We start from the raw sequence: 103,583 nt of genomic DNA, 5'->3' as shown, positions 1-103,583 counted from the left end.
TAAAACAAACGTAAGTATACCACAAAAACGGTGCTTTGTAGAGATCCAAGACGAACGAAAAGGCATTGTTTTTCCTATTCCATTGTATAAAAAGTAAATATAAGAAACTCATGGAATTTCGAGCGCATGGTGAGCTGAATTCACACGAAGGGTGCGGGAAATTCGAAGAAAATCTTCTTTTTTTCCACATTTTTTCCACATTATTGTTATTGCTTTATCGGTCTATACTTGTAGACCTGTTGATATTGGACTCGGGAGCGCGTATACTGGGGCCATCTTCTTCTTACCAAGGATGCTCCATGAGTTATACCGCAGAACAGATACAGGTCCTCAGAGGACTCGAGCCGGTGCGAAAGAGGCCTGGGATGTATATCGGGTCCACCGGGGAAGAGGGGCTCCACCACCTCGTGTACGAGGTGGTGGACAACAGTATCGATGAAGCGCTCGCCGGTGTCTGCTCCAGGATAGAGGTGGTGATCGAGCCCGGGAACGTGGTCACGGTCACGGACGATGGTCGGGGTATTCCGGTGGATCTCCATCCCGAGGAAAAGGTGAGCGCCCTTGAGCTCGTGATGACCCGGCTCCATGCGGGGGGGAAGTTCGACAAGAAGACCTACAAGGTTTCCGGCGGGCTGCACGGAGTGGGTGTCTCGGTGGTGAACGCGCTTTCCGAGTGGTGCGAGGTGGAGGTACACAGGGACGGAAAGATCCATGTGCAGCGGTATCAGAGGGGGGTCCCCCTCGGGCCGGTGGAGGTGAGGGGTCGGACCGATCGTACGGGCACCACCACCCGATTCAAGCCCGACGCTGAGATCTTCGAGACCACTGAATTCAGTTTCGACATCCTCTCACAGCGGTTGCGTGAGCTTGCCTTCCTCAACAAGGGGATCGAGATCGTCATACGGGATCTCAGGACGAAGAGGGTGAAGGAACACGTCTTCAAGTATGAGGGCGGGTTGAGGGAATTCGTCGCCTACCTGAACAAGAACCGGACCTCGCTGCAGAAGGAACCGATCTACTTCGAGGGCGCGAGAGACCACGTGGAAATCGAGTGCGCCATCGAGTACAACGATTCGTACACCGAGACATTCTTCTCCTTCGTCAACAACATCAACACGAAGGAGGGGGGTACGCACGTGGTGGGTTTCAGGTCCGCCCTCACCAGGTGTCTCAATGACCTCTTCAAGCAGTCGAAGTTCGCAAAGAAGCTCGATGACACCCTCTCCGGTGACGATGTGAGAGAGGGGCTCACCGCGGTCCTCTCCATCAAGGTGCCCGAGCCGCAGTTCGAGGGACAGACCAAGACGAAGCTCGGCAATTCGGATGTGAAAGGGATCGTGGAATCGTTCGTGTACGAGCAGTTGCAGGCCCACTTCGCGAGGCACCCGAAGGATGGCGAGGCTATTCTGGAGAAGGTGGTGCAGGCCGCGAGGGCCAGGATCGCGGCGAGGAAGGCGAGGGAGCTTGCGAGACGGAAGAGCGTGCTGGAGAGCATGGATCTCCCGGGAAAGCTCGCCGACTGTATCGAGAAGGATCCCGCAAAGTGTGAGATCTTCATCGTCGAGGGCGATTCTGCCGGGGGGAGCGCGAAACAGGGGAGGGACAGGGAGTTCCAGGCCATCCTTCCCCTCTGGGGGAAGATGCTCAATGTGGAGAAGACGAGGATGGAGAAGGTCCTCACCAACGACAAGCTCTATCCCATCATCGCCTCTCTGGGGACCGGTATCGGGACCGAGTTCGACATCAGCAGACTCCGCTATCACAAGGTCATCATCATGGCCGATGCCGATGTGGACGGTTCCCATATCCGGACCCTCCTCCTCACATTCTTCTACCGGTACATGAAGGAACTCGTGGAGAGGGGGCATGTGTACATCGCCATGCCACCCCTCTACAAGGTATGGGTGAAGAACGAAGTTGAGTATGCGTATACCGACGAGGAGAGGGACAGGATATTGGAGAGATTTGCCAAGAAATACAAGAAGGACGAAATAAACGTACAGCGGTACAAGGGGCTGGGGGAGATGAATCCGGAGCAACTGTGGGAGACCACCATGAATCCTGCCACCCGGAACATCATACAGATCCGGGTGGAGGATGCGGTGGAGGCCGAGGAGGTCTTCACCACCCTGATGGGTGATCAGGTGGCTCCGAGGCGCAAGTTCATCGAGGAAAACGCCCTGTTCGTTACCAACCTCGATGTGTGAGATCCCCTGAAATCGGGATGAAGACTTTATCTTTACGAGGAGTGTTCCGTGGCTGATCTGAAAGGGAAGGTCGTTCCTGTTCCCATAGAAGAGGAGATCAAGGAATCCTATCTCAATTATGCGATGTCGGTCATCGTGAGCCGGGCTCTTCCCGACGTGAGGGACGGGCTCAAGCCGGTGCAGAGGCGCATCCTCTATGCGATGTACGAGATGGGACTCAGACACGACAGACCGTTCAAGAAGAGCGGTCGTATCGTTGGTGACGTGCTCGGTAAGTACCATCCTCATGGGGACCAGAGTATCTACGATGCCCTCGTGAGGCTTGCCCAAGAGTTCTCCATGAGGTACCCGATGGTCATCGGCCAAGGGAATTTCGGATCGATAGACGGCGATCCCCCTGCGGCGATGAGGTATACGGAGGCGAAGCTCCACAAGATCGCCGAGGAGATGCTCAGGGACATCAACAAGGAGACGGTGGACTTCGTTCCCAATTACGACGAGAGCCTGAAAGAGCCCGCCGTGCTCCCTGCGGCCGTGCCCTACCTGTTGATCAATGGAGCGAGCGGGATCGCCGTGGGGATGGCCACCAACATACCTCCCCACAACCTCGGCGAGGTGAGCAGGGCGATCGCCGCGGTGATAGACAACCCCGAGATCCCGCCCAAGGACCTCCTCCGCTACGTGAAGGGGCCCGATTTCCCCACGGGAGGCATCATCTTCGGGAAGAAGGGGATACGGAGTGCGTACCTCACGGGAAAGGGCGGGGTGGTGGTACGGGCCCGCCTTTCGCTCGAGACCCTCAGATCGGGGAGGGAAGCGATCGTGGTCACCGAGATCCCCTATGCGGTGAACAAGTCGAGTCTCCTCGAGCGCGTGGCTTCCCTGGTGAGGGACAAGAAGATAGAGGGGATATCGGAGATCCGGGACGAGTCCGACAGGAATGGGCTCAGGATCGTCTTCGAGCTCAAGAGAGGGGTGATCCCCAAAGTGGTGATCAACCGGCTCTTCTCCATGACCCCGCTCCAGACCACCTTTCACGTGAATGCCCTGGCCCTCGTGGGAGGAAAACCGCAGACCCTCACCTTGAAGGAGATCATCCAGCATTTCATCTCCCACAGGAAGGAGGTGGTGACCAGGAGGGCGCAGTACGATCTCCGGAAGGCGGAGGAACGGGCTCATATCCTGGAGGGGCTCAAGATCGCACTCGACAATATCGACGAGGTGATCGCGATCATCAAGAAATCGCGAACGGTGGACAGCGCCCGGAACAATCTCATGCGTCGATTCGGGCTTTCCGAGCGTCAGGCACAGGCGATCCTCGATATGCGGCTTCAGAAGCTCACGAGCCTCGAGACGAGAAAGATCATTGAAGAGCTGGAGGCCACGCTCAAGCTCATAGAAGAGCTCAAGGAGCTCCTCGGGAGCGAGAGGAAGATACTGGAGGTGGTGAAGAATGAGACGCTCGAGCTCGCGAAAGGATACGGCGACGAGCGGCGGACCGAGATCGTGGCGGAGGAGGCGGAGGATCTCGATATCGAAGACCTCATCCAGAAGGAGGACATGGTGGTCCTCGTCTCCCGTGATGGTTTGATCAAAAGGATGCCGGTGAGTGCCTACAGGCGTCAGGGGAGGGGGGGCAAAGGGCTCATGGGTGGAAAGCTGAGTGGGGACGACGTGGTGTCCCACCTCTTCGTGGCCTCCACGCATGATTACATCCTGTTTCTCTCCAATGAAGGCAAGGCCTACTATCTCAAGGTGCATGAGATTCCCGAAGGGTCGAGGGTCTCGCAGGGGAAGAGCATCAGGAGTCTCGTCCAGTTGTCGCCTGATGAGCAGGTGAGTGCGGTGGTCTCGGTGGAGACCTTCGAGGAGGAGCGTGAGGTATTCATGATCACCGCGAAGGGGCTCGCCAAGAGGCTTCCGGTGCCGGCCCTCTCGAACGCACGGACGCGGGGGGTGATCGCGATAGGGCTCGAGAAGGGGGATTATCTGGTAGACGCCTTTCTCACGGAAGGAAAGGGGGAGGTGATGATCGTGACCAGGAGGGGGCACGGGTTGCGTTGCAAGGAGGAGGAGTTCAGGAGCATGGGGAGGGCGGCAAGGGGTGTGACGGCCGTGAAGCTGGAACCCGGGGACGAGGTGTGCGGGGCGGTCCCGGTGGAAGAGGGGAAGGATCTCCTCCTCGTGACGTCCGGAGGATACGGGAAACGGGTGGGGTTTTCCCAGTTCACGGCGCACGGGAGGGGTACGAAGGGACAGATCGTCTATAAGGTGTCGGCTCGGACCGGAGAACTCGCGGCGGTGCTGTCGGTCGAGGCCAAGGATGATGTGATGATCGTGACGGCTCAGGGAAACATCATCAAGCTCGCGGTGAAGGATATCTCCGTGCTCGGGAGACAGGCGGCGGGCGTGAAGGTGGTGAATCTCGAGAAACCGGACTATGTGGTCTCTGTGGACAGGGTGGCAAGGGAGAAATGATCCGCCGGGAGCGGTGGGAAACGGGGGACTGTTTCACGTGAAACAGTCCCCCTTGTTTTTGGTCTGGTGAAGAGTCTTACTGTGTGGGATGGGAGAGGAAAAACGCTTCAAGGGCTTTTTCGTATTCGACCAGCAGGGCCTTTTTCTCCGTCTCCGGGAGGAAGGATGATCGGAGGGCGCATCGGTTGATCTCCGAGAAGTCATTGAAATCGAGACCGAATGCGGCTGCCGCCTTCATGTAATCGTCGGTGAGATCGGTGTCCTGGATGAAGGGATCGTCGGAGTTCAGGGTGACGGGAACCCCTCTTTTGTAGAGTCTTCCGAAGGGGTGGGTCCCGGGATCCGTCCAGGCGCCGGTCTGGTAGTTGGATGTGATGCATTGCTCGAGGGCGATGAAGTGTTCCTTCAGATAGTCCTGGAGCGATTCGTCGTGGATCGCGGAGGTGCCGTGTCCGATCCTGTCCGCACCGAGCGTCTTGATCGCCTTCCAGATCTCCTCCGGAGGTGTCACCTCTCCCGCATGGATGGTGCTCTTGTAGCGGCCGTCCTTCTTGATGCGCCGAAAGAAGTCCGTGAAGAGTTCGGGTCCGTAGTGAAGCTCGTCACCTGCGAGGTCTATGCCCACGATCTCCGGGATGTCGAGCTCCCGGATCTTCTCGTAGAGTTCGAGCATCTGGTATTGGTCCTGTTTGTTTCGATTGAAGGTGATGAGGTAACGGATGTGGAATCCGGCCTCTTTGGCCGCGGTGTTGCCCGCCTCTATGACGAGTCTGGTCACCTCCTGCCGATCGAAGTCGTTGTTGAGGGCGAAGTGTTCGGGGGAGAATCGAAGTTCGATGTAGAATATGCCGTCCCGGGCGATTTCCTTCACCGAGTGATAGGTGATCTCCTCGACGTCCTCCAGTGACCTGTACCAGTCGGTCCGGAACTTGGAGAGGAAGGTGAGGAAGTCGGGTTCGGAATCCCTGGGGAACTGGGCGGCCTTCTTGAATTCCTCGTAATCCGAGGGGACCTCGAGGCCGTTTCTCAGGGCGATGGCGTGAAGGGCCTTCCCTGAGAAGGTTCCCTCCAGGTGTCGATGGAGTTCCACTTTTGGAAAGGCTGCAAACACTGGCTTCGGAAGATGTGACATGTCCATGGCAGGCCCTTTCTTCTGGTTCTTGTATCGGCAGGGCGGGGTATAAGGTATAGGTTTACACCGCTTCCACCGAGGAGATTTCGGGGAGTTTTCTCTTGAGATACGCTTCCACCCCCTGTTTGAGGGTGATCTGGGACATGGGGCAGCCGTGACATGCTCCGGTGAGGCGGACTTTCACCACCCCCTGCTCCGTCACCTCCAGGAGCTGGATGTCCCCGCCGTCGGCCTTGAGTGCCGGTCGGATCTCGTTGATCACCTTTTCGACGTCCGTTTTGGTCATCTCGTCGTGTCCTCCGTGGCATGTGTCGTTATATACAAATGTAGCGAGTCCGGACGGACCTATCAAGGTGAGGGGGCGACTCTTTCATTTTCTCTTTCTCTGGGATATACTTTCCGCATGGTGGTGGTGTTCGCGAACCAGAAGGGTGGAGTGGGAAAGACCACAACGGCGGTGAACCTCGGAGCCTATCTCGCCGAGATGGGAAAGCGGGTGCTCCTCGTGGACTTCGATCCCCAGGCGAATCTCTCGAGCAGTGTGGGGGCCCGGGGAAAGCTCCCCACCATCTACGAGGTGTTGAGGGGAGATGCGGAGATCTCCCGGGCGATCCATGCGACGCCGGTGGATCGTCTCGAGGTGATCCCCTCCACCATCCACCTCACCGGAGCGAATGTGGAACTGGTCGATGTGGAGGGGAGGGAGTTCCTGTTGAAGAAAGCCCTTTCCGAGGTGAAGGCTTCGTATGACTATGTGTTCATCGACTCTCCTCCCTCTCTGGGGGTGCTCACCGTGAACGGGCTCGTGGCGGCGGAGACGGTCTACATTCCGCTCCAGTGCGAGTACTTCGCCCTCGAGGGGCTCTCTCTCCTCCTCTCCACGGTGGATCGGGTGAGACAGCGCTTCAATCCCTCTCTCACGATAGGGGGTATCATCTTCACCATGTTCGATTCGCGTACCAGGCTCGCACATGAGGTGGTGGAGAATGTGGTGGGCCATTTCGGCCGCAAGGTGTTCAGGACGATCATTCCGCGCAACGTGCGTCTGTCCGAGGCGCCCTCGCATGGGCTTCCCATAAATCTCTATGATCCGGGGAGCATCGGGGCGAAGAGCTACAAGAAACTCGCAGAGGAGGTGCTGTCCCGTGGCTAAGCGAGGACTGGGCAAGGGGATCGACGCCTTGTTGGGGGGAGGGCTCGATTTTTCCGAAGAGGAGGGTTCGCTCCGGGAGGTGGAGGTGGAGCGTCTGGTCCCTCAGGAGGGACAGCCGCGGAAGCACTTCGACGAGGCGGCGCTCGAGGATCTGGCGAGGTCGATCAAAGAAAAGGGGGTGCTCCAGCCGCTCCTCGTGGAGGAGCTTCCCGGGGGGAAGTTCAGGATCGTGGCAGGGGAGCGGCGATACAGGGCGGCGAAGCTCGCAGGGCGTACGACCGTACCGGTGATCGTCCGTTCCTTCACTGAGCAGGAGCGTCTGGAGATCGCCCTCATAGAGAACATCCAGCGGGAGGATCTGACCCCCATCGAGGAGGCACAAGCCTACCGTGCCCTCATGGAGCACGCAGGCCTCACGCAGGAGCAACTCGCAGAGCGGTTGGGAAAGAGCAGGCCCGTGATCGCCAATGCCCTCAGGTTGCTCCAGCTTCCCGAGGAGATGCAGCGGGCGCTCGACGAGCGGACGATCACGCCCGGGCATGCGAGGGCCATCCTCTCCGTGCCGGATGATGAGGGCCGAAGGCGCTTGTTCTCCCAGATCGTGAAGGAGGGGCTCTCGGTGCGTGAGGCGGAGCGTCGGGCTGCGAGGGTTGCGGGGGATGCCGCGGGTCGGAAGACGCCGGCGGATGAGCGCGCGAGGGATCCCTTTCTCAGGGATTTGGAGGATCGGTGTATCGAGCGCTTGGGGACCAAGGTGCGGATCAAGGGTTCGCTCGAGCGGGGGGTGGTGGAGATCGCCTATTTCTCCAAGGACGACCTGGAACGGCTGATCGAGGTGCTCCTCGGCGGGGAGTGAGGACGGTTCTGTCTGAGGGGTGTTGACAGGAGGGGTTTTGTGGCGTATACTTTGTATTGCAAAGTCGTTTTGTGATGCAAAGTGGAGGCGGTATGGACAGGGAGCTCGAACAGTACCTCGAGGACATCAAGGAGATAAAGCGTATCCTCACGGAGCGGGAGGGGTATCCTCTGGTGGAGGCCTGGGCCTTCTTCTTGTGGGGTCTCCTCGTGTTTCTGGGGACGTTCCTCTCGTGGTGGGTGGGGCGTCTCGGCTGGTCGGAGCAGGAGTGTTTCCTGGGGGTGTGGCTTCCCCTCGTTGTGGTGGGTGCGGTGGGTGAGACGGTCTCCTGGGTTCGTCAGAGCAGACGCTTCGGCATGGTGCTCTTCTCTCCCCGGATGGTGCGCCTCATGCTCGCGGCGGTGGGGGTGATGGTGGTGTGCGGGGCCCTCGTCTATGCCCTCCTCGATACGGGAAGGGATGTGCCGGGGCTTTACGTGATGGTGGGGTCGCTCCCACTCCTGTTCTATGGGCTCATGAGCTATCCGGAGCTCTTCATTCCTGCGATGGGGTTGCTCTTCGTGGGTGTGTTCCTTTGGATAGGGGGGTGGTCCTCGTCGTGGCTCTACCTGGCGGGCGGTGTGATGGTGGGGCTTTTCTATGTGGGTTCGGGTGTGGCGTTCCGGTTCTGGGAGAGGAGGTTCGAGCAGGATGCTCTACACCCAGTTTGATCAGGTGTTCTTCGAGCGGACGAGGCTTTCTCTCATCACCATTCTCTACAGGGACGGGAGGGCTTCGTTCCTCGGTCTCAAGAGGGCCCTCGGGCTGACCGACGGCGCACTGTATTCTCATCTCGAGAAGCTCGTGACGGCGGGTTACGTGGGGAAGGAGAAGGAATTGGTGGGGGATGGGGTGCAGACCGTCTACTTTCTCACGGAAAAAGGAAGGCGGGAGTTCCAACGGTACCTCTCGTTCGTTGAGGAGGTTCTCTCGCAGAGATCTACTTTGGATGGAGGTGATCGATGAGACGAATGATGGTACTGCTCTGGTTCGTGGGGGTGGCGGTGCTGGCTGCACAGGAGAGGGGAGCGGACGAGCTCCTCAGGGAGATGGAGCGAGTGATCGCCCCCTCGGAGTACCATGCGGTCTTCTCGCTCGAGACCGACTATCCGGACAGAAGGGATCCGGCGCCCATGGTCTTCGAGGCGTGGTACAAGGAGGGGGTGGGGACGCTGATGGAGATCATGGAGCCTGCCCGGTCGAAGGGGCTCCGCTTCCTCCAGAAGGAGGGGGCGTTGTGGATGTTCAATCCACACGCGGGGTCGCGGCGACCGGTGCGGCTCTCTGCTACGGCCTCGTTCCAGGGGAGCCTCTTCTCCAATCACGATGTGAGCGATCCTCAGTACTCGGACGACTATACTGCCGTGCTCTCGGGGACGGAACGGGTGGAGCATCCCGAGCTGGGGATCGTGGAGGCGTATGTGGTGGATGCGAAGGCGGCGCACAGAGGTGCCCCCTACGGGAGGCTACGGGTCTGGATCGTGAAGGAGGGGTCCATCCCCTGGAAGATGGAGTTCTACTCCAAGTCGGGGTTTCTGCTTAAGGTGTTGTGGTTCTCGGGGCTCAAGGATGTGGCGGGGAGGGTGCGGCCGACGCTGTGGCGCGTGGAGTCCCTGGAGCAGGAGGGGGCCTACTCGGTGGTGGAGGTGCGCACCATGGAGGCGGTGGAGGGGCTTCCGGACGAGCGGTTTTCGCTCGCTGCACTCACGAGATAGGAGGTGCGGTATGAGACGATGGGTGGTGCTGTGGTCCCTGGCCGGGGGGCTCCTCTGGGGACAGGTGGTCTCCGGTTCGTTCGAGGGGGTGTTCGGGTATGTGCGGGTGCGGGAGTGGGCGGAGGACTGGATGGGTGAAGAGTGGTTGGAGAAGGGGATGGAGGGGAGGGTGAGGGTGGAGCTTGGGGATGAGGGGGGAAGGGGGGTGGTGCTGGTGGGTGTGGAGGGGGAGGCGGATGATGAGGGGGTGTGGGACGGGGGGGTGCTGCTCTACGAGGGGTATGTGGAGCAGGGGGTGGGGGAGTGGGGTGCGGTCCGCGTGGGGAGGCAGGTGGTTCCGCTCGGGGTGTGCTACGGGGTGCATCCCGTGGATGGGCTCCACCGGTGGCGGGGTGAGGATGCGGTGGGGGTGGATGGGGTGGGGACGCGGTGGGCGGTGGGGGACAGGGTGTGGGGGTCGGGGTTCGTGGGGGTGAGGGAGGGGGATGGAGTGGGGGGACGGCTCGTGTGGGCGGGGATGGTGGATGGGTGGGTGGGGGATGCGGCGGAGGTGGGGGTGAGTGTGGTGTGGAGGGAGGATGAGGTGGAGCGGCCGGGGGGATGGGTGAGTGTGGGGATCGGCGAGGTGGTGGGGGCGGCGGAAGTGGCGTGGGAGGGGGTGGAGGGTGCGTGGCTGGGGGCGGGGTCGGTGGAGTGGGTGAGGGGGGAGGAGTGGGGGACGGTGAGCGTGGTGGGTGAGGGGGTGTGGCAGGAGGAGGGAGTGCTGGGGGAGTACGGGGAGGGGTGGAGCGTGCAGGGGGAGGTGGGGATGGAGGTGGAGGAGTGGGGGTGGGTGAAGGGAGGGGCGGTGTGGGCGGCCGGTGATGGGAGCGGGATGGGGTGGGTGGAGGTGGGGGTGAGGCCCGGGGCGCGAGGGCGGGTGTCGGGTGGGGTGGAGGACTGGGTACGGGTGGGATGGGTGTGGGGAGGAGAGGACTCGTGGTACGGGAGACACCCCGAGGCGTTGCGTCTCGAGTGCGGGATGCGTATCCACTTCTAGATGCAGGAGGTTTCCACATGGCGCTCGTAGAGCTTTACGAGGTGCACAAGGACTATCACCTTGGAAGGACGGTGGTGCATGCACTGAGGGGAGTGACTCTGGAGATCGCCCAGGGGGAGTTCGTGGCCCTGATGGGTCCCTCCGGATGCGGGAAGACCACCCTTCTCAACATCGTGGGGTGTATCGATAGACCCACCTCGGGACGTGTGTTGTTTGACGGCACCGACGTGGCGGGGCTCTCGGACGACGAGGAGGCTCGGATGAGGAGGGAGCACATAGGATTCATCTTTCAGAGTTTCAACCTCATACCGGTGCTCACCGTGGCGGAGAACGTGGAGATCCCCCTCGTGCTCGAGAGACGGCCGAGGGATGAGAGGAAGAGGAGGGTCGAGGAGCTCCTCGCCCTCGTGGGACTTTCCGAGTACGCCTCCCACCGGCCGGACGAGCTTTCTGGGGGACAGCGGCAGCGGGTGGCGATCGCCAGGGCGCTCGTCCACAACCCCCGTCTCGTCATCGCAGACGAGCCCACGGCCAATCTCGATTCCGAGACCGGAAAGGGGATTCTCGAAGAGATGCGTCGTCTTAACCGGGAGGAGGGGGTGACCTTCATCTTTTCGACGCATGACCACGAGGTCATGCGGTTCGCGGAAAGGGTCGTTCACCTGAAGGACGGGAGGATCCATGATGTTCCTTAAGATGGCGGCGCTCTCGCTCCTGCGGCACAAGAGGCGCACCGTGCTCATCGTCGCGGCGGTGGCCATCGCTGTGGCCGCCCTCCAGGTGTTGGGGGGAATGCTGGAAGGAATGCGGGTGAGGTTCTTCGCCTCTCTCACCGAGGAGACCGGACATCTGCAGATGACCGGGAAAGGGTACCGGGAATCGCTCAATCCGTATGATCTTTCGATCCTCGTGTCTCCGGATATCATGCCCGCTCTTGAGAGGAAGGCGGGTGTGGTTCGGGCCGAGGCTATGATCCGTTTTGGGGCTGTGCTCATCGGTAGCGAGGGAAGGCACGTGATGGTGGAAGGGGTGGGGCTCGATCCCGGCACAGGGTTCTATCCTCGGGTGAGGGAAGACCTGGAGGGACGTTTCCTCTCCAGGAAGACCGGGGTGGTGATCTCCAGGCGGATGGCCCGTCTTTTGTGGGTGGGGCGGGGGGACGAGGTCTTCCTCCTCTCCGAAGGGCCGCTCGGTGAGCCGTACTATCTCGCCTTCGTGGTGGAGGGGCTCTTCTCCACGGACTCCACCTCCTTTGACGAGCGGATGGTCTTCGTTTCGCGGGAGGCGGCCCAGGAACTCCTTGGGATCTCCGAGGTGACCGAGATTCGTGTGGTCTGCGACAGTCCTGAGCATGCGGATGCTGTGAAGGCCGAGATTGCTCCCTTGTTGGAGCAGTGGGGTGCCGAGGTGTGGACCTGGAAGGAACTCCAGGGATCACTCGTGGTCTTCATCACGCTCTTCGATATCTTCGTGCTTTTCATGAACCTCACGGTACTGGTGGTAGGGGCCTCCCTTGTGGTCAACGCGGTACTCATGAATGCCTTCGACAGGATACGCGAGTTCGGCACGCTCAGGGCCATAGGCCTCACCAGGAGGGGGCTCGTGGGGATCATCGCTCTCGAGGGGCTCTTCTACGGGATTACCGGGACGTTCCTCGGGATGGGAGTCGGTGTGCCCGTGGTACTCTACTTTGCTGCACATCCCATCTCGTCCATGGAGGGGCTCTCCGAAGTCCTCGTCGGGGGGAGCTATACCTTCGCCCTCACCGCTCAGAATGCGGCCCTCGACATGGCGAGTGGCCTGCTTCTCGCCGTGCTCTCGGCCCTCTATGCAGCAGGTGTGGTGGCGAGGAAGGGCGTGTACGAAGCCCTCACACACGTATAGGAGGGGATCATGTACCTCATGTGGCTCGGCTACCGGAATGTGCTTCGAAACAGGAGGAGGAGCATCCTCATGCTCTTCGGTCTCTCCATTGGGACCGCCCTTCTCATCTTCGGGATGGGGTGGGTGAGGGGCTACTTCACCACCGTATACAGGAATATCATCGATTTCGACACCGGACACATCCAGGTCTACCATCCCACCTTCCTGGAGGAGGAGGTGCGCACCCCCTTGGAGTATTCGATCGAGGACTACCACGAGTGGAGATCTCGCCTCGCATCTCTCCCCGGAGTGGCGGTGACGGCGGGGAGGATCGAAGTCCCTGCACGGCTCTCATGGAGGGGGAGGCAGGTGTACGTGCGCCTGAGGGGGATAGACCCCCCGGAGGAGGCCCGCCTCACTACCATAGAGGGGGCAGTGGTGGAGGGAGCCTTCCTCGAGGGAGTATCCGGTCTCCTTCTGGGAAAGGAGCTTGCGGATCGACTCGGTGTGGGTGTGGGGGATCCCATCGCAGTGAGGGTGATGGACCGTTATGGGGTGGAGAACGTGGATGTGTTTCCGGTGCAGGGGCTGTTCTCCTTCGGGTATCCGGTCATGGACAGGAACATGGCCTTCATGGATCTCGAGAGCCTCCAGCGACTCCTGGATATAGGGGATGGCGTCACGCACCTGGTGATCCGGCTCGAATCTTCCCTCCCGCTCGAGAAGGGATTCCTGCTCGTGTCCTCTACCCTGGAGGGGACTCCCTATCGTGCCTATCGCTGGGAGGAGTTCGCCAAGGCCCTTGTGGCCGCGGTACAGGCGGATTCCGGATCCTTTGTGGTGTTCCTTGTGATCCTCTTCATCCTCACAGGGGCGAATATCCTCAATTCGTTTTCCATGTCGGTGTACGAACGAACGAGAGAGTTTGCCACGCTCAGGGCCATTGGGATGCGGCGGGCTACGCTCCAGGGTATGATCCTGTCGGAGGCGTCGGTGCTTGCGGTTGCAGGGACGATTCTGGGATGGATCCTGAGTGCCGGGGTGGTCTGGTACCTCAGCACGCAGGGGCTCGATGTTTCGAAGTATCTTCCCTCGGATCTTCCCATGCCGTTCGGTACCCGGTTCTATGGGGACTACAGGTGGTATGATTTCCTCATCGCAGGAGGATTCACCTTCCTCCTTTCATGGTTGGCCGCCGTGCTCCCCTCTCGTCGGGCTTCTCGTTTGGTGATCGCCGAGGCGCTTCGTGAGGTGAGATGATGCGGGCGTGGAACCGAGGGGGAAAAAGGAGTATAGTTAAGGGTATGAGACGGTGGTTGGTCTTTTTCCTCCTCTGCGGAGGGGTGTTGTGGGGGGGGGAGCCCGAGAGGAGCCTCGACCTATGGATGGGGCTCTCCTCCTCTCTCGCGTATTTCCCCTTCATCAAAGAAGATGCTCGCTCCTTGGTGCCGATCGCCTTTTCCTCCCTGGACTTCGGTGGCGACCTCGAGGTAGGGCTCTCCTCTTGGTTCGGAAGCTATGCGAGGGCCCGCGTGGGGCTCTATCCGCTGCTCCCCTTCTACGAGATGAGTCCACTGTGGATCCAATCTTCCTTGGGAGTCCGATTCCAGCTCTGGAAAGTGCTCGCCCTCGATCTGGGAGCAGGATTCCGCTTCCACCACAACCAGGGGATCTTTTCCGGGGTGGTCGGTGAAGCGGCCCTCATGTGGCGGAACATCTCCCTCGAGCTCGTGGGGGTCTGGCAGGAGACGCCGTATCTCTCGCTGGGGATGAGATATACATTTCAAGACATAATAAGGTTTTAGATGTTGTCCTGTTTCGATGGGGCATGTTGACAAGGTGGGGACGATTCACTATAGTTATATACCACGTCGAGGAGAGGTGTCCGAGCGGTTTAAGGAGGCGGTCTTGAAAACCGTTGAGCCGTAAGGCTCCGTGGGTTCGAATCCCACCCTCTCCGGTTGTGGGAAAATGTGGAGAGGTGCGAGAGTGGTCGAATCGGGCTCCCTGCTAAGGAGTTGTACCCTTAACCGGGTACCGAGGGTTCGAATCCCTCCCTCTCCGCCTATCGTTTCACATATGTGCCCATAGCTCAGCTGGATAGAGCGTTAGATTGCGGATCTAAAGGTCAGAGGTTCGAGTCCTCTTGGGCACATATGTCTTTTTGATCTGGAGAGGTGCGAGAGTGGTTGAATCGGGCGGACTCGAAATCCGTTGTACCGCGCTGCGGTACCGAGGGTTCGAATCCCTCCCTCTCCGGACCGGCTGCCGTGAGGCAGCCGTTTTTTTCTCACCGTGTGGAAAACTTGGGGAAAGCGGGGATACATCGAGGGAATTTCCTGTGGACTCCTCGTATACTCTCTCCTTGATCTTCCCCTGCAAGTTGGGTATAGTGAGTTTCCGTGGAGAGATGACCGAGTGGCCGAAGGTGCACGCTTGGAAAGCGTGTGTACCCTAACCGGGTACCGGGGGTTCGAATCCCCCTCTCTCCGCCTACCTGTCAGGCCCTGTATGACGTGAGCGCTCCGAACCCCGTCAGGTCCGGGAGGAAGCAGCGGTAGGAGCTGCTCCCGTGTGTACGGTACGCCTGGCAGGTTTTTTTTGCCTCCTTCACTTTCCCCGCCCTTTTCTTTTACGATAGGGGAAACGAGTGGGGAGTATACGCGGATGATCCACGAACACGTCCTGTTCCACCTCGCCGTGATCCTGGTGCTCGCGAAGTACGGATCGGCTCTCTTCGTGAGGCTCAAACTCCCTCCTGTTCTCGGCATGCTCCTCGCGGGTCTCCTCCTCGGTCCCTCGGGGCTCCATCTCCTGGAGGCCGATGTGGCCATACAGTGGTTGGCGAGGCTCGGTGTGATCTTCCTGCTTTTCGCCGCAGGACTCGAGACCGATCTCGATCAGATGCGCCAGCAGGGAAGGATCTCCGTGCTCGTGGCCCTGGGGGGGGTGTTGCTCCCTTTCCTGGCCGGCATGGGGCTCGAATTCGCCTACGGGGCTTCCTCGGCGAAGGCGGCGGTGATGGGGACCATGCTCACGGCCACGAGCGTGAGTGTGACGGTGATGGCCCTCATCGATCTCAAACGGCTCCGTTCTCCCGAGGGGACCACCATCCTTTCCGCCGCGGTGATCGACGACGTGATCGGGTTCCTCCTCCTCACCTTTTCGTTCGCCATCTATGGAGGGGGGGAGCACATCCTCTGGGTGATCGCGAAGGTGGTCCTCTATTTCGGGGTCACCTTTCTGGTGGGGAGCTTCCTCTTCCGGCCCTTCATGGAACTCTCCAGGAGGATTCACATCGAGAAGGCGGTCGTTTCCATGGGGATCGCCCTGTGCTTCATCTTCGCCTGGGCGGCGGAACAGGTGGGTGTCGCGGAGATCACGGGTGCCTATCTCGCCGGACTCTATCTCAGTCAGACCGAGTTCAGGCGCACCATCCTCGAGGGAATCGAGGATCTCGGACAGAGCTTCTTCGTCTCGATATTCTTCATCACCATAGGGCTCGAGACCTACATCGAGGGGATCTCGGGCGATCCGGTCTACATCGTGCTCCTCGCCTCCATCGCCCTCTTCACCAAGCTCATAGGGGCTGGAAGCGGTGCGCTCCTGGGGGGATTCTCCCCGATCCAGGCCCTACGCGTGGGGGTGGGGATGATCCCCAGAGGGGAGGTGGCCCTCATCGTGGCCTCCATGGCCATGGACAGGGGGATCTTCTCCCACGTGGAGTTCTCGCTCACCGTGCTGGTGGTGGTGATCACTGCACTCATACCCCCGCCGGTCCTCAAACTCTCGTATCGGGGCTCGGCATGAGATTGAATTTTTTTCTCCCAGGAGGGAAAATGAAACCTCGAAGGAGGGGGCCATGTATGTGATCGACTATCTCAAGCCCGAGGGGATCTTCCTCAACATGAAGGCCTACAAGAAGAAGGAGGAACTCTTCAAAATACTGGTGCGCAGAGCGTGCGAAGTGGGTCTCGTGCCGGGAGAGATGGAGGAGCCGGTGCTGAACGAGCTCCTCGCGAGAGAGGCGCAGAGCACCACGGGAATAGGAGAGGGAATCGCCATCCCCCATTGCAAGATGGAGGGACTCCCCCATGCGGTCATCATCGCAGCCACCATACCCGAGGGGATGAAGTACGGGAGCGTGGATGGAAAACCGGTCCGTCTCCTCTTCAGCTTTCTCTTTCCTGCGGATCAGGGGACCCAGTATCTCCAAGTGCTCGCGAAACTCTCCCGCATCCTCAAGGAGGAGGCCCTCAGAAACAGGCTGATCCTCTCCTCTTCCCCGGAGGAGTTCCGTAACATCCTCGCGCAGGCTGATGTGGTTCCCCTCGTGAAGGAGGGGAAGGCGGCGAAAATCGTCTTCCTCCTCTGTATCAACGAGGAAGGGAAGGAGCAGGAAGTCTCTTCCAGTCTGGTGGAGGTGGGGGCTCAAACGACCGTGATCCTGGAGACAGAGACCCTTCAGAAGAAGCTCCTCTACGACATACCCATCTTCGCGGGGGTGAAGTTCTTCCACTCCCGTACTCCTTATTCCAAGACCTACATGGGGATACTCTCCAGTGTGGAACAGGCCGACTATCTCGCAGACCTCCTCAAGAAACAGGGGATAGATCTCACCAGCCCGGGCTCCGGATTCCTGGTGGCCTTCGAAGCGGGAAAGGTGATAGGAGGGATCCCGGAGGAACTCGATGTGTAGGGGAGGTGTTCATGTCCTTTGAGGTGACCGCCAACAGGCGAAGGCCGCAGACGTTCAAGGATCTCAAGGGCCAGGAGTTCGTGGTCTCCACCCTCACCAATGCGTTGAAGGCGGGGCGTGTGGCTCACGCGTACCTCTTCTCGGGACCTCGCGGGGTGGGAAAGACGTCCGCAGCCAGGATACTGGCGAAGGCTCTCAACTGTGAGCAGGGCGTGACTCCCGAACCGTGCGGGACGTGCACCAGCTGCAAAGAGATCTCCCAGGGTACCGCCATCGATGTGATCGAGATCGATGGTGCTTCCAACACGTCGGTGAACGACGTCAGGGTGATACGTGAGGAGGTCCTCTTCGCCCCCGGCAAGGCGCGCTACAAGGTGTACATCATCGACGAGGTGCACATGCTCTCCAACAGCGCCTTCAACGCCCTCCTCAAGACCATAGAAGAGCCGCCTCCCTACGTGGTCTTCATCTTCGCGACCACCGAACTCCAGAGGGTGCCTGCAACCATCCGATCGAGGTGTCAGCAGTATCATTTCCGGCTCATCTCTCCAGAGGTGATAGCGAGCCTCCTCAGAGAGGCGGCCTCGGAGATGCAGGTGGAGGTCGAGGAGGAGGCTCTTTCCTGGATCGCAAAGGAAGCCGACGGATCCTTGCGCGATGCCTACACCCTCTTCGACCAGGTGGTCTCCTTTTCCGAGGGGAGGCTGTCGTACGCCCTCATCCAGGAGAAGCTGGGTCTCGTGGGGTTCGAACGCCTCCAGGCAGTGGTCGAGGCCTGTGTGAGGGAAGAGGTGAAAGGCGCTCTCGATCTCGTCCATGAAATCCTGATGTCCGGGGTGTCGGTCGAGCAGTGCGTGGTGGATCTTGCCGAGTACTTTCGGGCGCTCACCCTGGTTGAGGCCGGCATCGAACGGGAGAGCATTCTGGGGGTCGCACCCTCGCGGTTCTCGAAATCGGTGCGTACGGCCTTTTCTCCCGCCCAGCTCGAGCGGGCGATGGAACTGATCCTGGAGACGTATCGCAACATACGATATTCCCTCAACCAGCGGTATGATCTCGAACTCCTCGTCTCCCGACTCGCCCACCTTCGCAGGTGGGTCTCTTCCGAGGATCTGGTCTCGAGACTCGAACGCCTGCGGGCGGGGCTCGTCGGAGGAGCGGTTCAGGCCTCTCCTCCTCCCCAGGGTGCGCCGGATTCCCGAGAGGAGGGTGCGGAACCCCGGTCCCCTGGAGAGATCAGGGAAGCGGTGCTCGCAAGGGCCCGCGCCCACTCCCCCACGCTCCAGGCGGCTCTTTCACAGGGGCAGTGGCGGATCCAGGGACGACGGGTGGAGATCCTGTTCTCTTCCAAGGCTCCCCTCGCCCTTTGCGAGGAACAGGTGGATGTCATAAAGAGATTGTTCGAGGAAGTGGCGGGGAGGGGTGTGGAGTGTGTCCTGGGACGGATACGAGAACAGGAGGACAGGAGCCCGGGGGAAGAACCTCAGATCGAGGAGCCGGTTGAACAGGTTCGGCGTATATTCAAAGGCGAGATCGTGAAGTGAGGAGTGAGTATGAACCCCTTTGATGTGCTGAAGCAGCTCCAGGACCTTCCGGAGCGGATGCAACGTATTCAGGAGACCCTCACCGAGCTTCGGGTGACCGGATCGGCCGGGGGAGGAATGGTGGAGGTGGAGGTGGGGGGTGATTTTTCCGTGCACCGTGTGAAGATCGATCCCGAAGCCGTGGATCCGAACGACGTGGCGCTTCTCGAGGACCTGGTGAAGGCCGCGCTCACCAATGCCCTGGGGAAACTCCGTACTGAGCTCGTTGGCAAGCTCCAGTCCGGGATCTTCCCTCCTCTCCTGGGGGGAGCATGAACTCCCTCGAGGTGCTCATCGGCCATCTCTCCCGTCTCCCGGGGGTGGGGAAGAAGAGTGCGAGCAGGATCGCCCATTGGTTGCTCAAGGCGGACAGGGCGTTCGTACAAGCCCTGGGTCGGCTCATCATGGAGCTCCCGGATCGCGTGAAGCGGTGCAGCCGGTGTGGCATGTACTCGGATGCGACTCTCTGCGAGATATGTAGTGACCCGGCACGTGACCATAGGACCATATGTGTGGTGGAACAGCCCTCTGATGTGTGGGCGATCGAAGCGACGCATACGTACAGGGGCCTCTATCACGTCCTGCACGGCGCCATCGCCCCCCTGGAGGGGGTTCGCCCCGAGGATCTCACCATCGATGCCCTCGTGAGACGCCTCGAGAGGGAACCGGTGGAAGAGGTGATCATCGCCACCAATCCCACGGTGGAGGGCGATACCACCGCCCTCTATCTCGTCAGGCTCCTCAAGGACTGGGGGGGGAAGGTCTCCCGTCTCGCACTGGGACTCCCGGTGGGTGGTGACCTCGAGTACGCCGACAGGGTCACGCTCGCGCGGGCGCTTGAGGGCCGTCAGCGCATTTCCTCCGGGGAGGGGGACGGATGAGGATCTTGTTCATAGGGGGAACAGGGAACATCTCTTCCGCCTGCGTGAGGGAGGCGCTCGGAAAGGGGGTGGAGACATGGATCCTCGTTCGGGGCTCGTCTGACCGCCTTGTGCCGGAGGGAGCCCGCGTACTCCTTGGGGACATCACGGACAAGGATTCGATACGGGATCTCCTCCGGCCCTATTCCTTCGATGTAGTGGTGGACTGGGTGGCCTATACGCCTCGCGATGTGGAGCGGGATCTCGAGCTCTTCGAGGGGAGGACGCAGCGGTACGTCTTCATAAGCTCTGCCTCCGTGTATCGGAGACCTGCACCCGGGGTGTTCCATCGGGAGAGCGACCCCCGCGGGAACCCCTTCTGGGACTACGCGAGGGAAAAGATCCGGGGAGAGGACCTCCTCCTCGAGGCGGCACCTTCCCGGGGGATCCAGCCGCTCATCGTGCGGCCCTCCCACACCATAGGGGAGGGATGGATTCCCACATCGTTCGGGTCGCGCGACTTTACGGTGCCCGCGCGTATCCTTCGCGGAAAGCCGATCGTGATCCACGATGATGGGCTCGCCCTCTGGACGCTCACCCATGCCGAGGACTTCGCGAGGGCCTTCGTCCCTCTCATCCTCAAACCCTCACTCCGTCATGCGGCCTATCACATCACCTCTCCCTTCGCCTATACCTGGGAGGAGATACACGAGCGGCTCGCGGAGGCCCTCGGAAAGCGCTCCCGGGTGGTCTACGTCCCCTCACGCCACATCGCCCGCCTCCTTCCCAGACAGGGGGCGAGTCTCATGGGGGACAAGCGGTACACCACCCTCTTCGATACCTCCCGTCTCAGGGAGGAGGTGCCCGACGTGCAATTCCGCATCCCTCTCGAGGAGATGATCTCCCGGTCGCTCGCGTGGTACGAGAGGCATCCGGAGAAGCAATGCATCGACTCCCGTCTGGATGAGGCTATCGACAGGCTCGTCGCCCTCCAGGATCGGGTGGAGTCCCTGTGGAAAGAGGGAGAGGGTGTCAGATCTGAAGGGTGAGAGTCACTGCTGCGGCGTCGTTCCGTGAGAGATGGGTGATGGTCGCGTCGAAGTGGATGGAGACGGCTTCGCATTCCTGCTTGAGCGACTGTATGTAGAATCCCGTCATGTCGATGGAGCCGAAGGGGATGTCCCCGCCCGAGGCGAGGTACTGCTCGAGGCTCTGCTCGGTGAGGGCCGCCTTGGTGTCGTGGAGGGACTCCTGGGTGAGGTGCGCCCGGTACTCCCGGTTGTACACCGAGATCTGAAACCGTACCGCAGACCCCTGCCGCGCCTCCACGGTCTTGAAGAGCCACATGACGTAGAGCTTCTGCTCCTCCTTCGACATGTGGGTGAGGACCATGTTGCGAAGCTTTTGATCGAAGAAGATCTGATCTATCTTGATTCCCGGGATGTTCTTTCTCGTGGCGAAGGAGTAGATGTTGGCGTTCTCGGTGTTCATGATGAGTTCGATGAGGGTGGCTCCGAGGAAGTCCCCGATCTTCGACCGTCTCACGTATTGGAGAATGAGATCGGAGACGGCGGTGTAGAGGCTCTTGTCGTCCCTGTCCTTGATGAAGGCGAAGAGATACCAGGTGAAGGGGGCCTGGTGGAGGAAGAATTCCCTCGCCACCTCTTTCTGGAGGGCGGCTTCCGGTGTCTCCGCCCCTTGCTCCTTCTCGACCGCGAAGTAGACCGGGGCGAGGAGGATGCCCTGGATCCTTTGGAACACCTCCCCATGGCTTTGGAGGAGCTGTTTCTGCGCAGCCTCGCTCACCACGGTGTTCTCGGTGATGGCCTTCTGCGGATTGGTCCTGTTCCAGTGGGCCACCATCCGGGACTTGAGGAGGACCCTCTTGAGGTCCTCGTTGAATCGTTCCTGGAGGAGGGCCCTGAAGAGCATGCGGTTGAGGGTGAGGATGTCGTCACGTCGGGAAAGGATATCGCTGTCCGAGGCCTCTATGCCGTCCACATAGTGTTTGGAGAGGAGCTGGGAGAGTGTCTGGGCATTGATCCCGTTCACCACGAGCCCGAAGGTTTCTCGTGTGTCGGCGAAGCGGATCTTCTGGAGGGGGCGTCTGTTCTGGAGAAAGAGGTTCACCCCCTCCGGACTGAGCGCGATCTTGAGTGGGATCTGAATCACACTTTTTTCGGATGGACTCTTCATCCCCTACCTTCTATATGGAAGCCATCTTCTGTATCTCTTCTATTGTAATCCCTCTATGTCGTTTTGGGAAGGTCTTGAGGACGGCGACGGCGTTCCGCTTTTCGTTGTAGACCATGCCTCCGTTCCAGTACTCGATGGCGGCGAAGAGGGCGTTCCCTCCGTCCATCTCGTCGCTCTCCTCGGTGCGAAAGGAGATATACTTCTCCAGGGTGTCGAAGTCCTGGCGGAGAAAGGCCTCGGTACGGATCCTGTGGAACTCGTTCCACTTTTCGAGGTTCTTGAACCCTTCGCCTTCATCCTCCACGATGAGGTGGGCGAGTTCCGGAGTGAACCGGTACCATACCTTCACCTTCTTGTTGATGTCGCCTTTGTTGCCGTGTTTGATGGCGTTGATGATGAGTTCGCTGATCTGCTGTTCGAGGAGGTTTACCTCGCGGATCTCGGGAGGGGCCTTCTGTACGATGAGGAGCGTGAAGTAGCGCACCTGTCTCAGATCGCTGGGGAATTCCTTGTAGAACATGCCTTTCCGGTCGAAGAGCGGACTGTTCTCGTCCACCACGAGCTGTCTGATCTCATAGTCCTTGTCTTCCATGGTCGATCCTCCTTCCTGGTTACATCTTCTGGATGGCTTCCTCGTCGGAGTTGGCGATGGGCAGGTATCCGATGAGCTTTGTGAGCTCTATCACCCTCCGGACGGAGCCGTTCACGTGGGTGAGGAAGAACTTTCTCCCCGCCTTCTTGAAGAGTGAGTTCGTATAGATGAGGACACCCACCCCACGGCTGTCGATATAGGGGACCTTGTTCATGTTGAGTATCATCTTCTGAGCCCCGGCGTTGAAGAGCCTGTCGATCTCCTGTTTGAGGGTGACGCAGCTGAAGACGTCGAGGTCACCCTCCAATTCGACGATGTACACATCGCCTTTCGTGTTCGTCTGTACCTTCATGTTCACCCCTCTCAAAGAGTATAGACGGATGAAAGTGTCATTCCACTTTCATCAGCAGGAACGTCTGGTCGTCGTGCTGCTTCGCCCTCCCCACGAAGGAGGAGAGGTCTTCCCTCACCTCCCTGGCGATCTCGTCGAGCGGTTTCTCCACGTTCCGGAGGAGTACCCGGAGGAACCGTTCCAGACCGTATTGTTCCCCTTCCATGTTCATGGCCTCGGTGATCCCGTCGGTGTAGAGGACCACTATGTCCTCTTTCTCGAGGGGGATGTGTTTTTTCTCATAGACCGTGTTGGGTTCTATGCCGATGGGAAGGCCTCTGGTGTCCACCCGGATCACCTTGCGTGCGGAGGGCCGCAGGATGAGCAGGGGGTGGTGGGCCGCGTTGGTGTACTCGAGGGTGCGGTTCTGTGCATCGTAGACGGCATAGGAGACAGTGGCGTAGTGGTCCATGCTGATCCGGCCGAAGAGACCTCGGTTGAGCCAGGTGATGGTTACGGCCGGATCCCGCTGCGGGGTGGCGATGAGGTGGAGGATCGAGTGGATCATCACCATGATGAGGGCAGCCGGGACGCCCTTGCCCGCGACGTCACACATGAAGAGCCCCAGTTTGTGCTCGTTGAGCGCGAAGATGTCGTAGTAGTCGCCGCTCACACCGTGGAGGGGAACGGAATACACGTTGAGGGAGACGCCCGGCATGGATGGCATGGATTGGGGGATGAGCTTCTGCTGGATCTCCGCGGCGATGTTCACCTCCCTCTCCATCTCGCGCTTCTCGATGAGTTCCAGGTAGGTGTACACCATGTCGATCATGAGTGATGCGTAGTCGGCGAATGTCTGGATGTGGGTGAAGTCGTTCTGAGTGAAGTAGCGGTTTCTCCTCCGCTTGGAGACCGAGAGGACGCCGAAGACCCTGTTGCTCGCAATGAGTGGAACCGAGATATAGGAGCTTATGTAGAGCAGGTCGTCGCCCCGGTTGTACTTGAGTCTCTCGTCCTGGGCCGAGTTGCGGATGAAGACGGGTTTCACCTCCCGGACGGTCTCTGCGAGCACGTTGTCACCCGCGATGGGAACCGGTTGGGATCTGAAGTACTCCTCGAAGGCACTCGATTTGGTCTTCACCATGGACGGTACGGGGAACGGAGGCGGGTAGAATCCCGAGACTGCACGCACTCTCAGGGACGAGGGGTCGTATTCGTCTACGATGAGGATGGCTGCGCCGTCGGCGTCGGTGTTTTGCATGGCTGATTCGGCCACGTATTGGAGGATCTCGTCCATGTTGAGCTCGGAGCGGGCTACGGTGGACACGCGACGCATGAAATCGAAAAGTCGCTCGATATCGGCGGTGAGGGCATCCACGTTGTGTTCCTGCTGGGAGAGGTAACGGTGGATGTAGTAGGAATAGAGGACGCCGAGGAAGAGAAGGGGGAAGAGGGGGATGTACTGGCCCACCCGTGTGGTGGAGTACCCGAAGAGAGAGAAGAGGAGCGGGGGGAGGCCGAAGACAGGGAGTGCGACGGGCCTGATCGCGATGATGTCCTCGGCCCCTTCGGTATTGTGTATGGTGATCTGGGAATACTCGACCATGAAGTAGATGGCGAGGAGGAGGAGGGGGACGACGGCGGTGAAGAACAGAAGGGGCTGGATGCCCGATATCTCGAGGACGGCGAGGAGGAGACCGAGGGTGAAGCCGACGGTGAAGACGGGGATATCGGCTTTACGGGGTCCGGAGTAGGCCCTGATCCAACGGACGAGGAGGAGAAAGGAGAGAAGGTCCACGAGGAGATTGATGCTCTGCCAGGGGAGGAACAGGATGAGGATGTCCCTCAGGAGGAAGAGGGCAGGGATGAGCAGGAGGGGCCTGAGGGCCCGATCGGGTATCCGTCTCGTCCAGTAGAACGAAAAGGCAAGGAGTATGATCTCGATGAAGATACGGAGCGTGTAGCCTGTTCCCAACATTACATTTCTCTTTCCAGCGGTCCAGCGGTGTCCTTATAGTCTAAAGAAGTATATGCTCATATACGGAACGCTGTCAATGAAGTTTTTCATGAACAGGGACACGGTGGTCGTGTGGGGGAGGGGGGGAACGTGCCGCTGAGTACGGCGCCTCCGCTTGGGGGGAGAAGTGTGAGGATCCGTACCGGTACGGGGCGGCCTCCCCTGAAACCAGGGGGTCGGGGGCGGAAGTCTCTTTTCGGGGACCTTGTGGGCTCCGGCCCTGGTAAGACTGAGGGTTTCGTGTCATAGTTATATACAGAAGGAGACGGTCATGCAACGATCGGTAGTATTGGTGGGGCTGGGGGCGCTGCTCTTGGCCGGATGTGTGACGGTGCCCTACACCCCGGATGAGGATGCGGTCTCCCGGGTCGTGGCGCTCATCGACGGGCACGACGTGGGGGCACTCATGGAGGTTTCGAGGGTCCCGTTCCTCTTCGAGTCGGAGATCCTCCTCCGGCCTGCGGACGTGGAGGGCCTCTGGAGGGGGTTCGCCGATGCAGGAGTGGTGATAGGTTCCTTTCGGATAAAGGAGGTGTTCCGCGTGTATGAGCGGAGGCCCGAATGGTCGGGGGTGGATATGGAGGTGGCGGCGTTCTTCTCACGGTACACCGACAGGGACACCACGTGTGTGATCCTTGAGACGGTCTACGGAGAGATCGCCTTTCTCCTTGGCCGCCCTGTACGGGGGGTGCCTCAGATCCTCGGGATGAGGGGCCCTGCGCTATGAAGCGGATTCTGGTCCTGGTCTGGCTTCTGTGTGGTCCTGTGCTCTTGGCTCAGGAGCTCACCGCGGTCTATGTGGAGGGCTGGGTGGACAAGAAGACGCGCGCGGGGACCCTGGAGGAGCTCTTCCTGGGGGATGTGCTTGGTGCCGGGGAGGGGGTGGTGACGGGTGCCGATGGATTCGCGGAGCTCGAGATGGAGGGGGGGACGGCGGTGAGGGTGGGGCCCAACTCGGTTTTCATGGTGGAGGAGATGCCGGCAGAGGAGGGGACGACCACGGGGTTCGCGGCGCTCGTGGGAGAGGTGGGGTACAAGTTCGGCGCGTTCACCGGGGCCGAGCCGCCGGTGCGGACCCAGAGCGCGGTGGCGGGGGTGAGGGGGACGGAGTTCGTGGTGTACGCGGGAGAGGACGGGAGTTCGGTGATCGCGGTGAGCAAGGGGGTGGTGGAGGTGGAGGCGCAGGGCGAACGGGTGGTGCTCCAGGAGGGGGAGGCGGTGGAGGTGCCGTTCGGTGCACCACCTTCCGAGAAGTTCTCCTATCACGGGAAGCCGCTCGATTTCTCGACGTGGAACGCAGAGCGGCTCGAGGCGATACTCGCCGATCCGGTAGGGGCGCTCCGGCGGGTGAGGGACCAGATCGCCTCTTTCATGGACAAGGCGGATCTGCTCGAGGAGGAGCAGGAGCGGATCAGGGCCGAGGTGGAGGCCCTCGGAGAGGAGTACGAGAGGATCAAGCAGGAGCAGGGGCTCGATGCGGCGCAGGCCTTTCGACGGGAGCGGATCGATCCTCTCACGGTGCAGGCGGCCTACCTTGGGTTCAACTACCGGTACTACGCCCTCTCGGCCCTGTCGATGAGGCGGTTCGTGGTGGCGCGGCTCTACGTGCCCCTGCGGACGAGGGCCTTTGCGGGGGGTGGGGCGGAGTGGGAGGCCTTCCTCGAGGCCTACCGGGCGTTCCTCGCCTTCTTCGAGGAGCGGGTGGTGCCGTACCTGGTGGAGGCGGATATCTAGCGGGCCGTCCGACCTGCGCATCTCTCGACGGAGGTGACGACGATGAAGGGACGATACCTCATACTCGGCGTGCTGATCCTCGCGATCCTCGGCGTGTTCGCCGGATGCGACCTCTTCGGAGGGATCTCGATAGAGGAGCGGGTGGCGATGTTCTTCGATGATGTGAACGATCATCCGGATGAGGTCTACACGAACTTCCACCCCGACGCCGATGCCTACGATGCGGTGAAGGATTATGAGAATACGCTGGGGCAGGTCCTCCCCTCGGGGCAGGGGTATACGTATCGGGATCTTTCGGTGGATGGGGATGTGGCGACCGCGGGGGTGTACGGCGGCTCGGGCTCGTATGAGTACACCGGGGAAGAGATTCGCTTCGGGATGAAGAAGGAGGGGCCCGACTGGTTCGTCTGGACGGTGACGTTCAAGGGATCCACGTACTGATGGTGCTCCTCTCCTCCTCCCGGGATGTCTTCCTGAACCTCGCGTACGAGCAGTACCTTCTCAGGGCGGGGAAGGAGGGGGTGCTTTTCCTCTACGTGAACGACCCGGCGGTGGTGGTGGGAAGGTTCCAGATCCCGTGGGCCGAGTGCCGGCCCGGGAGGCTGGAGGAGAGGGGGGTGGTGCTCGCGCGGAGGGATTCCGGGGGGGGGGCGGTCTTCCACGACGGGGGGAACCTGAACCTGGCGTGGGTGGGGCGGGCCGGGGAGCGGGGAGGGCTCGCGCGGTTTCTCGTGGGGGTGCTGGAGGGGATGGGGGTGCGGGTGGGGGTGGGGGAGCGGGGGGATCTGTGGCTCGAGGACGGGCGCAAGGTCTCCGGCGCGGCCTTCCGGATCACGGGGGGATGGAAGCTGGAGCACCACACCCTCCTGGTGGAGACGGATCCCGTGTGTGTGGAGGAGGCGCTTCGGCCGGTGCCGGGGAGGTTCGAGGGGAAGGGGGTGGGGTCGCGACGGGCGCGGGTGGGGAGGATAGGGGAGGTGGCGGGGTGCGGGCTGGTGGGGGTGCGGGAGAGGGTGGCTGCGTCCTGGGGAGGGGAGGTGCGGTGGGTGGGAGAGGAGGAGATGTGGATGGCGTGTGGGGAGGAGGTGGCGCGGCTTTCGAGCAGGGAGTGGGTGCTGGGGAAGTCGCCGGGGTTCGTGTGGGAGTGGGGGGGGATGCGGGTGCGTGTGGAGGGGGGGAGGGTGGTGGAGGGGGTGCCGGGGATGGAGGGGGAGTGGTTCGCGCCGGAGCGGGTGATGGGGGCGGTGGGGCTTGAGGAGACGGAGGCCGGCGGTGTAGGGTTCGGGAGGGAACGACGTTTCGAGAGGAGGGATCCATGAGTATCCATATAGGAGCGAAGGAAGGCGAGATCGCGGATGTGGTCCTCCTTCCCGGCGATCCGCTCAGGGCCCAGGAGATTGCCCAGCGGTTTCTCCACGACCCTGTGTGCTACAACAGGGTTCGGAACATGCTCGGCTTCACCGGTACCTGGAGAGGGATGAGGGTCTCGGTCCAGGGCACGGGGATGGGTATCCCCTCGATCTCCATCTATGTGGAGGAGCTCATCAGGGAGTATGGGGCCAAGATCCTCATGCGTGTGGGTACGTGTGGAAGCCTCCAGCGAGATGTGGGCCTCTACCACCTGGTGCTCGCACAGAGCGCCTCCTCCGATTCGAATGTGAATAGACGCCGGTTCCGCGGTCTCGACTTCGCGCCGTGGGCGGACTTCGATCTCCTTTCGACGGCTTTCCAGGTGGCACGGGAGAGAGGACTTCCCGTGCACGTGGGAGGTGTCATTTCCTCGGATACCTTCTATCAGCCCGATCCCGAGGAGTGGAAGCTGTGGGCACGGTACGGGGTCATGGCCGTAGAGATGGAGGCCTCCGGGCTCTACACCATCGCACTCAGGGAGGGGGTGAAGGCCCTCACCCTCCTCACGGTGAGCGACAGCCTCGTCACCGGAGAGCTCACGTCCGCTGAGGAACGGGAGAAGGGCATGCTCTCCATGGTGGAGGTGGCCCTCGAAACCGCCTCTCGGGTGAGAGAGGCCCTTTGACGGGCCTCTCGATCTCTTTTCCTAGATCTTGTCGATGAGGATGGAACACTTCCCCGAAGGGATGGGGAGGGTCTTCCTCTTCTTCCCCAAAATGTCGATGGTGAAGTAGTAGAGCTTCTCGGATTCGAGCCTCACTTCCCAGCCCATGTTGTTCTTGTTCGTGAGGATGGTGATGTAGTTTCTCTTGAGTGACAGGTTCTCGATGCCCATGATCTCCAGGGCAGGGATGATCCAGTCCACGGTTTTGCGCGGAAGGCTGATGGAGAGCCCTATCACGTTCTCGATCATGAGCGTGATGGTGGCGAGGGCGACATAGGGGAGGAAGTTCTTCCTCGGAAACTCGGGATGTCCCTCCCAGATGGCGGGTCCCTCTTTCGTGGGTTTGTAGGCCTCCCAGAGATCTCCTCTCGTCTTCTCGTCGGGGTAGAGGGTGTCGAGGATGAAGTAGAGATGGCGGAACGCCGCCTCCCGGGCGAGTTCGTAATGTTTGTAGAGTTCCAGCCCCTTGATCACCATGAAGGTGAAGCACGGGTAGACCGAACCACAGGGGCCGTTTCCCTCTTCCGAGAAGAGGGGATCGGAAGCGGAGATGGTGGGGAAGGGGTTGGGAGTGCCGAATTCCTTGGGGTCCCTGAGGTAGGAGATGAGTCGCTCGGCCCTCCCCTCGTTGGGGATCTGGGCCAGAAGGGTCCAGAAGGCGCCGAGGGTACGGTGGGGCAGCTGCCGCTGATCCTTGTCGAGGTCGTAGTAGAACCCCGTCTCCTCGTCCCACATGAGGTTGTTGATACGGGTTTTGAGTGCGAAGTAGTGCTTCCTGTAGAAAAAACTGAGTTCTTTGTCGTTGAGCAGGTCCCCCAGTTCCGCCATGTACCACGCGTTGAGGGCTGCGAGGGCGTTGAAGTCCACCGGGTAGTAGGCCTCTTTCCTGGAGGGGGTGGGAATCATCGTGGCGGAGAGGGGGGCGTGGTAGAGGCCTGAGTCGTCCTTGCAGGTGGCCTCGAGCCAGGTGAAGTACTTCTGGAGATAGGGCATCACCTCCTTGATTCGCTTCTTGTTCCCTATTTTGTGGTAGAGGTTGTGCTCGGTCCAGGCGAGGAGGGGTGGGGCGAGACCCTCGGGGTTGTCCGGTGTGAGAAAGGGGGCCCCTTCCTCCACATCGTAGTATGCCCTGATGGCGCCGTTCTCCTCCTGCTTGCGGTAGAGGTTGTCCATCTGGGGATGGGCCGGGTACTCGTTGTTGCTGTAGACCAGGAAGAAGGTGGAGAGGGCCGATTCGAAGAGGCTGAGCAGGTCGGCCTCGGGGTGGATGAAGAACTTCTTTGCCCACCCGTTCTGTCCCTGCTTCCAGAAGTCTGCAATGAGGGCCCATGTCTGGTTGTAGAGATCCACCAGGTCCTGATCGTAGAGGTGTACCTGAGGAAACTTGGAGTCTATCACTGCTGCTCCTGTGGTGGAAAGTAATGACGCACTATTGTATCATTTCCCCTGGATTCGTCAATTGATGTCGTGGTTGTTTATAGTGAAAACATAATGAATTATCCGGTTTCTGTCAATTTGGGGTGCATCGGTGAGCCTTGACGGATCCCCGAGTCGTATGTAAAAGTCTTTGCTGTTATGCAGAGAAAAGAACTCGAGATCACCGCCGAACTCGCCGCTCTCGAGCTTTCCGAGGAGGAGTTCTCCCGTCTCCAGGAAGAAGTGGAGCAGATGCTCCGTTATTTCGAAACGATGGATGAGTTGGAAGTGGAAGATGTGCCCCCGACCACCCACGCATTCATTCGAAAGAACAGACTCCGGAAGGACGTGTCCATTCCGTGGGAGAACCGTGATGTCCTCCTCGAGAACGCACCAGAGGTGGAGGACCGGTTCATCGTCATCCCGAATGTGCTGTAGGGGGCGACATGAAGGAGTATCACATGGATCTTCTTGACGGGGGAGCGAAAGAGGAGACATACCTCTCGAAGCTTAGGGAGAGGAACGAGGAGATAGGGGCGTTTCTCTCCCTCGATGCGGCGCGGGGGAAGGCCCTTTCGTCGGGGGACGGCGTGCTTCGTGGTCTCCCCTTCGGGGTGAAGGACAACATCGCGGTGGAGGGGTTTCCTCTCACGTGTGCGTCCCGGATGCTCCAGGACCTGGTGAGTCCCTATACCGCGACCGCGGTGAGTCGGCTTCTCGAGCAGGGAGCCGTGGTGGTGGGCAAGACGAACCTGGACGAGTTCGGTATGGGGTCTTCCTGCGACATGTCGGCCCTTGGGAGGACCAACAACCCCTGGGATCTCTCGAGGGCGGCGGGAGGTTCTTCCGGAGGAAGTGCTGCCGCGGTCTCCGCAGGGATGGTACCCTTCGCCCTGGGCTCGGACACCGGAGGTTCGGTGCGTCAGCCGGCGGCGTTCTGCGGGGTATATGGCCTCAAGCCCACCTACGGTGTGGTATCCCGTTTCGGTCTCGTGGCCTACGCTTCTTCCCTCGAGGTGATCGGGGCCGTGGCCATGGATCTCGACCTCCTGGAGACGGTCTTCGAGGTGATGAGGGGTGAGGACGAAAGGGATCACTCCTCTCTTGATCCGGAGGAGGACGACTGTGAGGTGAGGCGGATCGCCGTGCTCACCGGAGATCTGGGACTCGAAGCACCGGTGGCCCGGGCGTACGAGAGGGCCCAGGAGGTGCTCAAGGATCTGGGGTTCCAGCTCGTGGAGGTCGTCCTCCCTGAACTCGAATATGCCGTGCCCGCCTACTACACCATCGCGACGGCGGAGGCGAGCGCGAACCTGGCGCGGTACACCGGTATCCGTTACGGACACCGACCGATGTGGTCGGAGAACCCCCAGGAGCTCATGCGCAAGGCGAGGAGCGAGGGGTTCGGCCCCGAGGTGAAGCTCCGCATCCTCCTGGGGACCTTCGTCCTTCGCTCGGGTTTCCAGGATCGGTACTACCACAAAGCGCAGCGGGTGCGCACCCTCATACGGAGGAGCCTCGAGCAGGTGTTCTCCTCCGCGGATGTCTTGCTCATGCCGGTCTTCCCTACGCTCCCGTTTCCCCACGGAGAGGGAGGGCTCTCCTCCTTCCAGCAGAAGATGGCGGACCGTTTCACCACCACCGCGAACCTCGCAGGTGTGCCTGCGCTCGCAGTGCCCGTGGGAAGAGAGGAGGGCCTTCCCGTGGGCGTCCAGGTGATGGCCCCGCCGTTCGGGGAGCAGCGTCTCTTCCAGGTGGCACGTGCGTATCGCCGTGTGTACACTCCGGAACACCCCGTCGCCTATCCCCCGTTATGGAGTTGAGCCGTGTATCAGGCGTATATCGGTCTTGAGATCCACATACAGCTTCTCACGAAAAGCAAGGTCTTCTGCTCCTGCAGAGCACAGTTCGGTGATGAGCCGAATACGAACGTGTGTCCGGTGTGTATGGGATATCCCGGGGTCCTGCCCGCCCTCAACGAAGAGGCGGTGAGGATGGGGTATGTGGTGGCCCGCGCCCTCAACTGTACTTTGAGCAGGCGTACGGTCTTCGCGAGGAAGAACTACTTCTATCCCGACATGCCGAAGAACTACCAGATCTCACAGTACGACGATCCGATCGGTCGGGATGGGTATATCGACATCGAGATCGGGGGGAGGATCAAGCGGGTGCGTGTCCACGAGGTGCATCTGGAGGAGGATGCGGGTAAGATGATCCACGTGGGGGACGCCTCCTTGTGCGACGACAACCGAGCGGGCACACCGCTCCTCGAGATCGTGACCGAGCCCGATATGGAGAGCGGGGAGGAGGCGGAGGCGCTCATCCAGGAATTCCGGCGTATGGTCCGCTACCTGGGCGTGTGCGATGGGAACATGGAGGAAGGATCGCTCAGATGCGACGCCAACGTCTCCGTGAACGAGGCGGGCAAGGGGCTCGGCACCAAGGTGGAGATAAAGAACCTCAATTCCAGCAGGTTCGTGCGCCTGGCGCTCGACCACGAGATCGAGCGCCAGAAGGCCCTCCTCGAAGAGGGAAGGCAGGTGGTGCAGGAGACCAGGCTCTGGAACGAGAACCGGGATGTCACGGAATCCATGCGGACCAAGGAGAGCGCCCACGATTACAGGTATTTCCCCGAGCCCGATCTTCCTCCGTTCGTGCCGGACGAGGCCTTTTTCGCTCGGGTGGAGGCCTCGCTCGTGGAGCTTCCGCTGGCTCGGAAGCAGCGGTTCCTCTCGGACTACGGGATTTCGGTGCAGCAGGCCGACTTCCTCATAGAGGAGAAGGCTCGGGCCGATTTCTTCGAGGAGGCCGTGCGCCGAGGGGTCGCTCCTTCGACTGCCGCTGCATGGCTCGCCGGGGACGTGGCCAAGCTCCTCAACCGTTACAGGGTGGAGCTCGATGCCTCCCCGCTCACCATGGACCGTTTCGTCCTGCTCATGGAACTCCTTCAGAAGGGCGAGATCCATGGGAGGATCGCCAAGCAGGTCCTCTCGGCGGTATTCGAAGAGGACAAGGACCCTTCCCGGATCATCGAGGAGAAGGGTTGGAGGCAACTCTCCGAGGAGGAGCTCGTGAAGGTGGTGGACGAAGTCATCACCGCTCACCCCAAGGCGGTGGAACAGGTGAAGGGAGGGGAGGAGAAGCCCGTCGGTTTCCTCATGGGTCAGGTGATGGCCCGTACCGCGGGAAGGGCCCACCCCGAGAAGACGCGCGAGGTGCTCCTCTCTCGGATCCGAGGAGGTGAGGGATGAGGGTGCTCGCAGCACGGATCGCCTCGCATACGGGGAAGGATGTGGTGGTGAAGGGGTGGGTGCACAGGATCAGGGAGCTGGGGGGTATCTCCTTCATCATACTGCGAGATCGCAGCGGGGAAGTGCAGCTCGTCCTCGAGGGATCTGCAGACCTCACGCTCGAGTCGGTGATCTCCGTGAAGGGAAGGGTTGAGGCGAACGAGAAGGCCCCCGGTGGGGCCGAGATCCACGTGGGTGAGATTGAGGTCCTCGCCCGGGCGGAACCCGATCTTCCCATCCCCATCAATCAGGATCCTTCCCAGCTCTCCCTCGACGCCCTGCTCGATCACAGGATGCTCTCCCTCCGTATCCCCAAGATCCGCACCATATTCACCCTTCAGGCGGGCCTCGTACAGTATTTCGCAGATTACCTCAGGTCCCAGGGGTTCTCGGAGATAAAGACGAGCAAGCTCATCGCCACGGGGACCGAAGGGGGGACCGGGCTGTTCGAGGTGAACTACTTCGACCGAAAGGTGTACCTCGCCCAGTCCCCCCAGTTCTACAAACAAGCCATGGTGGCCTCCGGGATGGAGCGGGTCTTCGAGATAGGGATGGCCTACCGGGCGGAGAAACACGACACGCCCCGCCACCTCAACGAGTACGTCTCGCTCGACGTGGAGATGGCCTTCATAGAGACCGAGCACGATCTCATGGACCTGGAGGAGGGTATCCTCGCCTACATGTTCGAGAAGGTGAAGAGCGAGCACGAGGAGGTGCTCAGGCTCTGGGATGCCACGGTGCCGGATCCCGAGAGGGTGAAGGACATCCCCCGCATCTCGTACGACGAGGGCAAGAAGATCGCGTCCGAGCGTGCGGGGAGGAAGATCTTCGAGATCAACCCCGAGGCCGAACGTCTCCTCTGCGAGTGGGCCCATGAAAAGGCCGGGATAGAGGCGGTCTTCGTCTACGGTTTTCCCCGGAGGGCCCGGCCGTTCTATACCTATCCGGAGGGACGGAGTTCCACCAGGAGTTTCGACCTCCTCTTCAGGGGGCTCGAGATCACCACGGGCGGAAGACGGATCCACGAGTACTCCATGCTCAAGGAGACACTGCCGCTCTTCGGTCTCACCGAGGAGGGGCTCGGGGGTTATGTGGAAATCTTCAAGTACGGGTGTCCACCTCACGGTGGATTCGCCATAGGACTCGAGCGTCTCACCCAGAAGATCCTGGGGCTTCAGAACGTGCGGGAGGCCTCTCTCTTTCCCCGGGACAGGCGAAGGGTGTCCCCCTGAGGGCGGGACTCTCGAGCTCGAAGAGGGGGGAGGCGTTCCCCCCTCTTCTCATTCTTCTCGAACCGCCCGTGTGAGACTCTCCAGCACCTGGGTGAGGTCTCCCAGGTTGAGCGGAAGGACGAGAGATGTCTCCTTGCGGGCGAGTTGTGAGAGCTCTTCCACGTATTGCTGGGAGATCTGGAGGAGCACCGCATCCTCTCCCCCTTCCCGGGTAACGGCCCCTGCGAGGGAGCGGATGCTCTCGGCGGTGGCTTTAGCGAGGGCGCGGATCTCCACCGCCTTCCCGTCCGCTTCGTTGATCCGGGCCTGCTTTTCCCCCTCGCTCTTCTGGATGAGTTCCTCCATCACACCGAGCGAATGGTTGATACGGGATTCCATCTCCCCTTCGCTCTGGGCCACGACCGCCCGCTTCTCGCGTTCCGCCTTCATCTGGATCTCCATTGCTTCCAGGATGCTCTGCGGTACATGGATGTTCTGGATCTCGTAGCGTACGATCTGGACGCCCCATGGTTCCGTCGCGTCGGAGATGCCCCGCACGATGGCGGCGTTGATGGCCTCGCGCTCCTCGAATGTCTTGTCGAGTTCGAGCTGGCCTATGACGGAGCGCATGGTGGTCTGGGCGAGCTGGATGGTGGCGTAGTGATAGTCTTCTATGCCGTAGCTCGCCTTCACCGGGTCCATGAGTTTGAGATAGAGGACTCCGTCTATCTCTATCCGCACGTTGTCCCTCGTGATCGCGGGCTGTTTCGGGACGTCGATTACCTGTTCCTTGAGGGTGTGGACGTATTTCACCCGTTCCATGAACGGTACGAGGAGGTGGATGCCGGCTCCGAGAGTGCGGGAATATTTGCCCAGGCGTTCCACTACCAGCACGGTCTGGGCCGGGACGATGCGGATCGATCTGAGGATCTGGACCAGAAGCACCAGGAGGATGATCGCGCTCATGATCCAGAGGGGGATGAGTTCGGGTATGAGGAGTGGATTCATCGTTCACCTCCTTGAGACTTCCCCGAGGCAGCCTCTTCCATCACCTGGAGGAGCGATCTCACCTGCGAGAGGTCGAAGGGAAGTACGGAGATCCGTGCCTCCGAGAGGATGTCGCCGAGCCTGGTGAGGAACTGTTGCGTGATCTTGAGTTTCACCGCCTTTCTTCCTCCGGGTTCGGAGATGGCCTTCCCCACCTCGGTGAGGCTCTCCGCCGTGGCCCGGGCGATCGTCTCCACCGCATAGGCCTCTCCCTCGGCGGTGTTTATCTTCGCCTGTTTCTCCCCCTTCGAGAGATTGATGGCACTCTCGCGCTCACCCCGTGCGAGGTTGATCCTCGCTTCCTTTTCTCCTTCGCTCGTGAGGATCTGCGCACGCTTCTTTCTCTCCGCCTGGACCTGTCGTTCCATGGCCTCGAGCACCGTGACGGGTGGGAGGATGTCACGTATCTCGTAACGCGTCACCTTCACGCCCCAGGGGTCGGAGGCCTCGTCCACGGCCTTCACGATGGCGGTGTTGATGCGCTCCCGTTCGGAGAACGTGTTGTCCAGATCGATCTTTCCGATCTCGGACCTCATGGTGGTCTTCGCGAGCTGGATGGATGCATACCGGTAGTCGTCGATGCCGTAGCTCGCCTTCACCGGATCGACCACCTTGAGGTAGAGCACGCCGTCCACGGTGACCTGCACGTTGTCCCTCGTGATGCAGACCTGCGGTTCCACGTCGAGGACCTGCTCCTTGAGCGTATGACGGTAGGCCACCCGTTGGATGAAGGGGACCACGAAATGGAGTCCCGCACCCATGGTCTTGCGGTACTTCCCCAGCTGCTCCACCACCCATGCCTCCTGTTCCGGGACGATGCGGATGAGCCTGAAGAAAATGATGAAGGCGAGCCACAGGATGAAGAGGCTCACGAGATAGGTGAGAAAGACGTTCATCGCCACCTCCTTGTCGGTTCGTATTCCGGAGGATCAGTCTTCCTCCACGTCGTCGTCCTGGCGGGTGACCGCGAACCTCAGTCCCTCCTGCTCGAGGATGAGGACCCTGGTCCCCGGCGGGATGGGTTCCTCGTCGTAGGTGACGGCCTCCCATGTGGTACCCTGGAATCGGATCCTCCCCGGCCTTTCCGGGGAGATCTCTTCGGTCACGAGGGCGGTGCGGCCCACGGATTCGGGGGTCTGGCGGTCGAGGAGTTCTCCCCCGAAAAGGGGGGTGAGGAACCTTCTGAGGAGCGCGAACGAGAGGAATGAGGATGCGACCCAGAGGACGACCTGGAAGAGGATGTCGTTGGCGAGGCCGGGGAAGATGAGGCAGAGCACCCCTGTGAAGACCGCCCCTGTGCCGAAGAAGAACACCACGAACCCTGGTATCCAGAACTCGAGGAGGGAGAGGAGGATACCCCCCAGGATCCAGAGAAGAGGAAGGTATCTCATACGTTCACTATACTTCCTCCCTTCGACTTCCGCAACGGATATAGTGCACTTTTCGGGAGAAACGGGTATGCTGGAAGGGGAGGAACGATGGAAAAGGGATCTCCGGTGGCTGTATTGGATATAGGGACCATCGCGCTTCGGCTTGTGGTCGCCCAGCTCTTTCCAAAGGGTGAGTTCAGGATCCTCGATCGGGCGGTACGCAACTGTCCTCTGGGTAAGGATGTGTTCGAAACGGGGAGGATCGGGCAGGAGACGATGCTCGCCGCGCTCCAGATACTCAAGGACTTCTGCGAGCTGCTCTCGGGGTGGGGCATCCCGCCCCAGGATGTGCGGGTGATCGCCACGAGTGCCTTGCGGGAGGCCCGTAACAGCGACGCCTTCGTGGAGCGGGTGGAGCGGGAGTTGGGTCTCAGGATCAAAGTGGTGGAAGGGATCGAACAGGGCCACCTCACGTACCTCGCGGTACAGAAGGGTCTCTCCCGAATCAAGGAGTTCGCTCGGACCAACGCCCTCATCCTGGAGGTGGGAGGGGGCTCCACGGAGATCATGGTCTTCAAGCGTGGGAAGATGGTCTCTTCACATTCCCTCAACCTGGGTACCGTCCGATTGCTCAAGCAGGTGCCGGGTACGCTCAGGGAGTGGTCGAGGCTCGAGCATTTCGTGAGGGAGGCGATCCTCGGCATCTGGGAGCTCCTCAACTCCGAGCTTCCCCTCGAGAGGATCGCCACCTATGTGGCGGTGGGTGGGGATCCTCGTTTCGTCGCTTCCCGGGTGGGGAGGCGGGAAAAACTGCCTTTCTGGCGTATCTCAAAAGAGGGATTCCTCACCTTTCTCCACGATCTCAAGGATCTCTCTCCAGAGGATTGCGTGAGAAAGTTCAGCCTCTCGTTCGCCGAGGCGGAGAACCTCCTCCCGGCCCTCCTCATCCACAGGGAGTTCCTCCTGAGCACGGCCGCGGACGAACTCATCGTTCCGGACGTGAGTATCAGGGAGGGGGTCCTGGTGGGGATGGCTCTCGGTTCGGAGGTGGAGAGGGAACAGGAGTTCTATCCTCAGATCATCGCCTCGGCGGAGAACCTCGCCCGGAAGTTCTCGTCCGATCTCTCCCATGCCCTGTTCGTGAGGGATCTCGCCCTCACGCTCTTCGACGCCCTTTCCTCCCTCCACGGTATGGATTCCCACGACAGGCTCGTACTGGAGGTGGCGGCCATCCTCCACGACGTGGGAAGGTTCGTCCATCCGGAGCGTCACGAAGTGCACGGGGCGTACCTGGTGAGGAACAGCGATCTGTTCGGGTTCTCCAAGGGGGAGCTCGAAGTGGCAGCCAGGGTGATAGAGCTCCACAGAGGGGCGTGGGTGGAGAGGATACGGGAGATCTCCGACCCCGCTGTGCGGTTCCGGGTGAAGAAGCTGGCTTCTCTCCTCAGGGTGGCGGATGCTCTCGACAGGAGTCACCGGCAGAGGTTCGTCCCGGCCGGTGTCGAGGTGACCGAGAGAGAGGTCCTCGTCCGCAGTGAGAGCGGTGCCGGCGGGGAAGGGGAGGCTCTCGCGTTGCGGGAGAAGGGCGACCTCTTCGAGGAGGTATGGGGAAGGAGGATCAGGCTGGTATGAACCAGAGGTTTTTCCACAGGGACTTGAGCTGGGTGGAGTTCAACGCGCGGGTCCTGGCAGAGGGGCTTCGCGAGGACGTCCCCCTCTTGGAGCGGGTGAAGTTCCTCGCGATCACCGGTTCGAACTTCGACGAGTTCTTCCAGGTCCGGGTGGCGACCTTGAGGAAGCAGCGGCGGAGGGGGGACAGGAGTACCTGCCCCTCGGGGATCCGTCCCTCCGAGGCGATCGACAGGATCCACCGCAGGGTCCGCGAGCTGCTCAGGTCGGCCTACGAGGGGTTCGAGCAGAGGATCCTGCCGCAGCTCGAGGCGGAGGGGATCCCGAGGATTCCCAGGTCGGAGTTCGACGAGGAGGTGAAGGGATTCTTTCTCCGCGAGGTGTTCCCGCTTCTCACTCCGGTGAGCCTGGAGGGTGCGTTTCCCTTCCTGCATCCCGAGCGTTTCTGGATCCTCGGGTGCGGTGATGAGGGGAGAAAGGTGCTGGTGGAGATCCCTCCGATGCTCCCTCCTGTGGTGTTCTTCCCCGGACCGGGGGGGAGGGTGCGCTGGACCTTCTTGGAAGAGATGATCGAGGCCTTCCTCCCGGATCTCGTGCCCGGGGTGAGGGATGTCATGGTCTTTCGGGTGCTCAGGGATGCGGATCTCTCGGTGGACGAAGAGCGGGACGAGGATTTCCTCAGGGCCATGGAGGAGGTGCTCGAGGATAGGGCCTCGAGCCGGGCGGTGGCCCTCTTCGTGAGGGAGGGGGCGGACCGTCTCGCCGAGGCGGTGCGGGAGGAGTTGGAACTCGAGGAAGACGCGGTGTTCCGGACAGGGGTGCCGCTGGCCCTTTCGTCGTTGTTCGCGCTCTACGAAGGGATCGATCGGGCGGATCTCAAGGATCCTCCCTGGCCGCCTGTGATGCCGGCGGGCTACGAGGAGGAGCGATCGATCCTGGAGGTCCTGGACGATCGGGATCTCCTCCTTCACCATCCCTACGAATCCTTCTATCCGGTCATCCGCCTCCTTGAGGAGGCGGCAGAAGATCCCGAGGTCCTCGTCGTGAAGATCGTTCTCTACAGGACGGCGAAGGATTCAAGGATCGTGGCGGCCCTGGAGAGGGCCGCCAGAAAGGGGAAGCAGGTGGTGGTCCTCCTGGAGCTCAAAGCCCGGTTCGACGAGGCGAGGAACATCGAGTGGGCGAAGAGGCTGGAACGGGCGGGAGCCATCGTACTCTACGGTATTTCACATCTCAAGGTACACGCCAAGGCTCTCATGGTGATACGAAAGGATGGGAAGGGGATTCGGCGTTACGTTCACGTCTCTACGGGGAACTACAACGAGCGGACGGCCCAGTTGTACTCCGACATCGGGTTCATGACTTCCCGAGAGGATCTCGCGGCCGAGATCGCCCATTTCTTCAACATGGTGACGGGGTATACCAATATCACCTCCCTCCAGAAGCTGGCGGTCGCTCCTCACACACTCAAGCCCAGACTGATCTCTCTCATCGAGCGTGAGATACATCGCGTCCGCGATGGAGAGAGCGGCCGCATCATGGCGAAGATGAACGCACTCGCCGATCCCGATGTCATCGAGGCCCTCTATCGGGCGTCTCAGGAGGGAGTGGAGGTGCTCCTCAACGTGAGGGGGGTATGTATGCTCGTACCCGGAGTGCCGGGTTTGAGCGAGCGGATCAGAGTGGTGAGCATTGTGGACAGGTTCCTGGAACATTCCCGCATCTACTACTTCGAGAACGGGGGAGAGCCCGATCTCTTCATCGCAAGTGCCGACTGGATGCCGAGAAACCTCGAGCGGCGGGTGGAACTCATGATCCCCGTCGAGAGTCCGGGGCTCAAGAGGAAGGTGATACGTATCCTCACCACCTATTTCGCCGACACCACCCACTCCTATCTGCTTACGCCCCAGGGGTCGTATACCCGGGTGACGGGGCCCGAGCCGGTGCGGGCCCAAGAGGTGCTCTACCGGCTCTCTCAGAGGGAGGATGTCTCGTTCTCCTCGTACGAGGAGGAGGGTCGGTTCAGAGTGAGGAAAAAGAGGTGAGAGATCAGCTCTCCAGGTAGGTCTTGAGTTGGGTGTAGGCGATCTCTTTTTCTTTCACGCCCGTGCTCTTGACGGCCTTTCGGATGACGGTCTCCCATTCCTCCCTGGGGAGCTCCTGCTTCATCTCCTCGATACAGGCGAAGATGTCCGGATTGTTCGGAATGTTGTAGATCATCTCCTCATCGTAGAAGAAGAGCGAGGCGAGTCGTTTGATGTACTCTCCCACCACATTCCCCTTCTTCTTCTGCTGCTTTCGGGCGAGACTCTCTTGTTTCTTCTGGGCCCGCCGCAACTCCCGTTCCATCTTCTCTATCTCGTTCATCTTCATGTCGCACCCCCTCGCTGTGATGGGACCTCTACGCTGTATCGTTTACATTACTATGATACTCATGGAGGTGGCAAGGTGGTCGGCAGGAAACCCGTTCCATGCTATGGTACGCGGATATGAAGTGGAGAGCAGCACGTGGAGTACTGAAACGGCTCAGTCCTCACCCCTTCTTCATGAGGAGGGTGTGGATGCTCGCCTTTCCCATCGCCATCCAGAACCTCCTCTTCTCGGTGCTCAACATGGTCGATACGTTCATGATCGGCCAGCTCGGTACCGAGGAAGTGGCGGGTGTGGCCCTCGCCAACCAGTGGTACTTCGTCTTCTTCCTTTTCGTCTTCGCGATAGGATCGGGTGCCGCGATCTTCACCGCGCAGTTGTGGGGTAAGGGTGATGTGGAGGGGGTTCGCCGTTTCGCCGGTATCGCCCTGATCTTCGCTCTCTTCATCGGGGCGGTCTTTTCGATCGTGGCCCTCCTCTTCCCCTCCTTGATCCTCAGGGTCTTCACCGACGACGGCGAGGTGATCGCCCTGGGGCTTTCCTATTTCAGGTGGATTTGGATCTCGTATCCCTTCACCGCCTTCTCCTTCCTCTACGGTATCGTGTTGCGGTCCACAGGAGAGGTGGCGCTTCCCTTCCAGGCCTCCACCATCGCCCTGGCGATGAATACCGTGGGGAACTATCTCCTCATCTTCGGTCCCGGGCCTTTCCCCAGGCTCGGCGTGGAAGGGGCGGCGATCGCGACCGTGATCGCCCGCATCTTCGAGGCGGGGTATGTCCTGATCGCGGTATACCTCCGGCGTACCGTGCTCGCCGCCAGGCTCCGCAGCCTCCTCTCCTTCTCGGGGAGGGAGGTGCGAGACTACCTCGAGAGGGCCCTGCCCGTGGTGGGCAGCGAGGTGGGGTGGGCACTGGGTGTTTCGGCCTACCAGGCGGTCTTCGCCCGGGTGAGCACCGAGGCGGTGGCGGCCTATACCCTCGCCAACACGCTCTTCAACTTCGCGGTGGTGGTCTTCGTGGGGACGAGCAATGCGTGCAGCATCATGATAGGGAACGTCCTGGGGAAGGGGCGGGTCCGGAGGGCGCAGGAGTATGCGGTGAGTTTCTCCCTCTGGGCGGTGCTCCTGGGTGCGCTCTCGGGGCTCTTCCTGATCGCTGGATCCTTCCTCTTTCCCTCCTTCTTCAGGATATCCCCGCTCGCAAAGGAGTTCCTCCGCGCTTCGCTGGTGGTGGTGGGGGTGGCGATGCCCTGGAAGATCTTCAACTGGCACGCCACGGTGGGGATCTTCCGCAGCGGGGGCGACACCTTCTTCGGGATGCTCCTCGAACTCGGCGGGGTGTGGGGAGTGGGGGTGCCGATCGCGGTGTGTTCGGGGCTCCTCGCCGGTCTTCCCTTCCCCGTGGTGCTCTCTCTGGTGCAGCTGGAGGAGGTGGTGAAGGCTCTCGCCGGTGTGGTGAGGATACGAAGGGCGAAGTGGATACGGATGGTGCGGGGGGTGCCTGCCGGTGAGGTCCTCATCTCTCCGGAGGGGGTCTCCTCATGAGTCCTCCTGCCCGGTGAATGCGTACGTGTAGCGGTAGCCGTAGCGGAAGGTGCGGGCCGAGGGGAGGGGACGCAGGAGGGTGAGGAAGCGCTCGGTGCGTGGGGGGATGGTGATGCTGAGCTTCCTTGGGGTGGTGGCCTCCATGCCCGAGAGCACGAGCTCCACCTCCACCCGTGCCGGTCGGTCGAATCCGTTGCCCACGTACACCACCACGGTGTCGTCGATCTGCTCGGTGCGGAAGACGATTCTCTCCACGGGTTCGACGGGAGCCTCGTGGTCCTTGAAGTCCTCGTTGCTGAGGAGCCTTCCCAGGACCACGGGGAAGGCAGGGCCGCCGGGGTGGAAGGCATAGTAGTACGAGCCTTCCTCGGGGATCACGGCGGTTCCGTCGTAATTGAGGAACCTGATGGGTATGGAGGTGAGCCCTTCTGTGGTGGGTATGCGCACGTCGAAGTGGAGGTGGGGACCCGAGCTCTGACCGGTGTTGCCGCTGTAGCCTATGAGCTGGCCGGCCTCGACGCGGTCGCCCGGTTCCACGAGTGCACCGTCCTTCCTGAGGTGGACGTAGTTCCCGAAGGTGCCGTCCTCGTGGTAGATGAGGATGTAGTTTGCGTCGTCCCCATAGGAGGCCGAGGTGCCTCCCACAGAGGAGTCCTCCTTCACGTAGGCCGTCACGCCTCCCCGTGCTGCGTAGACCGGTGTGCCTTCATCCATGGCGAAGTCGACCGCATACTCGTTCTCGCCGCGGTGGGTGAAGGCGCCGTGGAAGGCCTGGTCCACACGGTGCTTCGTTCCGTGGGCGAAGGGGAAGAGGTAGAGGTGGTTCTCGTCGGGGTGTACGGCGTGTATGTCTCCCGGAAGGGTCTTCCATCTGATCCTCACGCGGCGGCCTTCCTCGGGTTGTATCGTGAGGATGGGGAGGGGGCCATCCCTTGGGCCGAGGACCGCGGTGAAGGGGATGTCGCCGTCCATGCTCCCGCCGCTGAGCTCCGAGAGGACGAAGGTCCCCGGGATGGGGAGAGGGTTGCGGGCCTCCACCACGATGAGTCCGTCGTCCCGCTGGGTGAACTGGACGATGAGGAAGTCCTCTGCCGCGAGGAGGGAGGAACAGAGGAGGAGGAATGCGAGGACGGGTTTCATTATATAAGAGGATACTCCCACGGGGCCCTCGGGGGCAAGCTTCTGTGGACAGATGATGCGGGGGTGGTGCATACTTACTCGTATGATCCCTCTCCTCCTTTTGGGAGTGCTCCTCTTCGGACCCCTGTGGGGGGGCGAGGAGTCCTCCCGGTCCGTCCCGACGTCCGTCCATTCGAGCGAGGGGGGATGGGTGCTGCTCACCTTCGCCGGGGACCTCATGGCACACAACGTGAACTACCGGATGGAGGACTACGATGCCATCTATGAGGACGTGGCCCCCCTCCTCCGGCGGGACGATCTCTCGTTCGTGAATCTGGAGACCGTGGTGAGGGGATCGGCCCCTCCTTCCAGCTTCCCCCGGTTTTCGGTGGACCCTGCCTACGTGGAGGCGGCGGTGCGGGCGGGATTCGACGTCTTCTCTCTCGCAAACAATCACACGTGCGATCAGGGGGAGGAGGGGGTGAGGAGTACGTTGAAGGAGATGGCGCGCCTCTCGTCGCGGTATGGGATCCACTACAATGGTGCGGTCACCCGGAGGGAGGATCGCTTCACCGTAACCCGGATGGAGGTGAAGGGGGTACGGATCGGGTTCCTGGCGGTCTCGGAGTTCATGAACGAGATCGAGGGCAGCGGGCTCGTGAACCTGGTGTATTTCCCCCACGAGGGACGCAGGAGGGCCTTCCTCGACTTCCTCTCCAGGGTGACCCCGCAGTACGATTTCTTCGTGCTCTCGGTGCATGGGGGCGAGGAGTACCGTCGGGTCCCGCTCGAGGTGAAGCGGGCCTTCTTCCGTGAGGCGGTGTCGCGTGGGGTGGATGTGGTGTGGTCCCACCACCCGCACGTACTCCAGCCGTGGGAATGGATCCGCACGCCGGAGGGGCGGCGGGCCCTCGTCCTCTACTCGTTGGGGAACTTCGTCTCCGGTCAGACCTGGCGGCTGGGGCCTTCCGACTGGGAGGAGGAGCGGGCCTACACCGGTGAGTCGGTGCTCTTCCAGGTGAGGGTCCGCAAAGAGGGGGAGCGGGTCGTGATGGTGCCGGGGCAGGTGGTTCCGGTGGTGAATGTGGTGAGGAAGGAGGGTGAGAGGAGGGGTGTGTATGTGGTGAGGGCCTTTTCCGTGCTCACCGGGAGGGTGGAGGTGGATCCCCCCTGGGAGGAGTACTTCAGGAGGCGATACCGGATGTTCCGGGCGTGGGTGGTGGGATGGGGGCTCGATCCCGTACGGGGAGGAAGTCTTCCCTCGAGTGGGGCTTTTCGATAAGGTGAGAGTCCACAGCGACTATCATGGAGGGACGTATGGCACACTGTGTGGTACCTGAGGCCGAGGAGATCCTCGACAAGCCGTTTCCCGTGCTGGACAGGGGGTTCGTACGACTGGTGGACTACATGGGGAGCGACGAGCGGATCGTCCAGGCGGCGCGGGTCTCCTACGGGAAGGGGACCAAGTCGTACAGGGAGGACAAGGCGCTCATCGACTATCTCCTGAGGAACGAGCATACCTCTCCGTTCGAGCAGGTGGTGTTCACGTTTCATGCGAAGATGCCCATATTCGTGGCCCGACAGTGGGTGCGCCACAGGACCGCCCGGATCAACGAGATCTCGGGTCGGTACAGCGTGCTCCAGGAGGAGTTCTACGTACCGTCGCCTGAGGTGCTTGCTCCTCAAAGCGCGAGCAACAAGCAGGGGAGGGAGGAGGCTCCGTTTCCTCCCGAGGTGGCGGAAGAGATCCGCAAGGAGATGGCCGCGTTTCAGGAGGATGCCTACAGGAGATACGAGGGATTGCTCGAACGAGGGGTGGCACGGGAGCTGGCGCGGATCAACCTCCCCTTGAGTCTCTACACGGAGTGGTACTGGCAGATGGATCTCCACAATCTGTTCCGTTTCCTCTGGTTGAGGCTCGATCCGCACGCCCAGTACGAGATCAGGGAGTACGCGAAGGTGATCCTGGAGATCGTGCGCAGGGTGTGTCCGCTCGCGGTGGCCTCGTTCGAGGAGCACGTGAGGGGTGCGGTGCGCTTCTCTGCGAAGGAGTGGCGGTTCCTCTCCTCCCGGATGGAGCTTCCCGAGGAACCGCCGGAGGGGTTTTCGGGGAAGGAATGGGAGCGGTTCAAGGTGAAATTGCGTGAAGGGAGGCAGGTATGAAGAGGATACTGCTCTGCAGACACGCGAAGGCCGAGAATGCCCGTCCCGGGGTGGACGACCGGGAGCGGGTGCTCGAGGACCGGGGGGTTCAGGATGCGGTCCGGGTTGCCGCGTTGCTTGCGGAGGAGCCGGTGGAGCGGGTGTACGCATCGAGTGCGCCTCGGGCAGCGGAGACGGCGAGGTTGCTGTTCCCCGGGCGGGAGGTGGAGTATGTGGATGCCCTCTATCCTGGTTCGGGAGAGGGATACCTCCGGTTCATACGGGGGCTTCCGGATGAGTATGGATACGTGGCGCTCGTAGGGCACAACCCGGCGATGGAGGAGTGTGTGAGGTTCCTCGTGGGGCGTGAGGTGGTGCTCAAGACTTCGTGGTGTGCGTTGGTGGTCTGTGAGGTTGAGGGGTGGAGGGAGTGCGACGGGAAGAGGAAGGGACGTCTGGCGTGGGTGGCGATGCCCGAGGGGTTACGTGGATCGTCGGATGGGGGATGAGAGGTCGGAGACCGTGTAGGTGGTGAGGGACTGGCGGAGCCAGGAGAGCTTGGTGCGGTAGGAGAGCGACTCCATCTCCACCTTCTTGTCGTGGGGGAGGAAGGAGACGAGGTACTCGAGGTAGGCGATGAGTGAGGAGAGGCGTGTGGGGTCTTCGGAGGGTGGAGCGGGGGGTGGGGGTTCGGAAGGGGTGCGGGGTTCCGGCTGGGATGGGGTGGAGGGGGGAGGGAGGGGGGAGGCGTGGTCGGAGGGTGTCGGGGGCGGGGTGGGGGGAGCGGCGGGAGCGAGGGGGGGGGTGTATGGGGGCGGAGGAGGTGTGGGGGGTGCTTGGGCGGGCGGTGCCTGCGTGGGCGGTGTCTGGGTGGGTGGTGCCTGGGTGGGTGGTGCCTGGGTGGGTGGTGCCTGGGTGAGTGGTGCCTGGGTGGGTGGTGTCTGGGTGAGTGGTGTCTGGGTGAGTGGTGTCTGGGTGGGTGGTGTCTGGGTGGGTGGTGTCTGGGTGGGTGGTGTCGGAGGAAGGGGCTGTGGTGACGGAGGGGTGACGGGTGGGGAAGGCGGGACGGCCGTGGAGGGAGGGGGGGTGTGGGGGTGGGGGAGATGGCCTGGGCAGGGGTGGGGTGCAGGGGTGGGGAAAGAGGGGGCTGCGGTGGAGGCGGGGGGACGGGGCCGCTCGAGGATCCGGTCGAGGGGGACGTGCCGGGGAAAGGCTCTGCTGAGGTGTCGGCGAGATCGAGGAGGGTGGGGCCTTCCTCGTCGAGGAGGTGTACATAGGGAGCGATGTTCTCCTCCTCGGGTCCTTCGGATTCTTCTTCCGGTTCGGGTTCCTCTTCCACGACCACTTCCTCGAAGTCGAGGAGGGTGGGGGCTTCTTCCTCTTCAGAGGCTTCGACCTCCCATTCGGTCTCGCTCAACCGAACGAGATCGGTGAGCTTCCTGAGGTTGTGCTCCCATGTGGATCTGTCGTGATCCCCAAAGGACTGGATCGTTTCTTCGTAGAGTTCGAGGCTCCTGTTGAGTCCGGTGAGGTCCTCGGGCGTCGCCCTGCTGCCCTGGATGCCCACCAGCGTGTCGATGAGGTCGATGGCCCGTTCCCTCTGTCCTGCTCGCTGGTAGAGTCTCGCACAGGCGGTGAGCACGTCGGGATCCGAGGGGGTCTCCTCCCTCATCTTCTCCAGCAGGGGGAAGGCTTCTTCGATGTTCCCCAGTTCGAGATGGATCTCTCCGAGGAGGAGACGGGCGTTGCGATCCTCGGGGTGTGAGGAGAGGTATTCGTTGAGGCGGGTGAGGGCGGCGCGGTATTCCTTGCGGTCTTTGAGCGTCTTGATGAGGTCGAGGAGGTAGTCCTCCCGGTGGGTGAGCCGTCGGTAGTGCTCGAAATAGGTGTGTGCGCGGTCCTCCTTCCCGTGGAGGAAGGAGATGATACCCAGGAGACGGGGTATCCTGGGGTCGTCGGCTCCCTTTTCTTCGAGGAGGCGCAGTTCCTCTTCGGCCCTGTCGTAGTCTCCTTTGCGGAAGAGGGCCTCTGCATAGGAGACTCTGAGTTGGTCGAGGCCGGGGAATTCGAGGAGCAGGAGGGAGAGTTCCTGTTCCACGTCGAAGAAAGCCTCCTGTGAGGTGAGGAGGTGGAGGATGTTGTGGAGTGCGCGCTCATAGCCCGGCTGGATTCTGAGTGCCTGTACGAACCAGTCGAAGGCCTCCCTGTAGCGGCCGAGGAGGGCCAGGATGCTTCCCATGTTGTTGGCCGCCGCTGCATGGAGCGGGTCGAGGGTGAGTGCTTCCCTGAAGCATGCGAGGGCGGCCTCGTGATGCCCCCTCGATTGTTCCACGATGCCCAGGTTGTTGAGGGCTTCCACCCATCCGGGTCGTTTCTGGAGGGCTCGGTGGAGGGATGCACGGGCCTCTTCGTATCGACCTTCTCTCTGATAGAGCACGCCAAGGTTGTAGAGAAGCGTGGGATGATCGGGATCCGCCGTGAGCCCCTTCTCGAGGACGGCGACGGCCTTGCCGAGGGCTCCTCTCTGTTGATAGAGGGTGGCGAGGTTGTTGTAGGCCGAGACCAGATGGGGATCGTGTTCGAGGGCCTTCCGATAGGCTGCCTCCGCTTCTTCGAAGAGGCCCGCGTCCTTGCAGGCGTTGGCGAGGTTGTAGAGGATGTCCGGTCTGTCGGGGTCCGCGGCGAGGGCCTTTCTGAAATACTCGATCGCCTTGCGATGGTCGCCTTCCTTGCGGTAGATGACGCCAAGATTGTTGAGGGCCTCCGCCTCTTCCCCACCCAGCTCGAGCGCCTTCGAGAAGGCCTCCTTCGCCTCTTCGTTGCGATCCTGTCGGAGGGCGATCATGCCGGAAAGGAGGTGGACTCCGCTGCTCAGGGGTACCTCATGGAGGAGTTCGTGGACCAGCTTCGAGGCGGTCTCGAGGTCTCCGAGGTGGTAGGCGTTCCGGGCCTTCCTGAGGCGCTCTTCCTGGGCCTTCATGTGCAATGTGGGCTCCGACATCTAGAATCCTCCTGCGCGCACTCCGATCTCGTACGAGAACTCGCTCTCATGGGGAGGTACGCTTCGGTCATAGGTGGTGATCGAGAAGTAGTACATCCTCCCCGGCCTGAGCCCGGTGATAGTGTACTCGGTGACATTCCCCGCGTCTATGGGAACCTCGTGGGATTCGTCTTCCCTGCCGAAGTAGAACCCCGGTCTCGTCCCGTAGTAGATACGATAACCTGCCACGTCCTCTTCCCTCACGGGGCTCCAGAACAGACGCACGCCCCCTTCCACGGGTTCTCCTCCCAGCTTTGCCGGTGGCGGCGGGGGGATGTCCGGCTCGTAGTGAATGTGTATGGCGCGGAGGTGCGGGAGTCGGATGGGATCGTCGGAAAAGAGTGTCACGGAGAACTGGATGAACCGGGTCTCCGTCTTCACGTCTCGGGAGGAGAGTGGTCTCCATGGGCTATCCTGCAGCTCGTGCGGCCCCTGTGCGGTTCGGTAGCGAAGGCCCACGGCCGTTCCTTCCGGGGTGTCGGCTTCCACTTCTATGTGGGTGACGAGGGACCCATGAAAACCGAGATCTACAGGGACGGTGGTGAAAGAGCCTTCGAGGTGACGGGTGGGAAAGAAGGGCGAGGGGCCGACGGCGCGGGGGAGGACGGCCACCGCGTCGAGGAAACCCGTGAAGCCCTCACCCATACGGATCGGCTCCTGGGAGATCTCCCCGAGAGAGAGCTGGAATGGAGGGGTCTCTTCGTCTCGGGAAGGGGTGGCGTGAGTGACGGCTTCGATCCTTCCATCTATGAGGAGGATGAGGATCCCTGTGGCGGGATCGTAGGTGATCTGAACGAAGTACCACCGGTCGGGAAGGAGTATGGACCTGGAGGTGAGCGAGAGTGAGTGGAGGGATCCGTCGGGATCCCTGAAGACATTGATGAAGCTCCATCCGATATGCCGTTCTTCCATCCGGCAGACGATCTGCTGGGGGATCCCCCGGGAGGCGTCGAGTCCCGTCCAGTTGAAGAGGACCCCTTGGTCCTGGAAAAAGGCGGTCTTCACCCAGAACTGGATGGTGGAGGGACCCCACTCCTTTCCCGGGGAGAAGATCGTCTCCTTCCTGGTGAAGATCCGGAGACTCTTGCCCTGCTCCACGGCGAGGGCGTACGTTCCCTCGGGTGCGAAGACCTCCCGGGGCGTGAGGTCGGTCCTGACCTCGAAGTGACCGGTGATGTCCTCGACCACGCCGTTTTCGAAGGAGAGAAACAGGTGGGCGTCCTCCGGGGGAGCCTCACGGGTGGAGAGCGTCACTCCTGTGACGCGTACCTGTCCTTGGATCTCAGCGGTGGTGAGTTCCACCCGGTGTGCTTCCCCCAGGAGGGTGTTCCACGGCATCGCTTCCGATCCGAGACGGAGGATCTCTTCCATGCCCCACGTCTCGGCGGCTGCACCGAGAAGCCCCACCGACAGAAAGAGTACGCTTCTTATTCTCATCGTTCCTTGCTACATTATATATCGGAATGGATGGCGAAAGCTACAAAGGGTTTGGGGATATCCTTCGACAGGTGGAGGCGGCTCCTTCTTCTCCCGGGGTCTACCTCATGAGAGACGAGGAGGGGAAGGTCATCTACGTGGGCAAGGCGAAGGTGCTCAGGAACCGCCTGCGCTCCTACATCTCGGGGACCAAGGATCGCAAGACCACCCACCTCATGCGGCGGGTGAGGAGCATCGAGTGGATCGTCACCGATACGGAGTACGACGCCCTGCTGCTCGAGAACACGCTCATCAAGAAGTACCAACCGAAGTATAACATTGACCTCAAGGACGGGAAGAGCTATCCCGTCATACGTCTCACGGCCGAGGATTTCCCTCGGGTCTTCAGGACCAGGAAGATCGTCCACGACGGGTCACGCTATTTCGGTCCGTACGGGAACGCCCATCTCCTCGATCTCTATCTCGATTTCATCGATCGGTTCTTCCCCTTGAGGAAGTGTCGGGGGCCTCTCAGGAAGCGGGCCCATCCCTGTCTCTACTACCACATCGGACGGTGCCCTGCGCCCTGTGTGGACAAGATCTCCCGGGAGGATTACCTCGCGAGGGTGGAGGACGTGGCCCGCCTCCTCTCGGGAGAGGTGGAGGATCTCCAGACCTCCCTCAAGGGGCGCATGGAGGAAGCGGCCTCACGCCTCGCCTACGAGACCGCGGCGCGCTATCGGGACGCGCTCCAGGCCGTGGAGGAGATCCTCAAGAACGAGCAGAAGGTGGTGGATTTCGCTCGCGAGAAGAGGGACTATGCCGCCTATGTGAGGGAGGAGCCGTATGCGTGCTTCGTGGTCTTCAAGATGCGGGACGGAAAGCTGGTGGGACGGGATGCCTACGTCACCCACGCCTTCGACGAGGACGACGAGGATTTCTCGAACTTCCTCGTGCGGTACTATGACGCGGACATAGCCCTTCCGGAGGAACTCCACCTCTTCCAGGGGACACAGGAAGAGATACTCGCTCCCTACCTCGCCGGGAAGTTCGGGATCAGGCTCATAAGGGAAGGGGAGGGGCATCCCATCCTCAACCTGGTGGTACAGAACGCCCGTGAGGAGCTCGCACGACACCTCAAGATCAAGGGGAATCCCGAGGCCGTGCTCGCGCTCCAGGAAGCGCTCGAATTGCCTGTCCCTCCGGTGAGAATCGAGGGGTTCGACATCGCCCATCTCCAGGGGACCTTCCCCTATGCCTCGATGGTGCAGTTCCTGGGCGGTGTGCCGCACAAGTCCGAATACCGGCTCTTTCGCGTGAAGACCCTTCAGGGTCTCGTCGATGACTACGAGGCCCTCCGGGAGGTGACTGCCCGTCGGTACACCCGTCTCAAGAACGAACGCAAACCCCTGCCCGATCTCATCCTCATAGACGGAGGGAAGGGCCAGGTGAACGCCGTGAGGGAGGTGCTCGATGCCCTCGGCCTATCCCATATTCCGCTGGTGGGGCTCGCCAAGCAGCGGGAGGAGATCTTTTTCCCGCACGCCTCTGCCCCTCTCCTCCTGGAGGAACGCAGTCCCGCTCTCAGGCTCCTACAGTACGTGAGGGACGAGGCCCACCGGTTCGCCACGACGGCCCACGCGAGGGCACGGGCCGTGAAGATCGATGGATCCATCCTCGAGACGGTGGAAGGTATAGGGAAGAAGCGGGCTGTACGGCTCCTCACGCACTACGGTTCGCTCGATGCGATCGCCCGAGCCGAGGCGGAGGAGATAAAGGAGGTGGCGGGCTGCCCGGAGCATGTCGCCTTACGGGTGAAGGAGGCCCTTCTCAGGCTGGTCGAGCAGCGCGGGGATGCCGTACGATCCGATGGAGCGTGAGCGTGAAGATGAGAGGATGGAGCTCCCGGCGGTGGAGCCTCACCTGTTCATCGCATGAGACGAGTTCCACGATGGCACGTTGGGTCTCCTCGAGGGTGTAGTTGCGGAGAGCGGTCTCCATGGTCCTCTTGAAGCCCATTCCTCTTATCCCTGCTTCCCTGAGGGCCTCCTCACGTCCGTAGCGTTCCTTGAGGAGCCTCATGACCATGAGGAGCCTCTTGAACTGCCAGAGGAGGCCCCCTATGATCTGGTGTACGGCCTCGGCCTGAGAGAGGAGGGCCGAGGTGCACTCCAAGGCTGCTTCGAGGTCGCGTCGTGCGAGGTGCGCGAAGAGGGTGAAGACGTTCTCCTCTCTGGAATGGAAGAGGAACCGCTCTATATTCTTCTCGGTGATGGTGTGGCCTTCGGGAAAGAAGAAGGCGAGGCGGGAGGCCTCTTCGATAAGGGCCGAAGAGACGGGGGAGACCATTTGCAGGAAGAGTTCGACCGCGTCGGGCTCTATGGAGCGGCCCGATCGCCTGAGTGTCTGATGGATCATGCGTGCCTTCTGATCCTCCCTCAGTTCCCAGAAGACTTCTCTGGTATGGTGCGAGGCGAGTTTCTCGAGGCGTTGCGGAAGGCGTATCTCGTCGGAGAGGATCACGAGGGTGGAAGAGGGGGAAGGGTTCTGTGCATAGAGCCCCAGGAGATTCTGATCCTGGGTGGAGAGACGTTCGGCGTTGTGGATGAGAAGCAGGGTATGCTCACCAAAGAGGGAGGCGTTCTGGAGGCGAGGGAGCACATCGCTGAAGGTGTCCTCGAATGCGTAGAGGTGTTCCTCCTCGATAGCCCCGTGTGTCTTCGTGAGATCCTGTTTCAAGGTTTGAAGATATTCCTCTTTCAGGCCCGTCTCCGGTCCGAGAAGGAAGAAGATGTGTTCCTTTTTACTCATACGTCCTCACAATGCTGACCAGCTTGCCGAGGATCTTCACCTGGGTGGTATAGATGGGTGGGTAAGAGGGGTGGGAGGATTCGAGGCGTATCCTGTGTTTCTCCTTGAAGAACCTCTTGAGGGTGGCGTTCTCCTCCAGCAGGGCCACCACGATCTCGCCATCCACGGCCCAGTCCTGTTCCCTTATGATGGCGAGGTCCCCCTTGAGGATGCCGGCCCCCTCCATGCTCTCTCCCTTCACCCTGAGCACGAAGAAACGCCCTCCTCCGCGTGGGAGGAAGGATTCCGGAACCACCACCTCTCCCTCTATGTGCTCCTCGGCGAGAAGGGGTTTCCCCGCGGCCACTTCTCCCACGAGAGGGAGATACACCACGGGAGGGGGGTCTTCCTCCACGATCTCGAGGGCCCTCGATTTATGGGGGCTGTGACGGATGTAGCCTTTTTCCTTGAGGGCGTTGAGGACGTCGTAGATGGCACGCACATTCACGGAGAAGTGTCGTGCGATCTCCCGATACGAGGGGACATAGCCGTGCAGCTCCCTGAACCGCTGGATGAAGGAGAGAACCTCCTTCTGTCGAGTCGTCAGCTGTTCCTTCATTTCGGTATCTTTATCCCGAATTTCTTGATCTTGGAATGGAGGTTGCTCGGATAGATCCCCAGGCTCGCAGCGGTCCTGGAGATGTTGTAGTCGTGTTCCTCGAGTTTCTTCTCTATGAGTCGCTTCTCGAATGCATCCCTGGCTTCGCCCAGCGGGAGGTGGGAGTACTCATCGAGGACGGTGCTGTGGGTACGGGCATGGAGCGCTTCTCCGAGGAACTCCTTTATCGTCTCGGGTGAGATCTCCGCCTCGTCCGAGAGGATGCAGAGCCGTTCCACGAAGTTCTTGAGCTCCCTGATGTTCCCGGGCCAGGGGTATTCTTTGAGCATGGTGAGACCTTCCCGGGATATCCTCTTGGGCGTCTCTCCCGGTGGGGTGAACTTCTTGAGGAAGTAGTCGATCAGGGTAGGGATGTCTTCCACCCGCTCTCTCAATGGAGGCACGTAGATGGGAATGACGTTGAGCCGGTAGTAGAGATCCTCTCTGAATCGCCCGGACTTGACCTCTCCCTCGAGGTCCTTGTTCGTGGCGGCGATGAGACGTACGTCGACCGTGATGACCCGTTCGCCTCCGATCCGGGTGAATTGGAGTTCCTGCAGGACGCGAAGGACCTTCGCCTGGGCGCTCAGGGACATGTCCGCCACCTCGTCCAAGAACAGGGTCCCGTTGTGCGCGAGTTCGAACTTGCCGCGTCTGGAGGAGAGGGCGCCGGTGAAGGCCCCTTTTTCGTGTCCGAAGAGTTCGCTCTCGAGGAGGGTGTCGGGGATGGCGGCACAGTTCACCTCCACGAAGGGCCCCGAAGCCCTCCTGCTCCGCCGGTGGATCTCTCGGGCCACCAGCTCCTTGCCCGTGCCGTTCTCACCCAGGATGAGGATCCTCGAATCCGAGGCCGCGCTCTGGGCGATCCGTTCCCTGATCACCTGCATGGCGGGCGAGGTTCCGATCATCTCGTCTTCCTGGTAGAGCCTCTGCCTGAGCCGCGTGTTTTCGTTCTGGAGCTCCCTCAGCCTGAGGGCGTTCCGCACCACGGTGAGGACCTTCTCCAGACTCAGAGGTTTCTCGAGAAAATCGAAGGCCCCTTGCTTCACCGCCCTCACGGCAGTCTCGATGGTCCCGTGACCCGAGATGATGACGATCTCCACGGATGGGTCTTTTGCCCTGAGCTCTTCCAGGATTTCCATCCCCCCGCGGTGGGGGAGCCAGAGGTCGAGGAGTACCACGTCCACGGGATATCGGTCCATGAGACGGAGACCTTCGATCCCGTCTTCGGCAGTGAAGACAGTATACCCCTCGTCCGTGAGGATGTCCTCCAAGGCGAGGCGTATGTTCTCTTCGTCGTCGATGACAAGGATGTGTGCGTCGTTCATGGCTCTACCGGAAGCTCGATATAGAAGGTGCTCCCTTTCCCCACCTCTGAAGTGAACCAGATTTTTCCATTATGATCCAGTACGATGCGCTGCACGATGGCGAGTCCCAGCCCTGTGCCCTGCCGTTTGGTGGTGTAGTAGGGGAGAAAGACGAGCCTCTGTTGATCCTCGGGTATCCCGTGGCCCTCGTCTCGGATCTCGATGGTGGCGTAGGATCTCCCGTCGCGTGAGGTACGGAGGAGGCGGACGGTGATGGTCTGCTCCTTCCCTGCTCCGGCATCGATGGCGTTCTGGATGAGGTTGCCGAGTGCCTGCTTGAGGTGCTCCTCGTCGGCCTGGATGACGATATCCTCGGGCGTGTCGAGATGAAACCGGTAGGGAGTCTCCGGCGCATCGTAGGAGGAGAGGATGTGGGAGAGGAGTGACCGCAGGTTGCAAGGTGTCAGGGTCGGTTCGCGGAGACGGGAGAAGTCCCGGAACTCCTCGAGAAGTCTCGTGAGACGGTTCACCTCGTGGAGGATGATCTGGGTGCTCTGATCGAGGACACGCTGGAGGGCCTCGTCCTCCACCCCCTCGGCCTTGCGTCTGATGCGTTCGGCGGCGAGGCGTATGGGCGTGAGGGGGTTCTTGATCTCGTGTGCGAGTTGCTGAGCGATGTCCTGCCAGGTGGCGATCTTCTCGGCTTGGAGGAGCTTCTCCCTGTTCCGTTCGAGTTCGGTGAGCATGGTGGCGAACGCCCGTATGAGGAAGGCGATCTCGCTCCTGGGGGTGAACGTGGGGCGGAAGGAGAGTTCGCCCGCTGCGATCCTACGCATGTCGTGTTCCAACTGGATGAGCGGCTTGAGGAAGTCGTCGCTGAGGAGGAACCCGAGGAGGAGGGCGAGAAAGACGAGGGGAAGGGCGAAGAATCCGTAGAAGAGGGTGAGGGAGAGGAGGAAGGGGCCCTGGTAGCGATCGAGGAGGAGGAAGCGGTCGCGGAGCTCGGTGAGGCGGTTCGATTGATCCACGTACCAGGGAGGCATCGAGAGGCTGATGACGGCGAGGTAGACGGTGGAGTCTCTCTCGAAGACCCGACGTACGCGGAGGACGGTGAGACCTTCGATCGATTCTCTCGTCACAGGGCTGGTGAGGTTCTCCTCCTCTTCCGGACTGGAAAGGAGGAGGGAGGGCTCTCCTGCCCAGAAGACTCTTCTCCCCTCCTGTATGATTTCAAAGGAGGAGATCTCCTGATACAGCGAACGGAGAAGACGCCAGGTTTTCTCCGGTTCGTCCTGCTGGAGGGATTCGAGATAGAGAGGATGGTTGTTCACCCTGCCGAGGAGTTCCACCCGTTCCGTGTAGTACGAGACCGCGAAGTTCACCCCCGACTGGAGAGCCTCGGTGACCCCCATCTGGAACCATCCTCCGATCACCTCCCTGATCACGTTGATGGCGAGGAGTCCCTGAGGCACACTCGCAACGAGCGTGAGGAACGAAAAGAGGAGGATGAGCCTGAGCTTGAGGAATATCCCGGGCTTCCTGGCACGGACTTCCTGAAGGGCCTTCACCACATAGGCGCCGAGGACGACCAGCACGGCGAGAAAGAAGGCCAGCCCCGAGAGGAGGAGGAAGGTTCCGGCGGGCCCCGTGGAGAAGGGGATGCGGGTGATGGCTCTGTGGGCGAGGAGGAACATGAGGACGACCATGAGCAGGTAGGTGAGGATGAGACTCACGAGGGTGCGACGGGAGAAGAAGAATCCGGGTATCCTCACGGCAGAGCCCCTGAAGGCACGGTGGTGTCATAAGCTGCGAGATCCCTTCTCCTCAGTTGCGAAGGGATGATGGTGAAAGGTGGACTGAGCGCCACTCTCTCGACATCCACGCGGATGAGTGCACCACCCCCCGTGAGGAGGGAGCGGGGAATCGAGAAGCGGAAGGCATCCCGGAGAAAGAGCTCCTCCGATGGATACGACGTCCTCCGCCCGTCCCCGGTCTCCACCACCCATTCTCCCTCGGGGAGCATCCTGAGCCTCCTCTCCTCGGCCCAAAGGGTGGAGGGGAGGAAGGGAAGCGGCCATCGAGTGGTACGGAGTCTGAGGATCATCTTCGATGAGAAGCCCTTCTCGAGGAGAGAGAGAATGTACCGTCGCTCTTCAAGGGGCAGTTCACATACGAGCACACCACCTTCCTCTCGAAGGAGGAGGCTGGGTGTGGACGGATGGCTACATGCCGAAAGGAGGATGAGTACTCCCAGAGAGAGGGATAGCCACTTCATTCTTCCTCGAATTTCTTGTCGAAGAGCTCCGCCAATGCCTTCACGGCCTCCTCCTCGTCCTCGCCGTCGGCGATGATCCGGAGTTTCGTGTTGTACCCCGCTCCCAACGTGATGATTCCCATGATGGATTTCGCGTTCACGCGTTCACTGTCTTTCTCGAGGAAGATCTGAGAGGAGAACTTGTTCGCCGTATTCACCAGCAGGGTGGCAGGTCGTGCATGGATTCCTGCCCTGTTCTTGATCACCACTTCTCTTTCCGTCATTGCTCCTACCGCTAGTGTTATTCCATATGGTTCTTGTGCAAATATATGGTACGGACGTTTTCACTTTCAAGCCACTTCATCACCTGCTCGTTGAACTCGCGGGAGGAGTGGACGCCCATCTGTTTCAGGCGTTCATTCATGGCCGCGGTCTCGATGAGGATGGGAATGTTTCTCCCCGGTTTTATGGGTATCTCCACGCAGGGCACCTTCACCCCCAGGATGTCCCGGGTTTTTTCCTGGGATCCGAGCCTGTCGTACTCCTTCTCGGGGTCCCACTGTTCAAGATGTACCACCAGCTGGATCCTCTTCTCGTCCCGGATGGCCCCTACTCCGAACAGATGCGTCACGTTGATGATGCCCAGGCCCCTGATCTCCATGTGGTGTCCGAGAAGCCTGTTCGCACTCGTGCCCAGGAGGTAGTTTCCTGCCACACACCGGATCTCGACGGCATCGTCGGCGACGAGCCTGTGACCGCGCTCGAGCAGTTCCAGGGCCGCCTCACTCTTCCCCACCCCGCTCTCCCCGAGGAGGAGCACGCCGATGCCGAAGACCTCGATGAGTACTCCGTGTACCACCTCTCTGGGGGCGAAGATGTTGTTGAGTACCCTGAGGATACGGGAGGTGAAGGTGGCGGAGGGGAGCTGGGTCTGGAGCACCGGGCAGCCGCTCTCCTCTGCGATGGAGACGAAAAACTCGGGGGGGGTGAGGCCATGGGTGAAGATGACGCAGGGGATCTCGTAGGAGAAGATCTTCCTCACATTCTCGTAGCGGCCTTCCTCTTCGAGCTTCCTGAGATAGGCGTGTTCACCCCTGCCGAAGATCTGGATTCGTTTGTAGGCGAAGCTCTCGAAGAATCCGCTCAGGGCGAGTCCCGGCCGGTTGATGTTGGGGACCTCGATGACCCGGATGAGCCCCTTTCGTCCTGCAATGCACTTGAGCTCAAGGACGTCGTGCTCTTTGAGCTCCTGGCTCAGGAGGTCCAGGACGGTGAACTTCTGTTTCATTCCTTCTCCGGTTTTTCGACATGGTGATCCTGGATCTTGCTCTTCTCCTTGGCTATCTTGTAGTCGAGTTTGTCGAAGAGTTTGTCTATGGCCTCTATGAGATCCTTCGCCTCTTCTTTGAGGTGGAACAGTTCACCCCAATGGGTATGGACGTTGACCTCGGCGGTGAACGAGGTGTTTTCCTTGGTGAGGGTGAGATGAAGGTCCTCGATGAATCTTTCCCCGTACGAGATCTTTCTGAACTTCTTTTCGAGGTACTCTCTGGTGGGATCCTTCAGGTCGAAATGGACGGCTTTGATGTCAGTTCTCATGTAACCTCCTCAATGTGTTCCGCTCGAACGAGGAGCGGATGTTGAGTTCCTTCCGGTACTTTGCCACGGTCCTTCTGGCGATGGGGATTCCCCTCTTGTTGAGGAGTTCCGCGAGTTTCTTGTCGGAGAGCGGCCTGCCGGTCTTCTTCGTCTCTTCCTCGATGATCTCCTTGATGATGTGCTTTACCGCTTCTTTGGAGTATCGTGAACCGCTCGATCCAGCGCCGCTCACCGAGTTGGTGAAGAAGTACTTGAGCTCGTAGATACCCCATTCCGTCTGCACGTACTTGTTGGTGGTGATGCGGGAGACCGTGGCCTCGTGAAGCTCCACTGTCTCCGCCACATCCTTGAGGGTGAGGGGGACGAGATACTGCGGGCCTCGGATGAAGAAATCGCGCTGGAACTCCACGATGGCACGGGCGACCCTGAGGAGGGTGTGATTCCTGTGATGGATGCTCTGGATGAACATCTGGGCTTCCCGGACCTGCTGTTTCACGAAACGTTGTACGTCTTTTTTGTCGTTCTCTTTCTGCATCTCCCGGAAGAAGGGGTTCACCCCCAGGACCGGGATCTCCTCTTCGTTGAGGAGGATCACGAGATGGCCGTCCTTCACCTTCACCTCGAGGTCGGGGATGACGTAGTGAGGTCTCGAGGAGGAGTAGAGCGAGCCCGGGAAGGGGGTGAGGGTTTTGAGGAACTCCACGACCGAGAGGACGTCCTCCTCTTCCATTCCCAGGGCCTTCGCGATCTCCTTCGTCTTGCCCTTTTCGAGGAGAGGCAGATAGCGGGAGATGATCTCCTCTGTATGGGGGGGGGCGTCTTCCCGTTGTCGGGCCTGGACGAGGAGGGATTCCACGGAGTCCTTCACGCATGTGCCCGGTGGATCGAAGCTCTGGATGAGAGGGATGAGCTTCTCTATGAGGTGCCGCTCCCGTTCGTCCTGAGCGAAGATGAAAGGGTCCTCCCTGTGAAAACCGTGATCGTCCAGGTTCTGTATGAGAAGCTCCCCCAGGCGTATCTCCTCCGCAGTGAGTCCCGGGTGGAGTCGGAGTTGCCAGAGGAGGTGCTCGTGGAGGCTCTCCCCCCGTGCAACGGCCCCCTCGAGGAATCTGCGTTTCGCATCCTCGTCGTCCGACCCCCTTGCGTAGGAGAAGCCAGGATCGGATGAGTTCTCGAAATATTCGTAGACCTCGGGAGGCTCCTGAGCGGTATCGAGCGAGATCGTCCCCCGCTCCTCGAGGATTTCGAGTGCGGGGTTCTTTTCCACTTCCTCCTGGATCTTGAGTTTGAGGTCCGCAAGGGGGAGATGGAGAAGCTGGATGCTCTGGATCATCTGAGGGGCGAGCTTGAGTCTCTGGGTCTGTGAGAGTATGGGCTTCTGGGTTTGCAAGGTGCCTCCCTTTTTCATTATTGGACCCGCCCGGTGCTTTGTCAACGGGGACGGGATCAGAGCTGGAAGTGTTCTCCCAGGTAGATACGACGGGCGATCTCGTTGTTCACGAGCTCTTCCCGGGACCCCTGCACGAGGATCTCCCCCAGGTTGATGATGTAGGACCGGTGGGTGATCTCGAGGGTGTCCCGTACGTTGTGATCGGTGATGAGTATGCCTATCCCCTTCTTTGAGAGCTGCGCGATGATCTGCTTGATCTCGTAGACGGCGATTGGATCTATCCCTGCGAAGGGTTCGTCGAGGAGGAGGAAGGCGGGCCTGATCGCAAGGGCCCGTGCGATCTCGGTCCTTCGCCTCTCTCCCCCCGAGAGGGTGTAGGCCTTCTGCTTCCGGATGTGGGTGATCCCCATCTCCGCAAGGAGTTCCTCGAGGGTCCTCTGTTTCTCCTCCCGGGTGAGGTCCTTCCTCGTCTCGAGGATGGCCCACACGTTCTCCTCGACTGTGAGGCGGCGAAAGATCGAGGGTTCCTGGGGGAGGTAGGAGATGCCCAGGCGTGCTCTCTTGTACATGGGGAGGCGGGAGATGTCGTGGAAGTCGAAGTAGACCCTCCCCTCGGTGGGGGTGAGGAATCCCACCACCATGTAGAAGATGGTGGTCTTGCCCGCCCCGTTTGGTCCCAGGAGGCCGACGACTTCCCCGGTGCGCATCTCGAAGGAAACGTCCTTCACCACGGTTTTCTTGCCGAAGCGCTTGACGAGACCATCCACGCCCAGGACGTGCTCACTCATGGGGTTCCTGTGCCTCCTCTTCCTCCTGAAGGATGGTTCCTTCTATCCTGCCTTCCATCTCCACCTCGTCGGTGTCGAGGTGGACGATGACCCGGGTGGCTCTGTACTCGTCGTGCTTCTTGTAGAGAACCGGAGAGCCCGAGAGGGTGAGGATCTCCTTGTCCCTGTCGTAGTGAGCGAACTCTCCCCTTCCGGTGATGTCCTCTTTGAATATCCGCACCCCGATCTGTATGAAGGCCTGTTGAGAGCGTTCGTCATAGTCCAGGATATGAGCCCGGATCACGGTGTTGTTCTTCTTGTCTTCGAGGAGGATGTTGCCCTCGATGTGCGTCTTCTCCGTCTCCCTGTCGTGGAACAGTCGTTCTGCCTGTATGTAGAGGCCGTCCTCGGGGTTCTGGAAGACTATTCCCCCGGTGCAGAGGACGTAGCGGAAATCGGGTCCGGAGAGCTCTATGGTCTCTGCCGTCATGATGCGGGCTCCGGAGACGACCTTTGCGTTGCCCTTGAGTATGGTCTTCTCCTTGCCCCGGGCGAGGGTGGCCGAGAGGGTGTCCGCGGAGAACGAGAACTCCTCGCCGACGAGGACCGAGACGGCGAGACACAGGAGACACATCACGGACCGCATGGTGGGGCCCCTACTCACCGTCCTCCTCCTGGGTGTACGTGCCTTGTGGATTGCCGGTGAACCGGAGGGAGAGGGTCCCGGCGTCCGCGGAGAAACCCGTGCCTCTGAGCCTGTAGTCCTCTCCCTGGATCTCCACCTCCACGCCAGGTGGGGCCGAGATCGAACGTTCCTTCTTCTTCCAGGTGAAGTCCGATCCCCGGATGGTGATGTCTTCCGTCCTGTCCTGTACCTCAACCTCCCCTTCGGTCTCGATGTCCTCGGTGTCCCGGTGGAACCGCGCGTGCGCAGCCCGGGCCTGTCTCACGACATTTCCCTCCCTGTCGAACTCCTGGAACAGGACCCCAGTGACCGCGAGGATCTGTGCGTCCCGATACTCTTCGGCCTTCTCCGCGGTCACGGAGAGGAGGAGCGCTCCGTCCTGTACCACACGGTGGGAAAGGTGTTCTATGGTCATGTTCGGGTATTCCCGGGTGCTCGGTTCCCACATGGCCTCCTCGTAGTTGAAGCTGCAGGAGAGAAGAAGGCCTGTGAGGAGGAGTGCGATCCGGATCCTCATTCGAAGAGCTCTTTCTGTTTCTTGGAGTGTTTGTAGTCGAGGGCCGCCCGGATGAAGCTCGAGAAGAGCGGGTGAGGGGCGAGGGGTTTGGACTTGAACTCCGGATGGAACTGGACTCCGATCCCCCAGGGATGTCCTTCCCATTCCACACCCTCCACCAGGTTGTTCGCCCTGTAGACCGCGGCGATGCGCATCCCCGAGGAGGAGAACTGCTCGCGATATTGATTGGAGAACTCGTAGCGGTGGCGGTGACGTTCCTGGATGGTCTCGACTCCGTAGAGAGATCTGAGGAGACTTCCAGGCATGAGTTCGGCCTCGTAGGCCCCCAGACGCATGGTGCCGCCCATCATGGTGATGTCCACTTGCTCCTCGAGGAGGCTCACCACCGGATGTGGGGTGGTGGGGGTGAACTCCGTGCTGTCGGCGTCTTTGAGCCCCAGGACGTTCCGGGCGAACTCTATCACCATGACCTGCATCCCGAGACAGATCCCGAGGTAGGGTATGTTCCTGGTGCGTGCATATTCGGCCGCCCTGATCATCCCCTCTATTCCCCGTTGTCCGAATCCCCCGGGCACGATGATGGCGTCCACGTCCTTGAAGGCGTTGTCGAGATCTTCGGTCTTTTCCAGGCTCTCGGCGTCGATCTTCTTGAGTACGACCCGCACCTCGTTTGCGACCCCACCGTGGTAGAGCGCCTCGTCCACCGACTTGTAGGCATCGCCCAGCTCGATGTACTTGCCCACGAATCCGATGGTCACGCTCTCCTTGGCGTTCACGAGGATGTCCACCACCTGTTCCCAGGCCGAGAGGTCGGGGGTCTTCACAGGGATGTCGAGTTTCTCCAGGATGATGGTATCGAGGTCCTGTTTGTGGAAACTGAGGGGGATCTCATAGATCGTGTGGGGCACGTCGTAGGCGGAGATCACGGCCCTGGGTTCCACGTTCGTGAACAGGGAGATCTTCTTCCTGAGGGGTTCATCGAGGGGCATGGGGGCGCGGCAGAGGAGGATGTCGGGTTGGATCCCGAGGCCGAGGAGTTCCTTCACCGAGTGCTGGGTGGGTTTGGTCTTGAGTTCGCCGCCCGAGACGAGGGGTACGAGGGTGAGGTGTACCGAGAGGGCGTTGCGATGTCCCTTCTCGTGTATGATCTGTCGTACGGCCTCCAGGAAGGGGAAGGATTCGATGTCGCCCACCGTGCCGCCTATCTCCACGATGGTCACGTCCACCCCTTCTTCGTCGCCTATGGCCTTGATGCGGTGTTTGATCCTGTCGGTGATGTGAGGAATCACCTGGACCGTCCGCCCGAGGAAACGGCCTTCCCTCTCCATCTGGATGACGTCCATGTAGATCTGACCGGTAGTGATGGAGTTCGCCCGGGAAAGGGGTGAGTTGGTGAACCGTGCGTAGTTGCCCAGGTCGAGATCGGTCTCGGCACCGTCGTCCGTGACGTAGACCTCGCCGTGCTGGTAGGGGCTCATGGTGCCTGCATCGACGTTCAGGTAGGGATCTATCTTTATCATGCGCACGGTGAGGCCCTGAAGTTCGAGTAGGGAGCCGATGGATGCTGCGGCGATACCTTTCCCCAGGCTCGAACACACGCCGCCGGTGACGAAGATGTATTTTCCCATATGAACTCCATGTGAAGAGGGGTCTTCCTGTAACTATTTCACACTCCGGTTTTTCGTGTCAATCGTTTGCTTGACACGGCATCATGCCTGTTCCTAGACTGTAAGGAGACGAGGTGATGAATGGCTTTCCTCTCGGAGGACCTGTTCGAGAAATTCAGGACGCTCGTGTACGAGGCGAGCGGGATATCCTTCACCGAGACCAATCGAGCCGTGCTCGAGAGCAGGGTGAAGGACAGGCTGCGCACGAGGGGGATCTCCACGCCCGAGGAGTACTACAGGGAGGTCTCCTCGAGCGAGGAGGAGCTCCGGGAGTTCCTGGATGTGGTGACCACCAATCTCACCCGCTTCTTCCGCAACCAGGGTCACTGGGAGACCTTCAGGCATGCGGTGATCCCCGATCTGGTGGAGCGGAAGCGGGCGCAGGGGGTGCGTTCCTTGTTGGTCTGGAGCGCGGGGTGTTCCACAGGGGAGGAGCCGTATACCATCGCCATGGTCCTCAGCGAGCACCTTCCTCCGGGGTTTTCATTCCTCGTGGTGGGATCGGATATAAGTCTGTCCTCTCTGCTGGTGGCGAAGGAGGGGTTCTACACGGATGCGAGGGTGGAGGGCGTGCCTGAGCACTACCTGGCCAAGTATTTCGAGAAGAAAGAGAACGGCTACAGGGTGCGCGACGAGCTGCGAACCCGCGTCCAGTTCGATTACCACAATCTCAAGCACCAGAGTGATCTCAGGGATGTGGACGTGGTCTTCTGTCGCAATGTGCTCATCTACTTCGACGAGGCGGCGCAGAAGGCGACGATCCAGGGCCTCTGGAACGTGATGGCCCCGTATTCCTACCTGTTCATCGGGCACTCGGAGTCCCTCTTCGGTATGAACACGGGCTTCGAGTTCGTGAAGACGGAGTGGGGGACGGTGTACAGGAAGAATGTGACCCAGTAGGAGGGGAGATGCAGGATCCGATCCGTGTGCTCATCGTGGACGACTCGGCGCTCATGCGGACCATGGTTTCGCGCATCCTGGAGGAGGCCCCGGACATGGAGGTGGTGGGCACTGCGATGCACGGGGGGTTCGCCCTGGAGAAGATCCCCCGACTCGACCCCGACGTGATCGTCCTCGACCTGGAGATGCCGAAGGTGGACGGGCTCGACTTTCTTCGAGAACGGAGGGAGCGCGGTATCGACATACCGGTGATCATCCTCTCCTCCCGGGCCAAGCGGGGAGCCCGCATCACCATGGAGGCGCTCTCCCTGGGGGCGAGCGATTTCATCACCAAGCCCTCGGGTGCGATCTCCCCGGACGTGCACCTGGTGGCGGATACCCTGAGGGAAATGATCAGGGGCTACGGGAGGAGGTACCGCCTTCTCAAGGGGCCGGCACGGGAGAGGGGTGGGAAGAGGGACCTGCCTCCGGCGGCGAAGGAGCGGCCTGAAGGTCCCGTCCTGCAGTCGCCCGGGAGATCCGCCCCGGTGCTTCCCCCGCAGGTCGTCGTCCCTCCCCGGAGGGTCGTCCCGCTCAGGAGGCCGGGGGTGCCGGAGGTGGTGGCCATCGGGGTCTCGACCGGAGGGCCGAGCGCCCTCAGGTCCCTCCTCGGTGCCCTCGGAGAGGGTTTCCCTCTTCCCCTCCTCATCGTCCAGCACATGCCCCCCGGGTTCACCAAGGAGTTCGCGGAGAGTCTCAATCGGATGTGCGCACTCACGGTGAAGGAGGCCGAGGAGGGTGACGAGGTGAGGAGGGGGATGGTCTTCATCGCGCCGGGGGACTTCCACATGATGGTGGAGGAGGAGGGGGGACGGAAGGTCGTCAGGCTCCTGGATGCCCCGCCGGTGAACGGACACAGGCCTTCGGTGGATGTGCTCTTCGAATCGGTGGCGAGGGTCTATGGAAACCGGAGCATCGCGGTGATCATGACGGGGATGGGGAGGGACGGTGCCCGTATGCTGGGCGAGGTCTTCCGGCAAGGAGGGATCACCATCGGCCAGGATGAGGAGACCTGTGTGGTGTACGGCATGCCACGGGCCGCTCACGAGATGGGGGTGCTCCACCTCCAGCTGCCCTTGGGGGAGATTCCCCTCGTGCTGGAGAAGCTGGCCCGTCAGAGTGCCTCGTCCGGAGGGGATGTCTCCGATTCCTCTTCCTCGTCCTGAAGGTGGGGGGGCGGGGGGCAAGGGATGTTGAGGCGTTCGAAGGAGACGGCCTTGCCGTTCTCGTCGGTTTCGAGAAGGACGCCGCAGAGTGCGAGGCCGTCCCAGGAGGTTTTCCCCTTCTGGGGGAGGGCGGTGAGGAACCGCCGTATCTCGGGCTGAGGATCAAGGCCTTGGACGCTCATCTGACTTCCGGTCCGTCCGGCGTCGCAGATCACGGCGGTGCCGCCCGGGAGGATGCGTTCGTCGGCGGTCTGGACGCGTGAGTTGGTGCCGAAGACCCCCGAGACCATGCCGTCGGCCATGAAGAACATGGTGTACTTCTCGGCTGTGGTGTGCGCGTGGAAGTCCACGATGATGTGGGGCGTGCTCTCCTTGAGCCGGGAGACGAGGGAGGGGAGGTAGGTGTAGGGGTTGCTTCCGTGGATCCTCGGGAATCCTGACTGTCCGATGAGGTTGATCACCCCCAGGGTTTTCCCTCCCTTGTGATAGGTGCGATACCCCCTCCCGGGTGCTGCGGGAGGGAAGTTCGCGGGCCTGAGGAGGTAGGAGCTCTTGGCGATGTGAGGGACCATGTCCTTCTTGAAGTAGATCCAGTCTCCCGAGGTGAGGACGTCGATCCCGAGCTTGTGGAGGTAGATGGAGTGGTTCTTCCCTATGCCCCATCCTCCGGTGGTCCCGTCGGCGTTCGCCACGATGAAGTCGGGGCTGAAGCGTTCCTTGAGTTCGGGGAGCAGGGTCTTCACGGTGTAGACCCCTTCCTTGCCCACGATCTCGCCGATGAAGAGTATTCTCATGAGGCCCCCTCCTCCGGAATGTGGCAAGCTTACAGGGGGAGGCGATCAAGATCAAGGCGCTTCCTTTTTATGGCTCGCTGTAGTATCATATCACCACACGGCAATGTTCCTAAAGGAGTGAAACCATGGGAGAAAAAGGCAAGGAAATCAGTCGGGTCGATGTGAACGAGCTCCTCGAGCTCCTCAATGCGGCGCTCGCCGAGGAGTGGCTCGCCTACTACCAGTACTGGGTGGGGGCCAGGGTGATGGAAGGTCCCATGCGGAGTGAGGTGGAGCCCGAACTGCTCACCCACGCGACCGAGGAATTGGGTCATGCGGAGCTCCTGGCGGGGAGGATCATCCAGCTCGGGGGAACTCCGTTGCTCTCGCCCTTCGAGTGGCAGAAGGTGGCGGGTTGTGACTACGCGGTTCCTTCCGATCCTTACATCGAGGAGATCCTCTCACAGAACCTCGAGGGGGAGCGGTGCGCGATCCGTCGCTACGAGCAGATCGCGGACTTCACCAACGGGAAGGATCACACCACCTACCAGATGGCGGTGCAGATCCTGAACGACGAGCTGGAGCACGAGCAGGATATCGAGGATTGGCTCAGGGACATCGAGCGGATGAAGGAGGAGCTGAAGAAGCTGAGGCTCTGACAGGGGGGACTGTAACATCGAGTGTTGAAAAAGGCGGGGAAAAAGATAAGGGGTATCTCCCACCCACCAACATCACACCTAAGGAGGAGATACCCCATGAAGCGCGGCAAGACACGCGCATTGACTGAAACACAGTATACCCTCTCTGCTCTGATGAAGCAAGTAGAGGCCCAACTCCGGGAGGAGGTGCGCCACACCTACAAGACGTACCTGGAACACCTCCTTGAGACGCTGAGAGAGGAGGCAGTAGGACGACCACGATATGCACGAGGGGAGGCTGAGAAGGCACCGTACTACCGGTACGGCTACAGGAAATGGAAGACCGTGCAGACCCCCTGGGGGCCGATCGAGGATGTACGCGTGCCCCGCATCCGCACCGGCGGGGGGAAGGAGGTGAAGCTGGTCGCCTATGAGCAGAGGCTCGTGGCCCTCGCCGAGCAGCTCCTTCTCGGGTATGTGGGAGGGATGAGCGCGCGGACGTGGGCCATCCTGTTACGGGAGCTGGGGATAGGCGAGGCTCACCCGCAGACACTCCTGCGGCTCATAAAGCGTCTTCGTGAGGAGAAGGAGCAGTGGCGGAGGAGGTCCCTTAGAGGAGTGAAGGCCCTTGTGCTGGATGGAGTGTGGGCAAAGAGGCGTGGGAGGGGTCAGAAGAAGCTGGTTGTCCTGAGTGCCGTGGGGGTGAAGGAGGACGGATCTCATGAGCTCCTCGACTGGGTCGTTGCGGAGCAGGAGGACCAGGCGAGCTACGAGCGACTCCTTACCAGGCTCTATGAGCGAGGGCTTCATGAGGTGGAGCTGGTGGTGGCCGATGAGGCTGAGGGGATCCGGCAGGCCGTGGAGACGGTGTATCCTGAGGCGAAGAAGCAGGTATGCCTCTGGCACCTGCAGGGTACGCTTGAGCAGAAGCTCCTGCAGGACATGGGGGAACGGAAGGGGAAGAACGCAGACCTCCAGAAGGAGAGGCGAGCTTTTCGAGCGGAGTACTGGAAGCTCTTTGAGGCAGGAGGGAAGGAGGACGCAGCACGTGCGTTGGAGGCATTCGTGAAGAAGTGGGCGGCGAAGGCTCCCCGGATGACGGCCTCCCTCCTGTGGCGGAAGGACCGGCTTTTCTCCTATCTGGAGTTACCCTATGAGTGGAAGGAGAAGGTGAGGACGAGCAACCTTGCGGAGAACATGTTTCGGCACATGAGAAGCTTTCTGCGGAGGTATCCTGGGTATATGAGTCGTGCCCATGCGGATGAGATGGTAGGCCTCTACGTGGTGGGCATGCAGGTGATACAAGAGGTGGGGAGACGCACCCCTACGGGCTCCAGCTCAATTTCAACACTCCTCCTTGACAGTGCCCTGACAGGGGGGCTGATTGACACCTGGGCGGGATTGTCGCATAATAGCATCCGCTGCATGCCCAGGTGGCGGAACTGGTAGACGCGCTAGATTCAGGATCTAGTGGGTGTAAACCCGTGGGGGTTCAAATCCCCCTCTGGGCAGACCCGTCCTCGAACGGACGGGTTTTTTCGTGCACGGAGGGAAAAAACGCTGCCCGGGGGGGCAGCGTCCTGGATCAGTTGCCGGGATGGATGGCTTCTGCGGGGCACACCTCTGCGCAGGAGCCGCAGTCGGTGCACTTGTCGGGGTCGATCACGTAGGGGTTCCCTTCGCTGATCGCCTCCACCGGGCATTCGGGAAGGCAGGTCCCGCAGGCCACGCAGTCATCGGTGATGACGTATGCCATGATCGCCTCCTGTGGGAGTGATATCAGGGTGACTATACTCCAACCGGAGGGAAGGATCAATGGAGAGGCGTTGATCGGTCCCCCCGGTGTGCGGTAGGCTCTGGGTATGGCACGGGTGAGGTTTCTTCATGCGGCGGACGTGCACGTGGCCCTCAGGGAGCGCGAGTACTGTCTCGAGGTGGTGGATGAAGTGGCCGAGGTGGCGAAGGATGCGGGTGTGGATTTCGTCGTGGTGCCGGGTGATCTCTTCGATTCCTTCGAGGATATGGCGGCCCTCTGGGGTGAGGTCTGGAGGAGGTTGTGCGGGGTGGGGGTGCCGGTCTACTACTGTGTGGGGAACCATGAGTTCCTCAAGAAGGGTGCGCACGAGTTCTCGGAGTTCTCCACGCCCGAGGGGCTCTTCTGGTCGTTCGATGGAGTGGGGGTATGGGAGGGGGAGGGATACGAGGTGGTGGGGGTGCCCTACCGGCGGGAGGGGTACGAGGGGGGTGGGGGGCTCGCACGGAAGAGGGGGGTGAGGGTGGTGATGGCCCACGGTACGGTCCAGGATGCCTTCTGGTTCTCGAGCGAGGAGGATCCTGCGATCCTCGATCCGGTGTTCCTGAGGGATTTCGAGCCTGACTATGTGGCGCTGGGGCACATTCACCGGGAGTGTGAGGTGCGGTTCGGGGATGTGGTCTTCAGGTATGCGGGGTCGGCGCGGGTGTGGAGGGAGGGGGAAGAGGGGCCTCGGAGGGTGCTCGTGGTCGAGGCGGGCGAAGGGGGGGTGCGGGTGGAGTCTGTGGCGCTGGAACGGGCGGGTCGGTTTCGGGTTACTGAGGTGGTCTTCGGGGTGGAGCGGGTTGAGGAGGAGGAGGGGTTCTGGGACGGTGTGGGGCCGTACGATCGGGTGCATGTGGTGCTCAGGGGGGTGGTGGATGGGTTGGATCGGGTGGAGTCCTGGAAACGGGGGCTCCTCGAGAGATATGGCGACAGGGTGCGTACGATCACCTTCGAGGAGGAGGTGGCGGCCTTGAGGGTTCTCTCTTCCCATCGGTTCGTACAGATGTTCCTGGAGGAGATGGAGCGGTCCCGAGGGGGGTGTGAGGAGCGGGTCTGGAGGGATGCCCTCCGCCTCGGGCTTCTGCGGATACGAGAGGAGATCGAGCGATGAGGCTCAGGGGGATAAGGCTGATCGGGTTCGGAAAGTTCTCGGAGGTACGGTTCGAGCTGGGGCCGGTGACGGTGTTCCACGGGCCCAACGAGGCGGGGAAGTCCACGGTGTGCGATGCGCTCTACGATCTCATCGCCTCGGGCAGGAAGGATCTCGACCGCTATGGGAGGGCGGGGGAGCGGAGGGTGGAGGGGGAGTGGGTGGGAGAGGAGTGGCATGTTCCCGCTTCTCTGTTCTCCGAGGTGTTTGCGATACGTTCCGGCAGGGTGGAGGTGGATTTCTCGAGTCAGCGGGGGGCGGCCCAGTTCATCCAGGAGCAGCTGTTCGCAGGGGGGGTGAACCTGGAACGGTTGATCTCGGAGGTGGAGAAGGCGGGGAGGGAGGAGGGGCGCGAGACGGTGCAGATGAGGGAACGGAGGGAGGTGAGGGCGCGACTCGCCGAGGTGGATGCGCAGATCCGGAGGTGGGAGGAGCGGCTTTCGGGGAGGGAGGTGGTGTGGGGGGAGCTCCGGCGTAGGGAGGAGCGGCTTGGGGCGCTTGAGCGGGAGCGGCGCGGGGTGGAGGAGCGTGAACGGGAGCTGGATCGGCGGATTCAGGAGCAGGAGGAGTGGCGCCGGTTGAGGGAGCTGGAACAGGCGTGGGAGAGGGTGCGGCGGGTGAGGGAGATCAAGGAGGAGGTGGGACGGTTGAGGGTGGTGTGTGGTGAGGGTGTCCGGCAGGAGGGGGAGGCCTTGCGGCGTGAGTGGGATGCGTGCAGGGAGGAGGTGCGACGGCTGGGTGAGGAGGTGGAGCTCCGAAGGGTGGATCTCCGCAGGGCCGAGGAGGTGTTGGCGGGGGTGGAGGAGAGGGTGAGGGGGCGCGAGGAGAAGGAGAGGGTGTTGGTGACGGGGGAGGGATGGCGCCGGAGGGGGATGTGGATGATGGTGGCGGGGGGAGTGGGTATGTGTGTGGGGGTGGGGATGGCAGGATGGCTGGGATGGGTGGGTGCGGGGGTGGGGGTGGCGGTGGCGGGGCTCGGGGGGATGGTGGTGGGGTTGGTGTGGCGGGTGCGGGGTACGGGGATGGTGCGGCGGGTGGTGGGTGAGGGGAGGTTGAGGGAGGCCTGGGCACGGTGGAGGGCCGAGGGGGAGGGGGTGCGGCGTGAGTGGGAGGTGTGGAGGGAGGAGGTGCGACGGCTGGGTGAGGAGGTGGGAGGGGTGGAGAGGGGGTGGGTGGAGGCGCGGAGGAGGGAGGAGGAGGCCGGCCGGCGGTTGCGGGAGTGGCTGGGGCGGGTGGGGGTTCGCACCTGGGAGGAGTACGGCGCAGAGGTGGCGCGGTATCGGGAGGTGGTGCGTAGTCTTGAGGCCGAGGAGGGCTGGGTGAGGAGGGCGATGGAGCGGAGCGGAAAGACCTCCCTGGTGGATTTGGAACGGTATATCGCCATGGAGAGGGATGGCTGTAGGCTCAGGCTCCGGGGGGAGGAGCTCACGGAGGAGGAGCGGATCGTCCTCCGGAACGAACGGGAAGATCTCCGGAAGGTTCGAGAGGGGCTCGATCGTGAGTACGAGCATGTCCTCGAAGAGGTGGCGAGGCTCAAGGGGCGGATGGGGAACTACAGTGAGGCCATGGAAGAGCTCTTCCGTCTGAGGGGGGAGCGGGAACGTCTCATCCGGGAGCTCTCCCGTCTGGAGGCCGAGAAATCCGCCTACGCCCTTCTCACGGAGGTGTTCTCCCGTCTTCGTGAGCGGATGGCGGAGGACTTCGCCGGGCTCGTTTCCAGGGTGAGGCCCTACTACGAGATGATCACCGGGGGTGGGGAACGGGAGGTGATGCTCGACGCGGTCTCTCTGAAGGGGATCCGGGCCATGGACGCCCAGGGAATACCGAGGGAGTTGCCTCAGCTCTCAAAGGGGACCATGGGGGCCTTCTATCTCGGTTGTCGGCTCGCCATGGCCGAACTCTCTGAGACACCGGGGGTGATCGTGCTCGACGAGGCCTTCGAGTCCCTGGACCCTTCTCGGAGACGGGGTGCGGTTCGGGCGCTCCATCGTCTGGTGGACAAGGGATGGCAGATCTGCCTCTTCACGAGCTTCCCTGATGTGGTTTCCGTGGTGAGAGAGGAATTCCCGAATGCACGGATCCACGATCTCGGGGGTGATCATGCGTAGATCCATGGGAATCGGTGACTGGGTGATCATCGTGTTCGCTCTCTTCGCACTTACAGGTGTGCTCGCCGCGGCCTATACCCGTCCGATGGGGCCCCTCGTGGTGCGGGTGGAAAGCGAGGGGGGAGTCTTCCTCTATCCTCTCGACGAGGACAGGACCCTGGAGGTGGAAGGTCCTCTCGGACCTGAGAAAGTGATCATCCGGAACGGGGCGGTGTGGATTGAAGAGGCGCCGTGTCCCGACAAGCTCTGTATTGCCATGGGGAGGATATCCTCGCCGGGTCAGTGGATCGCCTGTCTTCCCAACCGGATATTCGTCATGGTGGAGGGGAGGAAGGGCTCTTCCCCGGTGGACGGGACCACCTTTTAGGGAAGTCTCTCGAGCGAGTAGGTCTCGGCGGTGAGGGTGAAGGCCCCTTCGAGTCCTGGGGTCATCCATATGGTGTGATCCTCTCCTATGAAGAGGGCTTCGGCCTCAGGATGCTGTTCGCGCAGATAGGCATGGCCCCTTTCCATCCCGAGGACGAAGAGTGTGGTGGAAAGGGCATCGGCATCGATCCCCTTGGGATGCACCACGGTGACGCTCAGGAGGCCGGTCCTCGCCGGATATCCGGTGGAAGGATCGAGAAGGTGGTGGTAGCGTACCCCGTCCTGCATGAAGAAGCGTTCGTAGACGCCGGAGGTCACCACCGCCTTGTTCCTCACCCTGAGGATCCCCACGTAGCTCCCTTTCGGACCTTCCGGATCCTGGATCCCTATCCTCCAGGGTGTGCCGTCGGGCCGGCTCCCCACCGCGAAGATGTTCCCTCCGAGGTCCACGATGGCCGACCGTACTCCCCTTGCCGTGAAGAGCGAGGCGAGTTCATCGCTCGCATACCCCTTCACGATGGCCCCGAGGTCGAGCCTGGTCTCGGGGTTCCCGACTACGACCGCATCTCCGTTCAGTGAGACGGCTCGGTAGTCGATGGTGGCGAGGGCATGGTCGATCTCCTCCGGCGAAGGGATATGTGCCCGGTCGGTCCCGATGGCCCACACGTTCACCAGGGCCCCTATCGCGGGATCGAAGGCCCCCCCAGAGGTGCGAGCATAGTCGAGGGCCCGTGAGAGTACGACGGCGGTCTCCGGTGACACGGTGGTGGGCCTTCCTCCACCGTGATTGACCTTCCAGATATCACTCCCTTCTATGGAGGGTGAGAAGGTGGCTTCGATGGAGGAGAGGAGGGAGAAGGCCTCATCGAGGATCTTCTCGTCCTTGTGGTCGAAGATCCTCACCGAGCAGACGGTGCCGAGGGCGAAATCGGTCCTCGTGAGAGGTTCTCCCTGCCGACACGAAAGGAGGAGGAGGACGGCGAAGGGGAGGGCAATGGCTCGTTTCATGCGGCCCACTCTAGCAAAGAGTGTTCCCTGGGGCAAGGGTCAGTTCGTATAGAGGTAGGCCCGGCCGAAGTCCCTCACGAGGTGGCTCGCGAGCCACTTTCCGTTCGCGGCGGGACTCCCTCTCATCCTCATGGGGCTGTTGACCACTACGATCTTCCCCCCCTTCTCCGTGGTGTAGGTGTCGGGATCGTAGAGGTTCATGTATTCGAGGACGATACCCCGCCGGTAGTTGTGGTGGATGTATACCACGGTGCCGTCGGAGTGGGATTCGACCACCATCCCCACGTGGGTGAGCGGATCGTTCATCCTCCCGTCTCCGTTCGCGTCATAGGTGTCGTCCCAGAAGATGAGGTCGCCCGGTTGAGGGGTCCGGGTGAAGTAGAGAAGGCCGTGCGACTTCATGGTGAGATAGAGACGGCGTACCCCGTTGCCTTCGTGGCGGAAAAACTCGGTGGACAGGTCGATGCCTGCCGCATAGTAGACGGCGAGGACCACGCCGGTGCAGTCCATGGTGAAAGCTCTGCCGTTCACGACGAGGCGTTCCCTTCCCACGAGCCTCCGGGCTTCTTCGACGAGACGTCGTTGCAGTTCGGAGAGGGAAGGTCCCCGCCCGTCGGGGTAGGAGGAGGAGAGAGACCGCGGCCTGTGGTCGGGCCAGGCGGACTGTCCCTCGGGGAGGGTCGTGCATGCCGAGAACAGCAGTACCTCCACGAGGAGAGCTGCGGAGAGGTTGTGCAGCCGTATGCGCATCGGGCACCTCCGAATCTACTATACAGTAATTCTTCGGATTGTTCAGGGTTCACACGGAGTCCGGTTACGTGCTATATAACGGCCATGCATATGGTGTGTCTCGATCTGGAGGGTGTGCTCTTCCCGGAGATCTGGATCGCCGTGGCCGAAACCACGGGGATCGCCGATCTCAAGCTCACCACCAGGGATGTGAGCGATTACGACGTCCTCATGAAGCATAGGATCTCGGTCCTCAGGGAACACGGACTGAGACTCCCGGACATCCAGCGGATCATCTCGTCCATGAGACCGCTCGAGGGCGCCCCTGAGTTCCTCGAGGCCCTCCGGGAGAGGACCCAGGTGATCGTGCTCTCGGACACCTTCACCGAGTTCGCCAGGCCCGTGATGCGGATGCTGGGATGGCCCACGATCTTCTGCAACGAGCTCGTCGTGGACGAAGAGGGGTTCATCTCGGGATACCGGCTCCGGCAAGAGGACGGCAAGCGTCGGGCGGTGGAAGCGCTCAGAGGCCTCAACTTCGATGTGTACGCGGCCGGGGATTCCTATAACGATCTCTCCATGCTGAAGGCCGCCTCGAGGGGATTCCTCTTCCGCCCTCCCGAGAGGATCGCACGGGAACATCCGGAGCTGGAGGTGGCCGCCTCCTATGAGGAGCTTCTCAGGTTCCTCGATCCGTATCTCGGATGAGGCCGACGTTCCTCTTCAATTCCTCCCAGAGTCGCAGGAAGGCGAGGGACGCCGTGGTGGTGCGGGAGAAGGCGGGGAGGGGTTTCCTCCTCTTCCCCATCTCCTCCACCACCGAGGCCTGGGGTATCCATGCGGAGAGGAACTCGGGGAGACGGGAGTACTCCTCAAGCGTGGTGCGGTGGATCTTCTTTCTCCTGTCCACCATGTTGAAGAAGGGAAGGATCTTCTCCGCGGGGAGGTCGTGCTCGGAGAAGAAGGCGCTTATCTGGAGGTAGGCGCGAAGGGAGAGCGGGGTGGGTACGAGGGGGAGGAGGATGCGATCCGAGGCAGAGAAGAGGTTCTCGGAGAGGAGGGAGAGTCCGGGAGGTGCGTCCAAGAGGACGAGATCGTAGCGATCCCCTATCTTCTCGAGCTGTTCGTGGATGCGCTCCCGTGAGCGTTTCATCTCGTCCAGGAGGATGGTGACGTTCCTGAGCGAGAGGTCTGCGGGGAGGAGGAAGAGGTCACGATAGGGGGTGGGGATCACGGCGTCGAGGAGTGCGCTCTTCTTCGAGAGGATCTTCCTGGGGCTCCGGGCGAGTTCCGTCTGTTCCGTGAGATAGAAGGTGGCCCCGCCCTGGGGATCGAGGTCCCACAGGAGGGTGGTGTACCCATCCCGAGCGGCGAGAAACGCGAGGTTGACCGCACAGGTGGTCTTCCCCACTCCTCCCTTCACGTTATAGACGCTCACCACTTTCATGAGTTCCCCCTTTTCAATGAATCCAGAACTGGGCCCGTATCCGTTCGCAGACATCCAACGCCTGCCGGTATGATCCCCCATGGGAGAGTGTGAAGACGTTCCCCTCGCAGAGCCTTCCCCCCTCCTCGTACTGGACGAGGGGGTAGGAGATGAGTCCCCTGATCTCCTTTTCCTCGAATCCGTGACGGAGGAGATAGCGGGCGAACGAGATCTCTTCGAGGGGCACGGGCCTGTCCTTCTCTGCGTAGAGATACCCCTGGGCATCGAGAATCTGCTCGAAGGGGCTCTTCGAAAAGTGGATCACCCTGCTGAGCGGCATGCCTTGTTTGAGGAGACCCGCACCCTGGAGACGCTCCTGCACCTTCTTGAACAGGAGTGCGAGCTGGTCGTAGGTGTAGGAGGTCCTGAAGAGCATCACGGCGATGTCGGTGTTCCTGGTGTTCTTGTGGAGGAGTGCGGGTATGTCGTAGTTGACGATGAAGAGGTCGTTGTACCGTTTGATTGTCTGTTCGAGGACCGTGAGGACGTCCTGTTCGGGGACCCAGAGCTGGAAGAGTTCCTCGGGACTCATGTGGAGTTCCCTCAGGGCCTCGAAGGCCCCGACGATGTGTGCCTCATCGAAGGGAATGCCGAAGTGGGCGCTGAACCGCTGCCGCATGTAGGGGGTGAAGACCCGTTTCCCGTAGGTGGCGAAGATGAGCTTCACCCGATAGTGCTGCTCCACGATGTGGCGGGAGGAGATGAACTCCCCGGGAATGTTCGCCATGTAGACGAGGTGGAGCTTCTTCTTGTAGTCCGGTGTGGAGGTGATGACCTTGAGAGCCGTACTCTCCACCACCACCCCGTTGGATTCAGGTCTGAGGTAGAGGAAGATGTCCTGTTCCTCCGGGTTCTCGGAGGGACCCCGATAGGGGACGAGGACGCTCGGGAGGGATGAGGTGAAGAGTTCCCGTGCTCTCGTGGTCTCGGTCATGTGCTCCTGCTATTAAGTATATCGGAAGCCCGAGTTGATCTGCCACCCCTTTTCGTAACAACCGGTTCCGGCGTCACTCCGCTTCAAAGAGGATGTCCAGGTTGATCTCGCAGGCTGCGCAGGGCATGGTGATGCCCCAGTTCTCGAGGACTTCAGGGTGGACTTCGCCGAAGATTCCCACCTCGCGACCGCCCACCAGGAGGGCGGCCGTCCTTCCCGGAACGAACCGCGGGTCCTCTTTCGGCTCGAGGGTGTACTCCTTGCCCAGGTAGTAGCACAGGGCCGCGACATGGCTGCTCGTCATGTTGAAGTCGGCCTTGGGATCCGCGCTCAGGAAGCCCAGCATGTTGTAGGTCTTGGAACCGTAGTTGTCCTCGGGGTCTTTCTTCGCCACCTTGCCGGTCTCGAAGATGTGGTGCGGATAGACGGCGTGCGAGGAGACGCTCTCGGCGGCGAGGAGGGAGGGGAGGACGGAGGGCCGGACGTACTCGTAGTTCTCGGAGAGGGGGTTGGCCACCCGGATCGCGTCCTCGTCGCTCATGCGCATCTTCTCTATGAAATCGCGCCGCGAGCCCAGGTAGTTGAAGATCATCTCCTGGAACCCCATGCCCACCATGAGCATCTTCACCCTGCGATTGCGTTCCTCTGCCGCAGAGAGACGGCCTACGGTGAAGTCCCTGGGCATCTCCGGGTCGAACCGGTCCATTCCGTGGCCGATCATGATGTCCTCTGCGATATCCACGGGGTGGAGGAAGTCGTTCCTGTAGACGGGAGGCACTATGGTGATGGTATCCCCTTCGATGGTGTGGGAAACCCCCATACGCGTGAGGGCCTGGGAGATCTCCTCGGAGGTGAGGTTGAGCCCGAGGAGCTTCTCCACCGCACTACGGGTGGTGTGCTCCACGGTCTGGAACGCGAAGGGGGTCGTGAGTTCCCTCCCCATGGGGGTGTCGTAGGGGTACACCACTTTCACCGGAAGGATCTCGAAGCCCTCGTCCGCCATGTCGCAGGCCACGATGGTGCAGGCCAGGAGGATGGTCTTGAGATCGAGGCCGGTGAGCTCCACGAAGAGCTCCTCGTCGCCGACCTCCACCGCCCCTATCCGTGCGCTGTTGATGATGGGAGGGAAGCTCAGGACCTCACCACGGGCGTCGGTGAGGAAGGGGTAGGCGGGAAGATGTTCTACGATCCACCCGAACTCCTGCCCCTTCGGGTGTTCCCGGAGGATCTCCCGGAGGGAGAGCTCCTTCTCCATGGAGAGGGGGACGAATCGCGTGCGGTCGGGATCGGCCGCCTTGTACTGCACGGGATACCGGATGAGCGTGGACCGGTAGATGCCCATGGCCACGGCCTTTCTCTTCTGACCGAAGTTCCAGCAGAGTTTTTCCTGTGTCTGGATGAGGTCGCGGAGGATGTCGTCGTCCACGACCCTTCCTCGAGCCACGAATCCCGCAATGTAGGGTCGTATCTCCCTGAGGCCAGGGTCCACTTCTATGGTCCGCTCCCCGCTCTCTTTCCGCTCGTTCGGGCGGGAGATGAACGGATAGGTAGGGGCGGGTTCTCCGAGGTAGGTCCTCAGCTGGCGGACGAGGCCCCGCAGGGACCAGAGGTCGGGTCGATTGGTGTCGTTGAGCTCTATCTTGAGGAGGCCTTCCTCCTCATCGACGTCGTCGAGCTCCCCTTTGGCCACGGTGAGGAGCTCTTCGAGTTCGGGATACGAGAACCGCCTTCCGAGGGCGTCGAAGAACTTGTCTCGTGAGATTTCGATCTTGGGCATGGATCAGATCCTCCTCCTGAGTCGTGCTGCCTCGATGTCGTAGGTGAAAAGGTCGCGCAGGTCGTTGAGTCCGAGGTGCATGAGGGCCATGCGGTCTATTCCGAGACCCCAGGCGAGGACCGGTACCTCTATCCCGAGGGGTTTGGTGACCTCGGGCCTGAAGATGCCCGAACCTCCGAGCTCGAACCATCCCAAGACCGGGTGCTTTATGTGCACCTCGACCGATGGTTCGGTAAAGGGGAAGTACCCGGGCACGTATTTCACCTCGGTGGCACCCGCGACCTCCTCGGCGAACATCTTGAGGAGACCCAGGAGGTTGCGCAGGTTCACCTCCTCGCCCAGGACGATGCCCTCGGTCTGGTAGAAGTCGGAGAGGTGGGTGGCATCCACCTGGTCGTGCCGGAAGCAGCGGACGATCCCGAAGTACTTGCCCGGGACCTTCGCCTTGGTGAGCTGTTTGGCCGAGAGCACCGTTCCCTGGCTCCTGAGGATGAGTCTCCGGGTGAAGGTGCGGTCGAAGGTGTACTCCCAGCCACGGCTTCCGGTCTCCCACCCGTGCTCATGGGTGGCGGCCACCCTCGAGAGATAGGGCTCGGGGATCTCCTTTGCGTACTGCGGTTCTTCGATATAGTACACGTCGTGGATGTCGCGCGCGGAGTGGAATTGGGGCATGAAGAGGGCGTCGGAGTTCCAGAACTCGGTCTCCACCAGAGGACCGTCGAATTCCTCGAATCCGAGTGCCACCATCTTGTCCTTCACCCATGCGAGGTAGTCACAGTAGGCATTGGTGCGTCCGATGAGGAGCCGTTTCGGCGGGATCTGAATGTTGTAGGGCCTGAACCGCTTGGCTTTCCATGCGCCGGTCTTGAGCATCTCCGGGGTGACGGCGCCCAGTTCCTCTCCCGTGAAGCCGGCTTTTGCAAGCTCTTGCGCCACGTCTGCGGCTTCGCGGGTGAGGACGTAGGAGACCTGTTCCCGCTCCACCAGCTTGAAGGGTTCGGATCCGGCCCCCCGTTTGCGGCTTATGGTCTGAACGAGGGTGCGCTCCTCGTCCGAGAGCTCTTCTTCGGAGAGGCTTCCTCCTTTCTCCTTGGCCTTCCGGATGAGGTTCCGCACCCCTTCGATCCTCCCCGTGGCGGAGGGGTCCGCGATGACCACGCGTTTCTCCTCGTCCATGGCGAGGAGGCCGTCCTTCTTCATCTGGCCGAAGGCGGTGCCCACTTCCTTCTGTTCGAGGTCGAGCCTCGAGGCGATCTCGGGGAGGGGAAGCGGTCCCTCTTCCTCGAGGAGCGAGAGGATGCGTGCTTCGGGCGTCCCCCTTTCGGCGTACTCCTCTCCCAACGGGGTGAGCTCGTAATACGTGCGGGTGGCCCGTTCGTGTTCCTCCACGAGCCCCTTTGCGAGGAGCCAGCTGAAGGCCTGGTTGGACTGGCCGATATTGAATCCCAGCTTCTCCTGCAGGATGGTGTGGGTGAGGGGGGTCCCGGGGCTGAAGGACAGGAGGACCTTCACTTCGAGGGGATGGAGCTGGTGTACGTCGATCGCCATTGCTGGTCTCCAGGTGTGAGAGATTGCCCTATTGTTACTCCCTATCGGGAGAGAGGTCAAGGCTTGTCAAAAGAGCGTGTAGGGTTCCACGTGTTCCAGGGTGAGAAAGGTCCGCACGTGGGCCCTGTAGCGGTCTCCGGAGAAGGTGAGGCGGGGTGGTTCGGCGAGGGCCACCTTGCCGGTGAGGGTCATGGGTTTGTTGAAGATGCGGGCCCGGGCGTACTCCCTGATGGCTTGTTTCACCGCCTCTTCCACTGCCTTTTTCCGGGCTGTGTAGCCTTCGAGTGCGGAACTGAGACCCTCACCTTCCGATGTCTCCACTTTGGCGCTCTGCCAGGTGCGGTACCAGTGGGTGAGGTCTTCCCTGAGGGTGTAGGATATGTTGGCGTAGAAGGTGTGGTCCTCCACCCATGTCTGGAGGACCCTGAGGCCCGGATCGCCCCACGGTATCTCGGCGAGGGGTTGGAGGGTGAACTCTTCTTCCACCCGGCGGGTGCGGTCGAGGGGGGTATAGGAGTAGGAGAACCCGAAGATCATGCCGGAGAAGATCCAACGTGCCTCTTCGAGGAGGAGGGTGGCGATCTCTTCTTCCGAAGGGGATGCCGAGTTCGTCTCGAGCGGGACGAGGGGATTGAGGCGGATGGAAAAGACCCCTTGGAGGAACACCTCGTCCGCTTCGAGGGTGAGGGCACAGGCGAGGGAGACTGCGACAAGGATGTCTCTACGAGAAGTACTCATTCCTGAACACCCTGAAGGGGCTTATCCCCAGTCTGAGCACCAGGTAGAGGTAGGCCCCGGCGAATCCGGCGAGGTGGGTGAGGTGCGCCACGTTGTCCTGGGCCCCGAACTGGGCGAGGAGCTCGATCGCGGTGTAGCCTATGACGAGGTAGGGCGCCGGTACGGGGAAGATCCCGAAGAGGAAGATGCGGGCGCGTGGATAGAAGGTGGCGAAGGCGAGGAGCACGCCGTAGACCACGCCGGACGCTCCCAGCAGGAAGACGCCGTAGGCCCCGCTGAGCCAGTAGACCAGGAGGGAGACCAGGCCGGCGAAGATGCCGGTGAAGAAGTAGAAGAGGAGGAACTCCCGGCTCCCCATTTCCCGTTCCACCTGGAGCCCGAAGAAGAAGAGGCCCAGCATATTGAAGAGGATGTGGTTGAACGAGGCATGGGCGAACATGTAGGACACGAGTTGCCATACCATGCCGCCCTTCAGGAGGTAGAGCGGGTTGAGGGCCATGTAGTAGAGGAGGCCCCGGTTGAGGTAGGTGAGGAAGAAGACGAGGAGGTTGGCCCCTATGAGGTAGAGCGTGACGTTGAGGAACTCGTACCGGAAGGGTTTCCTGAGGTGTGAGAGGAGATTCATGCCTCAAATGTACGGAGAGAGTTCCGGTTGGTCAATGAGCCCCCGTTGGCAGACGGGCCCCTCCTTGAGAGAATAGGCTCATGAAGTGGGACGACGACTACTATACCAGGAAGGCGAGAAGGGAGGGGTATCCGGCCCGTTCGGTCTACAAACTCATGGAGATCCAGAGGAAGTACAGAGTCGTCTCGAGAGGGGACAGGGTCCTGGATCTGGGAGCCGCGCCGGGGAGCTGGAGCAAGTATCTCCTCTCGTGTGTGGGGGAGAAGGGGCTCGTGGTGGCGGTGGACCTCCTCCCTCTCGTGATCGGTTCCCACGAGAGGCTCGTCTTCTACCAGGGTGATTTCACGTCCGATGAGGTGCAGGAGAGGATCGATGTCCACGCTCCGTTCCAGGTAATCGTGAGCGATGCCGCGCCCTCGACGAGTGGTAACAGGGGGCTCGATACGGCCCGGTCCGAGGCCCTGGTGGAGCGGATCCTCTCCCTGGCCGGACGCTGGCTTGTCCCGGGGGGCAATCTGGTGGCGAAGCTCTTCCAGGGGAGTGGTGCCCAGGAGATTTTCAGGGCCGTGCGTGAGGGGTGGGAGAGGGCTTATTTCTTCAGGCCGCAGGCGACGAGGAGACAGTCCTTCGAGGTGTTCGTGGTAGGGGTGGGGAAGCGTTCATAGGAGAGTTCCTCCTTATGGCCCCTCGTGAGGTGTGGGGTCCTCACGGTCTTTCGGGAGGGTGGATCACAGATGTCCGATGGACGTCGTGGATCCCGAGGGTGTGGGAGTGTGCTGTCCCCGCTTCGTCTTCAATGGCTGGAGGGGTGGACGTGTGGTGCAGAGGGTGCAGGGGGCTGAGGTGGGGGCCGGCCCCCTCCCCAGGAAACTGGTGATGAGGGAGAGGACTTCGGGGTCGGGGGAGCCGGAATCGAGTTCGAAGTGGTCGGCGGTGGGTACCAGGGCGGTGTAGAGGATGGGGAGTCGTTCCTGAAGGAAAGTGCGGTTGTACTCGTTGTCGACTACGGTGTCCCCGCCTGCGAGGATGAGGAGAGTGGGGGGGGTGGGGATGCGGGGGACGCTGCGGGTTCTCGCTTCCCATGTCTTGAGCCTTTCGAACCAGGAGAGGGGGAAGATACGGAGGCCGAGTGGGGTATGAGAGAGGGCCCGGACTTGTCGGATGAAGGGGGTGGTGAGGGTGTGGATGGTGGAGAGGAGGGAGTATGCCCTGGTATGGATGAGTGGGGCGAAGAGGATGAGTCGGAAGAAGGGGGAGGGGTAGCGGAGGGAGTGGTCGATGAGGGCGAGGGCACCGGTACTGTGGCCTATGGCTGCGAGGGGGGGGTGGAGGTAGGGGGAGAGGGCGTTGAGGGTGTGTTGCACGATGTCGCCGTAGATCGAAAAGTCGGGCCAGGCCGCTCCTCGTTCTCCCGTGGAGAGACCGTGACCCGGGAGGTCCACGAGGACCACGTCCCACCCCTCTTCGATGAGAGTGCGTGCGAGGGCTCCGTAGAGCGAGGAATCGGTGGCGTAGCCGTGGAGCACGAGGACTGTGCCACGGCTGTGTGTGTGGCGATGGAAGAGGTGGACGCAGAGGGTGTGGGGGCCCGCAGGGATGGTGCCGAGGAGGTAGGTGAGGTCTGGGTATTCTTCCGGGGTGAGGGTGGTGCGGGCGTAGTCTGCGAGAGGACCTTCTTTTGGGGGGGTGGAGAGGGGGGTCAGGGGAGGGAGGAGGCGGGAGAGGGTGATCCTGAGGGGGAGGGTTTCGTCATGGGTGGGGTTGATGGTGGCACAGGAGGTGAGGAGGATGATGGCGATGAGGGGGAAGAGGGCTCTGTTCATCATAGGGGTTCCTGTTTCTCGAGGGGAGAGGCGATGGTGTAGGTGATGCCGTCTCTGTACAGGAGGGTGAGGGTGCGGTGATTCTGGGTGAGGGTCATGTCGGTGGGGGTGTGGCGGACGCGGGAGATGAAGATGGGGGGGAGGATGTCCTGGTAGAGGGGCTGGTCGCGCGGGTCTTCGATCCAGGGATAGGCGAAGAGGAGATGGGGGATGTGGTGGGTGAGGAGGGTGAGGGTGGCGCGGTTGCTGCAATAGAGGAGGTAGTCGATGAAGAAAAAGGTGCGGTCGGGGTGGTGCTGATGGAGGGTGCGGGCCCAGAGGATGTGTGCAGGGTTGTTGAGGCCGATGAGGAAGTGGTATGCAGGAAAGCGTTCGATAAGGGCGAGGAGTTCGGAGAGGCCTTCCTGCTCGGGGAAGGAGGTGGGGGGAAGGGGGAGTGCGAGGAGAGGGGTGGGGAGGTCGGGGAGGGTGAGGGAGGCGAGTTGGGAGGGGGTGAGGGTGGAGAAGCGGGTGGGAAAGGGGAGGGGGCCTCCGGGGGAGAGGAGACGGCGGGGGGGAGGGGTGGGGAGGGTGGATGGGTCGAGGTGGAGGGGGACGGGGTGTGTGAGGAGGTCGTGAAGCGAGGAGAAGAATTCCCTGCGGATGACTTTGAGTTCTGATGCGGGGATGAAGATGTGGGTGAGGGGGAGGGTGAGTGAGGGGTCGGAAGTGATGGTGAGGCTGGAAGAGAAGGGGATGTGGTGGGGGGGTGCGTAGGAGGAGAGGAGGGTGTGGATGAGGGTGAGGGTGGTGTGCGGGGTGCGGGCGGGGGCGAGGGTGATGGGGTAGGTGCGGGTGTGGGTGCGAAAGGGGAGGGTGGCGGTGAGGGTGAGGGTGGAGGGGGTGAGGGTGAGGGCGAGGGGGATGTGGAGGGGGGAGGCGGGGAAGGCGGTGGGGGAGGGGGTGGGGAGGGTGGCGTCGTGGCGGGCGACGAGGCGGAGCGGGGTCCCCGCCGGCACCGGGCGCGGCGCCGGGATACGGGCGCACTCGCCGGAGCGGGCCGTCGTTCGGGCCCTCCCACCCACCTCCAGGCGCTCCACCCCCCACCACACCCCTTCCTTCCGCACCCCCCTCCCCTCCAGCACGACCCCCACCCCATCCCTCACTCCCACTTCCCGCTCCAGCGCCACCTCAACCCACCCATCCCCGCTCTCCACCACCACCCCTGCCTGTACCCCCACGTGCCCCGGGTACCCCTCCTCCACCAGCCCTTCGTGCCCATCGAGGTGTCCCGTGCACCACGGCCGTGCGAACGCTGCCCGCACCTCCTCCTCCATCCCCTCCGCCCCTCTCCCCTCGAGCAGGGCGCGATACCACCGTACTGCGGCGCGCACATACTCGGGGCTCTTCATTCTCCCCTCTATCTTGAAGGCCCTCACTCCCACCCCGGCCAGCTCCCGCACCCGCTCCCCCGCCGCGAGGTCGCGCATCGAGAAGTAGTACCCCTCTCCCCGGGGCCCCTCCTGCCACGTCCGGCACACCTGGGCGCACACCCCCCTGTTCCCCGACCGGCCCAGGAGCAGGCCCGACGCCAGGCACATCCCCGAGATGCTGTAGCACATCGCGCCGTGCACAAACACCTCGTAGTCAAGCTCGGGCACCTCCTCCACGATCCCGGCGATCTCTTCCAGCGCTAGCTCCCGCGCCAGGATCGCCCGACGCACCCCCAGATCCCTCAGGACCCTCGCCCCATCCGGGCTGTGGATCCCCATCTGGGTGGAAGCGTGCACCTCGAGGCCGGGCACATACGTGCGTGCCAGGTACACCACCCCCAGGTCCTGGACGATGATCCCATCGACCCCCATGAGGGCGAGGACCTCGAGCACCCGGGCTACCTCGGGGAGCTCCTCGTCCACGATCACCGTGTTGAGCGTCACGTACAGACGGGCCCCCCGCCCGTGCGCCGCCCCCAGGAGACGGGAGAGCTCCTCCATCTCCACATTGTGCGCAAAGGCCCGGGCCGAAAACCGGGTGAGCCCCACGTAGAGGGCATCCGCCCCTGCCTCGAGGGCATGGATACCCGCAGCAAAGCTCCCCGCAGGGGCCAGGATCTCAGGACCTCTCCCGGGTGTGCTCATCGCTCACATTCCCTCCTGTAATATACCATACCAGAGAGCACCCCCCTTCTTCCAGAAATACCCGCAAAGAGGAGAGCCCCGGCGCTCCGCCGGGGCTCTCTGTGAATGCAAGGAGGGATCACTCTTCAAACGTACATGGCATCTCGAAGAGCTTGATACCCTCGTTGGGGAAGAGCCTCTTAAGATCCGCCACCGCCTCCCTGATCTTCGCAGTCTCCTCCTCACCCGCGTAGATGATGAGCACGAAGTTCGTCTCGGGCCAGATGTGGTCGCCCTTTCGAGGCCCTGAGCTCCCCGCACCCTGCACCTGCGGGATGAGGGTATAGTGCGCTCCTATCCCCCGTTCTTCGAACAGGTCGAAGAGATCCTCTTCCACCGAGTGGTTTGCGATGATCTCTATGCGTCTCATGCCTGTACCTCCCCGTTGGTAAGGATGGCCGCTCTGCGTGCCGCCTCGCGCTCCTGACGCCGCTGCTTCCTCTTTTCCGAGAATTGGTTGAAGATCGAGTAGATCACCGGGATGAGGAAGAGGGTGAAGAGGGTGGAGACCGAGAGTCCGCCGACCACGGTCTGGGCGATGGGCTGGATGAGACTCATCCCCTCACCCTGGGTGAAGGCGAGGGGGGTGAGACCCAGGACCGTGGTGAGGGTGGTCATGAGCACCGGCCTGAGTCTGTTCTTCCCCGCCTCAACGCACGCATCGAAGAGGGGAAGGTTCCGCTTCCTCAGGAGGTTGGTGTAGTCCACCAGCACGATCCCGTTGTTGACCACGATCCCTGCGAGGATCACGAGTCCCACCGCGGTGAAGAGACTGAAGATCTCACCTGTGAGGAGATAGATCCCCACGATACCGATGAGCGACAGAGGTATGGTGAAGAGGATGATGAACGGATCCAGGAACGACTCGAACTGGCTCGCCATGATTCCGAAGACGAGGAAGACAGCCACGAGGAGGATGATCACGAACTTGGTCCCGTATTCGATGAGCTCCTGGTAGTCTCCGGAGAACTCGATCACCACCCCCTCGCCCTGGGGGATACGCTCGGCGATGAGCGCGCGGATCTTGGGTTCCACCTTGTCGATCGTAGCCCCGGGAGCCAGGCCTGCGAGCACGTGAATGGTGCGCGTCTGGTCCTCACGCTGTATGCTCGTGGGCCCCGTGGATGTCCTGAAACTCGCCACGCTGGAGAGCGGGATCCGGTTGCCCCTGCTGTCGGTGAGGAAGATCCGCTCGAGGTCCCTGATCTTTTCCTTGTCCTCTTCCCTGAGGGAGACGAGGATGTCGTACTCGGATCCCCCTTCCCTGAACCTGGAGGCCGTGATCCCGTCGATGGCCGCCTCTATCTCCTGGCCAATCTGGTAGACGTTGAGCCCCAGGGCATATGCCCGCTCGCGGTCGATGATCACCTCCACCTGAGGGAGCCCTTCCTGGAGGTCGACCCGTGGCTCGGTGGCCTCGGGCACCTCTTGTGCGAGGAGATCTCGTATCCGGTAGGCCATTTCCTTGCCCAAGGCATAGTCGTCTGTTTTCACCAGGATATCGATGGGAGAGGCGGACCCACCCATGCCTCCCTGATTCCCCGATGAGAAGGTGAACGAGACATTCGGAAAGTCCTTGAAGTGGGCGCGCAGCTTCTGTTCGATCACCTCGGCGGAGTCGATTCGCTTGCTGTATTCGGGGAGCGTGATGGTGAGACTCCCCCGGTGCGTGCTCGTGCCTCCCAGTCCGAAGAAGGCGCCTTCACCGGCCGTGAGCATGATGTCCTGGTAGCCTTCCACTTCGGATTTCACTATTTCCTGGAGCTGCTCGAGCACCCCGCGGGTCACTTCCACCGAGGTCCCGAGCGGAAGCTCCACCTGCACGCTCACGCTGTCCGCCTCCTGTTCCGGGAGGTATTCAAAGCCCACCCTCGGGATCTGGACTGCGGCGAGGATGAAGAGCGCGATGATGGCGAGGATCGTCGTCTTCCTGTGCCGGAGGGTCCAGGAGAGTCCCCTGCCGTAGACCTTCTCGAGCCAGGAGAAGAAGCGTGCGAGGATCCCGTCCAGGCCCTTGAGGATGCCCCGGAGCGGTTTCTCCTTCCTCGTGGTGAGTGGAAGGTAGTGGCTCGAGAGTACCGGCACCAGGAGGAGGGCCACCGCGAGCGAGGAGAGGAGCGAGATCACCACGGTGAATGCGAGATCCGCGAAGAGCTCTCCTATGGTCTCGAGCTCGCTCTGGAAGATGGCGATCGGCAGGAAGACCGCCACCGTGGTGAGGGTGGAGGCCGTGATGGCGGTGATCATCTCCTGGGTGCCGAGGATGGCCGAGATGTGGGGCTTGGCCCCCTTCTCACGGTAGCGGAAGATGTTCTCCAGGATCACGATCGAGTTGTCGACGAGCATCCCTATTCCCAGTGCGAGGCCGGTGAGGGTCATGAGGTTGAGGGTGATCCCGGCGAAGTAGAGGGCCGCGAGGGCGATCACCACGGAGATGGGAATGGCGAGCCCCACGATGAGTGTGGGTTTCACACTTCGAAGGAAGAGGAAGAGCACGACCATGGCGAGGATGGCCCCGTTGAGGGCCGAGGAGGAGACCTGGCTCAGGGCCGCCCTGATGCTCTCGGTGGTGTCGCGGGTGATCGTGATCTTCACGTCCCGGGGGAGATCCCGCTGGATCTGGGCGATGCGCTCCTTGGCCCTGTCGGCCACCTGTACCGAGTTGGTACCGCTCTGCTTGAGCACGGCGATGGAGACGCTCGGTTTTCCGTTCACGAAGACCATGGTGTCGGTACTTCGGTAGCCCATGGACACGTCCGCCACGTCGCGGAGGAGCACCGGTACCACGCGGGGTATCCCTCCCGAGGTCTGGCTGGTCTTGTAGCCCACCACGGCTCGGGAGATCTCCTCGATGGTCTGGAACTCACCCGCGGTACGGATGAGGTAGTTGATCCTGTTCTCCGTGATCCTTCCTCCGGCGAGCTGGACGTTCTGGGTCCTGAGCATGGTGGCGATCTGGGTGAGGGTGATCCCGTAGGCCTCGAGCCTGTCGAGGTGCACGTCCACCCGCACTACGGGGATACGCCCCCCGCTCACACTCGCCATGGCCACCCCTTCGGTCTGTTCGAGCCGTGGGGCGATGTAATCCTCGGCGAGTTTCCGGAGCTCCTCCTGACTGCGATTCCCTTCCACCGTGAGCCTGAGGATGGGGATGATGGAGGGATTGAACTTGAAGATCATGGGCGTGCCCGCCTCCTCGGGGAGGGCGTCCTTCACGAACTCCAGGTTGTCCCTCACCGAGTTGGCAGCCTCGGCCATGTCGGTGCCGTAGGTGAACTCGAGGATCAACATGCTCGAGCCTTCGCTCGAGGTGGAGGTGATGCGCTTGAGGTTCGTCACGTTGCTGAGCACGCTCTCGAGAGGACGGGTGATCACCTTCTCCACCTCCTCGGGTCCCGCTCCCGCGTACGAGGTGGAGACCACGAGCACAGGTGGGGTGATTTCGGGATACAGGTCTATGGCGATGTTGGTGATCGTATAGAGGCCGAATCCCACGAGGAGCGCGAAGACGATGGCGATGGTGGTGGGCCTTCCCACGACCGTTCGTGTGAGCGACATGTGTACCTCCCTATTCCACGCGGTCTTCCACCGGAAGGGGTGGCACCTGCTTCACCACCTGTACCTTCACCCCGTCGTCGAGGAAGGACTGGCCTTCCACCACGATCTCTTCTCCCGGGGAGAGGCCTTCCAGGATCTCCGCCTTGCCCGAGATGCGGATACCGGGTACCACTTCCCTCCGTTCGACGTGTGCCTCGTCGCCGGTGCGTTGCACCACGAACACGAAGGTGTTCCCGTCCCTGGAGAGGAGGGCCTCTTCGGGTATCTTCACGGTGTTCCGGCGTTCCTCGGTGATGAGCTTGAACTGGGCGAACATGCCGGGCTTTATCCTCGGGTCTCGTGAGGTGAAAGAGAGCCGTATCTCGAGCGACCGCGTGTTCCGATCCACTACCGGGCTCGTCTCGGTGAGCACGGCCTGGAATGTCTCGCCGGGATAGGCGGCGAAGGTGACGATGGCCCGCGCACCCTGCTGCATCCTGCCGATGAAGCGTTCGGGTACGGATGCCACGATCTCGAGGTCCGCGAGATCGGATATCCTCGCCACGGCGAGGCTCTGCACCACGGTACTCCCTATATGGAGAGGAAGCGAGACCACCGTCCCCGATATGGGGGCCCGCACAGGGCTGGGAACGAACTCCATGCCTGGTCGGGATGGGTCCACCTCTGCGATCACTTGTCCTTTTTTCACATAGTCGCCTACGTCCACGTAGAGGCGGGTGAGCTTGCCTGCGGTGTCGGCGTAGGCCTCTACCGTGGAGGCCGGTTCCACGTCGCCCGAGAGGTCGAGATAGTCGTAGAGCGAACCCGAGACCGCGTTGGTGGTGGCCACGGCGAAGACCGGTTCCTGTTCCTGGGATGCGGTCTGGGGGGTGGGAGTCTTCGGCATGCACGCAGAGAAAAGAAGGAGCACGCCTGTGGTGAGGAGTATGACTCGTCTCATTCCTGTCCTCCTATGAAAGTCTCGAAGGGTACGTTCAAGGTATAGGAAAGGTCGATGAGGTTGGTGAGGATCTGTATCCTGTCCGACAGTACCGAGAACTGCGCCTGGCGGAGCTGGGTCTCGGCATCCATCACCGCCACGAGGTCCTTGAGGCCCGATCCATACGCCTCTTCCGCGAGCTGGTACGAGGTGCGGGCGAGCTCGAGGTTGGCCTCGTGGGCCTTGAGGTTCTCCTGCGCCGTCCGGATGGAGTCGAGGAGGGACCTCACTTTGAGGTAGGTGCCGCGCAAGGCCTCTTCCAGTTGCAGCTCCATGGCCTCGAGAGTCCTGTCCTGGTTCGACAGGTTCACCCATGTCTGGGAGGCCGGTATCCAGGGGTCGACCGGTACGGTGACGGTGATGCCGAACATCCCGGAGCGCTGTTTCCACATGGTGTCCATGTCCTCGAACCAGGGATCCGCGAACGGGTCGCCCTGGAAGGTGGGGTCGGCCGTGAGGGTGAAGGTGAGGACCGGGAGGCGGGAGGATGCGGTGATCTGACGCTGGATGCGCTGCATCTGGAGGGCTTTCACGAGTTCCTGGATCTCGGGACTCCTGTCGAGAGAGAAACGGGAAAGATCGATGGAGGTGAGCGAGAGTGCAGGGGTGGTGATCTCCCCTTCCAGGACCACGGGATGTTCCAGGTCCATGCCCAGGAGCATCTTGAAGTTGAGGAGGGCGTTCTCGTAGGCCATGGAGAGCTGGGCGATCTGAGGTTTCATGGATTCCCATGCCACCCTGGCCGAGAGGAGGGTCTGGCGGTCCACGAGCCCGTTCTGGAAGAGTCGTTCGGTCTGCTGATAGCGGGCCTCGGCTGCCTTGAGGCTCTCCTCCATGATGGAGAGTTGCTCCCTGCTGAGGATGAGCTGGTAGAAGGCCTTGCGCACGTCGCGTTCGACCTGTTTCCGGGCCTTCTCGAGGGTCTCGAGACCCCGTTCGTAGTCCATGAAGGCGAGTTCGATGCCTCCCACGAGCTGGAAGGTGAGGGTGAGACTCGCCTGGATGTTCGTGGAGAGGTTCCAGGTGTGAGGGATTTCCTGTTCGTAAGTGGCTACGTAGTCATAGATACCCGAGCCCGGGGGACTGTCCGGAGGCACGGGGATCAGCCCGCTCACCGTGCCGGGCGCCTCGTGGAGCCTGCTCAGTGTGGCGCTCGCCGTGATGCGGGGGTAGAACTGGTTGAACACCGTATCCCTGATGAGTTTTTTGCTCTCAAGGTCGAGCCGGGTCCTCCGTATGGAGAGGTTGTGGGTCAACGCCTGGGAGACCGCATCTTCGAGGGTGAGGACGAGGGCCTCCTCTGGCCAGAGGGGGACGGCGAGTACTGCATAGAGCAGTACGCAGAAGACTCTCTTGTTGAGCAGCCTCATGGTAACCTCCGTTCGTGGTCGGTGTCTTTTTCGTGTGCGGAGATCTGCTCCGCATGACGCTCGATTCCCTTGAGCCCCTCGAGGAAGTACGCCCAGACGATGAGTGCCTCCGAGGGGCGTATGAGGACCTTTTCCTGCATGAGGGAGCCGGTGAGGATGTGGAGAAAAGGGATCATCTCCGCGGGCTTCAGAGCCTTCCTGAGAGGAAGGGGGGAGAAGAGGAGGGCAAATCGTTCGAGATAGGGTCTGATCTGTTCCCACGCCCGCGCATCCCTGAGGGGCCGGAGGGGGGAGTTGATTCTGAGCCAGTTGGTGACAGAGAAGAGCCGTTTGTGGATGTGAGAGTATTCGGCAGCGTAGAGGATGTAGCATAGGATCTTTTCCTCGATCGAGGTGCACACCGCAAGCCTTGGAAAGAGGGGATCGAAGAAGCCAGTGATCTGTCTCAGTATGGTGGACACCACGAGATCGCGCTTGTTCTTGAAGTAGGAGTACAGGGTCGTCCTCGTTATCCCTACCTCGTGGGCGATGTCGTCCAAGGTGGTATTGGCGATCCCTTTTTCGTGTATCACCTTCTCGGCGGCGGAGAGGATCCGGTCGAAGTGGGGGGCCTCGGCTTCCTCCACCCGGGCGATCGCCCGAACGCGATCGAAATCGGGTAGGACGAACGAACCTCTCACGGTTCCATGAATGATCACCTCCATGATCGTCTTCACCCTCTTCTCGGAGTCCATACTGGAGAAGAAGGTGCTGAAGGACTCCCAAGGGTTCTCCCTCTTTTTGGGGAACTCCTTGAGGAGGGAAAAGAGAAAGGTGGTGCCGATGAGCTTCTGGATGTGTGGGACATACGGATCGGGGATATGAGGAGCTCCGGGGCGGGAGAGGAGCGTGCCCATGACCTCGATGGAGTTCTCTTCCACTTCCCGGTAGAAGTCTTTGAACCGTTCCTGGATGGTGATATGCTGAGGAGGGTAGAGGAAAAGGTAGAGTCCTGTGTGGGCTTTGAAGTCCTCGAGCAGGCGGGAGAGATAGAAGAAGAGTCCCTCTTCAAAGGAGAGGGATGAGATGCGTGTGAGGTCGCGCACGAGTGTGCCGTGCACGTCCCTCGCGTGTACCAGGATGGCCTCAAAGAGCGATTCCTTGGAGGGAAAGTATCGGTAGAGGGCCTGTTTGGTCACTCCCAGTTCCTCGGCAACTCTGGTGAGCGTGAGACGTTGGAAGCGGTCCTTGGCCCAACCCCTGAGAGCCGCGCGTATGATGTCGTCGGAGGTCATTCCGTGTACTCTCTGTGGTCTAGTTGACGTCTAGTTGGTAACTATACTACTAAAAGTCAATCAGGGCGTCAAGGGAAGCGGGCACTGTCAAGGGGGAGTGTTGAAATTGAGCTGGAGTTGATAAGGGGTGCATCTCCCCACCTCTTGTATCACCTGCATGCCCACCACGTAGAGGCCTACCACCTCATCTGCATGGGCACGGCTCATATACCCAGGATACCTCCGCAGAAAGCTCCTCATGTGTCGAAACATGTTCTCCGCAAGGTTGCTCGTCCTCACCTTCTTCTTCCACTCATAGGGTAACTCCAGATAGGAGAAGAGCCGCTCCTTCCGCCACAGGAGAGCAGCCGTCATCCGGGGGGCCTTCGTCGCCCACTTCTTCACGAATGCCTCGAACGCTTCCTCTGCCTCCTCCTTCCCTCCTGCCTCAAAGAGCCTCCAGTACTCAGTCCGAAAGGCTCGCCTCTCCTCCTGGAGGTGAGCCTTCTTCCCCTTCTGGTCCCCCATATCCTGCAGAAGCTTCTGCTCAAGGGTGCATTGCAGGTGCCAGAGGCATACCTGCTTCTTCGCCTCAGGATACACCGTCTCCACGGCCTGCCGGATCCCCTCAGCCTCATCGGCCACCACCAGCTCCACCTCATGAAGCCCTCGCTCATAGAGTTTGGTAAGGAGTCGCTCGTAGCTCGCCTGGTCCTCCTGCTCCGCAACGACCCAGTCGAGGAGCTCATGAGATCCGTCCTCCTTCACCCCCACGGCACTCAGGACAACCAGCTTCTTCTGACCCCTCCCACGCCTCTTTGCCCACACTCCATCCAGCACAAGGGCCTTCACTCCTCTAAGGGACCTCCTCCGCCACTGCTCCTTCTCCTCACGAAGACCTCTGATGAGCCGCAGGAGTGTCTGCGGGTGAGCCTCGCCTATCCCCAGCTCCCGTAACAGGATGGCCCACGTCCGCGCGCTCATCCCTCTCACATACCCAAGGAGGAGCTGCTCAGCGAGGGCCACGAGCCTCTGCTCGTAGGTCACCAGCTTTACCTCCTTCCCCCCGCCGGTGCGAATGCGGGGCACGCGTACCTCCTCGATCGGCCCCCAGGGGGTCTGCACGCTCTTCCACTTTCTGTAGCCGTACCGGTAGTACGGTGCCTTCTCAGCCTCCCCTCGTGCATATCGTGGTCGTCCCACTGCCTCCTCTCTCAGCGTCTCAAGGAGGTGCTCCAGGTACGTCTTGTAGGTGTGGCGCACCTCCTCCCGGAGTTGGGCCTCCACTGTCAAGACTCGATGAAAATGTCACCCTTTTTAACTCAGTTAAAATGTCACCCCCTGGGTAGTATTCTCTTCATCCTGCCCGCTGTTTGGTGCGCCGTGCAGGAGTTACCCGCTCATACTTCAACTCCCTATTCTCATGGAACAGGGAGATCGTTTCATCCAGGTATTTTCGAACCAGGACCTTCTGTTTCGGCCGAGGAAGGAAGCCTTTGTCGTTCTTGATCTGCAGCACCTGCCTCTCATAGTAGATTGTGTAATCGTTTTGTACGACTCGATTCGCTTCAAAGCAAAAGATCTCTTTCAGCTTCGTTTCTTTGGTACATCGCACATGCACGTCCTGCGAGTCTTCCGCTTCTACCGCAAAGCGTTCGTTGAACTGAGGCAGGAACGTCTCCCACAAGTACCGGTTCGCCTCCTCGATCGTACAAATCCCCGCAAGACGCAGTTCCTTCACCAACCGATCCTGCAGAATCCCGTTCCGCCGTTCCACCCGCCCTTTCGCTTGCGGCGAATACGCACTCACGATCTGTACCCCCAGTTTGTCGCACGCCCGCTCGAATGCGGTTTTCGGCTCTTTGCCCGCCAACTGTTCCTCCAGCGTCGGTTCCCGCAGCGTCTTGTAGCCGTTTTTCAAGTCACAGTACAGACTCATCGGGATCCCATACTGCTCCACCCAGCCCCACAGCAGCTGCATCGCCGCAGCGCTCGTCTCCTGTTCACTGAACCGCGCATACGTGATCCCCGTCGCATCATCCACCATCACCATCAAGCAACAGGCACTGCGCCGTCCTTCAAACCAATCATGCGGGGACCCGTCAAACTGAACCAGCTCCCCAAAACAGGCCCGCCGTTTCCTCCGGCTTCGGTACGGCTTCCTCCTCTTCTTCCTCGCCCAGATTCCTTCCTCCAGCAGCCACCTGCGTAGCGTCTCGTGATCCACCTCAAGACCTTCCTTCGCCAACTGCTCGCTCGCAAACGTCGGCCCAAAATCCCCGTACCTCTCCCGATACCTACTCACCACCCTCTGCCGAAACTCCTCCTCCTTCCGATTCCCCGACGGTTTGCCTCGGTTCCCATGCCGCAATCCCGCGATCCCCCCTTCCCGGAGCCTCTTCTCCCACCGCTGCACCTGCCGTTTGCTCACCCCTAAGATCTGCGCTACCTGCTCGTTCGTCAGACCTTGGCTTTCCATCTTCCCCAACACTTCCGCTCGTTTTAATTCCTTTAGACTCATCTCGATCATCCCCCCATTCTCTCAGGGGGTGACATTTTTATCGAGTCCTAGGGGTGACATTATTACTGAGTTTCAACACCGGAGTTGGGGGGACTGTAACATCGAGTGTTGAAAAAGGCGGGGAAAAAAGATAAGGGGTATCTCCCACCACCAAACCTCTGAAAGAAGGAGGAGATACCCCATGAAGCGTGGTAACACACGCACACTGATTGATACACAGTATACCCTCTCTGATCTGATGAAGCAAGTGGAGGCCCAACTCCGGGAGGAGGTGCGCCACACCTACAAGACGTACCTGGAGCACCTCCTTGAGACGCTGAGAGAGGAGGCAGTGGGACGACCACGATATGCACGAGGGGAGGCTGAGAAGGCACCGTACTACCGGTACGGCTACAGAAAGTGGAAGAGCGTGCAGACCCCCTGGGGGCCGATCGAGGAGGTACGCGTGCCCCGCATTCGCACCGGCGGGGGGAAGGAGGTAAAGCTGGTCGCCTATGAGCAGAGGCTCGTGGCCCTCGCTGAGCAGCTCCTCCTTGGGTATGTGAGAGGGATGAGCGCGCGGACGTGGGCCATTCTGTTACGGGAGCTGGGGATAGGAGAGGCTCACCCGCAGACACTCCTGCGGCTCATAAAGCGTCTTCGTGAGGAGAAGGAGCAGTGGCGGAGGAGGTCCCTTAGAGGAGTGAAGGCCCTTGTGCTGGATGGAGTGTGGGCAAAGAGGCGTGGGAGGGGTCAGAAGAAGCTGGTTGTCCTGAGTGCCGTGGGGGTGAGGGAGGACGGATCTCATGAGCTCCTCGACTGGGTGGTTGCGGAGCAGGAGGACCGGGCGAGCTACGAGCGACTCCTTACCAAACTCTATGAGCGAGGGCTTGAGGAGGTGGAGCTGGTGGTGGCCGATGAGGCAGAGGGGATCTGGCAGGCGGTGGAGACCGTGTATCCTGAGGCGAAGAAGCAGGTATGCCTCTGGCACCTGCAATGCACCCTTGAGCAGAAGCTTCTGCAGGATATGGGGGACCAGAAGGGGAAGAAGGCTCACCTCCAGGAGGAGAGGCGAGCCTTTCGGACTGAGTACTGGAGGCTCTTTGAGGCAGGAGGGAAGGAGGAGGCAGAGGAAGCGTTCGAGGCATTCGTGAAGAAGTGGGCGACGAAGGCCCCCCGGATGACGGCTGCTCTCCTGTGGCGGAAGGAGCGGCTCTTCTCCTATCTGGAGTTACCCTATGAGTGGAAGGAGAAGGTGAGGACGAGCAACCTTGCGGAGAACATGTTTCGGCACATGAGAAGCTTTCTACGGAGGTATCCTGGGTATATGAGCCGTGCCCATGCAGATGAGGTGGTAGGCCTCTACGTGGTGGGCATGCAGGTGATACAAGAGGTGGGGAGATGCACCCCTTATCAACTCCAGCTCAATTTCAACACTCCCCCTTGACAGTGCCGAGTTGGGCCTCCACTTGCTTCATCAGATCAGAGAGGGTATACTGTGTATCAATCAGTGTGCGTGTGTTACCACGCTTCATGGGGTATCTCCTCCTTCTTTCAGAGGTTTGGTGGTGGGAGATACCCCTTATCTTTTTTCCCCGCCTTTTTCAACACTCGATGTTACAGTCCCAGGGAAGCGGGGGAGGGGATCGGTACGAATTCGTCGGCCGACGGTCGAATACTGATTGCACTCCGGCGCAGGCTGAGGTATAGTGTAGACATGATGCAGCGGGGACTTTCACGGACGACGAAACTGGGGTACGGGGTCTGCGATCTTGGCGGCAATCTCTTCTTCACCATGGTGGGGTTCTTCCTCCTCTACTATCTCACCGATGTGGTGAAGCTTTCCCCGGCCCTCGCAGGTACGGCTCTCCTCATAGGGAAGGCCTGGGATGCGATCTCCGATCCCATAGTGGGCTACCTCTCGGACAGGACGGTCTCTCCCCTGGGACGCCGCAGGCCCTACATGCTCTACGGCGCCCTCTTCCTCTTCGTCTTCATGATCATCATGTTCTTCCCCATGCGTTTCTCGAACGACTTCCTCTCTTTCCTGTGGTACAGCGTGCTCTTCTGTGTGCTCAGCACGGCGTACACCATGGTGAACATCCCCTACAGCGCCCTCGCCCCGGAGCTCACCGTGGACTACCATGAACGTACCGTGCTCAATGCCTACCGGAACGTTTTCGCCATCCTGGGTACCTTCTCAGGGGCCCTCCTCGTCCTTCCCCTGGTGGGCCTCTTCTCCGACTACCGGGTGGGCTGGCCGTTCATGGGTGGGGTGTTGGGTCTCATCATGCTCCTCTCGGCGTTCGTGACGGTCTTCACGGTGAGGGAGTCCCCTCCCCGTCAGAGACCGCCCCAGGTGCAGATCCTGCGTGCCTATGTGGGGGTCCTCTCCTTACGGAGTTTTCGCCTCGCCCTCGCCACATGGACACTACACATTATGGGGGTGACCATCATCCAGAGCGCTCTCGTGTACTACTTCACCTATCTCGTGGGGGATACTTCGGCCTTTCAGATCACGCTCTTCGCCCTCCTCCTCACGGCCCTCATCGCCGTGCCCTTCTGGGTGTGGGTGTCGAAGCGGGCCGGCAAGCGGTTCGCCTGGAACGCCGGGATGCTCGTCTTCGCAGGTGCGGTCCTCGCATTCGTGTTTCTGGGAAGGAGCCTGGGGCTCCCCGCCGCGTACGTCTTCATCGTGCTCGGAGGTTTCGGGTTCTCCACGCAGTACGTGATCCCGTACGCCGTGCTCCCCGACATCGTGGAGTACGACTACGCCAAGAACGGCATCCGGCGGGAGGGGCTCTTCTACGGCATGTGGACATTCATGAGCAAGGTGGGACAGGCGCTCGCCCTCGCCCTCTCGGGGTGGATCCTCTCGCTCTTCCACTACGTGCCGCCTTCCGCCGAGGGCGTGCCCCAGGTCCAGCCGCCCGAGGCCCTTTTCGGGATCTCGCTCCTTGTGGGCCCCCTCCCCGCGGTCCTCTTCGTGGTCGGGGTGCTCGTCTTCCTCTTCTACCCCATCACGAGGGAGTTCTACGAGAAGATCCTCAAGATGGTGGAGGAGCGCAGTCCCTCTCACATGTGAGGCCCTTCACTCCCGAACTGGAGAGGGGGTTTCGCCAGTTCGTCCAAGAGCCACCTGCTCATGCGGACATAGGGGTCGAGGCTGGGGATGCGCCCGCCCATGGTGATCACCCAGAGGCTCCGGTCGCGCGCCGCTCTCCCGGTGGAGGCCCTCCCCGTCTCCTGGTACTTGAGGAAGAGCCGGAGTGCGGTGAAGAAGCTCTTCCTTCCCCAGAGATACCAACGAAGGTGCTTCATGGTGGTGATACCTGGAAGGTACTCCTCCATCAAGGCCTCGAAGGTCGAGAGGAACGAGGGGTCGTAGACGGTCGCCCAGTGACGTATGGCCCTGAGGACCCGTTCGTTTCGCTCATGAAGAGCGGGGTTGTGGCGTATCCTGTAGGAGTGGAGGCCCAAGGTGAGGTACCGGTAGAGAGACAGGTAGAGCCCGAGCCGGGGGCTGATCTCGCCGGTGTAGCCGCACTCCCTCACCACCTCTTCAGGGGTGCGGTCTTCGAGGAAGAGCGGGCCCCTTCTCCCCAGGTCCTTGCGCCTCAGAGCCGCTTCGTAGACTTCCCTGAGCCGGATGAATCGCTCCCCGTCTCCCCCTGTCATGTCGGGATGTGTGACCTTGGAGAGGATGCGGTAGAGGGTCTTGAGTTCTGAGAGGGTGTATCGCCCGGTCGTGAGGACCTTGCGTATGAGCCTCTCCTCCTCTTCCCGGATCATATGGAGAGTCTAACGGGTTTTCCATGAAAGCGGAAGCGTCAGCCGAGTTGGGGGAGGTGGCGTATCCCCAGGGTCTCGCATATGGCCTTCACCGCACGCGAGGTGTTGAGGGTATAGACGTGTATGCCGGGGACCCGGTGGTCAAGGAGGTCGCGGATCTGTTCGGCGGCCCAGTGGACCCCCACGTGGAAGAAGCCCTCGTCGTCGGTCACCCTGGAGAGGGCCCTGAGGAGTCGTGCCGGATAGTGCATGCCCGCCGCGAGTTCGGCCATGCGCTCCATGTTCTTACGCGTGGTGATGGGCATGATCCCGGCTATCACCGGCACCCTGATCCCCGCGAGCTCGCAACGTTCGCAGAAGTCGTAGTAGTCCCTGTTGTCGAAGAACAGCTGAGTGACGAGGAAGTCCACCCCGGCGTCCACCTTGTGTTTGAGGTGCTCCATCTCTTTGAGGCGGTTGGGCGTCTCGGGATGCCCCTCGGGGAAGGCGGCCGCGCCCACGCACATGTGGGGAAAGCGGGCCTTTATGAACCGTACGAGGTCGACGGCGTGGGGAAAGACGCCGAATGGATTCGGGTGATGTGCGAGCGAAGGGGGAATGTCACCCCGCAGGGCGAGGATGTTGTGGATCCCCTCACGGTCGTAGGCCTCGAGGATGCGGACGATCTCCTCCTCCGTGCTCCCGACGCAGGTGAGGTGGGCCACCGCCTCCACTCCCAGTTCTTGGCGGATGCGCACCACGAGTTCGTGCGTCTTCTCCCGGCTGGAGCCGCCCGCCCCGTAGGTCACGCTCATGAAGTCCGGTTCGAGGAGGGCGAGCTCCCTCACCGTGGCGAACAGGCTCTCCCATCCCGAGGATGTTTTTGGGGGAAAGAACTCGAAGCTGAAGAGGGTTCGTCCTTGTCGAAACAGGTCTCTTACCATAGCGGCATCCCGCTCCTCTCTCCATGGTCGGCACGATCGGGCTCCTTAGCATAACGCATCCGGCGGCCTCGTGTCATGCCCTCTGGAATTGCATATTTATACATCTTCCCCCCTGTTTTTGCATGTATATTGACTCTTTTGGATAATTTTAGTTTATTTAGTAAGGCCCTTCGGCCGAAAACCCAGGGAAGGAGTCGTCGTATATGTTAGAGCTCAAGAAAGGTCTCGATATCCTCTCCGAGGTGGGTGGGGTGAAGACCCTCTCCGAGGCGGAGGCGATCTTCAAGAAGAACCTCGATGCCCAGAACCTCGCGAAGCTCGAGAGGATAAAGAACGAAGAAGCGCGCCTCAAGATCGCCAATGCGATCGCCATGTGCGAGCCGGACTATGTCTTCATAGATACCGGCTCCCAGGAGGACGTGGATACCATCCGGAAGTGGTCGCTCGAATGGGGAGAGGAGGAGCCGTTGGCCCTCCCGAGGCACACGGTGCACTTCGATCTCCCCCAGGACCAGGCGCGTCTGGTGAAGCAGACCTTCTACATCGTGAACGAGGGTGAGAAGACGAGCGCCCTCGCCCGTTCCATCCCCCGACAGGAGGCCCTCGAGTACGTGCAGAAGTACATGAAGGGCATCATGAAGGGGATGACCATGATGATCGGGTTCTTCGACAGGGGCCCGGTTGGGGCACAGGCCGCCATTCCGGCCATCGAGATCTCGAGCTCGTCCTACGTTCTCCACTCGGCGGAACTCCTCTACCGGAACTGCTACGAGCAGTTCGACGCAGAGGTGGCGCGGAAGGGGATCTTCTTCACCAATGTCCACTCGCAGGGACCCAACAGGCCTGAGGACGTTCCCAATGCGCGCATCTTCATGGACAGGAGCTGGTTCACGACCTTCTCCACGTTCTGTACGTATGCGGGGAACACCCTGCTCCTCAAGAAAGGCAACCACCGGTTCGCGGTGGACTACTCCACCTACTACAAGGTCGAGGAGGAGCTCTCCGAGCACATGTTTATCACCGGGGTGAAGGGGCCTGGCGGCAGGGTGACCTACTTCGCGGGTGCCGCGCCCTCCGGCTGCGGCAAGACCACCACGGCCATGGCCGGCGACGAGTTCATCGGGGACGACCTCGCCCAGATGTGGATCGAGAAGGACGGGACGCTCCGCGCGGTGAACCCCGAGAAGGGGATCTTCGGCATCGTCGAGGACGTGAACTGGGAAGGTGATCCGCACCTCATGAAGGTCCTTCGGCATGAGGGGGCTGAGGTGATCTGGTCGAACGTGCTCATCGACGAGCACAAGAAGCCCTTCTGGACGGGGTGCGGGGAGGAGCTTCCCGAGCGCGGCCGCAACTTCCAGGGCGAGTGGTGGAAGGGGAAGACCGACGAGAACGGGAAGCCCGTTCCGCCTTCGCATCCCAATGCCCGCGTGACCCTCCTCTGTGAGGCCATCGAGAACCACAACACGAAACTCGCCGAGGATCCCTCCGGGGTTCCCGTCAAGGTGATCACCTACTCCGGCCGTGACAGCGACACCATGCCCCCCATCTGGGTCGCCCGCACGCCCGACGAGGGAGTGGTGATCGGCGCGTCCATCGTCTCGGCCGCCACGGCCACCGAGATCGGCGTGACCGGCGTGCGGAGACAGCCGTGGGCCAACGAGCCGTTCATCCCCGGACCCCTCGGCGATTACATGGAGGCCCAGTTCCGCTTCTTCAACTCCAAGAAGTTCTCGGAGAAGGGAAGGCCGATCATCGCGGGGCTCAACTACTTCCTCACCCACGAGGCGAGGGGCGGCAAAGGCAAGGGCCTCCTCGGCGAGAAGCGTGACGTGAAGGTATGGCTCGGTTGGCTCGAGCTCTTCGCCAACGGGGACGTGGAGGCCATCGAGACGCCCATAGGGTATATCCCGAAGTACGAGGACCTCAAGAAGCTCTTCAAGGAGAGAATCGACAAGGAATACCCCTACGAGCTCTACGAGATGCACTTCTCCCTCTACATCGACAACATCCTGGCCCGGATCAACCTCCAGCGGGAGGCGTACGGCAAGGATCAGGGTATCCCCAAGAGACTCTTCGAGGTCTACGACGAACAGGAGAAGGCGCTTCTCGCCCTCAAGGAGAAGTTCGGTCCTGTCGTGAAGCCCGAGCAGCTCGCTCAGGGCTGATTCCCTTCACGTGAAGGCAGGAGGACGTCGCCGGGCGACGTCCTCTCTTTTTTTGCACTTCCCGTGGTATTCGGTGTATACTTGAACGTAGGAAGGGGATGTCAGAGGAGGCGCGCGTGGCCGACGGGAGAGAACGCCGGAGATTCCCCAGGGTGCCTGCCGAGTTGAAGGTGGGATACGAACTCGCACACTGGAAGGAAGACGACCCCGCCGCTGTGCACCATCCCGTCTACGTGCGGACGCGGGACGTCAGCCTGGGCGGGGTGGGGCTCGCGGACGTAATCTACATCGACAGACACGCGTTCCATCAGCTCCTCACCGGCAAGAGGAAGGTGCGGCTCGAGATACACCTGCCGGGAAGGGAGGAGCCTCTCTACTGTTTCGCCCGCCTCGTCTGGGGCCACGAGCCCGAGGGCGACGTGGTGAAACGGGCGGGTTTCGCCTTCATCGACGTCTCTCCTCTCTTCTTCCACGAGCTTTCCTCTTTCATTGAGGCGCATCTCTCGGGAAAGGCTTCCCACGGGGGCCGGCAGGCCTCCGGGGGGTGAGCGAGGGCGCCTGAAGAAAGAGGCCCGCAGCGCGGGCCTCTTCTCGTGTGGTCTGTGTCCTGCGGGGATCAGCCGCCGGCCATCACCGGGATGACGGCGAGGAGCACGCCGGCCGCCACGGCGGAGCCTATCACCCCTGCCACGTTCGGCCCCATGGCGTGCATGAGGAGGAAGTTGTGCGGGTTCTCCTGCTGGCCCACCCTGTTGGCCACGCGGGCCGCCATGGGCACGGCGGAGACCCCGGCAGCCCCGATGAGGGGGTTGACGGGGTGCTTCTTTGAGAGGACGTTCATGAGCTTGGCCAGGAGCACGCCGGCCGCGGTGCCGAGCGAGAAGGCCAATGCACCCAGGACGAGCACGCCCAGGGTCTCGAGGTTGAGGAACTTGTCGGCCTCCATCTTCGAACCCACGGCGAGGCCCAGCATGATGGTGACGATGTTGATGAGGGCGTTCTGCATGGTGTCCCAGAGCCGATTCACCACTCCGCACTCACGTGCGAGGTTGCCGAACATGAGGGCGCCGAGGAGCGGGGTGGCACTGGGCAGGAGGAGGATGCACAGGCCCAGCGTGGCGAGCGGGAAGACGATGCGCTCGGTCTTGGTGACGTGGCGGAGCTGCTCCATCTTGATGCGGCGCTCCTCCTTGGTGGTGAGGAGCTTCATGACGGGCGGCTGGATGATGGGCACGAGGGCCATGTAGGAGTAGGCCGCCACGGCCACGGCTCCGAGGAGTTCGGGCTTGAGCCGGGAAGCCACGTAGATGGAGGTGGGCCCGTCGGCCCCTCCGATGATGCCGATGGCGCCCGCGGCATAGAGGTCGAAGTTGATACCCGGCACGAACTTGCCGAGCACGAGGGCACCGAGGAGGGCCCCGAAGATCCCGAACTGGGCCGCGGCGCCCAGGAGCAGGGTGCGGGGATTGGCGAGGAGCGGCC

The 103,583-nt window shown here is 61.3% G+C and carries 94 protein-coding genes, 6 tRNA genes, 1 other RNA gene and 2 pseudogenes (1 of these 103 only partly in view); 54 read left to right on the top strand and 49 right to left on the bottom strand.

Features of this window, described 5'->3' with window-relative positions; all coding sequences use genetic code 11:
• Positions 1 to 299 precede the first annotated feature (299 nt).
• Positions 300 to 2,207, top strand: a complete 1,908-nt coding sequence (gene gyrB / locus SPITH_RS11720; protein WP_014625853.1) for a DNA topoisomerase (ATP-hydrolyzing) subunit B — start codon at positions 300 to 302, stop codon at positions 2,205 to 2,207.
• Between the two features lie 48 nt (positions 2,208 to 2,255).
• Positions 2,256 to 4,685, top strand: a complete 2,430-nt coding sequence (gene gyrA / locus SPITH_RS11715) for a DNA topoisomerase (ATP-hydrolyzing) subunit A (RefSeq protein ID WP_014625852.1) — start codon at positions 2,256 to 2,258, stop codon at positions 4,683 to 4,685.
• Between the two features lie 76 nt (positions 4,686 to 4,761).
• On the opposite strand, the gene add is transcribed toward gyrA, so the two are convergent.
• Together add and SPITH_RS11705 are read right to left on the bottom strand one after the other, a co-directional pair.
• Positions 4,762 to 5,775 carry an adenosine deaminase gene (add, locus tag SPITH_RS11710; protein WP_245523403.1) on the bottom strand — a complete coding sequence of 338 codons (1,014 nt, stop codon included), beginning with the start codon at positions 5,773 to 5,775 and terminating at the stop codon, positions 4,762 to 4,764.
• Positions 5,776 to 5,878: 103 nt separating this feature from the next.
• Positions 5,879 to 6,103: a NifU family protein gene (locus SPITH_RS11705; protein ID WP_014625850.1), complete on the bottom strand. Its 225-nt coding sequence runs from the start codon at positions 6,101 to 6,103 to the stop codon at positions 5,879 to 5,881.
• A 99-nt stretch (positions 6,104 to 6,202) separates the two neighbouring features.
• Between SPITH_RS11705 and SPITH_RS11700 the strand changes: the two genes are divergently transcribed.
• The 22 genes from SPITH_RS11700 to SPITH_RS11600 all read left to right on the top strand — a co-directional run bounded on the left by SPITH_RS11700 (position 6,203) and on the right by SPITH_RS11600 (position 20,673).
• Complete coding sequence (locus SPITH_RS11700; RefSeq protein WP_420480341.1) at positions 6,203 to 6,970, top strand: ParA family protein; 768 nt, start codon at positions 6,203 to 6,205, stop codon at positions 6,968 to 6,970.
• Complete coding sequence (locus tag SPITH_RS11695) at positions 6,963 to 7,826, top strand: ParB/RepB/Spo0J family partition protein (RefSeq protein WP_014625848.1); 864 nt, start codon at positions 6,963 to 6,965, stop codon at positions 7,824 to 7,826. The genes SPITH_RS11700 and SPITH_RS11695 overlap by 8 nt, the downstream gene beginning before the upstream one ends.
• A gap of 92 nt (positions 7,827 to 7,918) precedes the next feature.
• Positions 7,919 to 8,536, top strand: coding sequence for a hypothetical protein (locus SPITH_RS11690; protein ID WP_014625847.1), 618 nt, complete (start codon positions 7,919 to 7,921; stop codon positions 8,534 to 8,536).
• Positions 8,517 to 8,831, top strand: a complete 315-nt coding sequence (locus SPITH_RS11685; RefSeq protein ID WP_014625846.1) for a transcriptional regulator — start codon at positions 8,517 to 8,519, stop codon at positions 8,829 to 8,831. Before SPITH_RS11690 ends, SPITH_RS11685 begins: the two co-directional genes overlap by 20 nt.
• Positions 8,828 to 9,580 (top strand): outer membrane lipoprotein-sorting protein, encoded by a 753-nt coding sequence (locus tag SPITH_RS11680; protein WP_014625845.1) that lies wholly within the window; start codon positions 8,828 to 8,830, stop codon positions 9,578 to 9,580. The genes SPITH_RS11685 and SPITH_RS11680 overlap by 4 nt, the downstream gene beginning before the upstream one ends.
• A 10-nt stretch (positions 9,581 to 9,590) precedes the next feature.
• Entirely contained in the window at positions 9,591 to 10,619 is a 1,029-nt protein-coding gene (locus SPITH_RS12880; protein ID WP_014625844.1) for a hypothetical protein, read from the top strand.
• Between the two features lie 17 nt (positions 10,620 to 10,636).
• The gene (locus tag SPITH_RS11670) at positions 10,637 to 11,314 is read left to right on the top strand and encodes an ABC transporter ATP-binding protein (protein ID WP_014625843.1); all 678 of its coding nucleotides are present in this window, start codon (positions 10,637 to 10,639) and stop codon (positions 11,312 to 11,314) included.
• Entirely contained in the window at positions 11,301 to 12,503 is a 1,203-nt protein-coding gene (locus SPITH_RS11665) for an ABC transporter permease (RefSeq protein ID WP_014625842.1), read from the top strand. Before SPITH_RS11670 ends, SPITH_RS11665 begins: the two co-directional genes overlap by 14 nt.
• Positions 12,504 to 12,512: 9 nt before the next feature.
• The gene (locus tag SPITH_RS11660; RefSeq protein ID WP_014625841.1) at positions 12,513 to 13,742 is read left to right on the top strand and encodes an ABC transporter permease; all 1,230 of its coding nucleotides are present in this window, start codon (positions 12,513 to 12,515) and stop codon (positions 13,740 to 13,742) included.
• 44 nt (positions 13,743 to 13,786) lie between these two features.
• Positions 13,787 to 14,287, top strand: coding sequence for a hypothetical protein (locus SPITH_RS11655; protein ID WP_245523402.1), 501 nt, complete (start codon positions 13,787 to 13,789; stop codon positions 14,285 to 14,287).
• 70 nt (positions 14,288 to 14,357) lie between these two features.
• Positions 14,358 to 14,442, top strand: a tRNA-Ser gene (locus SPITH_RS11650).
• Between the two features lie 15 nt (positions 14,443 to 14,457).
• Positions 14,458 to 14,546: transfer RNA gene (locus SPITH_RS11645), tRNA-Ser, on the top strand.
• A gap of 17 nt (positions 14,547 to 14,563) precedes the next feature.
• Positions 14,564 to 14,637, top strand: a tRNA-Arg gene (locus tag SPITH_RS11640).
• Between the two features lie 16 nt (positions 14,638 to 14,653).
• A tRNA-Ser gene (locus SPITH_RS11635) sits at positions 14,654 to 14,741 on the top strand.
• A gap of 145 nt (positions 14,742 to 14,886) precedes the next feature.
• A tRNA-Ser gene (locus SPITH_RS11630) sits at positions 14,887 to 14,974 on the top strand.
• A 6-nt stretch (positions 14,975 to 14,980) separates the two neighbouring features.
• An RNA gene (gene ffs / locus SPITH_RS12045) (signal recognition particle sRNA small type) lies at positions 14,981 to 15,078 on the top strand.
• Positions 15,079 to 15,149: 71 nt separating this feature from the next.
• Positions 15,150 to 16,292 carry a cation:proton antiporter gene (locus tag SPITH_RS11625; protein WP_014625839.1) on the top strand — a complete coding sequence of 381 codons (1,143 nt, stop codon included), beginning with the start codon at positions 15,150 to 15,152 and terminating at the stop codon, positions 16,290 to 16,292.
• A gap of 52 nt (positions 16,293 to 16,344) precedes the next feature.
• Positions 16,345 to 17,181, top strand: a complete 837-nt coding sequence (locus SPITH_RS11620) for a PTS sugar transporter subunit IIA (RefSeq protein WP_014625838.1) — start codon at positions 16,345 to 16,347, stop codon at positions 17,179 to 17,181.
• Positions 17,182 to 17,192: 11 nt separating this feature from the next.
• Positions 17,193 to 18,725, top strand: a complete 1,533-nt coding sequence (gene dnaX, locus SPITH_RS11615; protein ID WP_014625837.1) for a DNA polymerase III subunit gamma/tau — start codon at positions 17,193 to 17,195, stop codon at positions 18,723 to 18,725.
• Positions 18,726 to 18,734: 9 nt separating this feature from the next.
• Positions 18,735 to 19,040, top strand: a complete 306-nt coding sequence (locus SPITH_RS11610) for a YbaB/EbfC family nucleoid-associated protein (RefSeq protein WP_014625836.1) — start codon at positions 18,735 to 18,737, stop codon at positions 19,038 to 19,040.
• Positions 19,037 to 19,645, top strand: coding sequence for a recombination mediator RecR (gene recR / locus SPITH_RS11605; RefSeq protein WP_014625835.1), 609 nt, complete (start codon positions 19,037 to 19,039; stop codon positions 19,643 to 19,645). The genes SPITH_RS11610 and recR overlap by 4 nt, the downstream gene beginning before the upstream one ends.
• Entirely contained in the window at positions 19,642 to 20,673 is a 1,032-nt protein-coding gene (locus tag SPITH_RS11600; RefSeq protein WP_014625834.1) for an NAD-dependent epimerase/dehydratase family protein, read from the top strand. The genes recR and SPITH_RS11600 overlap by 4 nt, the downstream gene beginning before the upstream one ends.
• Here the strand turns inward: SPITH_RS11600 and SPITH_RS11595 are convergent.
• The 4 genes from SPITH_RS11595 to SPITH_RS11580 are packed head-to-tail and all read right to left on the bottom strand — an operon-like array spanning position 20,657 to position 24,721.
• A complete protein-coding gene (locus tag SPITH_RS11595; RefSeq protein WP_245523401.1) occupies positions 20,657 to 21,796 on the bottom strand; it encodes a DUF8084 family protein in 1,140 nt (379 codons plus the stop codon). The two genes, SPITH_RS11600 and SPITH_RS11595, sit on opposite strands and share 17 nt — an antisense overlap.
• A gap of 34 nt (positions 21,797 to 21,830) precedes the next feature.
• The gene (locus SPITH_RS11590; protein ID WP_014625832.1) at positions 21,831 to 22,412 is read right to left on the bottom strand and encodes an ATP-binding protein; all 582 of its coding nucleotides are present in this window, start codon (positions 22,410 to 22,412) and stop codon (positions 21,831 to 21,833) included.
• 19 nt (positions 22,413 to 22,431) lie between these two features.
• Positions 22,432 to 22,764 (bottom strand): STAS domain-containing protein, encoded by a 333-nt coding sequence (locus SPITH_RS11585; protein WP_013314994.1) that lies wholly within the window; start codon positions 22,762 to 22,764, stop codon positions 22,432 to 22,434.
• A 37-nt stretch (positions 22,765 to 22,801) separates the two neighbouring features.
• On the bottom strand, positions 22,802 to 24,721 hold the full coding sequence (locus tag SPITH_RS11580) for a PP2C family protein-serine/threonine phosphatase (RefSeq protein WP_014625831.1): 1,920 nt from the start codon (positions 24,719 to 24,721) through the stop codon (positions 22,802 to 22,804).
• Between the two features lie 310 nt (positions 24,722 to 25,031).
• On the opposite strand from SPITH_RS11580, the gene SPITH_RS11575 reads away from it, so the two are divergent.
• From SPITH_RS11575 to deoD, 5 genes are read left to right on the top strand one after another with little or no spacing between them, the layout of a single operon-like run.
• The gene (locus SPITH_RS11575) at positions 25,032 to 25,487 is read left to right on the top strand and encodes a hypothetical protein (RefSeq protein ID WP_014625830.1); all 456 of its coding nucleotides are present in this window, start codon (positions 25,032 to 25,034) and stop codon (positions 25,485 to 25,487) included.
• Entirely contained in the window at positions 25,484 to 26,494 is a 1,011-nt protein-coding gene (locus SPITH_RS12875; protein ID WP_014625829.1) for a FecR domain-containing protein, read from the top strand. Before SPITH_RS11575 ends, SPITH_RS12875 begins: the two co-directional genes overlap by 4 nt.
• 42 nt (positions 26,495 to 26,536) lie before the next feature.
• The gene (locus SPITH_RS11565; RefSeq protein ID WP_014625828.1) at positions 26,537 to 26,935 is read left to right on the top strand and encodes a hypothetical protein; all 399 of its coding nucleotides are present in this window, start codon (positions 26,537 to 26,539) and stop codon (positions 26,933 to 26,935) included.
• Positions 26,935 to 27,813: a lipoate--protein ligase family protein gene (locus tag SPITH_RS11560; protein WP_014625827.1), complete on the top strand. Its 879-nt coding sequence runs from the start codon at positions 26,935 to 26,937 to the stop codon at positions 27,811 to 27,813. The genes SPITH_RS11565 and SPITH_RS11560 overlap by 1 nt, the downstream gene beginning before the upstream one ends.
• Positions 27,810 to 28,529 carry a purine-nucleoside phosphorylase gene (deoD, locus tag SPITH_RS11555; protein WP_014625826.1) on the top strand — a complete coding sequence of 240 codons (720 nt, stop codon included), beginning with the start codon at positions 27,810 to 27,812 and terminating at the stop codon, positions 28,527 to 28,529. The genes SPITH_RS11560 and deoD overlap by 4 nt, the downstream gene beginning before the upstream one ends.
• 21 nt (positions 28,530 to 28,550) lie before the next feature.
• Here deoD and SPITH_RS11550 read toward each other — a convergent pair whose 3' ends face one another.
• Positions 28,551 to 29,966, bottom strand: a complete 1,416-nt coding sequence (locus SPITH_RS11550; protein WP_014625825.1) for an MGH1-like glycoside hydrolase domain-containing protein — start codon at positions 29,964 to 29,966, stop codon at positions 28,551 to 28,553.
• 177 nt (positions 29,967 to 30,143) lie between these two features.
• Between SPITH_RS11550 and gatC the strand changes: the two genes are divergently transcribed.
• The 4 genes from gatC to aspS are packed head-to-tail and all read left to right on the top strand — an operon-like array spanning position 30,144 to position 34,506.
• Complete coding sequence (gene gatC, locus SPITH_RS11545) at positions 30,144 to 30,422, top strand: Asp-tRNA(Asn)/Glu-tRNA(Gln) amidotransferase subunit GatC (protein ID WP_014625824.1); 279 nt, start codon at positions 30,144 to 30,146, stop codon at positions 30,420 to 30,422.
• A 23-nt stretch (positions 30,423 to 30,445) separates the two neighbouring features.
• Positions 30,446 to 31,807, top strand: a complete 1,362-nt coding sequence (locus tag SPITH_RS11540) for an amidase family protein (RefSeq protein ID WP_014625823.1) — start codon at positions 30,446 to 30,448, stop codon at positions 31,805 to 31,807.
• 3 nt (positions 31,808 to 31,810) lie between these two features.
• Positions 31,811 to 33,235 carry an Asp-tRNA(Asn)/Glu-tRNA(Gln) amidotransferase subunit GatB gene (gene gatB, locus SPITH_RS11535; RefSeq protein WP_014625822.1) on the top strand — a complete coding sequence of 475 codons (1,425 nt, stop codon included), beginning with the start codon at positions 31,811 to 31,813 and terminating at the stop codon, positions 33,233 to 33,235.
• On the top strand, positions 33,232 to 34,506 hold the full coding sequence (aspS, locus tag SPITH_RS11530) for an aspartate--tRNA(Asn) ligase (RefSeq protein WP_014625821.1): 1,275 nt from the start codon (positions 33,232 to 33,234) through the stop codon (positions 34,504 to 34,506). Before gatB ends, aspS begins: the two co-directional genes overlap by 4 nt.
• Before the next feature lie 48 nt (positions 34,507 to 34,554).
• Here the strand turns inward: aspS and SPITH_RS11525 are convergent, their stop codons facing one another.
• The 3 genes from SPITH_RS11525 to SPITH_RS11515 are packed head-to-tail and all read right to left on the bottom strand — an operon-like array spanning position 34,555 to position 36,923.
• A complete protein-coding gene (locus SPITH_RS11525; protein ID WP_014625820.1) occupies positions 34,555 to 35,493 on the bottom strand; it encodes an SPFH domain-containing protein in 939 nt (312 codons plus the stop codon).
• Complete coding sequence (locus tag SPITH_RS11520) at positions 35,490 to 36,428, bottom strand: SPFH domain-containing protein (protein ID WP_014625819.1); 939 nt, start codon at positions 36,426 to 36,428, stop codon at positions 35,490 to 35,492. The genes SPITH_RS11525 and SPITH_RS11520 overlap by 4 nt, the downstream gene beginning before the upstream one ends.
• Positions 36,429 to 36,461: 33 nt before the next feature.
• Positions 36,462 to 36,923, bottom strand: a complete 462-nt coding sequence (locus SPITH_RS11515; protein WP_014625818.1) for an NfeD family protein — start codon at positions 36,921 to 36,923, stop codon at positions 36,462 to 36,464.
• A gap of 87 nt (positions 36,924 to 37,010) precedes the next feature.
• Between SPITH_RS11515 and SPITH_RS11510 the strand changes: the two genes are divergently transcribed.
• Both SPITH_RS11510 and ppk1 read left to right on the top strand, forming a co-directional pair.
• Positions 37,011 to 38,534 (top strand): Ppx/GppA phosphatase family protein, encoded by a 1,524-nt coding sequence (locus tag SPITH_RS11510; RefSeq protein WP_014625817.1) that lies wholly within the window; start codon positions 37,011 to 37,013, stop codon positions 38,532 to 38,534.
• Complete coding sequence (gene ppk1 / locus SPITH_RS11505) at positions 38,531 to 40,576, top strand: polyphosphate kinase 1 (protein ID WP_014625816.1); 2,046 nt, start codon at positions 38,531 to 38,533, stop codon at positions 40,574 to 40,576. Before SPITH_RS11510 ends, ppk1 begins: the two co-directional genes overlap by 4 nt.
• Before the next feature lie 4 nt (positions 40,577 to 40,580).
• Here the strand turns inward: ppk1 and SPITH_RS11500 are convergent, their stop codons facing one another.
• Positions 40,581 to 40,904, bottom strand: a complete 324-nt coding sequence (locus SPITH_RS11500) for an LB_289 family protein (protein WP_013314977.1) — start codon at positions 40,902 to 40,904, stop codon at positions 40,581 to 40,583.
• A 116-nt stretch (positions 40,905 to 41,020) separates the two neighbouring features.
• On the opposite strand from SPITH_RS11500, the gene SPITH_RS11495 reads away from it, so the two are divergent.
• Positions 41,021 to 42,445 (top strand): MATE family efflux transporter, encoded by a 1,425-nt coding sequence (locus SPITH_RS11495; RefSeq protein WP_014625815.1) that lies wholly within the window; start codon positions 41,021 to 41,023, stop codon positions 42,443 to 42,445.
• Here SPITH_RS11495 and SPITH_RS11490 read toward each other — a convergent pair.
• Positions 42,440 to 43,585, bottom strand: coding sequence for a M23 family metallopeptidase (locus SPITH_RS11490; protein ID WP_281047827.1), 1,146 nt, complete (start codon positions 43,583 to 43,585; stop codon positions 42,440 to 42,442). The genes SPITH_RS11495 and SPITH_RS11490 overlap by 6 nt on opposite strands.
• A gap of 82 nt (positions 43,586 to 43,667) precedes the next feature.
• Between SPITH_RS11490 and SPITH_RS11485 the strand changes: the two genes are divergently transcribed.
• From SPITH_RS11485 to SPITH_RS12870, 3 genes and pseudogenes are all read left to right on the top strand, one after another.
• Positions 43,668 to 44,846, top strand: a complete 1,179-nt coding sequence (locus SPITH_RS11485; protein ID WP_014625813.1) for a CapA family protein — start codon at positions 43,668 to 43,670, stop codon at positions 44,844 to 44,846.
• Between the two features lie 35 nt (positions 44,847 to 44,881).
• The gene (gene thyX, locus SPITH_RS11480) at positions 44,882 to 45,727 is read left to right on the top strand and encodes an FAD-dependent thymidylate synthase (protein WP_013314973.1); all 846 of its coding nucleotides are present in this window, start codon (positions 44,882 to 44,884) and stop codon (positions 45,725 to 45,727) included.
• A pseudogene (locus tag SPITH_RS12870) lies at positions 45,724 to 45,924 on the top strand (SixA phosphatase family protein); the annotation flags it as partial. The gene thyX and the pseudogene SPITH_RS12870, both read left to right, overlap by 4 nt.
• Positions 45,925 to 45,950: 26 nt before the next feature.
• Here SPITH_RS12870 and SPITH_RS12865 read toward each other — a convergent pair.
• Together SPITH_RS12865 and SPITH_RS11470 are read right to left on the bottom strand one after the other, a co-directional pair.
• Positions 45,951 to 48,707: a tetratricopeptide repeat protein gene (locus tag SPITH_RS12865; RefSeq protein WP_014625811.1), complete on the bottom strand. Its 2,757-nt coding sequence runs from the start codon at positions 48,705 to 48,707 to the stop codon at positions 45,951 to 45,953.
• On the bottom strand, positions 48,708 to 50,183 hold the full coding sequence (locus tag SPITH_RS11470; protein WP_014625810.1) for a fibronectin type III domain-containing protein: 1,476 nt from the start codon (positions 50,181 to 50,183) through the stop codon (positions 48,708 to 48,710).
• 26 nt (positions 50,184 to 50,209) lie between these two features.
• Between SPITH_RS11470 and uvrC the strand changes: the two genes are divergently transcribed.
• A complete protein-coding gene (uvrC, locus tag SPITH_RS11465; RefSeq protein WP_014625809.1) occupies positions 50,210 to 52,042 on the top strand; it encodes an excinuclease ABC subunit UvrC in 1,833 nt (610 codons plus the stop codon).
• Here the strand turns inward: uvrC and holA are convergent.
• The 13 genes from holA to SPITH_RS11400 are packed head-to-tail and all read right to left on the bottom strand — an operon-like array spanning position 51,993 to position 63,757.
• Positions 51,993 to 52,973: a DNA polymerase III subunit delta gene (gene holA / locus SPITH_RS11460; RefSeq protein ID WP_014625808.1), complete on the bottom strand. Its 981-nt coding sequence runs from the start codon at positions 52,971 to 52,973 to the stop codon at positions 51,993 to 51,995. The genes uvrC and holA overlap by 50 nt on opposite strands.
• Positions 52,966 to 53,571, bottom strand: coding sequence for a transcriptional repressor LexA (lexA, locus tag SPITH_RS11455; RefSeq protein ID WP_014625807.1), 606 nt, complete (start codon positions 53,569 to 53,571; stop codon positions 52,966 to 52,968). Before lexA ends, holA begins: the two co-directional genes overlap by 8 nt.
• Entirely contained in the window at positions 53,568 to 54,938 is a 1,371-nt protein-coding gene (locus SPITH_RS11450; RefSeq protein ID WP_014625806.1) for a sigma-54-dependent transcriptional regulator, read from the bottom strand. The genes lexA and SPITH_RS11450 overlap by 4 nt, the downstream gene beginning before the upstream one ends.
• Positions 54,935 to 56,689 carry a sensor histidine kinase gene (locus tag SPITH_RS11445; protein WP_014625805.1) on the bottom strand — a complete coding sequence of 585 codons (1,755 nt, stop codon included), beginning with the start codon at positions 56,687 to 56,689 and terminating at the stop codon, positions 54,935 to 54,937. Before SPITH_RS11445 ends, SPITH_RS11450 begins: the two co-directional genes overlap by 4 nt.
• Positions 56,686 to 57,192 (bottom strand): hypothetical protein, encoded by a 507-nt coding sequence (locus tag SPITH_RS11440; RefSeq protein WP_014625804.1) that lies wholly within the window; start codon positions 57,190 to 57,192, stop codon positions 56,686 to 56,688. The genes SPITH_RS11445 and SPITH_RS11440 overlap by 4 nt, the downstream gene beginning before the upstream one ends.
• A complete protein-coding gene (locus tag SPITH_RS11435) occupies positions 57,189 to 57,455 on the bottom strand; it encodes an HPr family phosphocarrier protein (protein WP_013314963.1) in 267 nt (88 codons plus the stop codon). The genes SPITH_RS11440 and SPITH_RS11435 overlap by 4 nt, the downstream gene beginning before the upstream one ends.
• 17 nt (positions 57,456 to 57,472) lie before the next feature.
• Positions 57,473 to 58,459 carry an HPr(Ser) kinase/phosphatase gene (gene hprK, locus SPITH_RS11430; protein ID WP_014625803.1) on the bottom strand — a complete coding sequence of 329 codons (987 nt, stop codon included), beginning with the start codon at positions 58,457 to 58,459 and terminating at the stop codon, positions 57,473 to 57,475.
• Positions 58,456 to 58,770 carry a ribosome hibernation-promoting factor, HPF/YfiA family gene (gene hpf / locus SPITH_RS11425; RefSeq protein WP_014625802.1) on the bottom strand — a complete coding sequence of 105 codons (315 nt, stop codon included), beginning with the start codon at positions 58,768 to 58,770 and terminating at the stop codon, positions 58,456 to 58,458. Before hpf ends, hprK begins: the two co-directional genes overlap by 4 nt.
• Positions 58,760 to 60,160 carry an RNA polymerase factor sigma-54 gene (rpoN, locus tag SPITH_RS11420; protein WP_014625801.1) on the bottom strand — a complete coding sequence of 467 codons (1,401 nt, stop codon included), beginning with the start codon at positions 60,158 to 60,160 and terminating at the stop codon, positions 58,760 to 58,762. The genes hpf and rpoN overlap by 11 nt, the downstream gene beginning before the upstream one ends.
• A gap of 56 nt (positions 60,161 to 60,216) precedes the next feature.
• Positions 60,217 to 60,948, bottom strand: a complete 732-nt coding sequence (lptB, locus tag SPITH_RS11415) for an LPS export ABC transporter ATP-binding protein (RefSeq protein ID WP_014625800.1) — start codon at positions 60,946 to 60,948, stop codon at positions 60,217 to 60,219.
• Positions 60,941 to 61,573 (bottom strand): LptA/OstA family protein, encoded by a 633-nt coding sequence (locus tag SPITH_RS11410; protein WP_041624102.1) that lies wholly within the window; start codon positions 61,571 to 61,573, stop codon positions 60,941 to 60,943. The genes lptB and SPITH_RS11410 overlap by 8 nt, the downstream gene beginning before the upstream one ends.
• Before the next feature lie 10 nt (positions 61,574 to 61,583).
• Positions 61,584 to 62,129 carry an LPS export ABC transporter periplasmic protein LptC gene (gene lptC, locus SPITH_RS11405; RefSeq protein WP_014625798.1) on the bottom strand — a complete coding sequence of 182 codons (546 nt, stop codon included), beginning with the start codon at positions 62,127 to 62,129 and terminating at the stop codon, positions 61,584 to 61,586.
• Entirely contained in the window at positions 62,126 to 63,757 is a 1,632-nt protein-coding gene (locus SPITH_RS11400; protein ID WP_014625797.1) for a CTP synthase, read from the bottom strand. Before SPITH_RS11400 ends, lptC begins: the two co-directional genes overlap by 4 nt.
• A gap of 120 nt (positions 63,758 to 63,877) precedes the next feature.
• Between SPITH_RS11400 and SPITH_RS11395 the strand changes: the two genes are divergently transcribed.
• Together SPITH_RS11395 and SPITH_RS11390 are read left to right on the top strand one after the other, a co-directional pair.
• The gene (locus SPITH_RS11395; protein ID WP_014625796.1) at positions 63,878 to 64,696 is read left to right on the top strand and encodes a CheR family methyltransferase; all 819 of its coding nucleotides are present in this window, start codon (positions 63,878 to 63,880) and stop codon (positions 64,694 to 64,696) included.
• Positions 64,697 to 64,704: 8 nt separating this feature from the next.
• Positions 64,705 to 65,901 (top strand): protein-glutamate methylesterase/protein-glutamine glutaminase, encoded by a 1,197-nt coding sequence (locus SPITH_RS11390; RefSeq protein WP_014625795.1) that lies wholly within the window; start codon positions 64,705 to 64,707, stop codon positions 65,899 to 65,901.
• Here the strand turns inward: SPITH_RS11390 and SPITH_RS11385 are convergent.
• A complete protein-coding gene (locus tag SPITH_RS11385; protein WP_014625794.1) occupies positions 65,850 to 66,695 on the bottom strand; it encodes a TIGR00282 family metallophosphoesterase in 846 nt (281 codons plus the stop codon). The two genes, SPITH_RS11390 and SPITH_RS11385, sit on opposite strands and share 52 nt — an antisense overlap.
• A gap of 125 nt (positions 66,696 to 66,820) precedes the next feature.
• Between SPITH_RS11385 and SPITH_RS11380 the strand changes: the two genes are divergently transcribed.
• The 3 genes and pseudogenes from SPITH_RS11380 to SPITH_RS11370 all read left to right on the top strand — a co-directional run bounded on the left by SPITH_RS11380 (position 66,821) and on the right by SPITH_RS11370 (position 68,823).
• A complete protein-coding gene (locus SPITH_RS11380; protein WP_013314952.1) occupies positions 66,821 to 67,333 on the top strand; it encodes a ferritin-like domain-containing protein in 513 nt (170 codons plus the stop codon).
• 96 nt (positions 67,334 to 67,429) lie between these two features.
• A pseudogene (locus SPITH_RS11860) lies at positions 67,430 to 68,673 on the top strand (IS256 family transposase).
• A gap of 66 nt (positions 68,674 to 68,739) precedes the next feature.
• Positions 68,740 to 68,823: transfer RNA gene (locus SPITH_RS11370), tRNA-Leu, on the top strand.
• Positions 68,824 to 68,897: 74 nt separating this feature from the next.
• Here SPITH_RS11370 and SPITH_RS11365 read toward each other — a convergent pair.
• The gene (locus SPITH_RS11365; protein WP_014625793.1) at positions 68,898 to 69,068 is read right to left on the bottom strand and encodes a DUF362 domain-containing protein; all 171 of its coding nucleotides are present in this window, start codon (positions 69,066 to 69,068) and stop codon (positions 68,898 to 68,900) included.
• Positions 69,069 to 69,174: 106 nt separating this feature from the next.
• On the opposite strand from SPITH_RS11365, the gene SPITH_RS12860 reads away from it, so the two are divergent.
• From SPITH_RS12860 to SPITH_RS11350, 3 genes are read left to right on the top strand one after another with little or no spacing between them, the layout of a single operon-like run.
• Positions 69,175 to 70,221, top strand: a complete 1,047-nt coding sequence (locus SPITH_RS12860) for a metallophosphoesterase family protein (RefSeq protein WP_014625792.1) — start codon at positions 69,175 to 69,177, stop codon at positions 70,219 to 70,221.
• Positions 70,218 to 72,368: an ATP-binding protein gene (locus SPITH_RS11355; protein ID WP_014625791.1), complete on the top strand. Its 2,151-nt coding sequence runs from the start codon at positions 70,218 to 70,220 to the stop codon at positions 72,366 to 72,368. Before SPITH_RS12860 ends, SPITH_RS11355 begins: the two co-directional genes overlap by 4 nt.
• Complete coding sequence (locus tag SPITH_RS11350) at positions 72,361 to 72,735, top strand: NusG domain II-containing protein (RefSeq protein WP_245523399.1); 375 nt, start codon at positions 72,361 to 72,363, stop codon at positions 72,733 to 72,735. The genes SPITH_RS11355 and SPITH_RS11350 overlap by 8 nt, the downstream gene beginning before the upstream one ends.
• On the opposite strand, the gene SPITH_RS11345 is transcribed toward SPITH_RS11350, so the two are convergent.
• A complete protein-coding gene (locus SPITH_RS11345; protein ID WP_014625789.1) occupies positions 72,732 to 73,742 on the bottom strand; it encodes an FAD:protein FMN transferase in 1,011 nt (336 codons plus the stop codon). The genes SPITH_RS11350 and SPITH_RS11345 overlap by 4 nt on opposite strands.
• Before the next feature lie 39 nt (positions 73,743 to 73,781).
• A complete protein-coding gene (locus SPITH_RS11340; protein WP_014625788.1) occupies positions 73,782 to 74,492 on the bottom strand; it encodes a C40 family peptidase in 711 nt (236 codons plus the stop codon).
• Between the two features lie 84 nt (positions 74,493 to 74,576).
• On the opposite strand from SPITH_RS11340, the gene thrH reads away from it, so the two are divergent.
• Positions 74,577 to 75,179 carry a bifunctional phosphoserine phosphatase/homoserine phosphotransferase ThrH gene (gene thrH / locus SPITH_RS11335; protein ID WP_014625787.1) on the top strand — a complete coding sequence of 201 codons (603 nt, stop codon included), beginning with the start codon at positions 74,577 to 74,579 and terminating at the stop codon, positions 75,177 to 75,179.
• Here thrH and SPITH_RS11330 read toward each other — a convergent pair.
• The 6 genes from SPITH_RS11330 to SPITH_RS11305 form a co-directional block, all read right to left on the bottom strand.
• A complete protein-coding gene (locus SPITH_RS11330) occupies positions 75,151 to 75,918 on the bottom strand; it encodes a ParA family protein (RefSeq protein ID WP_014625786.1) in 768 nt (255 codons plus the stop codon). The genes thrH and SPITH_RS11330 overlap by 29 nt on opposite strands.
• Positions 75,919 to 75,931: 13 nt before the next feature.
• Positions 75,932 to 76,891: a hypothetical protein gene (locus tag SPITH_RS11325; protein ID WP_014625785.1), complete on the bottom strand. Its 960-nt coding sequence runs from the start codon at positions 76,889 to 76,891 to the stop codon at positions 75,932 to 75,934.
• A gap of 73 nt (positions 76,892 to 76,964) precedes the next feature.
• Positions 76,965 to 78,668, bottom strand: a complete 1,704-nt coding sequence (gene pheT / locus SPITH_RS11320) for a phenylalanine--tRNA ligase subunit beta (protein ID WP_014625784.1) — start codon at positions 78,666 to 78,668, stop codon at positions 76,965 to 76,967.
• 3 nt (positions 78,669 to 78,671) lie between these two features.
• Complete coding sequence (pheS, locus tag SPITH_RS11315) at positions 78,672 to 80,216, bottom strand: phenylalanine--tRNA ligase subunit alpha (protein ID WP_014625783.1); 1,545 nt, start codon at positions 80,214 to 80,216, stop codon at positions 78,672 to 78,674.
• Positions 80,217 to 80,282: 66 nt separating this feature from the next.
• Positions 80,283 to 80,954 carry a hypothetical protein gene (locus SPITH_RS11310; RefSeq protein ID WP_014625782.1) on the bottom strand — a complete coding sequence of 224 codons (672 nt, stop codon included), beginning with the start codon at positions 80,952 to 80,954 and terminating at the stop codon, positions 80,283 to 80,285.
• Positions 80,938 to 81,579: a rhomboid family intramembrane serine protease gene (locus SPITH_RS11305; RefSeq protein WP_014625781.1), complete on the bottom strand. Its 642-nt coding sequence runs from the start codon at positions 81,577 to 81,579 to the stop codon at positions 80,938 to 80,940. Before SPITH_RS11305 ends, SPITH_RS11310 begins: the two co-directional genes overlap by 17 nt.
• 80 nt (positions 81,580 to 81,659) lie before the next feature.
• Here SPITH_RS11305 and SPITH_RS11300 point away from each other — a divergent pair, with 80 nt between their 5' ends.
• A complete protein-coding gene (locus SPITH_RS11300; RefSeq protein ID WP_014625780.1) occupies positions 81,660 to 82,244 on the top strand; it encodes an SAM-dependent methyltransferase in 585 nt (194 codons plus the stop codon).
• 63 nt (positions 82,245 to 82,307) lie between these two features.
• Here the strand turns inward: SPITH_RS11300 and SPITH_RS11295 are convergent, their stop codons facing one another.
• The 9 genes from SPITH_RS11295 to SPITH_RS11255 all read right to left on the bottom strand — a co-directional run bounded on the left by SPITH_RS11295 (position 82,308) and on the right by SPITH_RS11255 (position 95,248).
• Positions 82,308 to 83,402, bottom strand: a complete 1,095-nt coding sequence (locus SPITH_RS11295) for an alpha/beta hydrolase (RefSeq protein ID WP_155816564.1) — start codon at positions 83,400 to 83,402, stop codon at positions 82,308 to 82,310.
• Positions 83,402 to 85,519 carry a peptidase U32 family protein gene (locus SPITH_RS12855; RefSeq protein ID WP_014625778.1) on the bottom strand — a complete coding sequence of 706 codons (2,118 nt, stop codon included), beginning with the start codon at positions 85,517 to 85,519 and terminating at the stop codon, positions 83,402 to 83,404. Before SPITH_RS12855 ends, SPITH_RS11295 begins: the two co-directional genes overlap by 1 nt.
• A 118-nt stretch (positions 85,520 to 85,637) precedes the next feature.
• Positions 85,638 to 85,928, bottom strand: coding sequence for a PG0541 family transporter-associated protein (locus SPITH_RS11285; RefSeq protein WP_014625777.1), 291 nt, complete (start codon positions 85,926 to 85,928; stop codon positions 85,638 to 85,640).
• Entirely contained in the window at positions 85,925 to 89,116 is a 3,192-nt protein-coding gene (locus tag SPITH_RS11280) for an efflux RND transporter permease subunit (RefSeq protein ID WP_014625776.1), read from the bottom strand. Before SPITH_RS11280 ends, SPITH_RS11285 begins: the two co-directional genes overlap by 4 nt.
• Positions 89,117 to 89,126: 10 nt before the next feature.
• Positions 89,127 to 90,056, bottom strand: coding sequence for an efflux RND transporter periplasmic adaptor subunit (locus SPITH_RS11275; protein ID WP_014625775.1), 930 nt, complete (start codon positions 90,054 to 90,056; stop codon positions 89,127 to 89,129).
• Positions 90,053 to 91,465: a TolC family protein gene (locus tag SPITH_RS11270; protein ID WP_014625774.1), complete on the bottom strand. Its 1,413-nt coding sequence runs from the start codon at positions 91,463 to 91,465 to the stop codon at positions 90,053 to 90,055. The genes SPITH_RS11275 and SPITH_RS11270 overlap by 4 nt, the downstream gene beginning before the upstream one ends.
• Positions 91,462 to 92,739, bottom strand: coding sequence for a TetR/AcrR family transcriptional regulator (locus tag SPITH_RS11265; RefSeq protein WP_014625773.1), 1,278 nt, complete (start codon positions 92,737 to 92,739; stop codon positions 91,462 to 91,464). Before SPITH_RS11265 ends, SPITH_RS11270 begins: the two co-directional genes overlap by 4 nt.
• Positions 92,740 to 92,826: 87 nt before the next feature.
• Complete coding sequence (locus tag SPITH_RS11260) at positions 92,827 to 94,011, bottom strand: IS256 family transposase (RefSeq protein WP_052296290.1); 1,185 nt, start codon at positions 94,009 to 94,011, stop codon at positions 92,827 to 92,829.
• A 64-nt stretch (positions 94,012 to 94,075) separates the two neighbouring features.
• Positions 94,076 to 95,248 (bottom strand): ISNCY family transposase, encoded by a 1,173-nt coding sequence (locus tag SPITH_RS11255; protein WP_014625701.1) that lies wholly within the window; start codon positions 95,246 to 95,248, stop codon positions 94,076 to 94,078.
• A 172-nt stretch (positions 95,249 to 95,420) separates the two neighbouring features.
• Between SPITH_RS11255 and SPITH_RS11250 the strand changes: the two genes are divergently transcribed.
• Both SPITH_RS11250 and SPITH_RS11245 read left to right on the top strand, forming a co-directional pair.
• Positions 95,421 to 96,665, top strand: a complete 1,245-nt coding sequence (locus tag SPITH_RS11250; protein WP_014625771.1) for an IS256 family transposase — start codon at positions 95,421 to 95,423, stop codon at positions 96,663 to 96,665.
• Between the two features lie 270 nt (positions 96,666 to 96,935).
• The gene (locus tag SPITH_RS11245) at positions 96,936 to 98,303 is read left to right on the top strand and encodes an MFS transporter (protein ID WP_014625770.1); all 1,368 of its coding nucleotides are present in this window, start codon (positions 96,936 to 96,938) and stop codon (positions 98,301 to 98,303) included.
• On the opposite strand, the gene SPITH_RS11240 is transcribed toward SPITH_RS11245, so the two are convergent.
• Together SPITH_RS11240 and metF are read right to left on the bottom strand one after the other, a co-directional pair.
• Positions 98,294 to 99,010, bottom strand: a complete 717-nt coding sequence (locus tag SPITH_RS11240) for a J domain-containing protein (protein WP_014625769.1) — start codon at positions 99,008 to 99,010, stop codon at positions 98,294 to 98,296. The genes SPITH_RS11245 and SPITH_RS11240 overlap by 10 nt on opposite strands.
• 38 nt (positions 99,011 to 99,048) lie before the next feature.
• Positions 99,049 to 99,933 carry a methylenetetrahydrofolate reductase [NAD(P)H] gene (gene metF / locus SPITH_RS11235; RefSeq protein ID WP_014625768.1) on the bottom strand — a complete coding sequence of 295 codons (885 nt, stop codon included), beginning with the start codon at positions 99,931 to 99,933 and terminating at the stop codon, positions 99,049 to 99,051.
• A gap of 203 nt (positions 99,934 to 100,136) precedes the next feature.
• On the opposite strand from metF, the gene SPITH_RS11230 reads away from it, so the two are divergent.
• Entirely contained in the window at positions 100,137 to 102,101 is a 1,965-nt protein-coding gene (locus SPITH_RS11230; protein ID WP_014625767.1) for a phosphoenolpyruvate carboxykinase (GTP), read from the top strand.
• A gap of 116 nt (positions 102,102 to 102,217) precedes the next feature.
• Positions 102,218 to 102,649, top strand: a complete 432-nt coding sequence (locus SPITH_RS11225; protein ID WP_245523397.1) for a PilZ domain-containing protein — start codon at positions 102,218 to 102,220, stop codon at positions 102,647 to 102,649.
• A 68-nt stretch (positions 102,650 to 102,717) separates the two neighbouring features.
• Here the strand turns inward: SPITH_RS11225 and SPITH_RS11220 are convergent, their stop codons facing one another.
• On the bottom strand, positions 102,718 to 103,583 hold the 3' portion of the coding sequence (locus tag SPITH_RS11220; protein WP_014625765.1) for a sodium ion-translocating decarboxylase subunit beta. 361 nt of this gene lie beyond the right edge of the window; only the last 866 of its 1,227 coding nucleotides appear in the window; its start codon lies off the right edge, out of view; the stop codon is at positions 102,718 to 102,720.

The sequence above is a fragment of the Spirochaeta thermophila DSM 6578 genome, from assembly GCF_000184345.1.
In the GTDB taxonomy this organism is placed as follows: domain Bacteria; phylum Spirochaetota; class Spirochaetia; order Winmispirales; family Winmispiraceae; genus Winmispira; species Winmispira thermophila.
This window is presented reverse-complemented; position numbering and strand designations above follow the sequence as displayed.

What these genes read in the sequence shown, in the direction of transcription:
- gyrB (WP_014625853.1), top strand. Translation starts at nt 300, where the DNA reads ATGAGTTATACCGCAGAACAGATACAGGTCCTCAGAGGACTCGAGCCG.
- SPITH_RS11705 (WP_014625850.1), bottom strand. Translation starts at nt 6,103, where the DNA reads ATGACCAAAACGGACGTCGAAAAGGTGATCAACGAGATCCGACCGGCA.
- SPITH_RS11690 (WP_014625847.1), top strand. Translation starts at nt 7,919, where the DNA reads ATGGACAGGGAGCTCGAACAGTACCTCGAGGACATCAAGGAGATAAAG.
- SPITH_RS11685 (WP_014625846.1), top strand. Translation starts at nt 8,517, where the DNA reads ATGCTCTACACCCAGTTTGATCAGGTGTTCTTCGAGCGGACGAGGCTT.
- SPITH_RS11680 (WP_014625845.1), top strand. Translation starts at nt 8,828, where the DNA reads ATGAGACGAATGATGGTACTGCTCTGGTTCGTGGGGGTGGCGGTGCTG.
- SPITH_RS12880 (WP_014625844.1), top strand. Translation starts at nt 9,591, where the DNA reads ATGAGACGATGGGTGGTGCTGTGGTCCCTGGCCGGGGGGCTCCTCTGG.
- SPITH_RS11670 (WP_014625843.1), top strand. Translation starts at nt 10,637, where the DNA reads ATGGCGCTCGTAGAGCTTTACGAGGTGCACAAGGACTATCACCTTGGA.
- SPITH_RS11665 (WP_014625842.1), top strand. Translation starts at nt 11,301, where the DNA reads ATGATGTTCCTTAAGATGGCGGCGCTCTCGCTCCTGCGGCACAAGAGG.
- SPITH_RS11660 (WP_014625841.1), top strand. Translation starts at nt 12,513, where the DNA reads ATGTACCTCATGTGGCTCGGCTACCGGAATGTGCTTCGAAACAGGAGG.
- SPITH_RS11655 (WP_245523402.1), top strand. Translation starts at nt 13,787, where the DNA reads ATGAGACGGTGGTTGGTCTTTTTCCTCCTCTGCGGAGGGGTGTTGTGG.
- SPITH_RS11625 (WP_014625839.1), top strand. Translation starts at nt 15,150, where the DNA reads ATGATCCACGAACACGTCCTGTTCCACCTCGCCGTGATCCTGGTGCTC.
- SPITH_RS11620 (WP_014625838.1), top strand. Translation starts at nt 16,345, where the DNA reads ATGTATGTGATCGACTATCTCAAGCCCGAGGGGATCTTCCTCAACATG.
- dnaX (WP_014625837.1), top strand. Translation starts at nt 17,193, where the DNA reads ATGTCCTTTGAGGTGACCGCCAACAGGCGAAGGCCGCAGACGTTCAAG.
- SPITH_RS11610 (WP_014625836.1), top strand. Translation starts at nt 18,735, where the DNA reads ATGAACCCCTTTGATGTGCTGAAGCAGCTCCAGGACCTTCCGGAGCGG.
- recR (WP_014625835.1), top strand. Translation starts at nt 19,037, where the DNA reads ATGAACTCCCTCGAGGTGCTCATCGGCCATCTCTCCCGTCTCCCGGGG.
- SPITH_RS11600 (WP_014625834.1), top strand. Translation starts at nt 19,642, where the DNA reads ATGAGGATCTTGTTCATAGGGGGAACAGGGAACATCTCTTCCGCCTGC.
- SPITH_RS11590 (WP_014625832.1), bottom strand. Translation starts at nt 22,412, where the DNA reads ATGGAAGACAAGGACTATGAGATCAGACAGCTCGTGGTGGACGAGAAC.
- SPITH_RS11585 (WP_013314994.1), bottom strand. Translation starts at nt 22,764, where the DNA reads ATGAAGGTACAGACGAACACGAAAGGCGATGTGTACATCGTCGAATTG.
- SPITH_RS11580 (WP_014625831.1), bottom strand. Translation starts at nt 24,721, where the DNA reads ATGTTGGGAACAGGCTACACGCTCCGTATCTTCATCGAGATCATACTC.
- SPITH_RS11575 (WP_014625830.1), top strand. Translation starts at nt 25,032, where the DNA reads ATGCAACGATCGGTAGTATTGGTGGGGCTGGGGGCGCTGCTCTTGGCC.
- SPITH_RS12875 (WP_014625829.1), top strand. Translation starts at nt 25,484, where the DNA reads ATGAAGCGGATTCTGGTCCTGGTCTGGCTTCTGTGTGGTCCTGTGCTC.
- SPITH_RS11565 (WP_014625828.1), top strand. Translation starts at nt 26,537, where the DNA reads ATGAAGGGACGATACCTCATACTCGGCGTGCTGATCCTCGCGATCCTC.
- SPITH_RS11560 (WP_014625827.1), top strand. Translation starts at nt 26,935, where the DNA reads ATGGTGCTCCTCTCCTCCTCCCGGGATGTCTTCCTGAACCTCGCGTAC.
- deoD (WP_014625826.1), top strand. Translation starts at nt 27,810, where the DNA reads ATGAGTATCCATATAGGAGCGAAGGAAGGCGAGATCGCGGATGTGGTC.
- gatC (WP_014625824.1), top strand. Translation starts at nt 30,144, where the DNA reads ATGCAGAGAAAAGAACTCGAGATCACCGCCGAACTCGCCGCTCTCGAG.
- SPITH_RS11540 (WP_014625823.1), top strand. Translation starts at nt 30,446, where the DNA reads ATGGATCTTCTTGACGGGGGAGCGAAAGAGGAGACATACCTCTCGAAG.
- aspS (WP_014625821.1), top strand. Translation starts at nt 33,232, where the DNA reads ATGAGGGTGCTCGCAGCACGGATCGCCTCGCATACGGGGAAGGATGTG.
- SPITH_RS11525 (WP_014625820.1), bottom strand. Translation starts at nt 35,493, where the DNA reads ATGAATCCACTCCTCATACCCGAACTCATCCCCCTCTGGATCATGAGC.
- SPITH_RS11520 (WP_014625819.1), bottom strand. Translation starts at nt 36,428, where the DNA reads ATGAACGTCTTTCTCACCTATCTCGTGAGCCTCTTCATCCTGTGGCTC.
- SPITH_RS11515 (WP_014625818.1), bottom strand. Translation starts at nt 36,923, where the DNA reads ATGAGATACCTTCCTCTTCTCTGGATCCTGGGGGGTATCCTCCTCTCC.
- SPITH_RS11510 (WP_014625817.1), top strand. Translation starts at nt 37,011, where the DNA reads ATGGAAAAGGGATCTCCGGTGGCTGTATTGGATATAGGGACCATCGCG.
- ppk1 (WP_014625816.1), top strand. Translation starts at nt 38,531, where the DNA reads ATGAACCAGAGGTTTTTCCACAGGGACTTGAGCTGGGTGGAGTTCAAC.
- SPITH_RS11500 (WP_013314977.1), bottom strand. Translation starts at nt 40,904, where the DNA reads ATGAAGATGAACGAGATAGAGAAGATGGAACGGGAGTTGCGGCGGGCC.
- SPITH_RS11495 (WP_014625815.1), top strand. Translation starts at nt 41,021, where the DNA reads ATGAAGTGGAGAGCAGCACGTGGAGTACTGAAACGGCTCAGTCCTCAC.
- SPITH_RS11490 (WP_281047827.1), bottom strand. Translation starts at nt 43,585, where the DNA reads ATGAAACCCGTCCTCGCATTCCTCCTCCTCTGTTCCTCCCTCCTCGCG.
- SPITH_RS11485 (WP_014625813.1), top strand. Translation starts at nt 43,668, where the DNA reads ATGATCCCTCTCCTCCTTTTGGGAGTGCTCCTCTTCGGACCCCTGTGG.
- thyX (WP_013314973.1), top strand. Translation starts at nt 44,882, where the DNA reads ATGGCACACTGTGTGGTACCTGAGGCCGAGGAGATCCTCGACAAGCCG.
- SPITH_RS12865 (WP_014625811.1), bottom strand. Translation starts at nt 48,707, where the DNA reads ATGTCGGAGCCCACATTGCACATGAAGGCCCAGGAAGAGCGCCTCAGG.
- SPITH_RS11470 (WP_014625810.1), bottom strand. Translation starts at nt 50,183, where the DNA reads ATGAGAATAAGAAGCGTACTCTTTCTGTCGGTGGGGCTTCTCGGTGCA.
- uvrC (WP_014625809.1), top strand. Translation starts at nt 50,210, where the DNA reads ATGGATGGCGAAAGCTACAAAGGGTTTGGGGATATCCTTCGACAGGTG.
- holA (WP_014625808.1), bottom strand. Translation starts at nt 52,973, where the DNA reads ATGAGTAAAAAGGAACACATCTTCTTCCTTCTCGGACCGGAGACGGGC.
- lexA (WP_014625807.1), bottom strand. Translation starts at nt 53,571, where the DNA reads ATGAAGGAACAGCTGACGACTCGACAGAAGGAGGTTCTCTCCTTCATC.
- SPITH_RS11450 (WP_014625806.1), bottom strand. Translation starts at nt 54,938, where the DNA reads ATGAACGACGCACACATCCTTGTCATCGACGACGAAGAGAACATACGC.
- SPITH_RS11440 (WP_014625804.1), bottom strand. Translation starts at nt 57,192, where the DNA reads ATGAAGTGGCTATCCCTCTCTCTGGGAGTACTCATCCTCCTTTCGGCA.
- SPITH_RS11435 (WP_013314963.1), bottom strand. Translation starts at nt 57,455, where the DNA reads ATGACGGAAAGAGAAGTGGTGATCAAGAACAGGGCAGGAATCCATGCA.
- hprK (WP_014625803.1), bottom strand. Translation starts at nt 58,459, where the DNA reads ATGAAACAGAAGTTCACCGTCCTGGACCTCCTGAGCCAGGAGCTCAAA.
- hpf (WP_014625802.1), bottom strand. Translation starts at nt 58,770, where the DNA reads ATGAGAACTGACATCAAAGCCGTCCATTTCGACCTGAAGGATCCCACC.
- lptB (WP_014625800.1), bottom strand. Translation starts at nt 60,948, where the DNA reads ATGAGTGAGCACGTCCTGGGCGTGGATGGTCTCGTCAAGCGCTTCGGC.
- SPITH_RS11410 (WP_041624102.1), bottom strand. Translation starts at nt 61,573, where the DNA reads ATGCGGTCCGTGATGTGTCTCCTGTGTCTCGCCGTCTCGGTCCTCGTC.
- lptC (WP_014625798.1), bottom strand. Translation starts at nt 62,129, where the DNA reads ATGAGGATCCGGATCGCACTCCTCCTCACAGGCCTTCTTCTCTCCTGC.
- SPITH_RS11400 (WP_014625797.1), bottom strand. Translation starts at nt 63,757, where the DNA reads ATGGGAAAATACATCTTCGTCACCGGCGGCGTGTGTTCGAGCCTGGGG.
- SPITH_RS11395 (WP_014625796.1), top strand. Translation starts at nt 63,878, where the DNA reads ATGGCTTTCCTCTCGGAGGACCTGTTCGAGAAATTCAGGACGCTCGTG.
- SPITH_RS11390 (WP_014625795.1), top strand. Translation starts at nt 64,705, where the DNA reads ATGCAGGATCCGATCCGTGTGCTCATCGTGGACGACTCGGCGCTCATG.
- SPITH_RS11385 (WP_014625794.1), bottom strand. Translation starts at nt 66,695, where the DNA reads ATGAGAATACTCTTCATCGGCGAGATCGTGGGCAAGGAAGGGGTCTAC.
- SPITH_RS11380 (WP_013314952.1), top strand. Translation starts at nt 66,821, where the DNA reads ATGGGAGAAAAAGGCAAGGAAATCAGTCGGGTCGATGTGAACGAGCTC.
- SPITH_RS11365 (WP_014625793.1), bottom strand. Translation starts at nt 69,068, where the DNA reads ATGGCATACGTCATCACCGATGACTGCGTGGCCTGCGGGACCTGCCTT.
- SPITH_RS12860 (WP_014625792.1), top strand. Translation starts at nt 69,175, where the DNA reads ATGGCACGGGTGAGGTTTCTTCATGCGGCGGACGTGCACGTGGCCCTC.
- SPITH_RS11355 (WP_014625791.1), top strand. Translation starts at nt 70,218, where the DNA reads ATGAGGCTCAGGGGGATAAGGCTGATCGGGTTCGGAAAGTTCTCGGAG.
- SPITH_RS11350 (WP_245523399.1), top strand. Translation starts at nt 72,361, where the DNA reads ATGCGTAGATCCATGGGAATCGGTGACTGGGTGATCATCGTGTTCGCT.
- SPITH_RS11345 (WP_014625789.1), bottom strand. Translation starts at nt 73,742, where the DNA reads ATGAAACGAGCCATTGCCCTCCCCTTCGCCGTCCTCCTCCTCCTTTCG.
- SPITH_RS11340 (WP_014625788.1), bottom strand. Translation starts at nt 74,492, where the DNA reads ATGCGCATACGGCTGCACAACCTCTCCGCAGCTCTCCTCGTGGAGGTA.
- thrH (WP_014625787.1), top strand. Translation starts at nt 74,577, where the DNA reads ATGCATATGGTGTGTCTCGATCTGGAGGGTGTGCTCTTCCCGGAGATC.
- SPITH_RS11330 (WP_014625786.1), bottom strand. Translation starts at nt 75,918, where the DNA reads ATGAAAGTGGTGAGCGTCTATAACGTGAAGGGAGGAGTGGGGAAGACC.
- SPITH_RS11325 (WP_014625785.1), bottom strand. Translation starts at nt 76,891, where the DNA reads ATGACCGAGACCACGAGAGCACGGGAACTCTTCACCTCATCCCTCCCG.
- pheT (WP_014625784.1), bottom strand. Translation starts at nt 78,668, where the DNA reads ATGCCCAAGATCGAAATCTCACGAGACAAGTTCTTCGACGCCCTCGGA.
- pheS (WP_014625783.1), bottom strand. Translation starts at nt 80,216, where the DNA reads ATGGCGATCGACGTACACCAGCTCCATCCCCTCGAAGTGAAGGTCCTC.
- SPITH_RS11310 (WP_014625782.1), bottom strand. Translation starts at nt 80,954, where the DNA reads ATGAGTACTTCTCGTAGAGACATCCTTGTCGCAGTCTCCCTCGCCTGT.
- SPITH_RS11305 (WP_014625781.1), bottom strand. Translation starts at nt 81,579, where the DNA reads ATGAATCTCCTCTCACACCTCAGGAAACCCTTCCGGTACGAGTTCCTC.
- SPITH_RS11300 (WP_014625780.1), top strand. Translation starts at nt 81,660, where the DNA reads ATGAAGTGGGACGACGACTACTATACCAGGAAGGCGAGAAGGGAGGGG.
- SPITH_RS11295 (WP_155816564.1), bottom strand. Translation starts at nt 83,402, where the DNA reads ATGAACAGAGCCCTCTTCCCCCTCATCGCCATCATCCTCCTCACCTCC.
- SPITH_RS12855 (WP_014625778.1), bottom strand. Translation starts at nt 85,519, where the DNA reads ATGAGCACACCCGGGAGAGGTCCTGAGATCCTGGCCCCTGCGGGGAGC.
- SPITH_RS11285 (WP_014625777.1), bottom strand. Translation starts at nt 85,928, where the DNA reads ATGAGACGCATAGAGATCATCGCAAACCACTCGGTGGAAGAGGATCTC.
- SPITH_RS11280 (WP_014625776.1), bottom strand. Translation starts at nt 89,116, where the DNA reads ATGTCGCTCACACGAACGGTCGTGGGAAGGCCCACCACCATCGCCATC.
- SPITH_RS11275 (WP_014625775.1), bottom strand. Translation starts at nt 90,056, where the DNA reads ATGAGACGAGTCATACTCCTCACCACAGGCGTGCTCCTTCTTTTCTCT.
- SPITH_RS11270 (WP_014625774.1), bottom strand. Translation starts at nt 91,465, where the DNA reads ATGAGGCTGCTCAACAAGAGAGTCTTCTGCGTACTGCTCTATGCAGTA.
- SPITH_RS11265 (WP_014625773.1), bottom strand. Translation starts at nt 92,739, where the DNA reads ATGACCTCCGACGACATCATACGCGCGGCTCTCAGGGGTTGGGCCAAG.
- SPITH_RS11255 (WP_014625701.1), bottom strand. Translation starts at nt 95,248, where the DNA reads ATGATCGAGATGAGTCTAAAGGAATTAAAACGAGCGGAAGTGTTGGGG.
- SPITH_RS11250 (WP_014625771.1), top strand. Translation starts at nt 95,421, where the DNA reads ATGAAGCGTGGTAACACACGCACACTGATTGATACACAGTATACCCTC.
- SPITH_RS11245 (WP_014625770.1), top strand. Translation starts at nt 96,936, where the DNA reads ATGATGCAGCGGGGACTTTCACGGACGACGAAACTGGGGTACGGGGTC.
- SPITH_RS11240 (WP_014625769.1), bottom strand. Translation starts at nt 99,010, where the DNA reads ATGATCCGGGAAGAGGAGGAGAGGCTCATACGCAAGGTCCTCACGACC.
- metF (WP_014625768.1), bottom strand. Translation starts at nt 99,933, where the DNA reads ATGGTAAGAGACCTGTTTCGACAAGGACGAACCCTCTTCAGCTTCGAG.
- SPITH_RS11230 (WP_014625767.1), top strand. Translation starts at nt 100,137, where the DNA reads ATGTTAGAGCTCAAGAAAGGTCTCGATATCCTCTCCGAGGTGGGTGGG.